Annotated in this window: 104 protein-coding genes, 1 tRNA gene and 1 riboswitch (2 of these 106 running past the window's edge); of the genes, 38 read left to right on the top strand and 67 right to left on the bottom strand. The window is 65.4% G+C overall.

Annotated elements, in window-relative coordinates; all coding sequences use genetic code 11:
* Together ACQP0C_RS02845 and ACQP0C_RS02840 are read left to right on the top strand one after the other, a co-directional pair.
* Positions 1 to 207, top strand: partial view of an SDR family oxidoreductase gene (locus tag ACQP0C_RS02845; RefSeq protein ID WP_433730272.1) — the 3' end only. Its footprint begins 642 nt before the window's first position; the window shows 207 of its 849 coding nt (coding positions 643-849); its start codon lies beyond the left edge, outside the window; it ends in the stop codon at positions 205 to 207.
* A gap of 403 nt (positions 208 to 610) precedes the next feature.
* Entirely contained in the window at positions 611 to 1,501 is an 891-nt protein-coding gene (locus ACQP0C_RS02840) for a LysR family transcriptional regulator (RefSeq protein WP_433730270.1), read from the top strand.
* Here the strand turns inward: ACQP0C_RS02840 and ACQP0C_RS02835 are convergent.
* Positions 1,498 to 2,868, bottom strand: coding sequence for an amidase (locus tag ACQP0C_RS02835; RefSeq protein WP_433734406.1), 1,371 nt, complete (start codon positions 2,866 to 2,868; stop codon positions 1,498 to 1,500). The two genes, ACQP0C_RS02840 and ACQP0C_RS02835, sit on opposite strands and share 4 nt — an antisense overlap.
* A 315-nt stretch (positions 2,869 to 3,183) precedes the next feature.
* Between ACQP0C_RS02835 and ACQP0C_RS02830 the strand changes: the two genes are divergently transcribed.
* The 4 genes from ACQP0C_RS02830 to ACQP0C_RS02815 all read left to right on the top strand — a co-directional run bounded on the left by ACQP0C_RS02830 (position 3,184) and on the right by ACQP0C_RS02815 (position 11,272).
* Positions 3,184 to 5,922, top strand: a complete 2,739-nt coding sequence (locus ACQP0C_RS02830) for a protein kinase domain-containing protein (RefSeq protein ID WP_433730268.1) — start codon at positions 3,184 to 3,186, stop codon at positions 5,920 to 5,922.
* The gene (locus tag ACQP0C_RS02825) at positions 5,919 to 8,168 is read left to right on the top strand and encodes a serine/threonine-protein kinase (protein WP_433730266.1); all 2,250 of its coding nucleotides are present in this window, start codon (positions 5,919 to 5,921) and stop codon (positions 8,166 to 8,168) included. The genes ACQP0C_RS02830 and ACQP0C_RS02825 overlap by 4 nt, the downstream gene beginning before the upstream one ends.
* A complete protein-coding gene (locus ACQP0C_RS02820; RefSeq protein ID WP_433730264.1) occupies positions 8,165 to 8,878 on the top strand; it encodes a cyclase family protein in 714 nt (237 codons plus the stop codon). Before ACQP0C_RS02825 ends, ACQP0C_RS02820 begins: the two co-directional genes overlap by 4 nt.
* Before the next feature lie 135 nt (positions 8,879 to 9,013).
* Positions 9,014 to 11,272 (top strand): serine/threonine-protein kinase, encoded by a 2,259-nt coding sequence (locus tag ACQP0C_RS02815; protein WP_433730262.1) that lies wholly within the window; start codon positions 9,014 to 9,016, stop codon positions 11,270 to 11,272.
* Positions 11,273 to 11,353: 81 nt separating this feature from the next.
* Here ACQP0C_RS02815 and hpt read toward each other — a convergent pair whose 3' ends face one another.
* The 4 genes from hpt to dacB all read right to left on the bottom strand — a co-directional run bounded on the left by hpt (position 11,354) and on the right by dacB (position 15,990).
* On the bottom strand, positions 11,354 to 11,911 hold the full coding sequence (gene hpt / locus ACQP0C_RS02810) for a hypoxanthine phosphoribosyltransferase (protein WP_433685496.1): 558 nt from the start codon (positions 11,909 to 11,911) through the stop codon (positions 11,354 to 11,356).
* 51 nt (positions 11,912 to 11,962) lie between these two features.
* Entirely contained in the window at positions 11,963 to 13,042 is a 1,080-nt protein-coding gene (gene tilS / locus ACQP0C_RS02805) for a tRNA lysidine(34) synthetase TilS (RefSeq protein ID WP_433730260.1), read from the bottom strand.
* A 352-nt stretch (positions 13,043 to 13,394) separates the two neighbouring features.
* Positions 13,395 to 14,483 (bottom strand): zinc-dependent metalloprotease, encoded by a 1,089-nt coding sequence (locus ACQP0C_RS02800; protein WP_433730258.1) that lies wholly within the window; start codon positions 14,481 to 14,483, stop codon positions 13,395 to 13,397.
* Positions 14,484 to 14,526: 43 nt separating this feature from the next.
* A complete protein-coding gene (gene dacB / locus ACQP0C_RS02795; protein ID WP_433734405.1) occupies positions 14,527 to 15,990 on the bottom strand; it encodes a D-alanyl-D-alanine carboxypeptidase/D-alanyl-D-alanine endopeptidase in 1,464 nt (487 codons plus the stop codon).
* A 192-nt stretch (positions 15,991 to 16,182) separates the two neighbouring features.
* Here dacB and ACQP0C_RS02790 point away from each other — a divergent pair, with 192 nt between their 5' ends.
* Positions 16,183 to 16,674, top strand: a complete 492-nt coding sequence (locus tag ACQP0C_RS02790; protein ID WP_433730256.1) for an inorganic diphosphatase — start codon at positions 16,183 to 16,185, stop codon at positions 16,672 to 16,674.
* 356 nt (positions 16,675 to 17,030) lie between these two features.
* Here ACQP0C_RS02790 and ACQP0C_RS02785 read toward each other — a convergent pair whose 3' ends face one another.
* The 6 genes from ACQP0C_RS02785 to ACQP0C_RS02760 all read right to left on the bottom strand — a co-directional run bounded on the left by ACQP0C_RS02785 (position 17,031) and on the right by ACQP0C_RS02760 (position 21,325).
* A complete protein-coding gene (locus ACQP0C_RS02785; RefSeq protein ID WP_433730254.1) occupies positions 17,031 to 18,227 on the bottom strand; it encodes a helix-turn-helix domain-containing protein in 1,197 nt (398 codons plus the stop codon).
* A 287-nt stretch (positions 18,228 to 18,514) separates the two neighbouring features.
* Positions 18,515 to 18,694 carry a hypothetical protein gene (locus ACQP0C_RS02780; RefSeq protein ID WP_433730252.1) on the bottom strand — a complete coding sequence of 60 codons (180 nt, stop codon included), beginning with the start codon at positions 18,692 to 18,694 and terminating at the stop codon, positions 18,515 to 18,517.
* Positions 18,695 to 19,317: 623 nt separating this feature from the next.
* On the bottom strand, positions 19,318 to 19,536 hold the full coding sequence (locus ACQP0C_RS02775; RefSeq protein WP_433730250.1) for a hypothetical protein: 219 nt from the start codon (positions 19,534 to 19,536) through the stop codon (positions 19,318 to 19,320).
* A 507-nt stretch (positions 19,537 to 20,043) separates the two neighbouring features.
* Positions 20,044 to 20,238: a hypothetical protein gene (locus ACQP0C_RS02770; protein WP_433730248.1), complete on the bottom strand. Its 195-nt coding sequence runs from the start codon at positions 20,236 to 20,238 to the stop codon at positions 20,044 to 20,046.
* Between the two features lie 53 nt (positions 20,239 to 20,291).
* The gene (locus ACQP0C_RS02765; protein ID WP_433730246.1) at positions 20,292 to 20,711 is read right to left on the bottom strand and encodes a hypothetical protein; all 420 of its coding nucleotides are present in this window, start codon (positions 20,709 to 20,711) and stop codon (positions 20,292 to 20,294) included.
* 128 nt (positions 20,712 to 20,839) lie between these two features.
* Complete coding sequence (locus ACQP0C_RS02760) at positions 20,840 to 21,325, bottom strand: hypothetical protein (protein ID WP_433730244.1); 486 nt, start codon at positions 21,323 to 21,325, stop codon at positions 20,840 to 20,842.
* A gap of 140 nt (positions 21,326 to 21,465) precedes the next feature.
* Between ACQP0C_RS02760 and ACQP0C_RS02755 the strand changes: the two genes are divergently transcribed.
* Positions 21,466 to 21,756 carry a hypothetical protein gene (locus tag ACQP0C_RS02755; protein WP_433730242.1) on the top strand — a complete coding sequence of 97 codons (291 nt, stop codon included), beginning with the start codon at positions 21,466 to 21,468 and terminating at the stop codon, positions 21,754 to 21,756.
* 50 nt (positions 21,757 to 21,806) lie between these two features.
* Here the strand turns inward: ACQP0C_RS02755 and ACQP0C_RS02750 are convergent, their stop codons facing one another.
* A complete protein-coding gene (locus ACQP0C_RS02750) occupies positions 21,807 to 22,784 on the bottom strand; it encodes a GlxA family transcriptional regulator (RefSeq protein WP_433730240.1) in 978 nt (325 codons plus the stop codon).
* Between the two features lie 114 nt (positions 22,785 to 22,898).
* On the opposite strand from ACQP0C_RS02750, the gene ACQP0C_RS02745 reads away from it, so the two are divergent.
* Positions 22,899 to 23,195, top strand: coding sequence for a putative quinol monooxygenase (locus ACQP0C_RS02745; RefSeq protein ID WP_433730238.1), 297 nt, complete (start codon positions 22,899 to 22,901; stop codon positions 23,193 to 23,195).
* 42 nt (positions 23,196 to 23,237) lie between these two features.
* Positions 23,238 to 23,777: a PaaI family thioesterase gene (locus ACQP0C_RS02740; RefSeq protein ID WP_433730236.1), complete on the top strand. Its 540-nt coding sequence runs from the start codon at positions 23,238 to 23,240 to the stop codon at positions 23,775 to 23,777.
* A 102-nt stretch (positions 23,778 to 23,879) separates the two neighbouring features.
* On the opposite strand, the gene ACQP0C_RS02735 is transcribed toward ACQP0C_RS02740, so the two are convergent.
* From ACQP0C_RS02735 to ACQP0C_RS02725, 3 genes are all read right to left on the bottom strand, one after another.
* Positions 23,880 to 25,664 (bottom strand): MDR family MFS transporter, encoded by a 1,785-nt coding sequence (locus ACQP0C_RS02735; RefSeq protein ID WP_433730234.1) that lies wholly within the window; start codon positions 25,662 to 25,664, stop codon positions 23,880 to 23,882.
* Complete coding sequence (locus tag ACQP0C_RS02730) at positions 25,661 to 26,167, bottom strand: MarR family winged helix-turn-helix transcriptional regulator (protein WP_433730232.1); 507 nt, start codon at positions 26,165 to 26,167, stop codon at positions 25,661 to 25,663. The genes ACQP0C_RS02735 and ACQP0C_RS02730 overlap by 4 nt, the downstream gene beginning before the upstream one ends.
* Before the next feature lie 89 nt (positions 26,168 to 26,256).
* Positions 26,257 to 27,078: a crotonase/enoyl-CoA hydratase family protein gene (locus ACQP0C_RS02725; protein ID WP_433730230.1), complete on the bottom strand. Its 822-nt coding sequence runs from the start codon at positions 27,076 to 27,078 to the stop codon at positions 26,257 to 26,259.
* Between the two features lie 257 nt (positions 27,079 to 27,335).
* Between ACQP0C_RS02725 and ACQP0C_RS02720 the strand changes: the two genes are divergently transcribed.
* The 3 genes from ACQP0C_RS02720 (at position 27,336) to ACQP0C_RS02710 (ending at position 28,828) form a co-directional block, all read left to right on the top strand.
* Positions 27,336 to 27,650 (top strand): 2-oxo-4-hydroxy-4-carboxy-5-ureidoimidazoline decarboxylase, encoded by a 315-nt coding sequence (locus ACQP0C_RS02720; RefSeq protein WP_433734404.1) that lies wholly within the window; start codon positions 27,336 to 27,338, stop codon positions 27,648 to 27,650.
* 52 nt (positions 27,651 to 27,702) lie between these two features.
* Positions 27,703 to 28,176 carry a YbaK/EbsC family protein gene (locus ACQP0C_RS02715; RefSeq protein ID WP_433730228.1) on the top strand — a complete coding sequence of 158 codons (474 nt, stop codon included), beginning with the start codon at positions 27,703 to 27,705 and terminating at the stop codon, positions 28,174 to 28,176.
* Between the two features lie 184 nt (positions 28,177 to 28,360).
* Positions 28,361 to 28,828 (top strand): flavin reductase family protein, encoded by a 468-nt coding sequence (locus ACQP0C_RS02710; RefSeq protein ID WP_433685492.1) that lies wholly within the window; start codon positions 28,361 to 28,363, stop codon positions 28,826 to 28,828.
* A gap of 232 nt (positions 28,829 to 29,060) precedes the next feature.
* Here the strand turns inward: ACQP0C_RS02710 and ACQP0C_RS02705 are convergent, their stop codons facing one another.
* Positions 29,061 to 30,383, bottom strand: coding sequence for an aminotransferase class V-fold PLP-dependent enzyme (locus ACQP0C_RS02705; protein WP_433730226.1), 1,323 nt, complete (start codon positions 30,381 to 30,383; stop codon positions 29,061 to 29,063).
* A gap of 46 nt (positions 30,384 to 30,429) precedes the next feature.
* A riboswitch (SAM riboswitch) is annotated at positions 30,430 to 30,543 on the bottom strand.
* A gap of 123 nt (positions 30,544 to 30,666) precedes the next feature.
* Between ACQP0C_RS02705 and ACQP0C_RS02700 the strand changes: the two genes are divergently transcribed.
* Positions 30,667 to 31,302 carry a LysE family translocator gene (locus ACQP0C_RS02700; RefSeq protein ID WP_433730224.1) on the top strand — a complete coding sequence of 212 codons (636 nt, stop codon included), beginning with the start codon at positions 30,667 to 30,669 and terminating at the stop codon, positions 31,300 to 31,302.
* 60 nt (positions 31,303 to 31,362) lie between these two features.
* Here the strand turns inward: ACQP0C_RS02700 and ACQP0C_RS02695 are convergent, their stop codons facing one another.
* Positions 31,363 to 32,793 (bottom strand): DHA2 family efflux MFS transporter permease subunit, encoded by a 1,431-nt coding sequence (locus tag ACQP0C_RS02695; RefSeq protein WP_433730222.1) that lies wholly within the window; start codon positions 32,791 to 32,793, stop codon positions 31,363 to 31,365.
* Positions 32,794 to 32,874: 81 nt separating this feature from the next.
* On the opposite strand from ACQP0C_RS02695, the gene ACQP0C_RS02690 reads away from it, so the two are divergent.
* The 3 genes from ACQP0C_RS02690 (at position 32,875) to ACQP0C_RS02680 (ending at position 38,848) form a co-directional block, all read left to right on the top strand.
* Positions 32,875 to 33,297, top strand: coding sequence for a MarR family winged helix-turn-helix transcriptional regulator (locus ACQP0C_RS02690; RefSeq protein WP_433730220.1), 423 nt, complete (start codon positions 32,875 to 32,877; stop codon positions 33,295 to 33,297).
* Between the two features lie 164 nt (positions 33,298 to 33,461).
* Positions 33,462 to 37,493 (top strand): Pls/PosA family non-ribosomal peptide synthetase, encoded by a 4,032-nt coding sequence (locus ACQP0C_RS02685; protein WP_433730218.1) that lies wholly within the window; start codon positions 33,462 to 33,464, stop codon positions 37,491 to 37,493.
* Positions 37,493 to 38,848, top strand: a complete 1,356-nt coding sequence (locus ACQP0C_RS02680) for a M1 family metallopeptidase (protein ID WP_433730216.1) — start codon at positions 37,493 to 37,495, stop codon at positions 38,846 to 38,848. The genes ACQP0C_RS02685 and ACQP0C_RS02680 overlap by 1 nt, the downstream gene beginning before the upstream one ends.
* A gap of 7 nt (positions 38,849 to 38,855) precedes the next feature.
* Here ACQP0C_RS02680 and ACQP0C_RS02675 read toward each other — a convergent pair whose 3' ends face one another.
* Together ACQP0C_RS02675 and ACQP0C_RS02670 are read right to left on the bottom strand one after the other, a co-directional pair.
* Positions 38,856 to 39,041 carry a hypothetical protein gene (locus ACQP0C_RS02675; protein WP_433730214.1) on the bottom strand — a complete coding sequence of 62 codons (186 nt, stop codon included), beginning with the start codon at positions 39,039 to 39,041 and terminating at the stop codon, positions 38,856 to 38,858.
* Positions 39,042 to 39,045: 4 nt separating this feature from the next.
* On the bottom strand, positions 39,046 to 39,537 hold the full coding sequence (locus ACQP0C_RS02670) for a DUF2752 domain-containing protein (RefSeq protein ID WP_433730212.1): 492 nt from the start codon (positions 39,535 to 39,537) through the stop codon (positions 39,046 to 39,048).
* A gap of 167 nt (positions 39,538 to 39,704) precedes the next feature.
* Between ACQP0C_RS02670 and ACQP0C_RS02665 the strand changes: the two genes are divergently transcribed.
* The 3 genes from ACQP0C_RS02665 (at position 39,705) to trpS (ending at position 42,629) form a co-directional block, all read left to right on the top strand.
* Positions 39,705 to 39,974 carry a hypothetical protein gene (locus tag ACQP0C_RS02665; RefSeq protein ID WP_433730210.1) on the top strand — a complete coding sequence of 90 codons (270 nt, stop codon included), beginning with the start codon at positions 39,705 to 39,707 and terminating at the stop codon, positions 39,972 to 39,974.
* Between the two features lie 334 nt (positions 39,975 to 40,308).
* Positions 40,309 to 41,364 (top strand): alpha/beta fold hydrolase, encoded by a 1,056-nt coding sequence (locus tag ACQP0C_RS02660; RefSeq protein WP_433730208.1) that lies wholly within the window; start codon positions 40,309 to 40,311, stop codon positions 41,362 to 41,364.
* A gap of 224 nt (positions 41,365 to 41,588) precedes the next feature.
* Positions 41,589 to 42,629, top strand: coding sequence for a tryptophan--tRNA ligase (gene trpS, locus ACQP0C_RS02655; RefSeq protein WP_433730206.1), 1,041 nt, complete (start codon positions 41,589 to 41,591; stop codon positions 42,627 to 42,629).
* Positions 42,630 to 42,749: 120 nt separating this feature from the next.
* Here trpS and ACQP0C_RS02650 read toward each other — a convergent pair whose 3' ends face one another.
* From ACQP0C_RS02650 to ACQP0C_RS02635, 4 genes are all read right to left on the bottom strand, one after another.
* Positions 42,750 to 42,959 (bottom strand): EF-hand domain-containing protein, encoded by a 210-nt coding sequence (locus ACQP0C_RS02650; protein ID WP_433730204.1) that lies wholly within the window; start codon positions 42,957 to 42,959, stop codon positions 42,750 to 42,752.
* Between the two features lie 190 nt (positions 42,960 to 43,149).
* Positions 43,150 to 43,368: a DUF3263 domain-containing protein gene (locus ACQP0C_RS02645; protein ID WP_433730202.1), complete on the bottom strand. Its 219-nt coding sequence runs from the start codon at positions 43,366 to 43,368 to the stop codon at positions 43,150 to 43,152.
* A gap of 131 nt (positions 43,369 to 43,499) precedes the next feature.
* Complete coding sequence (locus ACQP0C_RS02640; protein ID WP_433730200.1) at positions 43,500 to 43,979, bottom strand: PaaI family thioesterase; 480 nt, start codon at positions 43,977 to 43,979, stop codon at positions 43,500 to 43,502.
* 91 nt (positions 43,980 to 44,070) lie between these two features.
* A complete protein-coding gene (locus ACQP0C_RS02635; RefSeq protein ID WP_433730198.1) occupies positions 44,071 to 44,205 on the bottom strand; it encodes a hypothetical protein in 135 nt (44 codons plus the stop codon).
* Between the two features lie 60 nt (positions 44,206 to 44,265).
* On the opposite strand from ACQP0C_RS02635, the gene ACQP0C_RS02630 reads away from it, so the two are divergent.
* Positions 44,266 to 45,699, top strand: a complete 1,434-nt coding sequence (locus ACQP0C_RS02630; RefSeq protein WP_433730196.1) for a gamma-aminobutyraldehyde dehydrogenase — start codon at positions 44,266 to 44,268, stop codon at positions 45,697 to 45,699.
* Between the two features lie 2 nt (positions 45,700 to 45,701).
* On the opposite strand, the gene ACQP0C_RS02625 is transcribed toward ACQP0C_RS02630, so the two are convergent.
* The 3 genes from ACQP0C_RS02625 to ACQP0C_RS02615 all read right to left on the bottom strand — a co-directional run bounded on the left by ACQP0C_RS02625 (position 45,702) and on the right by ACQP0C_RS02615 (position 50,752).
* Entirely contained in the window at positions 45,702 to 47,363 is a 1,662-nt protein-coding gene (locus tag ACQP0C_RS02625) for a long-chain fatty acid--CoA ligase (RefSeq protein WP_433734403.1), read from the bottom strand.
* Positions 47,364 to 47,480: 117 nt separating this feature from the next.
* Complete coding sequence (locus tag ACQP0C_RS02620; RefSeq protein ID WP_433730194.1) at positions 47,481 to 49,178, bottom strand: aldehyde dehydrogenase family protein; 1,698 nt, start codon at positions 49,176 to 49,178, stop codon at positions 47,481 to 47,483.
* Positions 49,175 to 50,752 (bottom strand): GMC family oxidoreductase, encoded by a 1,578-nt coding sequence (locus ACQP0C_RS02615; protein WP_433730192.1) that lies wholly within the window; start codon positions 50,750 to 50,752, stop codon positions 49,175 to 49,177. Before ACQP0C_RS02615 ends, ACQP0C_RS02620 begins: the two co-directional genes overlap by 4 nt.
* 167 nt (positions 50,753 to 50,919) lie before the next feature.
* On the opposite strand from ACQP0C_RS02615, the gene ACQP0C_RS02610 reads away from it, so the two are divergent.
* Complete coding sequence (locus ACQP0C_RS02610; protein WP_433730190.1) at positions 50,920 to 52,113, top strand: PucR family transcriptional regulator; 1,194 nt, start codon at positions 50,920 to 50,922, stop codon at positions 52,111 to 52,113.
* Between the two features lie 113 nt (positions 52,114 to 52,226).
* Here ACQP0C_RS02610 and ACQP0C_RS02605 read toward each other — a convergent pair whose 3' ends face one another.
* Positions 52,227 to 52,871, bottom strand: a complete 645-nt coding sequence (locus ACQP0C_RS02605) for a TetR/AcrR family transcriptional regulator (protein ID WP_433730188.1) — start codon at positions 52,869 to 52,871, stop codon at positions 52,227 to 52,229.
* Between the two features lie 144 nt (positions 52,872 to 53,015).
* Between ACQP0C_RS02605 and ACQP0C_RS02600 the strand changes: the two genes are divergently transcribed.
* Complete coding sequence (locus ACQP0C_RS02600) at positions 53,016 to 53,696, top strand: SRPBCC family protein (protein ID WP_433730186.1); 681 nt, start codon at positions 53,016 to 53,018, stop codon at positions 53,694 to 53,696.
* Positions 53,697 to 53,856: 160 nt separating this feature from the next.
* Here the strand turns inward: ACQP0C_RS02600 and ACQP0C_RS02595 are convergent, their stop codons facing one another.
* Both ACQP0C_RS02595 and ACQP0C_RS02590 read right to left on the bottom strand, forming a co-directional pair.
* Positions 53,857 to 54,234 (bottom strand): nuclear transport factor 2 family protein, encoded by a 378-nt coding sequence (locus ACQP0C_RS02595; protein ID WP_433730184.1) that lies wholly within the window; start codon positions 54,232 to 54,234, stop codon positions 53,857 to 53,859.
* 125 nt (positions 54,235 to 54,359) lie between these two features.
* The gene (locus ACQP0C_RS02590; protein ID WP_433730182.1) at positions 54,360 to 56,090 is read right to left on the bottom strand and encodes an aldehyde dehydrogenase family protein; all 1,731 of its coding nucleotides are present in this window, start codon (positions 56,088 to 56,090) and stop codon (positions 54,360 to 54,362) included.
* A gap of 129 nt (positions 56,091 to 56,219) precedes the next feature.
* Here ACQP0C_RS02590 and ACQP0C_RS02585 point away from each other — a divergent pair, with 129 nt between their 5' ends.
* Positions 56,220 to 57,344 carry a helix-turn-helix domain-containing protein gene (locus ACQP0C_RS02585; RefSeq protein WP_433730180.1) on the top strand — a complete coding sequence of 375 codons (1,125 nt, stop codon included), beginning with the start codon at positions 56,220 to 56,222 and terminating at the stop codon, positions 57,342 to 57,344.
* Between the two features lie 15 nt (positions 57,345 to 57,359).
* Here the strand turns inward: ACQP0C_RS02585 and ACQP0C_RS02580 are convergent, their stop codons facing one another.
* From ACQP0C_RS02580 to ACQP0C_RS02565, 4 genes are all read right to left on the bottom strand, one after another.
* The gene (locus ACQP0C_RS02580; RefSeq protein WP_433730178.1) at positions 57,360 to 58,379 is read right to left on the bottom strand and encodes a MerR family transcriptional regulator; all 1,020 of its coding nucleotides are present in this window, start codon (positions 58,377 to 58,379) and stop codon (positions 57,360 to 57,362) included.
* Positions 58,373 to 59,059, bottom strand: a complete 687-nt coding sequence (locus ACQP0C_RS02575) for a HEAT repeat domain-containing protein (RefSeq protein WP_433734402.1) — start codon at positions 59,057 to 59,059, stop codon at positions 58,373 to 58,375. The genes ACQP0C_RS02580 and ACQP0C_RS02575 overlap by 7 nt, the downstream gene beginning before the upstream one ends.
* A gap of 149 nt (positions 59,060 to 59,208) precedes the next feature.
* On the bottom strand, positions 59,209 to 60,864 hold the full coding sequence (locus tag ACQP0C_RS02570) for a sulfatase-like hydrolase/transferase (RefSeq protein ID WP_433730176.1): 1,656 nt from the start codon (positions 60,862 to 60,864) through the stop codon (positions 59,209 to 59,211).
* 6 nt (positions 60,865 to 60,870) lie between these two features.
* A complete protein-coding gene (locus ACQP0C_RS02565) occupies positions 60,871 to 61,809 on the bottom strand; it encodes a haloalkane dehalogenase (protein ID WP_433730174.1) in 939 nt (312 codons plus the stop codon).
* 68 nt (positions 61,810 to 61,877) lie between these two features.
* Between ACQP0C_RS02565 and ACQP0C_RS02560 the strand changes: the two genes are divergently transcribed.
* Positions 61,878 to 62,459 (top strand): TetR/AcrR family transcriptional regulator, encoded by a 582-nt coding sequence (locus ACQP0C_RS02560; protein ID WP_433730172.1) that lies wholly within the window; start codon positions 61,878 to 61,880, stop codon positions 62,457 to 62,459.
* A 235-nt stretch (positions 62,460 to 62,694) separates the two neighbouring features.
* On the opposite strand, the gene ACQP0C_RS02555 is transcribed toward ACQP0C_RS02560, so the two are convergent.
* On the bottom strand, positions 62,695 to 63,159 hold the full coding sequence (locus ACQP0C_RS02555) for a hypothetical protein (protein WP_433730170.1): 465 nt from the start codon (positions 63,157 to 63,159) through the stop codon (positions 62,695 to 62,697).
* Between ACQP0C_RS02555 and ACQP0C_RS02550 the strand changes: the two genes are divergently transcribed.
* The gene (locus ACQP0C_RS02550; RefSeq protein ID WP_433730168.1) at positions 63,140 to 63,619 is read left to right on the top strand and encodes a hypothetical protein; all 480 of its coding nucleotides are present in this window, start codon (positions 63,140 to 63,142) and stop codon (positions 63,617 to 63,619) included. The genes ACQP0C_RS02555 and ACQP0C_RS02550 overlap by 20 nt on opposite strands.
* Positions 63,620 to 63,917: 298 nt before the next feature.
* Positions 63,918 to 65,132, top strand: a complete 1,215-nt coding sequence (locus tag ACQP0C_RS02545; protein WP_433730166.1) for an IS110 family transposase — start codon at positions 63,918 to 63,920, stop codon at positions 65,130 to 65,132.
* A gap of 209 nt (positions 65,133 to 65,341) precedes the next feature.
* Here the strand turns inward: ACQP0C_RS02545 and ACQP0C_RS02540 are convergent, their stop codons facing one another.
* A complete protein-coding gene (locus ACQP0C_RS02540; RefSeq protein WP_433730164.1) occupies positions 65,342 to 66,100 on the bottom strand; it encodes a MerR family transcriptional regulator in 759 nt (252 codons plus the stop codon).
* 262 nt (positions 66,101 to 66,362) lie between these two features.
* Between ACQP0C_RS02540 and ACQP0C_RS02535 the strand changes: the two genes are divergently transcribed.
* The gene (locus tag ACQP0C_RS02535; protein ID WP_433730162.1) at positions 66,363 to 66,842 is read left to right on the top strand and encodes a nitroreductase/quinone reductase family protein; all 480 of its coding nucleotides are present in this window, start codon (positions 66,363 to 66,365) and stop codon (positions 66,840 to 66,842) included.
* 421 nt (positions 66,843 to 67,263) lie between these two features.
* On the opposite strand, the gene ACQP0C_RS02530 is transcribed toward ACQP0C_RS02535, so the two are convergent.
* Positions 67,264 to 68,418 carry a helix-turn-helix domain-containing protein gene (locus tag ACQP0C_RS02530; protein ID WP_433730160.1) on the bottom strand — a complete coding sequence of 385 codons (1,155 nt, stop codon included), beginning with the start codon at positions 68,416 to 68,418 and terminating at the stop codon, positions 67,264 to 67,266.
* Between the two features lie 150 nt (positions 68,419 to 68,568).
* Between ACQP0C_RS02530 and ACQP0C_RS02525 the strand changes: the two genes are divergently transcribed.
* Entirely contained in the window at positions 68,569 to 68,862 is a 294-nt protein-coding gene (locus ACQP0C_RS02525) for a hypothetical protein (protein ID WP_433730158.1), read from the top strand.
* Between the two features lie 472 nt (positions 68,863 to 69,334).
* Here the strand turns inward: ACQP0C_RS02525 and ACQP0C_RS02520 are convergent, their stop codons facing one another.
* From ACQP0C_RS02520 to ACQP0C_RS02510, 3 genes are all read right to left on the bottom strand, one after another.
* Complete coding sequence (locus ACQP0C_RS02520; protein WP_433730156.1) at positions 69,335 to 70,906, bottom strand: hypothetical protein; 1,572 nt, start codon at positions 70,904 to 70,906, stop codon at positions 69,335 to 69,337.
* The gene (locus ACQP0C_RS02515; RefSeq protein ID WP_433730154.1) at positions 70,903 to 71,247 is read right to left on the bottom strand and encodes a hypothetical protein; all 345 of its coding nucleotides are present in this window, start codon (positions 71,245 to 71,247) and stop codon (positions 70,903 to 70,905) included. The genes ACQP0C_RS02520 and ACQP0C_RS02515 overlap by 4 nt, the downstream gene beginning before the upstream one ends.
* Before the next feature lie 75 nt (positions 71,248 to 71,322).
* Positions 71,323 to 71,529 (bottom strand): helix-turn-helix domain-containing protein, encoded by a 207-nt coding sequence (locus tag ACQP0C_RS02510; RefSeq protein WP_433730152.1) that lies wholly within the window; start codon positions 71,527 to 71,529, stop codon positions 71,323 to 71,325.
* A gap of 57 nt (positions 71,530 to 71,586) precedes the next feature.
* On the opposite strand from ACQP0C_RS02510, the gene ACQP0C_RS02505 reads away from it, so the two are divergent.
* A complete protein-coding gene (locus tag ACQP0C_RS02505) occupies positions 71,587 to 72,126 on the top strand; it encodes a hypothetical protein (RefSeq protein WP_433730150.1) in 540 nt (179 codons plus the stop codon).
* On the top strand, positions 72,123 to 73,505 hold the full coding sequence (locus ACQP0C_RS02500) for a site-specific integrase (protein WP_433730148.1): 1,383 nt from the start codon (positions 72,123 to 72,125) through the stop codon (positions 73,503 to 73,505). Before ACQP0C_RS02505 ends, ACQP0C_RS02500 begins: the two co-directional genes overlap by 4 nt.
* An 89-nt stretch (positions 73,506 to 73,594) precedes the next feature.
* On the opposite strand, the gene ACQP0C_RS02495 is transcribed toward ACQP0C_RS02500, so the two are convergent.
* Positions 73,595 to 73,670 (bottom strand) — tRNA-Thr (locus ACQP0C_RS02495).
* Positions 73,671 to 74,018: 348 nt separating this feature from the next.
* Here ACQP0C_RS02495 and ACQP0C_RS02490 point away from each other — a divergent pair.
* Positions 74,019 to 74,966, top strand: coding sequence for a hypothetical protein (locus tag ACQP0C_RS02490; protein WP_433730146.1), 948 nt, complete (start codon positions 74,019 to 74,021; stop codon positions 74,964 to 74,966).
* Positions 74,967 to 75,658: 692 nt separating this feature from the next.
* Here the strand turns inward: ACQP0C_RS02490 and ACQP0C_RS02485 are convergent.
* From ACQP0C_RS02485 to ACQP0C_RS02440, 10 genes are all read right to left on the bottom strand, one after another.
* Positions 75,659 to 76,015: a hypothetical protein gene (locus tag ACQP0C_RS02485; protein ID WP_433730144.1), complete on the bottom strand. Its 357-nt coding sequence runs from the start codon at positions 76,013 to 76,015 to the stop codon at positions 75,659 to 75,661.
* 198 nt (positions 76,016 to 76,213) lie between these two features.
* On the bottom strand, positions 76,214 to 76,927 hold the full coding sequence (locus tag ACQP0C_RS02480) for a hypothetical protein (protein ID WP_433730143.1): 714 nt from the start codon (positions 76,925 to 76,927) through the stop codon (positions 76,214 to 76,216).
* Between the two features lie 9 nt (positions 76,928 to 76,936).
* On the bottom strand, positions 76,937 to 77,302 hold the full coding sequence (locus ACQP0C_RS02475; protein ID WP_433730141.1) for a hypothetical protein: 366 nt from the start codon (positions 77,300 to 77,302) through the stop codon (positions 76,937 to 76,939).
* Positions 77,303 to 77,336: 34 nt separating this feature from the next.
* On the bottom strand, positions 77,337 to 78,221 hold the full coding sequence (locus ACQP0C_RS02470; protein ID WP_433730139.1) for a class I SAM-dependent methyltransferase: 885 nt from the start codon (positions 78,219 to 78,221) through the stop codon (positions 77,337 to 77,339).
* Between the two features lie 2 nt (positions 78,222 to 78,223).
* Positions 78,224 to 79,399 carry a nucleotidyltransferase family protein gene (locus ACQP0C_RS02465; protein ID WP_433730137.1) on the bottom strand — a complete coding sequence of 392 codons (1,176 nt, stop codon included), beginning with the start codon at positions 79,397 to 79,399 and terminating at the stop codon, positions 78,224 to 78,226.
* Positions 79,396 to 80,613, bottom strand: coding sequence for a hypothetical protein (locus ACQP0C_RS02460; RefSeq protein WP_433730135.1), 1,218 nt, complete (start codon positions 80,611 to 80,613; stop codon positions 79,396 to 79,398). The genes ACQP0C_RS02465 and ACQP0C_RS02460 overlap by 4 nt, the downstream gene beginning before the upstream one ends.
* Positions 80,591 to 81,835, bottom strand: a complete 1,245-nt coding sequence (locus ACQP0C_RS02455; protein WP_433730133.1) for an MFS transporter — start codon at positions 81,833 to 81,835, stop codon at positions 80,591 to 80,593. The genes ACQP0C_RS02460 and ACQP0C_RS02455 overlap by 23 nt, the downstream gene beginning before the upstream one ends.
* The gene (locus ACQP0C_RS02450) at positions 81,832 to 82,512 is read right to left on the bottom strand and encodes a dTMP kinase (protein WP_433730131.1); all 681 of its coding nucleotides are present in this window, start codon (positions 82,510 to 82,512) and stop codon (positions 81,832 to 81,834) included. The genes ACQP0C_RS02455 and ACQP0C_RS02450 overlap by 4 nt, the downstream gene beginning before the upstream one ends.
* Before the next feature lie 212 nt (positions 82,513 to 82,724).
* A complete protein-coding gene (locus ACQP0C_RS02445; protein ID WP_433730129.1) occupies positions 82,725 to 83,840 on the bottom strand; it encodes a hypothetical protein in 1,116 nt (371 codons plus the stop codon).
* Between the two features lie 1,007 nt (positions 83,841 to 84,847).
* Positions 84,848 to 85,039, bottom strand: a complete 192-nt coding sequence (locus ACQP0C_RS02440) for a hypothetical protein (protein WP_433730127.1) — start codon at positions 85,037 to 85,039, stop codon at positions 84,848 to 84,850.
* Between the two features lie 20 nt (positions 85,040 to 85,059).
* Here ACQP0C_RS02440 and ACQP0C_RS02435 point away from each other — a divergent pair, with 20 nt between their 5' ends.
* Positions 85,060 to 85,341 (top strand): hypothetical protein, encoded by a 282-nt coding sequence (locus ACQP0C_RS02435; protein WP_433730125.1) that lies wholly within the window; start codon positions 85,060 to 85,062, stop codon positions 85,339 to 85,341.
* Here the strand turns inward: ACQP0C_RS02435 and ACQP0C_RS02430 are convergent.
* Positions 85,303 to 87,135 carry an NACHT domain-containing protein gene (locus ACQP0C_RS02430; protein ID WP_433730123.1) on the bottom strand — a complete coding sequence of 611 codons (1,833 nt, stop codon included), beginning with the start codon at positions 87,133 to 87,135 and terminating at the stop codon, positions 85,303 to 85,305. The genes ACQP0C_RS02435 and ACQP0C_RS02430 overlap by 39 nt on opposite strands.
* 268 nt (positions 87,136 to 87,403) lie before the next feature.
* Here ACQP0C_RS02430 and ACQP0C_RS02425 point away from each other — a divergent pair, with 268 nt between their 5' ends.
* Together ACQP0C_RS02425 and ACQP0C_RS02420 are read left to right on the top strand one after the other, a co-directional pair.
* A complete protein-coding gene (locus ACQP0C_RS02425) occupies positions 87,404 to 88,054 on the top strand; it encodes an MspA family porin (RefSeq protein ID WP_433730121.1) in 651 nt (216 codons plus the stop codon).
* Between the two features lie 162 nt (positions 88,055 to 88,216).
* Positions 88,217 to 88,744 (top strand): MspA family porin, encoded by a 528-nt coding sequence (locus ACQP0C_RS02420; RefSeq protein WP_433730119.1) that lies wholly within the window; start codon positions 88,217 to 88,219, stop codon positions 88,742 to 88,744.
* A gap of 767 nt (positions 88,745 to 89,511) precedes the next feature.
* On the opposite strand, the gene ACQP0C_RS02415 is transcribed toward ACQP0C_RS02420, so the two are convergent.
* The 4 genes from ACQP0C_RS02415 to ACQP0C_RS02400 form a co-directional block, all read right to left on the bottom strand.
* Complete coding sequence (locus tag ACQP0C_RS02415) at positions 89,512 to 90,717, bottom strand: DNA polymerase III subunit delta' (RefSeq protein ID WP_433730117.1); 1,206 nt, start codon at positions 90,715 to 90,717, stop codon at positions 89,512 to 89,514.
* A 424-nt stretch (positions 90,718 to 91,141) separates the two neighbouring features.
* Positions 91,142 to 91,645 carry a DUF664 domain-containing protein gene (locus ACQP0C_RS02410; protein WP_433730115.1) on the bottom strand — a complete coding sequence of 168 codons (504 nt, stop codon included), beginning with the start codon at positions 91,643 to 91,645 and terminating at the stop codon, positions 91,142 to 91,144.
* 129 nt (positions 91,646 to 91,774) lie between these two features.
* Complete coding sequence (gene topA, locus ACQP0C_RS02405; protein WP_433734401.1) at positions 91,775 to 94,588, bottom strand: type I DNA topoisomerase; 2,814 nt, start codon at positions 94,586 to 94,588, stop codon at positions 91,775 to 91,777.
* A 357-nt stretch (positions 94,589 to 94,945) separates the two neighbouring features.
* Positions 94,946 to 95,152: a cold-shock protein gene (locus ACQP0C_RS02400; protein WP_011206895.1), complete on the bottom strand. Its 207-nt coding sequence runs from the start codon at positions 95,150 to 95,152 to the stop codon at positions 94,946 to 94,948.
* Between the two features lie 499 nt (positions 95,153 to 95,651).
* Between ACQP0C_RS02400 and ACQP0C_RS02395 the strand changes: the two genes are divergently transcribed.
* A complete protein-coding gene (locus tag ACQP0C_RS02395; protein ID WP_433730113.1) occupies positions 95,652 to 98,003 on the top strand; it encodes a DEAD/DEAH box helicase in 2,352 nt (783 codons plus the stop codon).
* A gap of 297 nt (positions 98,004 to 98,300) precedes the next feature.
* On the opposite strand, the gene ACQP0C_RS02390 is transcribed toward ACQP0C_RS02395, so the two are convergent.
* From ACQP0C_RS02390 to ssd, 7 genes are all read right to left on the bottom strand, one after another.
* Positions 98,301 to 98,861: an Rv3654c family TadE-like protein gene (locus ACQP0C_RS02390; RefSeq protein ID WP_433730111.1), complete on the bottom strand. Its 561-nt coding sequence runs from the start codon at positions 98,859 to 98,861 to the stop codon at positions 98,301 to 98,303.
* Positions 98,858 to 99,172 carry a TadE family type IV pilus minor pilin gene (locus tag ACQP0C_RS02385; protein WP_433730109.1) on the bottom strand — a complete coding sequence of 105 codons (315 nt, stop codon included), beginning with the start codon at positions 99,170 to 99,172 and terminating at the stop codon, positions 98,858 to 98,860. Before ACQP0C_RS02385 ends, ACQP0C_RS02390 begins: the two co-directional genes overlap by 4 nt.
* 62 nt (positions 99,173 to 99,234) lie before the next feature.
* Entirely contained in the window at positions 99,235 to 99,438 is a 204-nt protein-coding gene (locus ACQP0C_RS02380; protein ID WP_433685488.1) for a DUF4244 domain-containing protein, read from the bottom strand.
* Between the two features lie 105 nt (positions 99,439 to 99,543).
* The gene (locus ACQP0C_RS02375) at positions 99,544 to 100,161 is read right to left on the bottom strand and encodes a type II secretion system F family protein (protein ID WP_433730107.1); all 618 of its coding nucleotides are present in this window, start codon (positions 100,159 to 100,161) and stop codon (positions 99,544 to 99,546) included.
* 52 nt (positions 100,162 to 100,213) lie between these two features.
* Positions 100,214 to 101,005, bottom strand: coding sequence for a type II secretion system F family protein (locus ACQP0C_RS02370; RefSeq protein WP_433730105.1), 792 nt, complete (start codon positions 101,003 to 101,005; stop codon positions 100,214 to 100,216).
* A 325-nt stretch (positions 101,006 to 101,330) separates the two neighbouring features.
* The gene (locus tag ACQP0C_RS02365) at positions 101,331 to 102,518 is read right to left on the bottom strand and encodes a TadA family conjugal transfer-associated ATPase (protein ID WP_433730103.1); all 1,188 of its coding nucleotides are present in this window, start codon (positions 102,516 to 102,518) and stop codon (positions 101,331 to 101,333) included.
* 769 nt (positions 102,519 to 103,287) lie between these two features.
* A complete protein-coding gene (gene ssd / locus ACQP0C_RS02360; protein WP_433730101.1) occupies positions 103,288 to 104,397 on the bottom strand; it encodes a septum site-determining protein Ssd in 1,110 nt (369 codons plus the stop codon).
* Between the two features lie 418 nt (positions 104,398 to 104,815).
* Here ssd and ACQP0C_RS02355 point away from each other — a divergent pair, with 418 nt between their 5' ends.
* A complete protein-coding gene (locus ACQP0C_RS02355) occupies positions 104,816 to 105,634 on the top strand; it encodes an HAD family hydrolase (protein WP_433734400.1) in 819 nt (272 codons plus the stop codon).
* Positions 105,635 to 106,150: 516 nt separating this feature from the next.
* Here the strand turns inward: ACQP0C_RS02355 and ACQP0C_RS02350 are convergent.
* The 5 genes from ACQP0C_RS02350 to ACQP0C_RS02330 all read right to left on the bottom strand — a co-directional run bounded on the left by ACQP0C_RS02350 (position 106,151) and on the right by ACQP0C_RS02330 (position 112,447).
* Complete coding sequence (locus tag ACQP0C_RS02350) at positions 106,151 to 106,897, bottom strand: oxidoreductase (protein WP_433730099.1); 747 nt, start codon at positions 106,895 to 106,897, stop codon at positions 106,151 to 106,153.
* 335 nt (positions 106,898 to 107,232) lie between these two features.
* Positions 107,233 to 108,924: a dipeptide ABC transporter ATP-binding protein gene (locus ACQP0C_RS02345; RefSeq protein ID WP_433730097.1), complete on the bottom strand. Its 1,692-nt coding sequence runs from the start codon at positions 108,922 to 108,924 to the stop codon at positions 107,233 to 107,235.
* Between the two features lie 8 nt (positions 108,925 to 108,932).
* Entirely contained in the window at positions 108,933 to 109,886 is a 954-nt protein-coding gene (locus ACQP0C_RS02340; protein WP_433682052.1) for an ABC transporter permease, read from the bottom strand.
* Positions 109,879 to 110,805 carry an ABC transporter permease gene (locus tag ACQP0C_RS02335; RefSeq protein ID WP_433730095.1) on the bottom strand — a complete coding sequence of 309 codons (927 nt, stop codon included), beginning with the start codon at positions 110,803 to 110,805 and terminating at the stop codon, positions 109,879 to 109,881. The genes ACQP0C_RS02340 and ACQP0C_RS02335 overlap by 8 nt, the downstream gene beginning before the upstream one ends.
* Positions 110,806 to 110,872: 67 nt before the next feature.
* On the bottom strand, positions 110,873 to 112,447 hold the full coding sequence (locus ACQP0C_RS02330; protein ID WP_433730093.1) for a peptide ABC transporter substrate-binding protein: 1,575 nt from the start codon (positions 112,445 to 112,447) through the stop codon (positions 110,873 to 110,875).
* A gap of 457 nt (positions 112,448 to 112,904) precedes the next feature.
* On the opposite strand from ACQP0C_RS02330, the gene acs reads away from it, so the two are divergent.
* A protein-coding gene (gene acs / locus ACQP0C_RS02325; RefSeq protein ID WP_433730091.1) for an acetate--CoA ligase crosses the window boundary here: on the top strand, positions 112,905 to 113,987 show its 5' portion. The gene runs 873 nt beyond the window's last position; the window shows 1,083 of its 1,956 coding nt (coding positions 1-1,083); its start codon is at positions 112,905 to 112,907; its stop codon lies beyond the right edge, outside the window.

Raw genomic sequence — 113,987 nt, 5'->3', positions numbered from 1 at the left:
GCCGACGCCATCGTCGCGTTGATCGCCGCACCCAGATCCAAGGTCCGGGTGACCGCGGTGGCCGGTCTGCTCTCGCAACTGGTGAATCTGCTGCCCGAACCGGTGGCCGACGGGCTGGCCAGGGCGCTGGGTTCGAGCAATGCCTTCCTCGACGATGTCGACGCGGCCGAGCGCAAGGCGTACGAGGATCGCGCGCGCAGCCTCTGATCGCGCATCGAGGGCGCCGTGGTCGTGTTGTCGCGACCACGGCGCCCTCTCGTGCTTCGGCGGCTGCAAACATGTTTGTGACGAATATCACTACTCATGGTTGTAACGGCTCCTACGCCGTTGCGGGCCGGTTTCTGCGGGGGTGACCGGTCACACTTCGACACGCCGAAACGGGCGCCCGGCACCCACCTCGTGCCGCATCGTTGCTGGTCATCTGCCCAATTAGCTTCGGCGAGGTCGCACGCGCCGCGAGTGCCGGAGATTCGCCAAGTCGATGGTGCAAATGACCATGACAGGCCATATGCTGTCTCTAACAAACCTGTCGACTGTTTCGGCTGCCATATCCAGACTTTCTGGCTTCAATAGGCTGGAAATTCAGGACCGATTCTGATAGCAAGGGGCTATGGACCCGCATTTGCGCGACCTGCGGTATTTCGTCGCCGTCGCTGAGGAACTGCACTTCACCAACGCCGCCCAGCGGCTGCACATCGCTCAACCCACCCTGTCGCGTCAGATTCGTCAGCTGGAACGTCAGCTCGACGTGGTCCTGTTCGACCGCAACCAGCGCAGCGTGGCGCTGACCGTCGCGGGTAAGGAACTGCTCGAAGGCGCCCGCAAGATCCTCGAGCTGTGGGAAGTCACCAACGTCTCACTACAGGAGGCGGGTGAGGTGCTGCGCGTCGGCATCCAGTCCGCGCTCGGCCGCGGTCTGCTCAACGATCTGGAGAGCGCGAGCGGGCACCGGCTGGCCCTGCACGCCGCCTCCTGGACCGACCCGTCCAGCGGTCTGGCCGGTCGGCAGGCCGACCTGGCGCTGGTCTGGCTTCCGCTGCCCGATCCGAACCGGTACCGCTGGCAGGTGCTGCGCACCGAACCGCGCTGGGTGCTGCTGCCGGAGAACCATCCGCTGGCCGATAACGAGACCATCGACTTCGCCGACCTACTCGACGAACCGTTCATCGCGCTGCCCACCGAGGCCGGTGCGGTGCGCGACTTCTGGCTCGGCAGCGACGCGCGCAACGGCCGTCAGCCCAAGATCGGCGCCGAGGCGGCGACCGCCGAGGACAAGCTGGAGGCGGTGAGCCTCGGCCTCGGCGTCTGCCTGCTCGCCGAGAACAATGTGCCGATGTACCGCTGGCCGGGACTGACCGCCCGCCCGCTCAACGGGCTCGCCCCGTGCGAGCTGGCCGTCGCCTGGCGCGCCGATGACAACCGGCCGACCATTCTCGAATTCGCCGCACGCGCGGTGGAGGGCGGTTTCTCGGTCCAGCACCAGGCCGCAGTCGCCAGTTAGTCGATCACCGTTCGCTTCCAGGGGTGGATCGACTCGAGTTGTGCCGACAGGCGCAGCAGGGTCGATTCACCGCCGGGCGGTGCCGCGAGCTGGGCGGCGACCGGCGTCTTCGAGCCGGGGTGCATGCCCATCGGGATGGACGCGGCGGGCCAGCCGACCATATTCCACAGCGGTGTGAACGGTGAATACCGTGCGCTGGTAACGACATTCGCCAACCAGCCCAGGGTGTGCCAGGCCCGAGCCCGTGGCGGCGGCGCGGCGAGCGTCGGGGTGATCACGACGTCGTAGCGCTCGAAGAATTCCAGCAGTCGCGCCTCGACCCGGTCCACCTGAGCCGGGCGGATCAGCCGCAGGCGCTGGATCAACCGGCCGAGTGCGAGGTGTCGGCGGGTGCGCGGCTGCAGAGCTTCGGGTCGGACGAGTGTCACGGCCTCGCGGGCGGCGAATGCCAGCCAGCGCAGGCCAACGGAGATGATCGATTCACCATAAGGAAGGGTCGTGGATTCCACCAGGTGTCCGGCGGCTACGGCGGCCGATGCGGCGGTGCGAGCCGCCGCGGTCCAGTGCCGATCGACCCGGAACAAACGGGAGGGCGGCGCGATGGCCAGCCCGATGCGTAGTCGGCCCGGTGGATCTAGCTCGGCTAGGTCCGGGCGCGCGGCCAGCACCGATAGCGCGAGCGCCGCATCGCCGACCGTCGTTGCGAGCACACCCTTTTCGACCATTCCCGACCAGGAATCGACGCCGACCTCGGCCGGCACAGTATGGCGCCCGGGCTTGATCCCGAACACCCCACAGCAGGCCGCGGGAATGCGCACCGAACCGAGCAAGTCATTGCCGTGTGCCACCGGTACCAGACCGGCCGCGACCGCCGCGGCCGCTCCGCCCGAGGCGCCACCGGTGCTGCGCGCGGAATTCCACGGGTTGCGGCTGATCCGGCCCTCGCTCTCGGTGGTGCTCCACAGCCCCAGCTCCGATACCGCGGTCAGCCCGACCACCACGGCGCCAGCGGCCCGCAGTCGGCGCACCACCGGATGGTCGGCGGCGACCACAGCGGTATCGGTGGCGGCGGAACCGGCCAGCGTCGACTCCCCCTCGACCGCGATGTTGTGTTCGATCGCGATGGGGACACCCGCCAAAGGCAGCACGTCCAGGTCGGAGCGCTGTTCCAGCGCGAGCGCATCGGCGCGCGCCTTGGCGGAGCGAACGACGACGAAAGCGTTCGTCTTGCGATTTCCGGCCGCGATCCGGTCCAGGGCGGTGCCGACCGTCTCGGTCGGTGCCAGCGAGCCGTCGCGCACGCTCGCGGCCATCGCCGCGGCCGGACCTCGTGCCATGCCGGTTTCGCGTGGCATGCTGGATTCCATCGAAGTATGCACGGCGTCGGCCGCCGCAATGGATACCCCATTGGCGGTCTGCACCTCCGGGGGCTCGGCCGCCGGAGTCATTGCTTCGCGGTCACGTTCGGCTACCGCCTTCGTGCCCGTAGCTGCTTTTTGCATGTGCTGGTTCTTCCCCGTCGCGTGGTTGTCGAAATCGGGTGATCCGCTGTTGAGCCGCAAGTTATCATTTGGATTACTGCTCGGGGGACGATGGCGTCGGGTGTGGCGGAAAATTCATCGGCACATCCACCGACCGAACACCGCGGATTCTCTGGATCCGCTCAGCAGCTAGGTCCGAAAATGAGTGCAGATTCCGAAAAAAGATACCGTCCCGGTCTCGACTCCGATCCGACCCGCGATTGGGGTGGACCGCTACTGCACACTGATAACAACGTTGTCGAGGCGTTCTCCGCCGCATGGGAATCGGCGAACTGGGAATCGGCCGGCCGACCGCCGGAGATCGCCGACTTTCTACCCGATGCGGAGTCACTGCGCCAAGCGGCGCTGATCGAACTGATCCGCGTCGACCTGCGACATCGGTGGATCCAGCGCAGCGCTGCGGCGCGCGCGACGGGCACCGAGACGGTATCGCAGCGGGCAGCGACGCAGGACCGACGCGAATCCAGTAGCGACCCCACGACGCGCAAGCGCCTTTTCGACTACTGCGCCGAGTTCCCCGAACTCGAACCGGGTGGTATTCCAGCGGGTTTGGTCTATGAAGAGTTCGTCATCCGCAGGCATAGCGGCGAGCGCGTCGACCCCAAGGATTGTCTGCGGGAATATCCCGAACAAGCGGCCGAATTGCGGGTGCTGCTCAATGCCGACGACATCGATCAGAGCACTCGACGGGCAGGGCTGGAGGATTCGGTACTGACCGAGTTGGCCAGAACTCGTGCGGCCGCTGAGCAGACCCGGACCGCCCAATACATCGAACAAAACGAATCGACCCAGCTGAACCAAACCACGGCGTCCGTTCGTGCTAATGACGTGACCCGAGCAACCATCGATCCGGACGAGACGGCAGCCTTCGACCCGGACAAGACGGCAGCCTTCGACCCGCGCGAAGCGGCAGCCGCCGATCCAATGGGGTCGACGACGGCTACTCGGACCACGGTCGGGAACGGTCCGGGGAGCTTCGACGCGCTCGACCAGATCCGGATCGGCCAGCGCATCGACGATTTCGATCTGCTCACCGGGCTCGGCAGCGGTGCCTTCGCCCGCGTCTTCCTGGCCAGGCAGCGGTCATTGCAGCGATTGGTCGCGGTGAAGATCTCCGCCGACCACGGCACCGAACCACAGACCCTGGCCCAGCTCGATCACGACTACATCGTGCGCGTCTTCGATCAGCGGCTGCTCGGCTCGGACGACGCCCGCGATCCGACCATGCGCCGACTCCGGTTGTTGTATATGCAATTTCTGCCCGGCGGCACATTGCTCGGCGTGCTGCGCTGGGTGCGCGCGACTCCGCCCGCTGAACGCACCGGCCAACTGCTGCTCGACGCGGTCGACGCGGCCATGGAGGAGAAGGGCGAGATCCGGCCGACCGATTCCAGCGTGCGCGCCGAGATCGCCGGACTGAGCTGGCCGGAGACCGTGGCCTGGCTGGGCCGCAGATTGGCCGAGGCACTGGAGTACGCCTCCACGCACGGCGTGCTGCACCGGGATGTGAAACCGGCCAATATCCTGCTCACCGCCGAGGCGGTGCCGAAACTGGCCGATTTCAATATCAGCTTCAGCCGCAATGTGGCCGGCACCAGTCCGGTCGCCTATTTCGGCGGATCGCTGGCGTATATGTCGCCCGAGCAGCTGGAGGCCTGCCATCCCGGCCGCGAGCGCACCGCCGAGGATCTGGACACCCGCTCCGATATCTACTCCCTCGGTGTGGTGCTCTGGGAATTGCTGACCGGTGCGAAACCGTTCGATGATTCCACCGCGACCGCGACCGAACACGGCGACGATACCGCGCTGGAGGGCATGCTGGAACGCCGCACGGCGGGATTGGATGACGTTGCGCTGCGACGCGTTCCGCCGAACTGCCCGGCCGCGCTGCGGCGGGTGCTGCTGACCTGTCTGGAAGCGGATCGGACGCGGCGCTGGTCCAACGGCGCGGTGCTGGCCAAGCAGTTCGATCTGTGCCTGGACCCCAGGGCCCGGGATCTGGTCGACCCGCCGCCCGGCAGTTGGCGGCTGCGGCTGCGGATGTGGCGACTGGTGATCGTCACCCTGGCCATCGGTATCCCGAATATCCTCGCCTCGGCATACAACATCCAGCACAACCAGCATCTGATCGTGGACCGGCTCCCCGCCGATGCCGGGCGCACCTTCATGATCATCACCACCGTGGTGAACGGCATCTTCTTCCCGCTCGGCGCGACGCTGATCCTCTATCTGGGCCGAAGAGTGATGACGGTGCCGTACGGGCTGCGCCGAGGGCGGCGGTACGATTCGGAGACGCTGCGGCTTGCCAGAGCGGATTCCCTGCTGTTCGGCGATAGGGCTGTCGTGGTCGTCTTCTCACTGTGGGTCATCGCCGGATTCACCTTCCCGATCGCGCTGGCTGTGGCGGCCGGGGATGTGCCGGCACACGCGCTGGTGCACTTCCTCACCTCGATCGTGGTGTGTGGTGCGATCGCGGTGGCGTACCCGTTCTTCCTGGTTTGCTTCTACATGGTCCGCTGCATCTATCCGATCTTCCTACGGCACGGGGAGATCAGCACCGAGGACGCGGTGTGGCTGCGTGGTCTGGACCGCCGCGCCAATCTGTATCTGGCGGTCGCGGCATCGGTACCGCTGCTCGCCGTGGCCGGGGTGACCTTCCTACCACCGGAGGATATTCCGATGGTGATCGCCGCGGTGCGCGTGCTCTGTGTGGGCGGCATCATCGCGTTCATCGGCTCCTACCTGCTCTTCCGCGCGCTAGAGGCCGATCTGCGCGCACTGGAGCGGGTGGTTGCGCCCGAGGAGACCACCCGGGACCGGGAACTGGTGTCGGCGGGGCGGGAGCGCGGCATGCACGCCGCGCTGGAGCGGCCATCGTGACATCTGCCGATTTCGCGAATCGCGGCGAGACCGACCCCATCAGAACATTCACCGAAGACTGGCAGCGCTGCCTGCACGACGATCGGATCGAACCTCCCCCGATCGCCGAATACGTCCCCGACGGCACCCAGGTGCGGCTGGCGATACTCACCGATCTGGTCCGCATAGACCTGCGTCATCGCTGGGACCGGGCCGGCCTCGGAAAGCGCATTACCGAGTACCGCAAGGAGTTTCCCGAGGTCGAGGACAGTGCGGATTTGGTCGACCTGATCTGCGAGGAGTTCCTGGCCCGACGCCGGTACGGCCCGCTCGAACTGGATGACTTCCTCACCGAATATCCGGAGGTAGCACACGAGGTCCGCGCGCGGCTGACGGATTTCGCAGACGAAGGCGACACCGCGACGGATATCGAGCGCGCGGCCGCTGTGGTCGCCGATCTGAATCCGGGCCGCAGCGTCGACGACTTCGATCTGATCACCGATCTGGGCACCGGCACACTGGGCCGGGTCTTCCTCGCCCGGCAGCGATCCATGCAGCGCCTTGTCGCCGTGCGGCTTTCGACCGGGCGGGCGGCGGGCGGACACAGTATGGCGCAACTGGACCACCCGCATCTGGTGCGGGTTTTCGATCAGCGCCTGGTCACCGCCACATCGGCGGCGGCGCCGGAGATGACCGCATCGACGCGTCTGGTCTACATGCAGTACCTGCCCGGTGGCACGGCGGCCGGGGTGCTCGCGCAACGTCGGCGCGGCGCGGAGACCGACGGTGGCGTCCTGCTGCTGCGCGCCATCGATACGGCCATGGAGGCCAAGGGCGAAATCCGCCCGGCCGATTCGAGTGTGCGCGCCGAAATCGCCGCGCTCAGTTGGCCGGAGACGGTCGCCTGGATCGGTAGGCGACTGGCGGACGCGCTCAATTACGCCGAACAGCAGGGCGTGATGCACCGCGATATCAAACCGGCCAATGTGCTGTTCACCGCCGAGGGCATACCCAAGCTCGCCGATTTCGCGGTGCGCACGGCCGCGCCGCGATCGGTGACGAATTCGGCAGCGGTAGAACCGGATTCGCTGCCGTACCACTCCCCGGAACAACTGGCCGAACTGGCCGACCCGAGCGCCCCGGCACCGGGTCCGGGCAGCGATATCTTTTCTCTCGGCGCATTGCTGTGGGAACTGCTCACCGGCGCGGCTCCCTTCGACGATCCACCGATGCCCGCCGATCCCGATGCCCGCGCCGAAACCTTCGCGACCATGGTGCGCCTGCGCGAGCAGGGCATCACCGACGCAGCGCTGGCGCGACTGCCCGCGGACACCCCGAGCGCCCTGCGCCGGGTGCTGCTCGAATGTCTGCAGGCGGATCCGCAACGGCGCTGGCGCAATGGCGCCGAACTCGCCGCACAGCTCGATCTGTGCCTCGACGCCCGCGCCAGGGAGTTGGTCGATCCGGCACCGACCAGCCTGGCCTATCGGGCCCGCCGTTGGCTGCTGCCGATCCTCGGGCTGTGCATCGGTGTGCCGAATGTGCTCGCCAGCCTCTACAACATCAACCTGAATCAGTCGCTGGTCATCGAACGGATGTCGGTGGCCGATCAGGAACGGTTCGCGACGGTGGGTTTGATCAATAATCTGATCGCCTTCCCGATCGCCGCACTGCTGCTGCTCTTCCTCACCCGCCGCCCGCTGACCATCGGATTGCGGCTGTCGCGCGGTCGCGAATACTCACCGCGCCTGCTGGCCGCGGCGCGGCGCGACACCTTGCACATGGGTGACTGGGCGGTCTGGGTGCCGTTCAGCTTCTGGCTGGTCGCCGGGGTGGGATGGCCATTGGCACTGGGCCTGGCCGGCGTCGATCTGCCGCGGCAGACCTTCCTGCATTTCTTTGCCGCACAGGTGGTTTGCGCCGCGATCGCACTTGCCTATCCGTTCTTCCCGATCATGATCTTCGCGGTGCGGTCGGTGTATCCGCAGCTGCTGGTGCGCGGCGGCATCGGTGCCAAGGACGAACGCCAATTGCGCAAGGTCGCCGCGCGCGGCAGTTTCTATCTGGGTGTGGCCGCCTCGGTCCCGCTGCTCGGTGTGGCCAGTGCGACCTTCGTCGACGCCGCCGATCTGCATCTGGTCATCTTTCCGGTGCGAGTGCTCAGCGTGGGTGGCATTCTTGCGTTCGTGCTCTCCTATCGGTTGTTCCGCATGCTCGAGGCCGATCTGCTGGCCCTGGCACGGGCGATTCCGCAACGGCAGCGATGACCACCGCGCCGCCGTTCGGGCGGCTGGTCAGTTTGTCCCATGTGCATGATCCGGCGACGACACCGCTATTTCCCGGTGATCCGGAATTCCGCACCGATATCGTCGCGACGGTGGCGAGCGACGGCTATTACCTGCGCCATATCGAGCAGGGCGAGCACACCGGAACCCATTGGGGCGCACCGATTCACTTCCACGCCGACGGGCTGGCCGCCGATGAACTCGACCTCGAGGATCTACTGCTGCCCGCGGTGAAAATCGACGTGCGGAATCAGTGTGCGCACGATCGGGATCATGCGATCAGCGTCGATGACCTGAAGCAGTGGGAAAGTCGGCACGGGCGCATTCCCGATGGGTCGGCGGTGGTGGCGTGGACCGGGTGGGACGGGAAATGGGGGACGCCGGAGTTCATCGGCACCGACGAAAGTGCCTACCATCAGCCGGGATTCGCGGTCGAGACGGTCGAATGGCTATTGCGGAGCGGGCGGCTCGGGCGGCGTGGAGCACTCGGCATCGACACCTTCGGCCCGGATCTGGGGACCGACGACACCTATGCGGTATCGAAGCTGCTGTATCGCGAGCACCGGATCAGCCTGGAGTGTTTGGCGAATCTCGCTGAACTGCCCGCGACAGGGGCCTGGGTGCTCGTTGGCGGCGCCCTCTATCGCGGCGGGTCGGGTTCGCCCGCAACGATATTCGCGCTCACTCCATAAGTGGTGGTCGAACCGTGGCGGTTGCGGTGTACACCGCTGATCAGCCGCCGTAGACCTTCTGGTCGAGGATGCCGATATAGGGCACTCGCGGTAGCGCTCCGCGTAATCAAGGCCGTAGCCGACGACGAATTCGAGATGCGGGACCTGCTCAATGCCGACGAGGTGGACCAGAGCACCCGCCCGGCAGTCCTCGAGGACTCCACCCGCATCGCCACCGCGGAGCCCACGGTCGCCGCGACCGACGAATCCACCCGCACGCTGCCCGTACCAACCGGACCCGCCGCGGACTCGGATCTGAACCGAACCACCACCTCGACCCGTAGTACCACTGTGAATCGAACGGAGGAGGTGACTGCGGAGATCACCGCAAACGCGACCGCCGATCTGACGGGCCCTGCGACCGCGATCGGCAGCACAGCCGACCACGAGCCGGGACTTTTCAATGTCCTCGATCGCATCGAAGTCGGCCAGCGAATCGATGATTTCGATTTGCTGACCGGCCTGGGCAGCGGCGCCTTCGCCCGCGTCTTCCTGGCCCGGCAGCGCTCGCTGCAGCGTCTGGTGGCCGTGAAGATCTCCGCCGACCACGGCACCGAGCCGCAGACTCTGGCCCAGCTGGACCACGACTACATCGTGCGGGTCTTCGACCAGCGGCTGCTCGATACCGGGGACGAACTCGCGGACGGCTCGCGGCGGCTGCGACTGCTGTACATGCAGTTCCTGCCGGGCGGCACGTTGCTCGGCGTGCTGCGCTGGTTGCGGACCACGCCACCGGCCGAACGCAGCGGCAGGCTGCTGCTGGACGCCGTCGACGCGGCCATGGAGGAGAAGGGCGAGATCCGCCCGACCGATTCCAGCGTGCGTGCCGAGATCGCGGCTCTCACCTGGCCGGAGACCGTCGCCTGGCTCGGCCGCCGATTGGCCGAGGCCCTGGATTACGCGTCGGCGCACGGCGTGCTGCACCGCGACGTGAAGCCCGCGAATGTGCTGCTCACCGCCGAGGCGGTGCCGAAGCTGGCCGACTTCAACATCAGCTTCAGCCGCAATGTCGAAGGCACCAGCCAGGTCGCCTACTTCGGCGGTTCGCTGTCCTATATGTCCCCCGAACAGCTGGAGGCCTGCCACCCCGGCCGCGACCGGACCGCGGCCGATCTGGATACCCGCTCCGATATCTACTCGCTCGGGGTGGTGCTGTGGGAGCTGCTCACCGGCGCCAAACCCTTCGACGACTCCACTGCGGGTGCCGGTTCGCACGGTGACGACACCACCCTCGAGGCCATGCTGGAGCGGCGCACCATGGGAGTGGAAGACGCCGCGCTGGAACGGGTTCCCGCCGACTGCCCGGCCGCGCTGCGCCGGATGCTACTGACGTGCCTGGAGCCCGAGCGGGCCCGGCGCTGGTCCAGCGGCCAGATTCTGGCCAAACAGCTCGATATCTGCCTGGACCCGCGAGCCAGGGAACTGGTCGATCCCAAGCCGGGCAGCTGGCGGCGGCGACTGCGGGGGTGGGTCCTCCCGATGCTGACGCTCGCCATCGCCGCGCCGAATGTCCTCGCTTCGCTGTACAACATCCAGCACAACGAGCACCTGATAGTCGATCGGATGACCGAGGAGGCGCAGCGCACCTTCCTGATCATCACCGGAGTGCTGAATGCGGTGACCTTCCCACTGGGTGTGGTCCTGGTCATCTACATGACGAGATATGTCGTGATGGTGCCGCGTGGGCTGCGCAAGGGACGGCGCTACTCCCCGGAGACGCTGAACCACGCCAGAGCCGATGCGCTGCTACTCGGCGAACGCGCGGTGGCAATCCCGTTCGCGCTGTGGATACTCGCAGGGCTGGCCTTTCCGATTGCGCTACAGATGGCGACAGGCGAGATCACGGCACGCTTGGTCGTGCACTTCCTCGTATCGCTGGTGGTTTGTGGTGCCATCGCAGCGTCGTATCCGTTCTTCCTTGCGACGTTCTACATGGTGCGCTGCATCTACCCGATTTTCCTGCGGCACGGAGAGGTCAGTGCTGAGGACGCCGTGTGGTTACGTTCGCTCGATCGCCGCTGTACCGGGTATTTGGCTGTTGCCGCTTCGGTCCCCTTACTCGCGGTCGCCGGTGTGACCTTCCTGCCGCCGGGCGATATTCCGATGGTGATCGTCGCGGTGCGGGTGCTTTGCGTGGGCGCCATCATCGCATTCGTCGGATCCTACCTACTATTCCGAGCGCTGGAGGCGGACCTGCGAGCGCTGGAGCGGGTGGTAGCGCCGGACAGTGACGAGCGGGCGGCGCGAGAGGCGAAACACAATCGATCGCAGCGGAATCGGGTGTCGCGGTTCAGCCGGGTGGTGCTCGGTACCCTGCGTGGGTGGCCGAGCGCAGTGGCCGAGCCGCCCCGGTGACGATGTACTGGACCGACGGGGGCCACGTCGATATCGACACCGGCCAGCGGGAAGACCCGGTTCGGCCCGGGCCGGTGCTGATCAGGCCCCGCCGTAGACCTTCGGGTCCAGGGTGCCGATGTAGGGCAGGTCGCGGTAGCGCTCGGCGTAGTCCAGGCCATAGCCGACCACGAATTCATTGGGGATGTCGAAGCCGACATGCGCGACTTCCACGTGGGTGCGCAGCGCATCGGGCTTGCGCAGCAGGGTGACCACCTCGAGCGAGGCCGGGTTGCGGGTGGATAGGTTCCGCTTGAGCCAGGACAGCGTGAGGCCGGAATCGATGATGTCCTCGACGATCAGCACGTTGCGTCCGGCGATGTCCTTGTCCAGGTCCTTCATGATGCGCACCACGCCCGAGGACGAGGTGGACGAACCATAAGAGGAGACGGCCATGAACTCCATCTGGGTCGGGATGGGCAGCGCCTTGGCCAGGTCGGTCATGAAGAAGATCGCACCCTTGAGCACACCGACCAGCAGCAGATCCCCCTCGGGGGCGTCGGCCGGATAGCGCTTGGCAATGAGTTCGGCCAGTTCCTGGGTCTTGGCCGCAATCTCTTCCTCGGTGATCAGCACCGACGCGATATCGCCCTCGTACACGTCAGTTGGTTTCCCTTCCCTGGTGTAGATCCCCGGCCGATCCATTATGTGTCATCGGCTCCCACGCAAACGCAAAGTCAGCCTGCCATGTTCGCGCGCCGCGACCAACCTGCTGCCCGGCGCACCGCCGCCGACAGCGACGCCACCCTGACCGCGCCATGCGGTAATGAATTCGTCAACCGCCTGTAAATGCTTGTTGGTCAGCGCTTTAGCACCACCGGCCCGCAACCATGCACGAATCGCGCGTCGACGCAATGCCGCGGGGGCAGTGGCGAGCGTCTCGATCGACAGGGTCGGGCAATCACTGTCGGCGCGGTCATTATGGGGATCGTCACTCCCGCTCGGCCCGCCCACCCGCATCGGACCGGCACTCGCGGCATGCAACAGTTCCTCCGTCAGCGCGTCGAGCACCGCACCGTCATCGCGCAGTTGCTCGGCCGTGCGCGCCAACGCCCCCGCGACCCCACCGCCCAGTACCTCCTCCAATAGCGGCAGCACCTCATGGCGCAACCGCACCCTGGTGAACTCCGGCGCGGAATTATGTGGATCCTCATGCGGGGTCAACCCGAGATCGGCACACAACTGCCTGGTCACCGACCGCCGCACGCCGAGCAACGGCCGCCCCCAAGGCTCGGCGAATGCCGCCATCCCCTGAATCGACCGCCCACCCGAACCCCGCGCGAGTCCGAGCAATACGGTTTCGGCCTGGTCATCGAGGGTGTGGCCGAGCAGGACAGGTAGCCCGCCGCGTGCCGCATCGAGCGCCGCATACCGAGCCTGGCGCGCCGCCGCCTCCAATCCCCCGGCACTGCCGACCTCGACCGGCAGCACATGTGCGGATCGACATCCGAGCGCCAATGCCGTCGCCGCGGCCTCGGCCGCGACCCTGCCCGATCCGGACTGCAGCTGATGATCGACAACGAGCGCGTCGACGTCAGCGGCCTCCACCACCGCAGCGGCGGTCAGCGCCAGCGAATCCGCACCGCCGGACAATGCGACCGCCACGCCCTGCCCCGCGCCCGGCGCATAATCGGCCAGCCACCCCCGCACCGCGCGACGCACCTCGAGCACCGCACCGGTCTCGGGCAGCCGCCGCGAACCCCCCGGCGTCCCGCCAGCCGCACGCCTCATACCCGGAGACTACCGCCGTCTCGGTCAGCCCCCACCTACAGCAACCGCCGCAAAACCCACCACCCGACCGGCCCTCCGCACCCGCTCCGCCAATGGCGGCCAGCTCCCCCACTGATGCACAACCAGTGATGGTCGCGCAGACCTCACACCGTGTGCGCAACATCCATTACTTGTGTGACAGCAGTTTTAGTGCCGCGTCCAGATAGTTTCCGAGGTAACTGAGATCCGTCATATGGCGGTGCGGCGGGGCGTGTCGTGCCGCGTTTCGACTGCGCTCGGCGAGTGAGCCGGACCTGATAGCGCGGCAACCGATCTGGACGGGGCACTAGCTAGGTCGGCGCGAGGGCGCGGATCAGCCGAGTACGCGGGTGATCCAGCGCTGGGGGTCGTCGATTTCGTCGGGGCGAGGGAGGGTTTCGGGGTTGGTCCAGATGGTGTTGAACTGGGCCATGCCGACGCGGTCCACCACGGCGTCCACGAATTTCTTACCGCGGACGTACTGGGCGACCTTCGCGTCCACCCCGAGCAGCGCGCGGAGTAGGCGCTGCAGCGGGTTGGACGGACGTTTGCGGCGTTTGTCGAAGGCGGCGCGGATGTGTTCGACCGTGGGAATGACGGCCGGGCCGACCGCGTCCATGACGTGGTCCGCGTGGCCTTCCAAGAGCGTGCCGAGCATCAGCAGCCGGTCCAGCGCCGCGCGCTGCGCCGGAGCTTGGCTGGCGCGCAGCAGCCCGACCATGCCGCGCGCATTCGGATCGTCGGAGGCGGTGCCGCGACGGCGGTCGCGCACCTCCTCGACGAGTCGGCCGAGCATATCGGCCAGCGGCTCCTCGCCGACCTCGCCGAGGGTGTCGACATTGGCGCGCATGTAGTCGGTCAACCACGGCGCGGAGGAGAACTGCACCCGGTGGGTCACCTCGTGCAGGCAGACCCAGAAGCGGAAGTCGGTGGGCGAAACCCCGAGTGCGCGCTCCACGGCCATGATGTTCGGCGCCACCAGCAGCAGCGTCCCATCGGGTCCGGTGAACGGGTCGTATTGGCCGAGGATCGCGGTGGAGAGGAAGGCCAGCATCGCACCGGCCTGCACACCGGCGGGTTTGCCGGAGAGCAGGCCCTTGTCCGAGGGCTGCGCGCCAGTGCCGGTCAGCTGGGACATGGAGTCGGCCGCGGCGGTGATCCAGCCGGGCCGGTCCACGACGCGGGCCGAGGGCACCGGTTGGTCGTCGAGCAGTCCGCTCACCTCACGGACCGGCCCCTCCGCCCGCATCGAGGCGTCGGCGAGTTCGCTGACCACCTGTTCGGCCGAATAGCGTGAGGTCCGTGGGCCGGACGGCACCAGGGCCGCGCCGGTACGCGCGGCGAGTCGCCAATCGACCGCGCCCGAGAATCCGGAGCGCTTGCGCTCGACCGGGGCATCCGCACCCGAATCCACAGCGGGCATATCGCCAGGTTTGTCAGTGCCTTCGAACATGGTCAACCACCCGTCACGAGCATCCACAGTTACGCAGCGTGCCAGCGATGGCGTCCAATGCCGGACGACTCAGCTCCGGTGGCCGATCGTTCGACATCAGTGCGAAGGTCAATACCCGCCCGTCGCTGTCCAGCACATAACCGACCAACGTGCTCGCCACCGACAGAGTTCCGGTCTTGGCCCGCACCCACCCCGCGCCGCCCCGGTTCTGTGTGACATAACGGCTGATCAGCGACCCGGTCGCACCCGCGATCGGCAGATCGTCGAGCATCGGCGCCAAGGTGATCGCGATCCGATCGGTTTCCGGCCTGGCCATGGTGTTGCTCGGCTGAACGGCATTGGCCCCGCTGGGCTTCGCCGCGGTGGCCATGATCTTGTCGAGCAGCCGAGCCGGCACCCGGTCCTCGGTCGACAGGCCGCTGTTATCGCGCATCGAGAGGCCGGTGATATCGAATCCGGCCTTGCCGAGGGCGGTCTCGAGTGCGGCGACGGCTCCGGTGAACGAGGGCTCATTTCCGCTCGCCATCGCGATCTCGCGGCCGATGGCCTCGGCGAGCACATTGTCGGAGTGGACCATCGTGTCGCGCAGTCGGTCGCGCAGCGGAGCGGACTGCACACTCGCGATTTCCGTGGCATCGGCGGCGGCATTGCCGATGCGCACCTTGGCCGGATCGAGGCCGAGTTCGATGGCCAGGCGCTGGCCGGTGGCCAGGGCCGGAGTCGGGGTGCGCGGCGAGTACTCCACCAGTGGATCGAGGCGGCCGCCGTCGAGCATCACCGGATCCATCGGCGCAATGGAGCCCTCGCCGATATCGACCGGATCCCAACCCGGAGCCATGGGCGCACCGGCATATGCGGAGGTGTCGACCACGATGGTGTCGACGGCGTGGCCGGAGGACTTGATCTGTGCCACCAGATCCGACAGCCGCGGCCCGTTCGGGTAGTACCCCTTGCCGTCGGGCTGCGCGGTCAGCGTCGGATCACCACCGCCGACCAGTACCAACTCATTCGGCGCCGATCCGGTGACGACGCGGGTGCTCACCCGGTGATCCGACGGCAGGGTGAGCAGGGCGGCCGCGGTGGTTGGGACTTTGGCGGTGGAGGACGGGATCATCGGCTTATCGGATGTCGCACTCCACAGCACCGTCGCCGAGGCGGCGTCGGTGACCTCACCGGCGAATGCCCCGAGGTCGGGATTGGCGACCACCGCCGCGAGCGTGGCGGCGATACCGGCCGCGCTGGGTGCGGACGCATTCGACGGCGCGGGCGCTACCTGCGGATTCGGTTCGACGGGGGCGGGTGGCGCGGCGATCTTCAGCCCGCCGTGTTGGAATTCCTCGGTCCACGGCTTCAGCGCAATCACTCCGCCTGCCACGGCACCGAGCAGCAAGGCCAGCGTGAGTGCGACGCCGATCCAGATATTTCGGCGCCGCTTGGCGGCCAAGCCACCGATATTTCTGCTGCTGCCACCCACCACGTGCCCGCCGTCTCTGTCGTAGTCGTTTCCCGTGACCTCGAACAGTCGCCGGGGCCACCCACCTACCGCACCCAAGTGCCCGCGGACCACACTATCCTCGTTCCGGCACCGTTCCCCCCGAACACCTGTCGAGTCGGCGTTCCGACGACCGCTTGCGACAGTCCACACAGAAGCACCGAGTAAGGAGATGGCGTGGAGTTCGACGTCACCATCGAGATCCCCAAGGGTTCTCGGAACAAGTACGAGGTCGATCACGAGACCGGCCGGGTCCGGCTCGACCGCTTCCTCTACACGTCCATGGTCTACCCGGCCGACTACGGCTACATCGAGAACACCCTCGGTGAGGACGGCGACCCGCTGGACGCGCTGGTCCTGCTGCCGGAGCCGGTATTTCCCGGCTGCCTGATCGAGGTGCGCCCGGTCGCGATGTACAAGATGGTCGATGAGAAGGGCGGCGACGACAAGGTCCTGTGCGTGCCCGCGGGCGACCCGCGCTGGGATCACATCCAGGACCTGGCCGATGTGCCGGAATTCGAACTGGCCGCGATCAAGCACTTCTTCGAGCGCTACAAGGACCTGGAACCGGGCAAGTTCGTCAAGGGCTCGGAGTGGGTCGGTCGCGCCGAGGCCGAAGCCGAGGTCGAGGCCTCGATCAAGCGCCTGCAGGAAAACGGCGGCCACTGAGTTTTATTGGGCGGGTGAACGATTCGCCTGCCCGCAATGAAAGCGGGAAGTCCGACACCTTCGGACTTCCTGCTTTCTTTTCATGGACCAGTATGTGATCAACCTCACCCTTGTTCGGACACTACTCGGTCGCAGAGGCAGCACCGCAAAGCGCTATGCACCCTTCATGAGTCCGCGGGCAATGAGGTAGAGGGACTCCCGGTACCAGGCGCGGGGTCGGACGTGACCCGCTCCCGACGGCGGCAGTCACGACTCCCACACCGTGCGGCGCTGACACCGTAGCCGCCGTCACGGCCGGTTTACGGCGCGGGCTCGAAAGTCTCTGGCCAGCCCAGCAATTCGCTCGATCTCGAAAATCATGCTCTCGTCTGTTTCGAGCGGGTTTGACGCAATTCCTCGCCAAGGGCGGCGACGGCGTCGTTGGTCGGCCATTTCGCCGACATCTCGTGATGGAGGACTCGAATGAATTTGGTCAGCCTGGAACCTGGCGTCGCCACCCCGACTCGCAGTGCATCCGAGGCTCGTTGGGAAGCGGCCTCGGGTTCGCCGACACCGGCCAGTGCGCAGGCCAACTCTGCGGTGTACCAGGTCGCCCACTCCGATGTGAGTAGGTCGGAATCGAAGCCTGCCAGGCCTCGACTGAGCGACACCACTGCCTTGTCCCACTGGCGAGCCAAGCGATAGGCCAAGCCACGCTGCATTTCGATGAATGCGTCGGAGTAGAAGTACTGGGCATCGGGCTTATCGGAGTCACCCTGCGCTACTAACTCGGCGGCCTGCTCGAGTTTGGCCTCCAACTCGTTGAGATCACCTTCGATCGCAAGTCCACGCCCCTCCTGCTGAACGGCCAGTGCGAGAACCGTGGGGCTCAGTGCGTCGCCATCACGCTGCGCGGCCCGCGATAAACCGATCATCGGACCGACTTCGCCCGCCATCCAGGCGACATGGCCGCGCATGGACAGCGCGGTGGAAATCATGTCGCGATTGCCACTCTCGGTGGCCAGTTCGAGCGCGATGCGATAGTGCTGGACCGCGGCGGCATGCTGGCCGAGGCTGGCATGAAGCCATCCGGTGAACTGCTGCCATCCAGCGGCGACGTCGACCATATCGACACGCGCCGACCGCCGCGCCTCCACAGCCAGCGCCGAGGCCATCTGAGTTTGCCGAACTCCCAGCGGCAGAACGAGTTTGGAACCAACCTGGTCCTCCAGCCGCCGAGTTTCCGACAGCAATTCCCCAAGGTCCTTGGCCAATGTGCGGTCGATATAGCGCCGTTCCGCCGAGGCAGCCGACTCATGTGCCAGCAGTGGAGACGGCGCGGCGTCGGTCGCGACGATGATCAGATTGTCGTAGATGCTCGTGAGGACCCCGTCGGAATCGAGAACACGATCGAGCTTCTGAACAATATCGGGAGGGGGTTTGCGGCGGCCGTTTTCGAAGCGGGAGAGCGCGCTAGCGTCGTATCGGAGCACACGCGCCAACTCCCTGACCGACAGCCTCGCCTGCAACCGGAGCCGCCGCAGTTCGGCTCCGAACGCTTTCCAATCCTCCATCCAGCCCCCTCTCGCGATCACCCTGAGCAGCGTTGCAACGTTGCCAGATGATTCGGCAACGCCTTGGCCACAGTGCAACGCTAGCGCGAATCCGCTGGTCGCAGGACGCTTCCGGTAGCCCCGCCGCCGAGTCGATGCGGTACCCCTCGGCGGCGGGTGCCACCAAACCGGACGACGTTAGGGGGCAGGTTATGAAAGAGCCCGCGCGATTTGATGATGAGGACGCCCGGAAACTCGCGATAGCAGCGGATGATGACAGCCCGCGATATCTCGAACGCGCCGACGGGTCATGGTCCTTCGTCGACGACGAGGGTTGGGAGGTCGACCCGGAAATCGTCGACGACCGAAAGGCTTTCAGTAGCGCGGCCGGGCGACAGATATTCGTTGTGCCGCAGCCGTTGTGCGATTTCGCGGACGTGGAGTTGGCGCATGAGCTGTCGCAGCGGCATCGGGCGTGCCTTATTCATCAGTGCGTGTGGAAAGCGGCGGCGCAGCACACGCTTGTCCTGGCCGGTCGACTGGTTCCGCAGTCGATGAGCCCGCGTGAACGTGCCGCCGCGCGAGGTATCGACTATCCGCCGACACCGGGGAACGATGCACCGATGCACGGCGGCCCCACGCTGGGGACGTTGCGTGAAGTGTTGGAACGGCTCGAGTCGATGGCGCACGACTCAGACGATGTGCGAACCCGATAGCGCACATCCGCGAATGGACACACACCGCACCGAGGCAGACGGCTGGCTGGCCGAATGGCGGATCGACTGCCACTGCATTCGGATGATGTTGGTATGCAACGGGTCCGAGGAGCCTTTGGTTTCGTTCGCCGCGGCATCGGCCCCGGACCTTGTGCAGATGCGCGAGCAATTTCCCGAACTATCGCGATTGTGGGATGCGATTCGGCACGCGTATTGGACGGAAGTTGCTCCGCCCCCGAGACGTTCGCGAGGACGGTCCGTTCAGTGAATGGCAGGGCTACCGCTTATCGCCTCGAGTCTGTGCCGGATATGCGAAAGGGACATCCGGATCGACCGGATGTCCCTTCGAACTCGAATTACGGTGCGGTTATACCGAATTCGAGTAGCGGATCGACTCAATAGTAGATGTACAGATCCCAACCACTGTAGGTGTCGACGCACTCCCAGTAGTAGCCGCCGGTGGCGGGCGAGGCGCCGTCGGACGCACATGCCGCATAGGTGGCGTAGGTGCCGTAGTAGTAGCCCGTTGCGGCCGAGGCGGTGGCTGCCGTCGACACCCCGGCGACGGCGGCGGTGGCGAGAAGACCGGCCGCGATGAAGGACTTGATTCGCATTTCACTGCTCCTGAAAGCGAGGTTGATTGATTACCTCGCATACGGTATGGACAGCAAACGCCTCGCACAGCCAACCCTAGGGTTCGAACATCCGCCCCCTGGGGCAATTACACCTTCTTCACCCTGTGTCCGTGTGCCCGAAGGGTTTTCGGCACACCGTTGCGAGAAACAGGCTGTCGCCGATCCACTGGCGCAAGAAAAGCCCTGCGCAGCAGGTCTATTGGGCTTTCGCGGTGCAGGTAGTCGTGGCCGCCAACGGTAACCGACACGGCGGAGGGCTCAGAATTTGCTGCAGCCAGGTCGCGAGCACGGACAGGTCTCTGGAGATCTCCAGGCGTGGGCTGTCGGCTGGGATCCGGCGCAGCGACAACAGGAACAGGGTCGCGCCCCGGCCCGGCGACTGCTGGGACCGGGCGCGATGGGCTCCGGACAGGATCAGGCGGGACCGGCTGATCCTGTCCGGCACCGTTGGTCGAAATCACCGGATGCGATGCGGGCAGACAACATCTACGCCGATGGGCTGGCGATCAAGCACCACAGGGTGAGAACGGGGTCGGCGTTGCACAACCCGCCGGCAGCGGGCTCGACCTGCGCCGGAGCGGGCGATTCGAGCGGAAGCGGGTCGGCCATGGCGGCGCCGCCGCCGGCCAGGGTCGCCGCGCCGATCAGGACACCGACAAAGATTCCACACCGTGCGAACATTTGACGCTCCTTGAACATAGGGTGGTTGCGATAAAACAAAGGGTGGTAGCGAATTAGGTAGCGACGCAGGCGGATCCGAGGTTGATGCCGGTGCCGACATCAACGGGCTGCCTGATCTGAGCCGAGGCGTTCGGCTGGACGGCGTAGAGGTAGGTGATCTTCGTCGAGGACGGAGTCCATGTCGCCTTCGCGACGCCGCCGGAAGGCTTCGCCTCGGCGAATCCGCTGGGCCCCTGCCCCTCCTCGAAGAAGTAGACCGTTTGGCTGTCGTCGTCCACCGTCACGGTCACGGTGTACGAACAGGTCGTTCCGTACCGGTGTGTGCCAAGGGTGGACGCGGGCGCGATCGCGATGCTGGTGACGGTCGCCGAGGCCGGCGGCGCGGTCAATGCGGTCACGCTCGCGACGACGCCGAGTGCGGCCGCACCCGCGACGATGCGTTTCACCTTGGGCGACTCGAGAATTCGCGTCATGGTGTATCGATCTCCTAATGAGTGTCAGCGAGTCGGCTATCCGGCAGACTCGTGATCGGTAGCGGCTGGTAGGTGAGCACTTTGATCTCCTAATGGGTGCGGAATCGGTTCGGCCGGGCAGGCTGCCGTCAGCCGAGGGTGAAAGCGGCAGTGCCCGCGAGGTACTCCATCTCCCGGCCGTCCTCATAGGTGGTGACGATCGACGCCTCCACCCGCCCGGCCCCCGGCGCCGTACCCATGCCGACGATCACGCCGTCCGTGGCATTGATGACGCCGTTCTCGTCGACGCGATGCGACTGCCCGTCGCTGTACCCCGAATCGAGATTGCGCCAGCGCACTGCCACCCGATAGGCCCCGCAGAACTGGCCGGACTGCGTGATCTTCACCCGGACGCCGAACTGACCGGACTGTGCCTGCGGCACGGTCTCGGCATTGATGATCGCGGCGCAATTGCCACCCGGGACCCGGGTCAGAGTCGGAGTGAACTGAACCACCGGATCGGTCGGAATGGCGGCAGCGGGCCCACCGATCCCGGCCAGCGTGGCAACCGCAGCCGCGGCCATGACACCGCCTCGCGCCGAGAACTGTTGCACCTTACGGTTTTTCGGACTCATGACCCATTCGTCGGATGATCCTCAGATACCGTTAACAACACTGGCAGCCCCCAAAACCAGGGGCAGGCGGCGGGTGTCGTCCGATGTGGTTCTGACGGTCTATCTATTACGGCGCGTAGTAGATCTGGCACCATGGAGCGATGATGTCCGCGATTCATGTTCAGTGGTCCGAACTCGAGGCTGCGTATGTCGCTCGCTCCGATGAGCATCCAGGGGTGGTGAATGTCGATCGATGGTCGTCGTTGGCCGCGGTGAACGGGTTGCTCGACAAGATTCAGGAGGCGTGGGGGAGACGGGCCAGCACTTGCTCCGGAGAAGTCCTCGTCGGCGGCCAGGGTGTCCCGGGTGATGGCGATCATGTTGGTTCGGATATTGCGGACGACCGGCTTGCCTTAGAGGGCGACGGCTTGGTCACGCGCTGTTTGCCATAAGGCCGCAACCGCCGCAGTTCGGCCCCTGCCGCCAACCGGTTCTGGGCGGGTCAGACGCCCCGAAGGGCCAACGTGGTCTTGCCGGTGCGTTCGCGAAGAAGCACGCGCAGTGTGTTCGGGTGCTCGTAGCCGACTCTCCGGGCGATGGCTTCCAGCGGCAGCTCGGTGGTGCGCAGCAAGTGGGAAGCCTGCTGGATCCTGAGGTCTTGGACGAAGCGGATCGGCGAGGTTCCCATGGTGCGCCGGATGCAGCGTTGCAGCGTGCGGTTGCTGACGCCGATGGCTTTCGCGGCATCGGGGATACTGATGGGCTCGGCTAGGCGTTCGCGGACCCAGCGTTCGAAGTCCGCGACCGTCGGATCGCTCTGTGCCAGGGCGCTGGGAATGGTGTAGGTGGACTGGGACGGGCGTTCGTCGACCACCAGGTAGCGGGCCACCAGGTCGGCCAATGCGGGGCTGCTCCCCCGAACGATCGCCAGTGCGAGATCTACGTGTCCGAAAGCTGCACCTGCAGTGGTGACGCCGCCCGAGGCGATGACCATCCGGCTCTGATCGAGCTGGACCGCCGGGTACCTCCCGCGAAAAATCGGCGCCAGCCACCAAGTCGTCGTCGCGCGCAGGCCGTCCAGAACTCCCGCCTCGGCCAACAGGAAGGTGCCGGTGCAGGCCGATGCGATGGCGGCGCCGCGTTCACGGGTTCGTGCGATCAGGTTCCGAACGGGAAGCGACTGATCACCGCCGACATGGTCGAGCAGCGCTGCGGGGCGACGTTCCGCTAGGGCGGGGACGAGCAGCAGATCTGCCGCATCGGCGTGCGCAAGGGGCTCGGCCGTGACGAGGTGTCCGGCTCCGGTGCGCACCTGGGGCTGAGGGCCGACCGTGGTCACGTGCCAAGACGGCGGTTCGACGATGTCCTCGCCCATCACGGCGGCCTCCTCGCCCATCGCATTGGCGCTGTCCAGTACGTCGAGGATCGCCGCGAGGCCGGAATCGAACACCCCCTCGTAGACGAGAACCGCCACCTTCATGGCGTAAATGCTATCAAAAGTGTCGTTTCTGCCACTGATGTGGTCGCTGATCAGGGACGTAGGTTTGCTATATGCCGCAGATGCGGCGGCTTTCCCACACAAGGAGTGACCACGATGAAGATCGGTCTGCTGGCCCGTATCGAGGCCAAACCCGAGTACGCCGACAAGGTTGCGGAGATGCTGCGAGATGCGGTGACGCTCGCCGAGCGGGAGCAGCACACGGTGGCCTGGTTCTCGTTCCGCCTGGACGCCACCACCTTCGGCGTATTCGACACGTTCGACGACGAGCAGGGGCGTCAAAGGCATCTGGAAGGCGAGATCGCCGCCGCACTCATGGGCGCTGCGGAAACCATGCTCAGCTCGGCTCCGGTCATCACACCCGTGGACCTGCTCGGCGTCAAGATCTCCTGACGGGGATCGGCGTACCACATCCGAGCGAGGAGACGGACAACCATGACAGTGACCACGAACCCTCACGTGCTGCGTTCACGCACCCACACCTGGCAGCAGCCCCTTCCCTGGGCTGAGGCCGGTGGTCTGACCGGCCTGGAACTGCTCCAGAAGATCCTCGAAGAGGAGATCCCGGAGCCGCCCATCGCCGGGACGCTCGGATTCCGCTTGGTGGAGGTCGCCGAAGGCACAGCAGCGTTCGAGAGCGATCCCGGAGAGCACCTGCTCAACCCGATGGGGACCGTGCACGGGGGCTTCGTGGCCACGCTGCTCGATTCCGCCCTGGGCAGCGCGATCGCCACCGTACTGCCCAGAGGCCGCGCCTACACCACCATGCAGCTCAATGTGCACATGCTGCGCCCGGTCTTCGCCCACACCCCTCGACTGAGGTGCGAGGCGTTCACCGTCCACGTCGGCCGGACCATGGCGACGGCTGAGGCACGGGTCACCGGCACCACCGACGGCAAGCTATACGCCCATGCCACTACCACTTGCTCGATCCTCACACCCTCGAACGCGGACCCGGACAAAAGCGCCTCCTGAGCCGTTGACCCGGAAAGACCCACCGAAGAAGGCAGACCGTGAAACTGGTTGCGCCCGGCCCCGACGACTGCCGGGACCGGGCGCGATTCACTCCGGACAGGTTCAGGCGGAACCGCCGGACCTCGGCCCGGCACCGTTGGTCGAACTAACCGCATCCTCGGACAGCAGTGCCTCGCCACCCACGGTCAACAGATCCGTGCGCTCGACCACATCCGGCACGGCACCATTCGCCGCCGCATCACCCTTGGCCGCCTCGATACCGCCGACCATCCGCAGCGGCACTTCCTTCCAGAACAGCACCAGGATCAGCGCGAGCAGCGCGACACCGGTCACCGAAAGGAATACCGTCGACATCGATTCGGAGAATCCGACCTTGAACGGGCGCGCCAGCTCCGGATTCAGCTGCTGCACGATCGAGCTGTCCTTCAGCACCCCACCGGCCGCCGAAGTGTCGTGCGCGAGTAGACCCTTCGCGAGCGCGGCATCGGCGGGATTGCCGCTCTGCGCGCCCTCGACCACCGCGCGCTGGTATGCCGGATCGGTGGCCGCGGACTGCATCTCGGTGGAGATATTCGGCGTCAGCTGCGCGAACAGAATCGACAGGAATACCGCGACACCCAGGGTGCCGCCGATCTGCCGGAAGAAGGTCGCCGCGGCGGTGGAGACGCCCATATCCTTGGGCGGCAACGCGTTCTGCAGCGCCACGGTGAGCGGCTGCATCAGATTGCCGAGCCCGAATCCGGTGCAGAGCATGAAGATCATGGCGACCCACAGCGGGCTGTCGGCATTCAGGAAATGCAACAGGAAAAGGCCCAGCGTCAGCATGGTCGCACCGATGACCGGGAAGATCCGGTAGCGCCCGGTCCGCGAGATCAACTGGCCGGAAACAATCGAGCCGGCCATCAGGCCGAGCACCATCGGCAGCATCTGCAGGCCCGCCATCGTCGGGCTGGCCCCGCGCACCACCTGCAGGTACTGCGGCAGTAGCGAGATACCGCCGAACATGGCGGCGCCGACCACGAACGAAATCAGCACGCCGAGTGCGAAAGTCCCATTGGCGAACATCCGCAGCGGAATCAGCGCCTTATCCCGCATCGTCTTCTCGACCAGCACGAACCCGATGACGCCGAGCACGCCGATCACATAACAGAGAATGGATCGTCCACTGCCCCAACCCCATTCGCGTCCCTGCTCGGCGACAATGAGCAGCGGCACCATGCCGATGGCGAGTACCAGCACACCCCACCAGTCGACCCGGTCGGTGGAGTGCGGCCGCTTCGGCAGCTTGAGCACCCTGGAGACGACCCCGAGCGCGATCAGGCCGACCGGCACATTCACCAGGAAGACCCAGCGCCAGCCGCTGACCCCGAGGATGGTGTCCTGTCCGGCGAGCACACCGCCGAGCACCGGGCCGATCACGCTCGAGGTGCCGAATACCGCGAGGAAATAGCCCTGGTACTTGGCGCGTTCACGCGGGCTGAGGATATCGCCGAGGATGGTCAGCGCGAGCGACATCAAACCACCCGCGCCGAGTCCCTGGAACGCGCGGAACGCCGCCAGCTGGTACATCGACTGCGCCATCGTGCACAGCAGCGAACCGATCACGAAGATCGAGATGGCCGCCATGAAGAACGGCTTGCGGCCGAACATATCGGACAACTTGCCGTACAGCGGCGTCGCCAGCGTCGCGGTGATCAGATAGGCGGTGGTCGCCCACGCCTGCATCGAATAGCCGCTGAGATCGTCGGCAATGGTGCGGATCGAGGTGGAGACGATCGTCTGGTCCAATGCCGCGAGCAGCATGCCGAGCATCAGACCGCTGAGGATGGTCAGGATCTGCCGGTGGGTGAAACCCGTGGACTCCTCCACGGTGGCCGGTGCTGTCACGAGTCTTTCTCCATCTCGAATCTGTACAGGTTCTGGTCGTTGCGGATGGCCGCGAGCATGGCGGGCTTGGCCAGCTCGTAGTCGTCGACGAACTGTCGAAGCAGCCCGGCGAAGGCGACCCGGTCCTGCGGCGTCCACGCCGCCATTACCCGCGTCAGGTTTTCGTGCCTGCGCCTGCGGATACGCTCGGCGACCTCGCGACCGAGCTCGGTGACGACCAGCACGGTGGCGCGGCCGTCATTGGGATCGGCCTGCCGCTCGACCAGTTGTCGCTCGACCAGGTGGGCGACGTGCCGACTGATCGTCGACGCATCCGAATGCACCGCGTCGGCGAGTGCGCCCGAGCGCATCGGCCCGTCACAGAGCAGCCGGAACAAGATCGCGAAAGCCGCGGGATCCACGCCGTCCCTGGTTCGCAGCTGCGCGGCCGTCCGATCGCGGATCCGCTGCAGCCGGGTGAGCTGAATCGCGATCGTGTCGACCGATCGCTCGTCCTCATCCACTGGACTCACCTTTACTTGCGTCAATCAATTAGTTGCGTGATACAAGTATGTAGACGAGCTAGCGACTAGGGCAAGCAATTAAACGGCCTTTACCGGCCCTTGAACTCCGGGGCGCGCTTCTCGAAGACCGACTGGATGGCCTCGGTCAGGTCCTCCGACGGCAGGAATGCGGAGTTCCACGCGGACACATAACGCAGCCCGGCCGCCACCTGATCCTTGGTGCGCTGCTCGAGCACATCCTTCGCGCCCTGCACCACCAGCGGCGGGTTCGCGGCGATCTCGCGCGCGGTGGCGTGCGCCGCGTCCAGTGCCGCATCCTGATCGGCGAACACGTCATTGACCAGGCCGATCTTCTCGGCACGCGCCGCGTCGATGTCCTTGCCGGTGTAGGCGAGTTCGCGCAAATGCCCCTCGCCGATGATGCCGGGCAGCCGGTGCAGCGACCCGATATCGGCGACGATCGCGACCTTCGCCTCGCGCAGGCTGAACTTCGCGTCCGCGCTCGCATAGCGGATATCGGCGGCGGCGATCAGATCCAGCCCACCACCGATGCACCAGCCGGCGACCGCGGCGATGACCGGCTTGCGGCAATCGGCCACCGCGGTCACCGAGGCCTGCATCCGGCGCACCTCGTAGAGGAAGTCGGTGCGCGGCGCGGCCAGGGCCCTATCCGCCATCAGCGGACCGAACGTCCCGGCCATCGCGGGCAGGTCGAGGCCGTAGGAGAAATGTTTCCCGGAACCGGTGAGCACAATGGCACGGACCTCGGGATCGGCGTCCAGGCCACGGAAGATCTCCGGCAGCTCCCGCCAGAAGTCCGGACCCATCGCATTGCCCTTGCCGGGACCGGTCAGTGTGACCTGCGCGACATGGTCTTTGGTTTCAACGGCGAAAGCCTGCCAATCAGTCATTTGTACAGCGTATCGAGACGGTGGTCTGCGGACGCTTGCAACCTCAGGGAGCGAGACTTACGAGCGACCGTTCGCGGCGCGTCCGGCGTGACACCAGAGGGCAGCGAACACGCAGCGCCGCAGGCGCTGCAAATCCGACAGGGCATGTAAATGCTGTGCAAAAGTTGGTGTGGCGCACTAGTTCACCCGTCGGCGCCGGCCGCATGATGGTCGGGTCAGCAAACCCCGCATCATCCGGCTGGGAGGCCATCGTGCTGATGCATCAAGGAATAGGACTCGACCGTTTCAACGCGATGACTCGCGCCCGTGCCGTCCACGCGCTGTTCGAAGTCTGCTGCAATGTCACCTGGGCGGCCACGCTCGCCGACGCCCGCCCCTACCCGGATCGCGATGCGCTGCTGGCCACGGCGGATGTCGAACTGCTCGCACTCTCGCAATCCGATCTCGATCGCGCCTTCGATGCGGTTGTGCACGAACAGGTCTCGCGGCGCAACGTCACGGAGCTGGCCCGGGTGGTGCACGACCGGATCGACCGGATGCTCGGACCCACCGACGGATATCCCGAATACTGACCGAGCGAAACTCGACCGGGCGTATTGCCCGCAATCGCTCTACTCTGGATCCATGCGCAGGTCGCTTCCACCAGTCGCATGCCGGGTCGCGGATACCCTGATCGCGCGCGGCCACCATGGTGTCATCGTCACTCAGCCCGCTGACACGCCCACCGCCGCCGATGCCGCACGGGCACTCGGCGTCGATGTGGGCGCCATCACGAAATCCCTGGTGTTCCTGCTCGATGAGGATCCGGTGCTGCTGCTGGTCTCGGGGGCGCATCAGGTGGATTTGGCGAACACCGGCGCACGGCTGGAGGGCACGCTCATCCCCGCTCCCATCGATATGGTGCAGCAGGTGACCGGTCAGCCCATCGGCGGCATCGCCCCGGTCGGCCACCCCACCAACCTGCCGACCTGGGTGGACAACGCGCTATCGGCGCACCGCGAGGTGTGGGCCGCGGGCGGCGTTCCGAATACCGTGTTCCGCACCTCGTTTCGGGAACTGGTGCGCATTACCGCCGGACTTCCGATCGACGTGGATTGAATTCCGTGCCCGCTCGGGAACAGTGCGGACCGCGCACGGGAGATCAGTCCAATAACCGTGCGACGGTCCACTACCGACAAACCCGGCGTAGTTTCGTCATGTGACCGATGCTCAACCGCCTGCCACGGACATCCAGATTCCCGATGATCTGAGCGGCATCACCGCCGAGCAGTACCGCGCCTCCATGCGGCACTATCCCGCGGGCGTCACCGTGGTCACCCTCGGCTCGGAAAACGGTCCGGTCGGTTTTACCGCCACCTCATTCGCATCGCTGTCCCTGGAGCCCCCGCTGGTCTCCTTCAATATCGCCCACACCTCGTCGAGCCTGACCGCGCTGCGGGCGGCCGAGTCCGTGGTCATCCATTTCCTCGGCGAACATCAGCACGATCTGGCCCAGCGCTTCGCCCGCACCGCCGATCAACGCTTCACCGATCGCTCGCTGTGGACCACCCTGGACACCGGCGAACCGGTGCTGCACGGCACCCCGATCTGGATCCGGGCCACCATTCAGCAGCTGATCCCGATCGGTGACCACACCTTCGTCGTCGGCCTGGTCACCCGGGTGCGCGACAGCACCGAGGAACAGCCCGCCGCCGCGCCACTGCTCTACTACCGCGGCCGCTACTACCGCCCGACCTCGCTCGAGGACTGAGCTCTGTCGAATTCTGCTGGGCGGCAATAGAGTTCGATTGCTACAGATCGAGCGATGAGCCCGTGCGCACCTCGATGCGGAAGGTGTCGCCCGCACCCAGGCCCTAAGACGGGTCGAGTCCGGGGTCGGATCGGCTTGATCCGGCTTCTTCGGCGGCGGGGTGAACGGATCCGCGCAGGACCTATCGGATCGCGAATTGCGGGGTGAATTTCTCGGAACGAAGTCGGCGGCGCTAGCCGATCACGCACGGTGCGGCGCCCTCCGCGGCATTGGCGCTGGTGAAGGGGCGGGTCTCAGGGGTCGGATTCCACAGCCCGTCGGTGCAGGCGTAGTTCCAGCTCGCCCCCTTGGCGACGAGGGTTGCGATGGCATCGATCAGGCGGTCCACATCGGCGGAGCTGGTGCCGAGGCCGATGCTGGCGCGCAGAGCGCCATCGAGGCCGAGGCGCGCGAGCAAGGGATGGGCGCAGAAGCGGCCGTCGCGAATGCCGATGCCGTGTTCGGCGGAGAGGTAGGCCGCGACCTGGCCGGGGACGAAACCGTCCAGGGTGAAGGCGACAATGCCGACGATGTCCGGACTGTCGTCCCAGATGCTCAGCAGGTTGACGCCGGGAATGGCGGACAGGCCGGTGCGCAGCCGATCGGCGAGCAGATGTTCGTGCGTGGCAAGGGATTCGGAATCGACCGCACAGAGCGCGTCACACGCGGCGGCGAGCGCGGCCGCACCGAGGACATTCGGGGAACCGGCCTCATGACGCTGCGGTGCGGACGCCCACTCCGTACGGGTGACACCGACCTCGCGGACCGCGCCGCCGCCCGCCAGATACGGTTCGGCGGCATCGAGCCAGTCCCGACGTCCGACAAGCACTCCCGCGCCGAACGGCGCGTAGAGCTTGTGACCGGAAAAGGCGAGGTAGTCGATGCCGGTGTCGCGCAGGCTGATTCGACGATGCGGCGCCAGTTGCGCGGCATCGACCAGGATGCGGGCGCCGCACTGGTGGGCGATGGTGGCCAAGCGCTCCAGCGGCAGCACCTCACCGGTCACGTTCGAGGCGCCGGTGACCGCGAGCAATGCGGCTGGCCTACTGCACAATTCGGCGATGAGCTGACGGATGGTCTCCTCGACGGTCGCCGCGGCCCGGACGACGCGGCGGCCGTGCCGGGTCCACGGCAGGAAGTTCGCGTGATGCTCGATATCCAGCACCACGGTGTCGCCGGGGACACAGGCGGCGAGCAGGTTGAGCGAATCGGTGGTGTTGCGGGTGAATACCACCACCTGGTCGTCGGCGGCATCGAGGAAACGCGTGACCGAACCGCGGGCCGCCTCGTAGCACTCGGTGGAGATCCGCGAGGCGTAACCAGCGCCGCGGTGCACACTCGCGTAGTACGGCAGCAGTTGCTGCACCCGATCGGTGACCTGCGCCAATGCCGGTGCGCTCGCGGCGTAGTCGAAGTTGGCGTAGGTGGTCGTCCCGCCCTGGACCAGCGGTACCCGGAGGTCGTCGCCGGAGACCCGGGCGAAGGCGGAACAGGGCTGGTCAACAACAGCAGTCATCACAAAATCCCATCGGCTGTGGGACCCGTAATCAGGTGATTATCCGAGTCCGCGCTTGCCGCACCCGGTCGGGCTGCGGCCCTGTCGTCACCCGGAGCACCCCACCGCGGAGGAGGGTTGCCGACCAGCTAGCCGGGGCTTGACGCTGGCACTCATGACCTGAACCGAGATTGGCAGATGCCGCACCGCTGTGTCAACCGCCTTCAGCCGCCACTCCAATGCATATCCATGCACTCAAATAAATAACCTTGCAAATCCGAGCGATCTGCGATCTCATCGAGCGGTGACGCTTTCCCTGCTGCTCAGCTTTGTCGGCCTGTGCGTTCTGCTGTCGATCACGCCCGGTCCGGACTCGTTTCTGGTGCTGCGATTCTCGATCGTGGACGCACGACCCGGCATCGCCGCGGCAATCGGTTCGGCGCTGGGCGGCATCGTCTGGGCGGTGGTGGTCGCGGCCGGAGTCGCCGCATTGCTGGAACAGTCCGCGACCGCTTACCGAACGCTCAAGGTCATCGGCGGAATCTACCTGGTGTACTTGGGAATTCGGGCGTTGGTCGAGCACCGCAAGCAGCGTGGGACCGACACCGCGCAGGTGTCCGGTCAGCCGAGCACGGGTGCGGCGACCTCGATTCGCTCGGCATTCGTCGCGGGGGTGGTGTCGTGCCTGTTCAACCCGAAGGTCGGGCTGTTCTACCTGGCGGTGCTGCCGCAATTCCTCACCGATGTCACCTTCGCGAATACCCTCGCACTCGGCGCCATCGAATGCACCATCGCGGCCGTGGAGATGATCCTGCTCGCCCTGCTGGCCTCCCGGGCGGTGGCCATGCTGCGCCGCCCCCGGGTTCGCGCTCGGCTCGAGCAGATCAGCGCGGTCATCCTCGCCGCACTCGGCATCGGCACCGCCGCCTCGGCCGCGTAATCCTTTGTGCGCCTTGTCGATAGCGACCTCTGGTAGCCGTCGACAAGGCGCGCGGCATCGCTATCTCGGCTGAATCTCCTTGCGCCACAGCAGCACCGACGCGATCAGTGAAACCACTGCGGCGGCGGTGAGCCACCAGAACGCCTGTCGGAACCCGGCATCCACCGGCAATCCGGCGGCCGCCGCGCGATACAGCACCACCGCCAGCAACGCCGCCCCGATCGAGCCGCCGACCCGCTGCAGAATATTGACCAACGATGCCGCATCGGGCATCTGCTGGGGCCGCACCGCGGCATAGGCCGCGGCGACGATGGGCATCCCGGTCAACCCGGTCGCCATGCCGCGAATCAGCAAAAGCGCCTGTATCACAACAGGATTCATCGAGGCATCGCCGAGCGCGAACGGCACCGTGACGGCGACCGTGACCGCACTGCCGACCACCGCGACAACACCCCCGCCGTACCGATCGGTCAACCGGCCGCCGATCGGCATCGCGATAATGCCGCCGAGCCCGAACGACATCAGCAGCAATCCGGTCGCTATCAGACCCTCATGGTGCAGGACCTGAAAGTACAACGGCAGCACCAGCATCGACCCGAACATCGAGGCACCGGCGAAGAAGTTCGCCACATTCGCCGTCGCGAACACCGGATGCCGGAACAGTCCGACATCGAGCAGGTTCGCACCGCGCTCACGCACCGACCGCATCACGAACAGTCCGAGCGCCAGCGCACCGACCAGCACCGAAACCCACACCGTGGGCGCGGAAACGCTACCGCGACTACCGAATTCGCCGAGCCCGTAGACCAATGCCGACAGCCCGACGCCGATCAACGCGAATCCGGTGGTGTCGAATCGGCCCTGGGTATCCGCCGTCGCCGCCCGCGGCAATACCCGGCGCGCGAGTACGAACGCCACCAGCCCGAACGGGATATTGATCAGGAACAACCACTCCCAGTCCAGGTTCGCCAGCATGACGCCGCCGATCGTCGGCCCGATCGCGGGTGCGGCGACCACCGCGATCCCGACCGCGCTCATCACCCGGCCCAGCCGCTGCGGACCGGCGACCTGACCGATCAGCGTCTGCCCCGCGGGCACCAGCAAACCCGCGGCCAACCCCTGCGCGATCCGCAACCCGATGAGCCAACCGATATTCGGCGCGAGTGCGCACAACCCCGAGGTGACAGTGAACCCGGCCAGCGCACTCAGCCAGACCCGATCCATCCCGAACCGGCGTCCGAGCCAACCGCACAGCGGCAGCGTCACGGCCAGTGCCAGCAGATATCCGCTTGCGATCCACTGCGCACCGTCCAGTGCCGCACCGAGATCGGTGGCAATGGTGTTCAGGCCGATATTGACCAGTGACGTATCCAACATGCTCATCACGGCGCCGAAGACCACCACACCGGCGACCCGCCATACCCGCGCCGGAATCGGTTCGAGTGCGGGTGCGGTGGCGGTGGCGGCGACGGCCGTTCGAGTATCCGACATGGATCCTCCGCTATTTGTAGACAACCTAGATTGTGGAGGCTATCAACAATCTGGTGCGTCAACAATAGATACAATTACCGAATGCCCGCCGACCACATCCACCCCCGCGGCCTGCTCCGCTTCCCGACCTATGCGCTCGGCAAGCTGCACAAGGCCGTACATGCCGAAATGGGCACGTCCCTGCGCGAACATTGGGTGCTGGTCTGCCTGGAGGAGTTCGACGACCTGTCCCAGCAGCAGGTCTCCACCGCACTCGGCATCGATCGCAGCGAGGTGGTGCGGCTGATCGATGGTCTGGAACACGCCGGATTCGTGGTCCGCACCCGCGATGCGACGGACCGGCGCAAGTACCGGCTGTCCATCACCCAGGCCGGACGGGCCGAGCGCCGCAAGACCGATGAACTCATCGAGCAGGCCGCCGAGCGGGTGCTGTACCGGCTCGACGACGAGGAGCGGCGCACTCTGCACCGCCTGGCCCTGAAGGCGCTCGGCGAAGACATCTGAGCCCGCATCCATCAACCGACCACCCGGTTCGGTTTACGACAACATGCCGATACCGCAGGTACCGTAGACAGTTGGTCACCGTGGCGTTTGCCCACTGGTAACCATCTCGTGAAACAACAACGGGGAAAGCGCTAGGCAGGTCTATGAGAGGTGGGCACGACGTAATGCTGCAGCCGCAGGTCGACGCCGCGGCGGGCAAGGACCAGGCGACCGGACTCCCGACGCCGCACCCCTTGCTACGCGCCGCACTCGCGCCGCAGGCCAGGACCCTTGTCGACGTTCTGAACAGCACCGCACAGGCCCACCCCGAGGCACCCGCGATCGATGACGGGCGCGTGGTGCTCAGCTACACCGAGCTGCTGTCCGAGATCGACGCCGGTGTCGTCGGATTGATCGCCGCGGGCGTGCGCCCGGGCGACCGCGTCGGCGTCCGCATGCCGTCCGGTTCGCATGAGCTATACGTCACAATCCTGGCCATCCTCTACGCCGGCGCCGCCTACGTCCCGGTGGACGCCGACGACCCGGAGGAGCGCGCCCGACTGGTCTTCGGCGAAGCCCGAGTTACCGCCATCGCGACGGCCGAGGGCATCGAACCGACGGTCGCGGCCGCCGAACGGACCGATCGGCACTCGGAAACGACCGCAGTCGAATCGACCGTTCGACCCACCACCGACGACGACGCGTGGATCATCTTCACCTCCGGATCCACCGGAACCCCGAAGGGCGTCGCGGTCTCCCACCGCAATGCCGCGGCATTCGTCGACGCGGAAGCACGTCTGTTCCTCCAGGATGACCCGATCGGCCCCGGCGACCGGGTCCTGGCCGGACTCTCGGTCGCCTTCGACGCCTCCTGTGAGGAGATGTGGCTGGCCTGGCGCAATGGCGCCTGCCTGGTGCCCGCGCCGCGCGCCCTGGTCCGCACCGGCGCGGATCTCGGCCCCTGGCTGGTCCGCCGCGCGATCAGCATCGTCTCGACGGTGCCCACATTGGCCGCGACCTGGCCCGTCGAGGCGCTCGACCCGGTCCGGCTGCTGATCTTCGGTGGCGAGGCGGTGCCGCCCGAACTCGCCGAACGCCTCGCCGGACGGTCCGCGGCGCGAGCGACGGACCCGGATGAGGAAGCAGATCACGCCGGGCCGGGCGCAGGCCGTACCGAGGCCGAGCGTGAGGTGTGGAACACCTACGGCCCCACCGAAGCAACGGTGGTCGCGTGCGCGGCCCTGCTCGACGGCGGCTTCCCGGTCCGGATCGGACTCCCGCTCGACGGCTGGGATCTGACCGTCGTCGATGCCGACGGCAATCCGGTGGGCGAGGGCGAATCCGGTGAACTCGTGATCGGCGGCGTCGGCCTCGCCCGCTATCTCGACCCGGCCAAGGACGCCGAGAAATACGCGCCGCTACCGTCACTCGGCTGGGACCGGGCCTACCGCAGCGGCGATCTGGTCCGCAACGACAACGAAGGTCTGGTCTTCCTCGGCCGCGCCGACGATCAGATCAAACTCGGCGGCCGCCGCATCGAACTCGGCGAGATCGATAACGCGCTGCAGCATCTGCCCGGTGTCACCGGAGCCGCCGCCGCCATCCGCTCCACCAAGGCGGGCAACAAGATCCTGGTCGGCTATCTCACCGGTACCGCACCGGATTTCGACCTGTCCGCGGCCAGAGCCCAACTCGCCCAACAACTCCCGGCCCCACTGGTCCCCAGGCTCGCCATCGTCGCCGACCTGCCGACCCGCACGTCGGGCAAGGTCGACCGCAACGCCCTGCCGTGGCCGCTGCCCAATGACATCGACGCCCCGCGCGCCGATCTCACCGAAACCGAGCAATGGATCGCCGGACTGTGGGATTCGATTCTCGGCGCCGAGGTCACCGGCCCCGACAGCGACTTCTTCGACCTCGGCGGCGGCTCGCTCGCGGCCGCCCAACTGGTCACCGCCGTGCGCGAACGCTATCCGAGCATCGCCGTCGCCGACCTGTACGACCATCCCCGCCTCGGCGCACTCGCCGAACTACTGGACGAGACCGCACCATCGGAGGCGGTCGAAACCCGCATCGTGCGTCCCACCCCGCGCAGCGCCCAGTGGACACAGGTACTCGCCACCGTCCCGCTGAGCACCCTCACCGGCATGCAGTGGCTCACCTGGCTGGCCATTGTCGGGAATATCGCGGGCTGGTCCGGCTCACTGCCGTGGCTGCCGCATCTGTCGTGGTGGTGGACGCTGGCCGCCTTCCTGCTGTTCATCTCCCCGCCGGGTCGCATGGCGATATGCGCGACGGGTGCGCGGGTGCTGTTGCGCGGCGTCGCGCCGGGCAGCTACCCACGCGGCGGCTCGGTACATCTGCGGCTGTGGGCCGCGGTCCGGCTGTCCGAGGCCAGCGGCGCCGAAAGCCTTTCCGGCGCACCGTGGATGGTGCCGTTCGCGCGGGCACTCGGCGCGAAGATCGGCACCGGTATCGATCTGCACACCCTGCCGCCGGTCACCGGCATGCTCGAACTCGGCGACGGCTGCAGTGTGGAACCGGAGGTCGACCTCTCGGGTTACTGGATCGATGGCGATGTCGTGCACATCGGGCCGATCACCATCGGCCCCGGCGCGGTGATCGGCGCGCGATCGATCCTGCTGCCCGGCAGCAAAATCGGCAAGAACGCCGAGATCGCACCGGGCTCCTCGGTGGCGGGCAAGGTCAAGGCCGAACAGGAGTGGGCCGGCTCGCCAGCGACCAAGGTCGGCAAGGCGCCGCACCGTTGGCCGGACAACACCCCCGCCAGGGCCGCACACTGGGTCGCGATCTTCGGCGTGACCTCGATGGCCCTGGCGGCCATGCCCATTCTCGGCCTGGCCACCGGCGGCGCGTTCATCGCCTGGTTCATCCGCGATGCGACCACGCTCGCGGGCGCGCTCGGGCGCGGCTTCGCGATCCTGCCCGTGGCCACCCTGCTCAGTCTGACCGTCTACGCGGTGACGACGGTGCTCGCGGTCCGACTGCTCAGCATCGGACTCACCGAGGGCCATCACCCCGTCCGCAGCCGGGTCGGCTGGCAGGCCTGGGCCACCGAGCGCCTGCTGGATTCGGCGCGCACCTTCCTGTTTCCGCTCTACGCCAGCCTGCTGACCCCGCTGTGGCTGCGGCTGCTCGGCGCGAAGGTCGGCAAGAGCGTGGAGGCCTCCACGGTGCTGCTGCTGCCGAAGTTCACCACCGTCGCCGACGGCGCGTTCCTCGCCGACGACACCATGATCGCCAGCTATGAACTCGGCGGCGGCTGGCTGCGCATCGGCGATGCCAAGGTCGGCAAGCGCGCGTTCCTCGGCAATTCCGGAATGACCGCGCCCGGTCGGCGGGTGCCGAAGAACGGTCTGGTCGCGGTGCTCTCGGCCGCGCCGTCCAAGGCCAAGGCGGGTTCGTCGTGGCTCGGCAGCCCGCCGGTCAGGTTGCGCCGCGCCTCCGAGACCGGCGATACCGAGCGCACCTTCGATCCGCCCCCGCGCCTCAAGGTTTTCCGCGGCATCGTCGAAACCTGCCGGCTGATACCGGTGTTGGTGACCTTCGCGATCGGCCTCGGCGTGCTCTTCACGCTCGCCTGGATCGCGGAATCAGTGGGCTATCTGGCCGCCGCGCTGCTCAGCGGTGTGGTGCTGCTGGCCGCTGGCGCGATCGCGGGCGCCAGCTCGGTCGTCGCGAAGTGGTTGCTGGTCGGACGGATCGGCGCCGAGGAACATCCGCTGTGGAGTTCGTTCGTGTGGCGCAATGAGGTCGCCGACACCTTCGTAGAAACCGTTGCCGCGCCCTGGTTCGCGCGGGCCGCGACCGGCACCCCGGTGCTGAATCTGTGGCTTCGCGGACTCGGCGCGAAGATCGGCCGCGGGGTATGGTGCGAGTCCTACTGGCTACCGGAGGCGGACCTGGTGACACTCGGTGACGGCGCGACCGTGGAACGGGGCTGTGTGGTGCAGACCCACCTCTTCCACGATCGAATCATGGCCATGGACACCGTCACCCTCGGCGCCGGTGCCACCCTCGGACCGCACTGTGTCGCGCTGCCCGCCGCGAGCATCGGCGACGGCGCGACCATCGGCCCCGCGTCGCTGGTCATGCGGGGTGACACCGTGCCCGCGTCCACTCGCTGGTGGGGAAATCCGATCGCGCCGTGGTCCAGTGCGGCGCCGAGGCCGAGCGAGGTCGGAGCGGCCAACTGATGCGGGGCAAGTTCTACGAAGAGCCCATCGACGAATACCTACCGCAGAACGGAAATCGGGGCTACCGGGTATCGCGATACGAACTGGAGCTCACCTACCGGGTCACCAGCAACCGCCTGGCAGGCCGGGCCTCGATCACCGCGGTGACCACCGCGGTGCGTGATCGTTTCGCACTCGATCTGTCCCAAGCGCTCACCGTCGCCAAGGTCTTCGTCAACGGGGCCAAGCCCGCGAAGTACATCCATCAGCACGGCAAGCTGGTGATCACCCCGCAGCATCGGATTCCGGCGGGCGGACTGCTCGGGCTGGTCGTGCACTATGCGGGCGTGCCGAGGCCGGTGCGCGGGCCGTGGGGTGAGGTCGGCTGGGAGGAACTGACCGAGGGCGCCCTGGTCGCCAGCCAGCCCAATGGCGCCGCATCCTGGTTCCCCTGCGACGATCACCCGAGCTCCAAAGCCAGCTACCAAATTTCGATCACCACCGACACCCCGTACTACGCGCTGGCCAACGGCACCCTGGTCCGCAAGCAGACCAAGGCGAGCCAGACCACCTGGGTCTACGAACAGCCCGAGCCGATGTCGAGCTATCTGGCCACCATCCAGATCGGGCCGTACCGGAAGCACCGGTTCGATGCCCCGCACGGTTCGGTGCCGATGCAGGCCGTCGCCCCGGCCCGGCTGCGCGCCAATTTCGAACACGACTTCGCCCGCCAGTCGAAGATGATGGAGCTGTTCATCGAGAAGTTCGGCCCGTATCCCTTCGACGGCTACACCGTCGTCATCACCGACGATGAACTCGAAATCCCGATCGAGGCCCAGGGCATCTCGGTCTTCGGCGCCAATCACTGCGACGGCCGCCGCGGCGCGGAACGCCTTGTCGCACACGAACTCGCGCACCAGTGGTTCGGCAATAGCCTCACCATCGGGCAGTGGCGCGATATCTGGCTACACGAAGGCTTCGCCTGTTACGCCGAATGGATCTGGTCGGAGGCCGCGGGCGGGCCGACCGCCGACCAGCTGGCGCGCGCCGCCCGACACAATCTGTCCAGGGAACCGCAGAACATCATCATCGGCGATCCGGGTCCACAGCGCATGTTCGATGATCGGGTGTACAAGCGCGGCGCGCTCACCCTGCACGCACTGCGCCTGGAGCTCGGCGAGCCCGCCTTCTGGGATCTGGTGCGCGAGTGGACGATTCGCTATCGTCACGCCTCGGTCAGCACCGAGGAATTCACCGATCTGGCCGGCCATTACAGCCTGGTGCCGCTGCGGCCGCTGTGGGATGCCTGGCTGCTGTCCGAACCGCTGCCGCAACTGCCGCCCATCGGCGGACAGGCCAATTCGACATCGCGTTGACGCGCCCTCAGAACACCAGGTAGCGCGTGGCCAATTCCTCGACGAGGGGATCGCCGTCCGGGACGCTGTTCAGGGCGTCGAGATCGGCTACGACGGAGATCAGGCGGGGATCGTCCTGTTCCTGGTCGAGCGCACCGTCCTCGGCGAGCTGACGCAAGAGCTTCGCTCGCACCCTGTCCTTCAGCGATTCCATAACGTCACACCGGCGTCAGCCAGGTCCCCCACGGCGTATTCCGCAGCACCGTGTAGCCGATGAGCAGCGCGATGAACACCCACATCGAGGTGCGGCTGATCCGCGGCAATCGCATCGGCTCCCCACGCCAGGCCCGCAGCGACCAGTCACCGATCCACAGCACGAAGGCCAGGACCAACGGCAGCACGAGCAGATTGCTGTGCACCGCATCGAGGATCCGGCCGTCGGTCAGATTGTGCACACCCCGCATGCCACCGCAGCCGGGGCAGTAGAACCCGGTCAGCGCGTAGACCGGGCAGATTCCGTACGAGCCTTCGCTGTGCGGATCACGGAAATGCAGCAGGGCCGCCGCGCCGATGCCGATGCCCGCCGCGACCAGTGGCCATCCCATGGCGCGCAGCCCGGTGCGCTTCGCCCGCTCCGCCGATTCCGGATGCGCTGCCAGGTCCGCATGCGCCACCGGCTCCGCGACCGGTTCCGAAACTGCCTGCCTCATCTCCACAAGGATCAACGGTAGTCGCGGCCGACCCGCCGCCGCCACAACCGACTCTGGGCCAGGGGCGTTCACGATTCGGGTCGGGCGAATCGCAAGGTATTGCCGCCGCCCACCGACATTTTTCATTACTTTCCGGCGTTTCCGCAGCTAGAGTACAATTTCTCCACGTGGACGCCGCTGGTGTTACCCGGTTCGAAGGATTCGGGGTCAGCGCGGCTCGCAGGCTCGAATTCGGGCATGTGGGCCACTGGTACGCAGCCCCGGACAGCGATTTCTCCGGCTCGGTCGCAGTCGAAATAGACCCCGGAGACGGATCCTCCGTTGTCGTTTTCGTCCGCGCCCCCAACCGCCGCGACATCCCCACCGATTTCCATCCGGACGACCAGGTCTGCCTGGTAATGCCCGACGATATCGCCGAGTTCCTCTCCCCCAGCTGAGCTCTCTCCCACACCCCTCGCCGGGATCCGCGCCCGTAGTCGGCCGATCCTGCCGAGGGGTGTGGCCGTTTCGTGACCTTTGGGGCCGGGATCGCCGCTGACACAGGGGAATTGGGCGCAGCGCCGAGCCGCCGAGAGCAGTAACGAGCGGGGCGGTACCGGGCGATATCCAGGAAGAAGTTACGCGAGCCCGATGTTTCTTCTAACACGCACTATTGGCCGACCTAATTTCGGGTATCCACCCGATAGAGCCAGGATTTCCGCCATGGAGCGCTAGCACTAGCAAGCACTCAGCTTGCACTGTACTGTGGCGGCTGACACAAAGGAGTGCCGAATGCTGGTCAAGTCGATGAGGACGCTGGCGGACATGCGCGGAGACGAACCGTTGACCGCCGCCTACCGTGCTGGACTTCGGTCTCGTACCTACCGGACCGCGTCGCTGAACAAGCCCGCCACCGCCCCCGAGGTCATCCCGGTCACCACCGGGGACGGGGCCAAGCTCAGGGTCCACGCCTACGGCCCCGCCGACGGCGACATCATCGTCTTGATCCACGGCTGGAGCTGCTGCATCGAGTACTGGAACCCGCAGATCAACGCCTTCGCCGACCGCTACCGCGTCCTCGCCTACGATCAGCGCGGCCACGGTGAGAGCACCCTGGGCAGCAACGGGCCGGGCGCGCAAACCCTGGCCGACGACCTCGAGGCCGTCCTCGCGGCCACGCTGCCATTGGGCAAGCGCGCCGTGCTCGTCGGTCACAGCATGGGCGGAATCACGCTGCAGGCGTGGGCGTCTCGCTATCCGGAACAGGTCACCCGACGCGCCAGCGCCGTCCTCCTGGCCAACACCGCGGCCCGCGATATTCGCTACGAAACCGATCTGCTGCCGCTGTTCAATAAGCCGCTCATGATGGCCAGTCGGCCGGTGACGGTACTCGGCGCCACTGTGCGCGTCCCGCTCGTCATCGCGGAAACCGCACTCGCCGCACCGGTTCCGCTGCCCGGCGGCTGGCCGGTCAGCGCGGTCTTCAAGGCCCGCGTGATGTCCAAGCCCGCCACCCGCGACGAGGTGGATTTCGCACTCGGCATCATCCGTTCGTGTCGCCCGCTCACCCGCGGCCTGCACGCCGCGGCCCTCGCCGACCTCGACCTCGGGGATGCCGCCGCGCACCTGACGGTTCCCACCACCGTCATCGCGGGCGCCGAGGACCACTTGCTGCCCGAGCGGATGTCCCGCCCGATCGTCGAGGCGCTGACCCGCGCCGGTCACCTTGCCGATTACCAGGTCTGGCCCACCGGCCACCTCGGCAATATCGAGGCCGCCCACCGCTTCAACACCCTGATCGCCGATATCGCCGAGCGCGCGAATCCGAGCGAGGCTGTTGCCGGCTGATCCTCTTCTGGGGCTGGTCAACGGCGCCCGGCCCCAGAAGAATTTCCTGGCACACCGTCGGTCGTCGTTGCTATCGTCGACCGGTGATCAACCTCCGACAGACATGGCGCCGGCTGCCTTCGCAGCCCGATTAACCATGTCCACGGGCTGTACGCAGCCCGTGAATGTTCCTGCGCGGAACGAGGTTTCGTACGGCCCCAGACCATCCGTCCAGGAGCCGAGCAATGAATTCCTACGCCACCACCCGCGAACGAAGTGACGAACTCGCTGCCGCCGTCACCACCGATCCCAGCCGATACCGGGTCCTGACCGGCGAACGACCGACCGGTCCGCTGCATCTCGGTCACTACTTCGGCACGATCGCCGAACGCGTCCGGCTGCACGACCTGGGCGTCGAGACGTTCATCATCCTCGCCGACTACCAGGTCATCACCGACCGCGACGGCATCGGTCCGGTCCGCGACAACGTCTACGGCGCCGTACTCGACTATCTCGCCGCTGGCATCGACCCGACCCGGGCCACGATCTTCACCCATTCGGCAATCCCCGCGCTGAACCAGCTCATATTGCCCTTCCTGAGCCTGGTCACCGAGGCCGAATTACACCGCAACCCCACGGTCAAGGCCGAACACGCCGCGGCCGGGCGCGCATTGAGCGGACTCCTGCTGACCTATCCGGTCCATCAGGCCGCCGACATCCTGTTCTGCAAGGGCAATCTGGTCCCCGTCGGCAAGGACAATCTGCCGCATATCGAATTGACCAGGGTGATCGCCCGCCGCTTCAACGAGCGCTACGGCCGGACCTTTCCGGAGCCGCAAGCCCTGCTCACCTCGACACCCGAAGTACCCGGTCTGGACGGCCGAAAGATGTCGAAGAGCTACGGCAATGCGATCACACTCGCCATGACCGCCGACCAAACCGCCACCCTCATCCGCCGCACCCCGACCGACTCCGAGCGCACCATCACCTTCGACCCCGAACACCGCCCCGGCGTATCCGCCTTGCTGACCACCGCCGCATTGTGTTCCGGCACCGATGAGCACACCCTGGCGAACCAGATCGGCGACGCCGGTTCCGGCGGCCTCAAGAAGCTCACCACCGACGCGGTCAACGACTTCCTCGCACCACACCGCCAGCGCAGACTGGACCTCGCCCGCGACCCCGGCTTCATCCGCACCGTTATCCGTACCGGAAATGCCCGCGCGAATGAAATCGCCGACCGCACCCTCGACGAGGTCCGTTCGGCAATGGGAACCACGTACTGACCGCACTACGGCGTATCGGCGGCGCGCGGGTTGGCGGGCAGCGCGCAATGGCGTCTGGACAAAAGAAATCGGTCCCGGGAGTCATCTCCCGGGACCGATCCGCGCATCAGCCGGATTCGCTCAGATACGGCCGCCGGCCGCGGCGGCCAGGAACTCGTGCTCGATGATCTTGCCGTCGCCGTCCATATCGATCCTGTCGAACAGGGCCTCGATATCCTCGGGATGCTTGCCCTGGTTCTCGTAGTGCTCGAAGAACTCTTCGCGGCTGACGAAGCCATCGCGGTCGCGATCCATGGCCTTGAATGCGTCGAGAATGTCTCTGTTATCCATTCGGTTCATCTCCCAACTTCGAGGCGGGTGGCGGTGTGCCACTCCGCACGGACAGTTGTTGTCGAGCCGTACTGGAAAAACCTGACGCATCAAGGCTAGGGGCTGAGCCGATATCGGTGTGCCGAAATTCCAATTCTCGGAAAATTGGCCGCTGACGTGCTGGAACCGCCTCTGGAGTTGGCGTGGAGGGTCAGGAAGGTCTGGACAAGCGATCGATGCACTGGTCGCGGAGTTCGGCGATGGTTGAATTGCACAGGGCACGGGCGGCCGGGGAGTTGAGCAGGCGGATCAGGCGGGTGTGGAATTCTCTGGTGGTGAGGCCGAACCGGACGTAAGCCTCTTCGTCGTTGCCGCCGTACGGGGCCCATTCGGTGGCGAATTCCAGGATGTCGATCTCGTACGGACTCATGTCAATACCTGCGGAATCGGCGATTTCGCGGGCTTCGGGGTCTCACACATGGCCGAATGCATCTCTCCGGAAAAGGCTCGCATCGCCGAGGCGCTGTCCGCCGTCGATGACGAACGGATCGAGTGCAGCCATCACGAACCGTCGCGACTCGCGGCGGACAGATTGTCAGCGGCGGGGAGCTCGATGTTGCGCATGGTGACCAATGCGGTGGCACACCACGTTTCCTCGCCCTGGTCGACGCCGTAGATGTCGGCGGCCGCGACAGTGATCGCCTTGCCGGGCTTTACGACCCGCCCACGCGCCACCAGTTTCTCGCCGCGCGCCGGTGCGAGCAGTTTGACGGTGTAGTCGACCGTCATGTTCACCCACCCGAGCGGTAGCAAAGTGCCCGCGGCCGAGCCACCGGCGAAGTCGGCGAGTGAGCCGATCACGCCACCCTGGAAGTTGCCGTTGTGCTCGGTCAGCTCGATGCGATACGGCTGCACGATCTCCACCTCCCCCGGCGCCACTCGGCCGAACGAAAAGCCCAGATGCCGTGCTGCGGGCATGCCGAGCACCACTGCCGCAACAGCCTGCACGACCTGCGGATTCGCCGCCTGCCATTCACTCATCACCCTCGAACTCCTCCCTGGTACGTAGCCAATCCTCGACCCGACAACCCACTCGCCCCGAGTAGACGCACAACCCCACAGGCGGGTTGTCTCACTCGATATTCGACATGAACTTGAATTCAACGTCAAGTTCTAGTCGCGGACGCTCGAAGAACTCGAGCCGAATAGCGCCCGCATCGAGATCGAACGAGCGGATCTTGGCGGCACGCTGCGTCAACATAGACAAGGGGGGATGAAACGTTCCAGCCAAAGAAAGGCCGCTGAACAGAGCAAGCGAGGAGGCATCATGACAGTGGTCCAGAACTTCGTCGACGGCAAGCTCGTCGACTCGGTAAGCGGTGCGACGATGGCACTCGTCGACCCCGCCACCGGCGAGCAGTACGGCACCGCCCCGGCGTCCAATGAGCAGGATGTAGACAACGCGTACGCGGCCGCGGCCAGGGCGTTCTGCGACTGGAAACGCACGACGCCGTCGCACCGCCAGAAGGCGCTGTTGGACTTCGCCGACGAGGTGGCGAATGCCGCCGACGCGCTGGTCCAGGCCGAGGGCCGCAATACCGGCAAGCCGAACCATGTCACCGCGGCCGCGGAGATCCCGCAGATGCTGGACCAGACCCGATTCTTCGCGGGGGCGGCACGAGTACTCGAGGGCAAGTCGGCCTGCGAGTACCTGGCGGGCCATACCTCATGGATCCGCCGGGAGCCGGTCGGCGTCATCGGGCAGGTGACGCCGTGGAATTACCCGATGATGATGGCCATCTGGAAGTTCGTGCCCGCGATCGCGGCGGGCAATACCGTGGTGCTCAAGCCGAGCGACACCACCCCGGTGACCACGGTGATGCTGGCCGAACTGGCCGCGAAGCACCTGCCGCCGGGCGTGCTCAACGTGGTGACCGGTGACCGGGTGACCGGTGCGGCGGTGGTCGCGCATCCGACCCCGCAGATGGTGTCGATCACCGGTTCGGTGGCCGCGGGCCGTGCGGTCGCGGAGTCGGCCGGAGCCCACCTGAAGCGCACGCATCTGGAGTTGGGTGGCAAAGCGCCGGTCATCGTGTTCCCCGACGCCGATATCACGGCAACCGCCGTGGGTATCGCGGCCTCGGGCTATTTCAACGCCGGACAGGATTGCACGGCGGCCACCCGGGTGCTCGGTCACGCGTCGGTCGCCGATGACCTGACCGCGGCGCTGGCCGAACAGGCCGGAAATGCGACAACGACGTTCGGCAGGACCACCGATGACGAGGACGCCTGGGTGCCACCGCTCAATAACGCCAACCAACTACAGCGGGTGCTCGGCTTCCTCGACGAGGTACCCGATCACGCTTCGGTCATGACCGGTGGGCACCGCCAGGGCGACCACGGGTACTACGTCGAGCCGACCGTCATCGGCGGTCTGCGGCAGTCCGACCGGCTGAGCCAGCGCGAAATCTTCGGCCCGGTGATCACTGTGCAGTCGTTCACCGAAGAAGACGAGGCGATCCGGTGGGCCAACGGCGTCGAATACGGGCTGGCGTCCTCGGTGTGGACCAAGGATGTGTCACGGGCGCTGCGCGTATCGGCCGCGCTCGACTTCGGCAGCGTGTGGATCAATACGCACACCGCGCTGATCGCCGAGATGCCGCACGGCGGGTTCAAGTCGTCCGGGCACGGCAAGGATCTGTCGATGTACGGGCTGGAGGACTACACCCGCGTGAAGCATGTGATGGCCAAGATCGACTGAACTCACGAACTCCTTTGCGTGGTAACGGAATCCGAGACCACGATCTCGAGTTCAGCTGCCGCGTAGCGGGCACGCAGGACCTTTTTGTCGAATTTGCCCACGCTCGTTTTGGGCACCTCGGACACGAATGTCCAGCGTTCGGGCAATTGCCATCGCGCCACCTTGTCGGCCAAGAACGCCCGCAGCGCACCGGCGTCGACGTCGGCTCCGGTGCGCAACGCGGCGGCGACGACGGGACGCTCGTCCCACTTCTCGTCGGGCACCCCGAACACCGCGGCCTCGGCGACATCCGGGTGCGCCATGATCGCGTTCTCGAGTTCGACCGATGAGATCCATTCGCCGCCGGACTTGATGATGTCCTTGGCTCGATCGACCAGAGTCAGGTAGCCGTCCGAAGTGATGGTGCCGACGTCACCGGTGCGCAGCCAGCCCGCGCGGAACGCGTCGGAGCCGACCGCGTCCGCGCCCGGCGAGTAGTAGGAGGCGGTGATCCAGGGACCGCGAACCTCCAGTTCACCCACCGATTTTCCGTCACGCGGCAACTCCGTGCCGTCGTCGCCGATGAGGCGCGCTTGCACGGAAGCGGGAAAGCGGCCCTGGGTGACCCGGTAGGCGTAGGCCGACTCGCCTTCGGTTTCCGGCGGGGGCCAGGCGACGCAGCCCAGCGGCGAGGTTTCGGTCATTCCCCAGGCCTGGATGATGCGTACACCGTGGCGATCCTCGAAGGCCCGCATCAGTTGCGCCGGTACCGCCGAGCCCCCGACCACCACCGCCCGCAGATGGCCGAGGTCACGTGGGCTCGCATCGACCGCGGCGAGTACGCCGTTCCACACCGTCGGAACAGCGGCGGCGAAACTGGGCCGTTCGGCTGCCATGAGCTCGAGCAGCGGCGACGGCTGCAGGAATCGATCGGGCATCACCAGCGACGCGCCGACCATGAGCGCCGCATAGGGCAGGCCCCACGCGTTGGCGTGGAACATGGGCACGATCGCCAGTACCCGATCGCCCGCCCGGATGCCCATGCCGTCGGCGGTACACGCGTGCATGGAGTGCAACCAGTTCGAACGGTGCGAATAGACAACGCCTTTCGGGTCGCCGGTGGTGCCGGAGGTGTAGCACATCGCGGCGGCGGACCGCTCGTCGAGCACCGGGAAGTCGAATACGGGCGGGTACTGGGCGAGCAGCGTGTCCAGTTCGTGTACCGCGACACCCTCGGGTGCATGCAACGCGCTGGCGTCGCCATTGGCGACGATGACATGGCGGACGGTCCGCAGCGTCGGCAGCACCTGTGTGAAGACGGGCACCAGCGAACCGTCGACGATCACCACCTGGTCCGCCGCGTGGTTGGCCACATAGGTGATCTGTTCTGGAAAGAGCCGGATATTGAGGGTATGCAGTACCGCGCCCATGGCAGGCACCGCACAGTAAGCGACGAGGTGTTCGTTGTTGTTCCACATGAACGTGCCGACCCGGTCGCCGCGGCCGATTCCCAGCGCGGTCAGCGCATGGGCGAGCCGAGCCGCCTGCGCACCGAGTTCGCGGTAGGTCAGCACCCGCGAGCCGCTACCGGTCCAGGTGCGGACGGTGGCGTCGCCATGCACGGTGGTGGCGTATCGCAGCAGGGTCGCCAAGGAGAGCGGTTCGTCCTGCATCGTGCTCGGCATCGGCAGGTCGTGGTCGTTGTAAGTCATTGTGTGCTGGTCTTTCTCAGGAAGTCGCGGTGTTTCCGGGTACGCGGACGGCCGGGCCGGAGCATGTCCCGGCCCGGCCGACCGCTGTCCTCAGCCGCGTAGCGCCGAGGCGAAAATCCCTGGCAGGGCGGCGATGCGGGGTTTGGTCGCGAAGTCGGTCAGGCGCCGCAGGGTCGTGGCGCCGGTGCGGTTGGTGACGAACCACGGCGGCTTCGGCGAGAGACTGAATTCCCCGTGCAGCAGCGACCGCGGCGCGGGCCGGAACGGGCCGCGGACCACGGTTCGTTCCGGTTCGGCGATCAGCAATGCGTTGTGCACAACGCCGATTCCGCTCTGGATATCGGCCAATGTGTGCCCGGGGAACGCGCCCCACGAGGCGCGGGCGGTGAGATACCCCAGGCCGGTCCAGGCGTTGATGGCGATGGTGCCGTAGCGCAGCTCGGCCACCGCGGATTCGAACCGTTCACCGAGCCGTTTGATCGTGGCGGGATGGGCGAGGATGTTCGCGCCGAGCGTGCCCTCGATCTCCTCATTGCACACCCGAACCGCCCGCGCCAGGAATTCGGCCGGGGCGCCGGGCAATTCGAGCACGCCGAGCACCGGGGCGAAGTATTCGGTGTGCAGCGCGGGTTCGTGGCGGTCCGGTGCCATGCCCTCGATGAGTGTGCGTGCGCCGATCGCCTGCGCCTGCGGATAGGTCCGGCGTGCGGCCGCGACACGGTCCGCCGATCCGGGGTAATAGTCGGGCCGCTGCGGCGCACGGCCGAGTGCCGCGCGGAGTTCGGCGAGGAACTGTTCCTTCTGGGGCCAGTCCGCGGAGACCACCGCTACCTGAGCGGCGATGCAGTTGTACCCGTTGTTGTGCAGCCGCTGCGTGGCCAGGTGTTCGGCCTGGAAGCGCAGGTCCGCGCGCGACCAGCGACCCGGCACCACGATTGTGGGCGAGACACCACCGAGCTCGCTGGTGATGGGCTTGGTCAATTTGGGCGTGTTCGCCGCCCGGTTCTGCTCGGCCTCGGCTCCGGTACCGAAGACGATGGCGTCATGGGTGAGCGCGCTGCCGGTGATGTGCACGGCGTCCACCCCGGGGTGGTTCACCAGTGCCGATCCCACCTCCGGACCACCCGTGATCAGCCGGAGGAAACCGCGCTCGATCATGGGAGCGAAGATCTTCTCGAGCACCGGCAGCAGCGGATCGGTGATCGGGTTGAGCTTCAGCGCCACTACCCGGTTGTCGGCGTACAGCTGGTACAGCACGTCCAGCGGGGCGATCGAGAAGATATTGCCCGCACCCAGCACCACACCGACACCGCCGGTATCGGTAGGCGTGCGCTGGCCCAGTCCCGCACGGGCGCGGACCGATTCGGCGTCGACGCCCGGCCGCGACCAGACCTCGGCACGGAATCCATTGAGCAGCAAGGCGTCGAATATGCCGTGTGGGAACACATCGACGGCGGTACGGCCGCCGGGTGCCGGACGCATCGGGTATCCGTCGACCGGGCTGTGCCCCTGCTCCAGCGCCAGCAGGGATTCCGCGAGTGCGGCGGCACCGGTGAGCAGGGAGTACGGTCCGCTGACCCATTCCTCACCCAGCAGAGGCGAATCCGCCGTCAGCTTCTTGATCCGCGCCGCGGCCTCGATCCACTCTTGCGCATGCCGCGCCGTATTGGCATGGATCTGCTCCAGCAGTCGACGCCGGGCGGCCAAATCGGTTCGAGACCATTGGATTTCACCGCCTTTCAGTGCGGATACGGCGGCGTCGATGGTTGCCGTGACGGTTGCGGTCATGCTCGGTTTCCTTCCGATTCGGCGTCCTCGCGGACCATGACCGAAGCCTTCTCGCCGATCATGATCGTGGGCGCATTGGTATTGCCCCGGACTACCGACGGCATGACCGACGCGTCGGCCACGCGCAGACCGCGCACGCCGAACACGCGCAATCGCGGATCAACGACGGCGCCGATCGCGCAGGTCGATGTGGGGTGGTAGAGCGTCTGCGCGGTGCGGGCCGCGAAGTCGAGCAGCTCGTCATCGGAATCGCCTGCGGGAGTGAGGAATTCGCCAGTGGTGAGCTCCTGGATCGCGGGCTGGGCGGCGATCTCCAGCGCGCTGCGCAGACCGGCGATCAGGCTGGCGCGGTCTGCTTCGGTGCCGAGATAGTTGTGGCGGATGCGCGGCGCAGTGCCGGGGGCCGCGGAGCGCAGGGTGAGTTCACCGCGGCTGGTCGGGTTGATCAGACATGGACCGAACGCGTAGCCGTGTTCGGTGGCGGCACCCATGCCCTCGCCGTGGAACAGCACCGGGGCCATATGGAACTGGATATCCGGCCCGGCCAGTCCGCTGCGAGTCTCGAGGAATCCGCCTGCCTCACCGATATTGGAGGTCAGCGGTCCTCGGCCGGCTTCCTGAAGCAGGCCGAGGTTTTCCGGAGTGAGCGCGGTCATCAGCGACTCGTGATCGGTGCGGTAGTTGAGAAACACCGACAGGTGGTCCTGCAGGTTCTGCCCGACCGGCAGGTCGCAAACCACCTCGATCCCGAACGCCGAGAGCTGTGCGGCCGGACCGACGCCCGAAAGCAGCAGCAGCTGCGCCGATCCGTATGCGCCCGCGGTCACAATGATTTCGCGTCCGGCGCGGATCACCTCCGTGCTCGGGCCCCGGCCGATGACCACACCGGTGGCGCGGCCGTTCTCGAACACGACCCGGTGCGCTAGCGCGTCGGTGAGCACGGTCAGATTGGGACGGTCCGCGACCGAGTGCAGATAGGCGACGGCGGCGCTGCATCGCATGCCATTGCGCTGTGTCACCTGATAGCGGCCCACGCCCAGCTGGCTCGCACCGTTGAAGTCGTCGTTGCGGAGGTGACCGGCCTGTTCGGCGGCATGCAGAAACGCATCGCCCAGCGGATGTTGCGATCGGCTCTCACTCACCGTCAGTGGTCCGCCGACGCCGTGGTAGGCGTCCTTGCCGCGTTCGTTGTCCTCGGCCTTCAAAAAGTACGGAAGTACCTCGTCATAGCTCCATCCGTCGGCGCCGCCCGCGGCCCAGCCGTCGTAGTCGGCACGCGCCCCGCGGATATAGATCATCGCGTTCATCGAACTGGATCCGCCGACCACGCGCCCCCGCGGCAGATAGGCGCGACGGGAGTACAACCCGGCTTCCGGTTCGGTGTCGAAATCCCAGTCCAGCGGACTCTTGAACAGCGATGGAAAGGCGATCGGCAGATGGACCTCGTCCACGGTGTCCCGCGGCCCGGCTTCGACCAGGGCCACCCGGACTCGCGGGTCCTCGGACAATCGGCTGGCCAGCACGGATCCAGCGGATCCAGCGCCTACGACGACATAGTCGTACACAGTCGGCACCTCTCTCGAATCACCTTGAAATCGGGGAGCTATGACCCCGGTCACTGTCACCGTCGATACTGCGTGCTCGATGCGACCGTCCACCATGTGCGCGGGTTTGCCGATCCCGGCCGCCCACTGTGCTCCAGCACACAGCCGATCCAGAGCGAATGCCTACGATCGAGACCATGACCGTGCTGACCGAGCCGCCCACGAATGATTCCGTCGCAGTGGCCCGCACGCTGCTGGCGCAGGTCGACGACCTCACCGCCGAACTCGTCGGCCGAATTCGCACCGGCGACCACGCCTACGCGGAATCAACAGCTCTCACCGAAATGGCGCTGGGTGTAGTCGTCCGCGACAACCTCGTCGCCGTGCTGGGTCAGCTCTCCGGAAGCATCGGGCGCCGACTGCAACCCGCTACCGTGGCCGGCCGCTTCAAGGCCGAACTCGGTGTGCCCCTCGCCGCGGTACTGCACGCGTATCGCTTGGCCGGACGGCTGCTGTGGGAACGCGCGCTCGTCACGGCGACGGGCAAGAGTCTCGATGTGCTGCCGCAGCTCGGGTCGGAAATGTGGCGGATCATCGACGACTATTCGGGCGCGGCCGCCGATGCGTATGGCGACTATCTGGCCGAACGCGTCCGCCGTGACGATTCCGAACGCCGTGCGATGTTGCGCAAGCTACTCGACGGCGATGCCGACGATCCGACCCAACGCGATATCGCTCGCGCACTTCACCTCCCGCCGCTGGGCAACTTCATCGTGGTGCACGCCGAAGCCGATCCCAACCTGATGGAGCCACTGTTCGGCATCGAGGACCGACTGCGCGCCGAGTCCGTCGAATCGATCTGGATCAGCGAAGCCGGTGCCCGGATCGGCCTGCTCAGCCTGGCCGCAACGCACGCTCTCGATCGGGTACTCGCGCGGATGCGCGACCATGCCACGGGCCGCATCGGCCTGAGCCGCCCCTTCCCGACCGCCGGGTTCGCCAGTACCGCGCTGCGCGAGGCGGAACTCGCCGGACGTTGCGCACCGCCGGGTGCCGCCACCGTCACCGCCTACGGCAGCACCCCTATCCCGCTCGTGCTCGCGCACGCCCCGTCCGCGTCACGAGAGCTGGCCGACGATATCCTCGGCCCCGTTCTGGAACTGCCGCCCGAGGAACGCGACACGCTCCTGGACACCCTCGCCCTCTGGTTCGAATGCGGTGGCTCCAATACCGAAGTCGCGCAACGCCTGCACTACCACCGCAACACCATCCACTTCCGCCTGCGCCGTATCGAGACCCTCACCGACCGCCGCTGCTCGGATCCGAAAGCCGCCGCCGAGCTGTACGTCGCCCTGACCGCGGCACGACTCGCGGGACTGGATCCGGCCTGATCGACTGCCGGCCCAGACGCGATGGGCGCGCGGGTCGGCGCCACCAACCGCCGACTCACGCGTCTACCGGATTCGAGGCGATCGTGCAGCTGCAGCCGCTGCCGGACCGCCGGTCACGGGGTCAGCAGGGTGTTCAGTTCGTCAGCGAACAGTAGGGCGGGATCGAACTCCATTCCGGTGAAGTGGCCGGCGAGTTCGAGTGAGAGGACGCCGTGCAGGCGGGTCCAAAACGACACGGCACGGTGCAGAGTCGTGGCCGACACCGAGTGGCCGTCGGCCCATCGGCGGTGGTGCTCCAGGTGGGCGTCGAACGGCGTCGCCGGCTTTTCCGGGGTCAGCGCGGAGAAAGCGTCGATCAGCACCGTCATGATGCTGGATGAGATCTCGGTGGTGTCCTCGGGTGCGTGGTAGCCGGGGACAGGTGTGCCGTAGATGAGGAAGTACCGCTGCGGATCCTGCAAGGCCCATTCCCGCACGGTGAAGGCCAGCCCGGTCACGTCGGCACCGGAGTCGAACGCCGCCCGCAGAGCGTCGGCAAGGCTTCGGTAGGCGTCGCGGATGAGTTCGGTGATCAACTCGTCGCGACTGGCGAAGTACCGGTACAGGGCGGGGCCGCTCATGCCCACGCGTTTGGCGATCGCGTTGAGCGACAGCGCGGATACGCCCGCCGTGGCGATCTGCGCCCAGGCGTGCTGCTTGATTTCGTCGCACACTTGGGCCCGATAGCGCTCTCGCGAACTGGTCCCACCAGCTCCCATCAACCGCCTCCTCTCAGGCTTCGCGGCAACGAGTTAGACCATATCACTTTCTTTATTGACACTCACATCTTCTGGTTATAGGTTCTAACTAAATCGAGTAGCACTAACAGCAGTCGGCTCGAGCCCTGAACGAGGAGAGCAGCCATGGCCAACACCCCGCAAACCCCCCGCCGCCGGTCCGGTACGCGCACTGCCCTGTTCCTGATCCCACTGGCCGCCGCGGTACTGACCTCTGTTGCGGCGTGCAGCAGCGACAACAACGACACACGCACTGGCGGCTCCGGCCAGGCCGCAGCAACCACCGGGGTGCACCCGGCTCCGCTGACCTGCCAAGGGGCAGGCATCGATGACACCGCCCGGATCCGGTACCGGACCGAGACCTTTATCAAGGCCCCGCTGAGCACCATCTGGGGACTGCATACCGACGTGGAACGCTGGCCCTCGTGGCAGCAGCCCGTCACCAGCATGAAGCGTCTGGATCAGGGACCACTGCGGGAGGGCTCGCAGTTCCAGTGGACGACTCCGGCGCCCGCTACCCCCACAACCCCTGCCACCACCCTGACCATCACGTCCTCCGTCCAGCAACTCCAGCAGGGCAATTGCATCCGGTGGAGCGGACCGGCGATCGGCGACGGACTGCGCATCGACAACGGCGTCCACGTCTGGAACTTCACCGAGGTCGACGGCGGTGTGCTGGTACGCACCGAAGAGAACTGGACCGGCGCACAGGTCGAGGCCGACATATCCACCTCCACCGCTTTCCTCGGAGCAGGTCTCGAAGCCTGGTTGAAGGACCTGAAGGCCACCGCCGAAGCCCACCCCTGAGACGATGACGTCGACGTCGGTGTCGAAGCGGCCGATCGCGACGGCCGACTCGGGTGCATGCAGGTGCCCCGCCCTCGCGGGCGGGGCACCTTTACTTATGCCGATCCTGTTGAGGCACAAGCTTGTCTGTCCGAGGGGTGGACCGACATCGAGCGGGTGTTCATCCCAAGGCGGCCTGCATGGCGACCCCGTCGACATAGGAGTGCTTCTCCTTGACCGCGCCGTTTTCGACGAGAACATAGTCCGCGAGGTCGACGGACACGGGATTGCCGGTTGCCGAGGTTCCGGTCAGCTGGAACTGCACCGCCCAGAAATCCTCCCCGACGCGTAGCGAGACCAAGTGAAAGGTCAGGTCGGGAACCAGGGCGAAACTCGCGGCAGCGGCCTCGCGGATGGCCGCCCGCCCGCGGGCTGGTTCCTGCCCCGAGTGCAAGTGGAACACCGAGTCGTCGGTATGGAGTTCGACGATTCGGTCTGCGTCGCGGTCTTCCCAGCAGGCGTGGTAGCGCTCGAACAGTTCGCGAGTGGCAGTGGTCATGATGAGCAACTCCGATCGTAATTTTGTCTATGTGACCTGGAAGGTGTTCTGCGGGGGATCTCTCTGAACGAGGTGCGGCTACGTCGTTGGCCATCTCCATTCGTTGGTGCAATGGGCGGGAGCCATCACGCCCGGAAGGCGGAGGCGATGATGCCGGGCAGTCGCAGCCAACTCGGCCGTCCGGCATAGCCGGTCAGCTTTCGGGAGGTACTCGCAGCGCTTTTGGCGGTGACGAACCAGGACGGTTTCGGCGAGAGTGCGAACTCGCCGTTGGCGACCGAGCGCGGGAAGGGCCGGAATGGGCCGCTGAGGACGGCCCGCTCGGGACCGTCGATCAGGTGCGCGTTGTGGACCACGCCGATACCGCTGCCGACGGCATCGAGAGTGTGGCCGGGGTAGGCACCCCACGGCAGGCCGGGAACAAGGAATCCCATGGCGCTCCAGACGTTGATGCCGATCGTGCCGTAGCGCAGTTCCGCGATGGCCTCGTCGAATTCTCGTCCCATGGCCGCGCGGTCGGCGGGCGCGACGATGAGACTCGCGCCCAAGGTGCCGTAGAGCCGTTCGTTCGCGAAGGCCACCGCAGCGCGCAGAAAGGCTTCTCCGGTGCCGGGTATGGCGGTGTGTCCCAGCACCGGAGCGAAGTATTCGGTGGTGAACAAGTCCTGCGAAGTCGACGCGTCGACCTCGACCAGGAGCCGCCCCGAATGACGTTCGGCGGCTGGGTAGGCGTGCTCGGCGAGCGCCAACTTGCGCTCGCTACCGGGATACCAGGGCGCGCGGTCAGGGAGCTCGTCGAGCACGTCGCGCAGCGCGTCGAGGAATTGCGTCCGCTGATCCCAGTCACTACAGAGGATCAAAGCCTGCCCCGAAATGCAGTTATGGCCCGCGTTGTGCAGCCGCTGGGTCGCGACGTGCTCGGCTTGGTAGCGCAGATCGGCCTTCGACCACCGGCCGGGAACCACGATGATCGGCGAAACCCCGCCCAGTTCACTGGTGATTTCCTTGGTCAGGCGGGGTGTGCCGGCGGCCCGCCGAGCCGGTGCGTCCGAACCGACACCCCAGACGATTGCGTCGTGGGTGGCAGCGCTGCCCGTGATATGCACGTGCGCGATCGTGGGATGCTGCGCCAGATAGCCGCCAACCGCTGCGCCGCCCTCGACAATGCGCAGCGCGCCGAACTCGATGAGCGGCGCGAACGCGTCCTGCAGCACCGGCAGCAGGGCGGCGAAGGTCGGGTTGAGCTTGAGAATGCTGACCCGGTTGTGGGCCACCAATTCGTACAACATGTCCAGCGGTCCGATCGAGCTGATATTGCCGGCGCCGAGGACCAGTCCTATCTCCGCGCCGCCACCGGCCCGTTTCGCACCGAGACCCGCCGTCGCGCGCACCTGCTCCTGGGTAACTCCTGGCGGCATCCAGATCTCGGCCGAGAAGCCGTGCAGCAGTATCGACTCCCGCATATCGGCGGGCAGGACCTGCAGTGTGGTTCGCCCGCCGGGCGCGGTTCCGGTCCGCAGCCCAGCCACGGACGACCTACCGGCGGCGAGCAATTCGAGTTCTCGGGCCACCGCGCCGAAGTTCGCCAGCGCGACGTAGGGGCCCGACATCCATTCCTCGCCGTCCCACGACCCAGCCGGTGTGCGCTTGGCGACTGCGGCTGTCCGCGCCCAGCGCGTGGCGTTCGCCTGTATCGAAACGCGGGTGCGTCCGATCAGAACCGCGCGATCGGGGAGACCGAGTCGCGCCCAACGCTCGGCACCGCGCTGCAACTGCTCGACTGCGCGGTCCAACGCAGCGATCTCGGTGTCGCCAAGAACCTCGTCAGGGGGGCTGTGCTGTGGGGCTGTGGTCACGGTGTACTCCATCCGTGCGGATCAGGGGAATTCAGTGTCGCCAAAGGTCCTCGACCGTGGCGACGGGCACACGCAACCACTTCGAACCGCCGTTGTGCGCACGCACAACGGAGGCTAAGTTGGGCGGCAGTGACCCAGGACACCCACACCGAGCACCAGCGCCTCCTACACGAGTTGCGCGCCGATCTGGCCGCGATCTCTGAGATGGCAACCGCCAGAATCGAACAAGATGAAGCCGACTACGGCGACGCTGCGCTCGGTCACCCCGAACTGACCGATCTCGTCACCGACAGCCTCGCCGCATTGCTCGATGCCATGGCCGGACACGAGTACTCGCTCGAACCTGCGCACCGAGCCGGACGCCTCAAGGCCGAGCGAGGCATCCCACTGGACAGTCTGCTGCACGCCTTCCGCGTCGCCGGCTTGGCATTCTGGGATGTCATCGTCGAACGCGCTCGGCCCGAAGAACGTCCCGCCCTGCCCAAGTTGTCCACCCGGGTATGGGCCACCGTCGACGAGTACTCCATCGCGGCGGCCGACACCTATCGACGAACCGTGGTTGCCGGTGGTGACCAGCCCGATCAACGGTTGCTGCTGGCACTGCTCGATCCCGACCTCCCCACGGCGCAGCGGGCGAACTTGGGCAAAAGAATGCGCCTGCCCGCCCACGCCACATTCGTCGTCCTGATCGGCGACATCCGCTTCGCCGCAACCGCAGTGACCACCGTGCGCACCCTGCTCGCCGACGACTGGATCACCCTCGTCACCGCGGACACCCCAGCGAAACTCGACCACGCTCTGCGCGCCGCAAGGACGCGAGCCGGCGCCAGCAAACCCTTCACCGACCTCGTCTCCGCTCCCGCAGCGCTGGACCAGGCGCGCCTCGCCTTCCGATGCCTGAGCCCGACCGACACCGGAATCCACACCTATGCCTCATCGCCGGCACGTGCCTTGATAGCAGCGAACCCCGCACTGGCCGCGGGCATCTTCTCGGACACGCTCGCCGCGTTCGACCAACTCCACCCCACCGACGCCAACGCGCTCGTGCAGACTGCCCTGGCCTGGTACGAGCTCGGCGGCTCTACATCGGCCGTCGGCGCGCACCTGCACCTGCACCGCAATACCGTGCTGCACCGTCTCAAGCGAATAGAACAGCTCACCGGCTCAGTGTTCGCAGTGCCCGCCGACGCGGCACTGCTGTATCTGGCGCTGCAAACACGCCTACTGCAGCAGCCCCCCGGCGAGGGGTCGTGACCTACCTGCGGTGTCTCAGGTTTCGCTGTCCGGACGCTCCTCGATCCGCTCCACGAGGGTCGAGGCGATAAGGGCCACGGCCCGGTCATCGTCGTGCGTCAGTTGTCGCAGAGTGTCCAGCGCGATGGTGCCCGGCATCTCGGCGAGTGCCTGGGTCAGCCGGATCCGCGCCGCCGAGTCCGCTGTTCGTTCGGTGAGTTCGTCTACCAGCGCACTCATGATCCGGTCGGCCCAACTGGCGTCGCGTGCCAACGTTCCCAGGAGCTCGGCCGCCTCGACATCGTTCGGGCCCTCGATCACCGTGCCGAGAAGTGCTGGCACCGCCTGGGTCACGCCGCGCGCACCCAGTGCGAGAGCCGCAGTTCTGCGGACCGTGGCGTCCGCGTCACCGAGCGCGTCGGTGAGCACCGCGGTCGCCTCGCTGCCCGGCAGCTCGGCGATGGCCAGGATCGCGCGTCGCCGGACGTCGACGTCTGCCGAGCCCATGCCGGATGCCACGCTCGCCACACCGTCACCGCCGGCCCGCGCGAGGGCCCACCGCAGGGCCCCGGCCACGTTCGGATCGGATTCGGTGAGGACCGCCTCGGCCAGCAGCTCGGCGGGCATCGATACATCCTCGGCCGGGGCCAGAACGGCCTGCTGCCGCCGGGCGGCACTCTCCGAACCGAGTCCGTGTAGGAGCTCGATGATGCGCAGGACGCCGTGCCAGCCGGAGGGCTCGGCCGCATCGACGGTCCGGAGCCGCTCGAGGAGTTCCCGCTCCCGGTTCAGCCGTTCTTCGGTCTTTCGGATGAGATCGCCGACCAGTGCGGACGCGCTGAATCCGGAATCGTCGAGAGCGCGTCCGATCTGGCTCAGTGACAGTCCCAGCGACCGCAGCCCCTCCACATGGAGAATCCTGCGGATGTCTTCGGGAGAGTATTCCCGGTAGCCACCCACGGTGCGGCCGGTCGGTCGCACCAGCCCGAGGGAGTCGTAGTGCCTGAGCATTCGGGCGCTCACCCCCGAGCGGCGCGCCACCTCGCCGATCAGCATGCCGTTGTCTCCTCCCGGTCCGGACCGAGCGCGAGGACCCGCCTGGCCTCATCGACGGCAAGGTCGAATCCGGCATCCGGGTCGCGCAAGAGCCGCTCCGTGGCGCCGGCTTGCGCACGTACCACCGGGTCGTGACTTGCCAATGCCGTCCGAAGGACCGGCTCGACCACCTCGCCGAGCGCGACCAGAGCACGGCTCAGGCTCAGCCGTACCTCCCGGTGGCCGCGACCGAATTGCCCGGCGAGTTCCGCGGCCAGCCGTTCCCGCTCCCCATCGGGCACCAGAACGACGGCAGCGCGCCATGCACTCCGCGCGACCTCGTCATCGGCATCGTGCAACAACGCCCGCGTGATCGCCGACCACGCGCTCGGGTCGCCGATCTTGGACAGCGTGTGCAACGCTTGGCTGCGGGCCTGCGCGCGCTCGGAACGCAGTTCCGCGCGCAGTTTCGCAACCGTGATCTCCGACGGGAGACGGGTCAGCGCCCAGGTGAGCATGTCGCGCACGAAGAAGTCCGGCTCGATCGCGCACCGCGCTACCAGCGCATCGACGAAACCGGGCTCGGGATGCGTGCCGAGGGCCAGAGCCGCCGCGAGCCGCGTCGAGGAGTTCCTTGCGGCAAGTGCGTCGAGCAGCCGCGTGTCCTGTGGATTCCTGTGTGTCGGGTTGATGGGGACCACCTCCGAGAGCCAGTGAAGGCCTTCACACAGTGACAAGGTCAAGCGCACGGGCGAGATTGCCATGGACATCACCGACTCCACGATCACATGGATGGCCTGGCCGGTCGAATGCACGATCGCCAACGGCGACCGCACCACGGTGCCGCGGGCTACTTCGCGCCGATGCCGTCGCGGAAGAAGTCGCTGAGCTGCTCGCCGAATGGCTTGGCGGTCTGCGTGTTGTAGTCGTTCCAGCCTTCTTGCTGTGCCTGTTGCAGGTAGTCGGGCAGCGGTCGGTGTAGTTCTTCGCTGACGGCTCGGTCGTGCAGTCGGCTCATCGCATCGCGCAGGCTCCCGCCCGCCGCGGCGGTGTTGTCCAGTTCGAGTTCACCGTCGCGGGTCGAGTAGTCGTAGAGCTCGTACTCCTCCGCGCGCGACGGGTCGATATCTGCGGAACCCTGCACCCAGTGCGAGTAGCGGACGAATTTCGCGTCGGCGGTCCGCACGGCCACCACATGGCCGGGTGCGTTCTGATCGAACAGCACCGCGGCTTCCTCGATGGAGTGTTCGTCGGTGGTGTGCACGATCCAGGGCCGCCCCGGCGCGCGCGGGTCGCGGCAGACCGCGGCGATGTCGTGTCTGCTGGCCAGATGGGCATAGCGGTCATCGCCGCGCCAGCCGTTGCCGCCCGCGCCGATGGTCAGCAGCAGTGGGGCGAGGTCGATGCTGGAGGTCAGCTGGGTGCGGGTGCCGGCCGCCGGAGTGAGGTCACCGCGCGGGTCGTGGACGAACAGCGGCACCCGGATGGCCTCGTCGTAGGCGCCGCCGCCCTTGCCGTGCAGGCCGTGGGAGCCGGCGTAGTCACCGTGATCGGAGGTGAACACCACCACGGTATTGGCCGCCACCTCCGGACGGGTCGCCAGTTCCGTCAGTACCCGGCCGATCTGGATGTCCACCTGCTGCTGGAACCACAGGTAGAGATTGAGCAGGTCGATCCACTCCCGGTCGGCGTCGGGCGTGCCGTACGGGGCGACGCCGAAGGTCGCCGCCGACACCTGCACCAGGGCCATCTGCAGCCGAGGCTTGCGCGAGAGTTGTTCGAGGGTCTCGTGATTGGCGGGCAGGGTGTCGATCCAGCGCGGGATATTGTTGAACGCCAAGGTGCGCCGGGTCCAGCGCGGCCACCACTGGACATCGTGCGGGTTGACCAGCGACACCGTCGTGCACCAGGGGCCTTGGCCCGCATCGGTATTGAACCAGTCGACGAACTGGTCGACGATCCGGCCGTCCATCTGCAGGCCCTGCTCGGGCGTGCCGTTGGGCGAAGGGTAGGTGCCGCCGTCGAAGCCGTGGCGTTCCAACCCGCCCGGCGTCGTATCGGCTTCGTGGCCCAAATGCCATTTACCCCACCATGAGGTGCGGTAGCCCTGTTCACGCAGCATCGAGCCCCAGGTCGGGAAGCTCGGCGACAGCTGCGAGGTCGAAGTCGACAGACAGCCGGTCTGGTGTGAGTACAGGCCGGTCACCAACGCGCCGCGGGAGGGAGTGCAGTCGTTGGCGGCGGTGTAGTGCTGTTCGAACGAGACCGACTTGGACCGCAATCCGGCGATGTTCGGCAGGATGGTGTCGAGCACGGGCTGGTCCGGGAACCACATGGGGGTTCGCATCTCGTCGACGATGACGACGAGAATATTCGGCTTGTCGGGGTGAATGTCCATGCGCGGCTGGGCGGATGCGCTCGGGCTCCCGGTGGTCATTGCGGCGGTCGCCATCGCGGCGGTCGCCGCCGCTCCGCTTCCGAAGAACCCACGCCTGCTGATCGACATTGTGTCCTACTGCCTTTCGGTCGGGTGCTGAGAGGTAGCGTCCATGAAGTCGTTCACCACCGACGCGAGCCGAGGACCGCTGTCCTCCTGCAGAAAATGTCCCGCGCCCTCGATCACCGTGTGCGGTTGACCGGAAGCTCCGGGAATCTTGCGCTGGAAGATCTTCTCGCCGCCGGCGGTGATCGGGTCGCCATCGGAGAAGGCGGTGAGAAACGGTTTCTCGAAGCGGGCCAGCTGTTCCCAGGCCCGGCGGTTCGCCGCGGCGGCCGGATCATCGGGCCGGGTCGGGACCAAGAGGGGGAAGGCGCGGGCACCGGCCTTGTAGCTCTCATCGGGAAACGGGGCGTCATAGGCGGCCATTACCTCGGGGGAAAGCTTTGCCCGGCAGCCATTTTCGATAATGGCCCCAACCGGGAACTGCGGCGTCACCTGTGAGAACCGCTGCCAGGCCAGAAAGGCCTCGCTCAGCGTTGCCGTTCCGTCGGGAAGTCCGGTGTTCGCCGTGACCACCCGGGCGAAGCGATCGGGATGTTCGGCGACGAGCCGCATCCCGATCAGACCGCCCCAGTCCTGGCAGACCAGCGTGATGGACGCGAGATCCAGGTGGTCGAAGAGCGCTTCCCGCAGCCATTCGACGTGGCGGGCATACGTGTAGTCGGCTCGGTCGGCGGGCTTGTCGCTGCGGCCGAAACCGATCAGATCCGGCGCGACACACCGCCGGCCCGCCGCGACGAGCACCGGAATCATGCTGCGGTACAGGAAACTCCAGGACGGCTCGCCGTGCAGCAGTACGACGACTTCGCCATCTCGCGGGCCTTCGTCGAGGTAGTGCACCCGCAGGCGGGTGTCGCCGCCGTCACCGGCCGCGACCTCGACATAGTGCGGTGGGAACGGAAAGTCCGGCAGATCCGAGAACCGTTGCTCCGGGGTGCGCAGTGCGTGCATGATCCCGACACTAAATGTTCTTGCATCATGAGTGCAACTTTTTCTGCGGCTTGTTAGGGTTATTCGCGATGGATGGACGTACCGCTCGGGCGGCAAGGAACCGTCAGGCGGTGCTCGATGCCGTGCTGACGCTCACGGAAGAAGGCAATCTGCAGCCGACCGCACGGGCTGTTGCCGAGCGAGCCGGGGTCGCGACCAGGTCGGTGTTCCATCACTTCACCGATCTCGAGTCGCTGTATGCCGACGCCGCCAAGACGCAGATAGAGCGACACTGGTTCCCCCTGCTCCGTCCGGTGACCGGCGATCCGGGTCAACGCATCGAGACCCTGGTCGAACTGCGAGCCGAACTGTACGAGCGCATTTCGGGCACCCGCCGCGCCGCCGTGCTGCGCGAGCACGAATCCGCCGTCCTCGCCGAGCGTTTACACGAAAGCCGCGCCGCCCTGCGCGCCCATCTGCGCGCCAACCTCCCCGAACTCGAGCGCCTCGACCGCGCCGCCCGCGAGGCCGCCTACGCCGCCGCTTCATGGGAGACCTGGGACGTACTGCGCCGCCATCAAGGCCTCTCCGCGAATGCCGCCCGAGCCGCCGTCACCGCTACCCTCACCGCCCTGCTCGCCCCCGCCGTCATCGACAGAACCCGAAAGTAGGAGCCGCCTGGGGAATCGCCCGACCTCCTTACGAGTGACCCCGGCGGCGAGTTCTGCCGTCCAGCGCGACGGCGACCTGGTCTTCCGCCTCGTTCACCGGCGGTGGATGGAAACGTTGCGCTCCTCGGGCGAGGACATGGACGAGGAGTGCGGTCATGATGGCGACGCCTGCCCACATGACGTGTTGCCAGCCGGTGACGAACGATTCCTGGGCGGCGCGGATCAGGGCCTGGGTCTAAGGTGCCAGCCTCGCTCGCGACGTCGAGGGCGTTGGCGATGCCTTCGCGCGCGGCGTCGGCGGTATCGCGGGGCACGTCCGTGAGCTGAGGGTCGATCGCGGTGCGGTAACCCGAGGACACCAGCGCGCCGAGCAGGGCGACGCCGAGTGCAACTCGCGGGTGACGTCGTTGAGCGCGGACGCGACACCTTGACACTCGTGCGGCAGCGAACTCGTGATGGCTTCGGTAGACGGTGTCATCGACAAGCCCATGCCCATGCCCATGCCCATGCCCATGCCCATGGTTAGCATGCCCGGGAGTACGGACAGGTAGCGACCGTCGACGGAGACGATGACTGCCATGAGCGCCAAACCCGCACCGGCAAGCAGGATTCCAGCGGCCATGGTGGCTCGCGCACCGATGCGCTCGGCCAGTTTCGGGGCGAGGCCGGAGGCCGCCATCATGAGCACGGCCATGGGCATCAATGCCAGGGTGGACCGCAGCCCCGACCAGCCCGGGCACGGCCTGGAAGAACGGGAACAGGACCACGAAAATGCCTGCCTGCACACCGAATACGGCCAGCAGTGTCAGCGAGCCACCGGCCAAGGACGGCTCGCCGAACAGCCGCACGCCCAGCAACGCGGCAGCACGGCGACGCAGTTCCCATGCCACGAAACCGGTGGTGGCGAGGATGCCGACGCCCGAGCCGATCAGTGTCGCGGGATCGGTCCAGCCGCGCTCGGGACCTTCCTGCAGCACGAAGACGAGCCCGACCACCGCGACGAGCTTTTCGCTGTCTTCGAGCTGGCCGGCTACCCCCGTTTCCTGCCCGAGAACGCCCCCGAGGACCGCCCCGGCCTCGAGGAACGCTGCCATGCCATCAGCGACCAGCACCACGCCGAGCACGTGCCACACCGGGGCGCCGACTGGGGACGAAACTGACCGCAGCCGGATTCACCCTCGAAGACCACCGCACCCTAATGGGAGTTGATCGGCGAGCCTACCGCCGGTAGCGGTCGGTGGTGGGCAAGCTGATCGCCCGAGCCGCTGGTCGGTGAGTACTTCCTCCACCAGGAACGAGTGTGGGATTCCTAGGGTTAGATCGTGCCCCGGCCGGTCGGTGAGGCTTCCTGAAGCGCTGATGGGATGTCGTGCAGAGTTGAGCACTGATCCATTAGGTCGCCGCCGGGTTGCCTTGGGCTCCAAAAGGTTCGAACGATCAGCGTTGAGGAGGTGATCGATGATCTTCGTAGGCGATGACTGGGCCGAAGATCATCACGACATCCATGTGATGGACCAAGACGGCAAAAAGCTGGCAGCACGCCGGCTACCCGAGGGATTGGCCGGTATCGGTGGGTTACATGACCTGCTCGCCACCCATGCCGCCGAACCCGGGCAGGTGGTGATGGGGATCGAAACAGATCGTGGCCTCTGGGTCGACGCACTGGTCGCGGCCGGTTACCAGGTGTATGCGATCAACCCTCTCGCGGTCACCCGCTACCGCGCCCGTCACCACGCCTCAGGCGCCAAGTCCGATGCCGGTGATGCGAAACTGCTCGCTGATCTGGTCCGCACCGACCGGCACAACCACCGCCCGGTCGCCGGGGACAGCCCCGTAGCCGAGGCCATCAAAGTCCTGGCCCGCGGGCACCAGAACCTGATCTGGGCCCGTAACCGGCACACCAACACACTGCGCTCGGCCTTACGCGAGTACTACCCCGCCGCCCTGGCAGCGTTCGACGACCTCGCCGACCGTGACGCCCTGGCAGTCCTCGCCCGCGCGGCCACTCCCGCCCAAGGCGCCAGATTGAGCCTGTCAGCGATCCGAGCCACACTCAAACGCGCAGGCCGCCAACGCAATATCGATACCCGCGCCGAGCAGATCCAGACCGCACTACGCACCGAACACCTGCACGCAACCGACGCGGTCACTACCGCGTTCGCCGCGACCACCCACGCCACAGTCGGCATCATCACCACGATCAACACCCAGATCCACGAGCTCGAAACCGTGCTCGCAACCCATTTTGAAACACACCCGGACGCCGGCATCTACCTCTCCCTGCCAGGACTCGGTGTCATCCTCGGCGCCCGGGTGCTCGGTGAGTTCGGGGACGACCCGAACCGCTACACCACCACCAAGTCTCGCAAAAACTACGCCGGAACCTCACCCTTGACCATCGCCTCCGGCCGAAAACGCGCCGTGCTGGCCCGACATGTCCGCAACCGACGCCTCTACGACGCCATCGACGCCTGGGCCTTCTGCGCCCTCACCCGAAGCCCCGGCGCCCGCGCCTACTACGACCAGCGACGCACCGCCGGAGACCTGCACCACCAAGCCCTGCGCGCCCTCGGAAACCGCCTCGTCGGCATCCTCCACGGATGCCTTCGCCACCACACCCCCTACAACGAACACACCGCCTGGGCACACCGGCAAAACACACAAGCCGCTTGACAACCTACGCACCTGGGATGTCTAACCACCGTCGACATCGAAGGTTCTCGCAACCCGACCGTCGGCGCCTACGCCCTGGCCAGTCTGCGACTTCTCCGTAGCAGCGTCGCCGACGCACTCACCGCCGAGGATCTCACTGCACTGAACCAGCTGCTGGCCGCGGCAGAGACGCTGCATCTTCCGGAAGACCGGGGCTTCCGGCCGAGGGACTACTCTCCGAGCTGCTCGTCCGCGTAGACGACCATCGCGTCCCGCTGATACTCGGCCAAGCCCTCGGCGATCTTGTCGTAGTTCGCCTTGAACCGCTCGTCGTCCACATACATCTTGCCCATGCACTTGTACGCGCTCTGGTTCGGAGTCCAGAAGCGGCACATGCCCTGGTACTGAGCGTGGATCTCGGCCTGGACCGCTGGGGCCTCGACCGGCGTACCGGCGGCCATGAACTCGGCCATACGGATCATCGCCGCGGTCAGCTCACGCTGCATGCGATCGACGTCCTCGGCAGTCATCGTCGCGGTGGCGCGTCGGGACTGCTCGAACTCTTCCGGCCAGCGCTCGCGCGCCTCGTCGTCGTACTGCGCGTGGTCGAAGCCCTCGAACAGGTTCTCCGGGCGGTTGATCTCGACTGTCATCTCCGACTTCCCTTCCAGTTCAGCGATGGTGCGCGCCACAGTGTCGGCCATCCGCGCCAAGCGGTCGCGCTCTCCGAGCAGCCGGATGTGCTGGCGTTTGAGGGCGGCGAGTGTGTCCGGCTCGGAGTCGACCGCCTCGGCGATCTCGGCGAGGCTCAGACCCAATTCGCGCAGGACCAGGATCTGCTGCAGGCGCAGCAGTTGCTCCTGCTCGTAGTAGCGGTAACCGTTGGTGCCCACGTCGGCGGGCTCGAGCAGTCCGATGTCGTGGTAATGCCGCAAGGTGCGGGCGGTGACACCCGACATCCTCGCCACATCCGCGATCGACCAGCTCATGACGCTTCCCATCGTTGCGTGCGACCGGTCCGTCCGGCCTCGTCTTCGACGGTAAAAGTTGCCGTTACGTGAAGGTCAAGCGAGACTGGCCGCGCCCCGGCTGTACCGCCCTGGAAGCAGTTGATCGGCATCGCAGTCGAACAGCCAGCGCTCGACAACATCCAGGCGCGGCACATAGACGACTTCCTGCCAGACACACCAGCTCGCTGGGGAGTTCTTTCGACCCTTGCCTTCACCCACTGGCAGGTGAACTCTCGAGTTCATGGCCAAGCCGTATCGAGCGTGGTGGGGTGTCCGGGCGTCCAACGCGTGGATGCGGGCCGTGATACGCGCCGGATTGCCGATGTGGACCTTCCGTGTCCTCACCGTGCCCGGACGGCGCACCGGCCGCGCGATCCACACGCCGCTGGCACTGTTCGAACAACACGGCCGACGATATCTGATCGCGTCCTATGGAACAGTGAACTGGGTGCGCAACCTGCGCGCGGCACAAGGGAAGGCGACGCTGCGTCACGGCAGACACATCGAGACCGTGACGGCCGTGGAGTTGCCCACCGACCAAGCGGCCGAGCTGTTCCGCGCATCGCTGGCGTCGGGGCCGCCACACGTTCCGAAACCCATTGTGGCGCTGTATCGACGGTTCTTCGTGCTGCCCTACCTGGATGTGGATACGGACTCATCGCCACAGCAATTCCTCGACAACGCCCACACTCATCCGGTTTTCGAAATCGTGTCGGCATGATGTGTTGCAGCAGCTGACCCGAGCACGACTGGATCACCAGCTGTGCCCCCGAATTGAGGTGAGCTTTTCACCCGTTGGCACACTGGGTATCCCGTACAACGTACGAGGATCCCCGAAATAGCCTCTGACCTGGAAAATTGGAGCCGCCTGGGGGAATCGAACCCCCGACCTTTTCATTACGAGTGAGCCCGGTTTCATGCTCTCCCGTCTGATAGGTCCAGCGGTTCCAGGTCAGAGGCATTTTCGTGTCCGATGCGTATCGGCACGTCCAGTGTGTTCGTGCCTGTCTTGGCAAGTTCTAGGCAGGCTGGAAACCAGGCGGGAGCTGCGCGAACACGGCGGCTTCGGCAACAGACAGGCGGAGACAGAGCACGGCCTCGGAACCGATGCGATGGTTTCGGGGCCGTTCGGCGACCAGGGCTCAGGTCAGTAGGCGTTCCACGTCCCGGACGCGCCTGTCCACCCGATCCGAGCCGGTATCACCAGGCACCTTCGTCAGGGCCGCGCGGGCGGCGTCGAATTCCCCTGTGCGCGCATACGCCTCGGCCAGCCACGACCGATACAGCGCCGCCTCCCGTCGCCTCTCGGCCGGGTACCGCTCCACTACCGGGAACAGCAGCGCCTCGGCGGCGGCGGCGTCTCCCAGCTCCACCGCGCAGCGCGCCCGCATGACGTCGATCTCGTCGCGATCCAGCCAGTACGTCCAGTCCGGTTCGGCGTCCCTGGGGCAGCGGCGGTCGTATTCGTCGTCCACGTTGTCCAGCGCGCGGCGCGCGGCGTCGGCGTCCCCTGACTTCGCCGCTGCCCACGCGATCCGTTCACCCAGCAGTGCACGCACGACAGGCGGCGCATCGGCGGAGGCACCGCGCAGTGCTGTGCGTGCCAGCAGGGCGGCGTCTCGCGGATCTCCGGTGTTGGCGACCATGTAGCTCAGGGTCGAAAGCAGTTGCCCCGCAAGCGGTCTGTCGCCCGCCTCGCTCGCAGCGGTCACGCCGTCCAGGTAGACGTCCTGCGCCCGCCGGTACTGCCCGGCGTCGGCGTAGACCCATCCGCCTAGCTGCGACAGCTCACCGACAACCCGCAGCAACCGCCGCCGGACCTCCGGCGCGTGCAAGCCGTCGCGCACTACCGCCCGCGCGGCGTCCAAGTCGCACCGGACGACCGGGTGGAGCGTGGTCCCTCCCACGACGTCGTCCAGGCGGCGCAGCTCCACCACGCGCCGTTCCATCTCGTCGGCAAGGCCAGAGCCGACGCGCCGCCCCGCCGCCATGTGTTCGACCGGGGGCGGGTCGTTCAACAGCCATTCGTGTGCGATGCGCAGCGGGTCACCGGGCGGCGGTGTCAGCGCGTCGGGCTCGGCGCCCACCGCCTGCGCGTACGCCTTGCGTATCTCGTCGCCGACCGGGCGTAGACCGCGCTCCACCTGACTCAGATAGGCGGCGCTCCAGTGTGTGCGCCGGGCGAACTCCCGCAGCCCGAGCCCCGCCGCCTCTCGCGCGGCGCGAAGCGCCGGACCCTGCACGGGCGCATCGTTCATCGCGCACCCCTTCTCCGAGCGTGACGGCCGCTTACACATTGCGAACACCTTGCTGACACCCTGCAACCACCGTAAGCGGGGGCGGCCCTATTTCGCACGCCTAGCGTGCAATTCAGCCCCGCCGCCGGGTGTATTGCCTTGCCTCGGCGGTGGGTGCCTACCAACCGGACAGCGGAAGGCGCAGGGGCAATGGAAGCGCTCGCATGGTTAGACCCGACATCACCGACGTCGGAATGGGACGCGGGCCAGATTCGCCGTTTGGCGCGGCGATTGGGCTACGTGCTGCACTGGGCCGATGCGGGCTCGGTGCTCGGTCTGGTCGAACAGGCCGCCGGGCTAGGCGTCGACGTGGTGCTGTTGCCGTCCTCGGCGCACCTGGACGCGCAAACCCTGAATCGACTGATGGGTTTTGCCGATGTCGAATGTGCTTGCCCGCGTGAGTCTTTCGCCCGCTGGTCCGTGCTGGGCGGGGTGCACCGATGATCGCGCTCGGGTGGGTGATCGTGTTCGGCCTGCCCCTGACCGTGGTGTTCGCGGCGATCTTCTGGCCCGAGCGCACACCGGAGGACCGCACGGTGTGGGCGATCAGACGTCGGGTCGAGCAGGAGCGCGACGACGACGCGCGTGGTCTACTCCAGGACCCAGGTAACCGCGCTCAGCAACTACCTGGAATCGGGCTACACGTAACCCGGCGACGTCACCGTTGCCCCTGCCCCGGGTCGCCGGGACAGGTCAATCCGCACCACCCCTGTCCGCACCGCTAACGCCGCCCCAGGTGCCCACACCGGATGAGCCCGGGGCACTGACGCTCCCACCGCGCGCACGCTGACAGCGGCGAACGCCTCTCCCCAGCAAACACCGTTTGGGCCAGGCCATTTCATGTTCGGCGCGGATGTGGAACCGGTGTGGGTGTTGGCTTCCTGTGGGTTGGCATTGAACCCGGCCGGGGGTGTGCTCAGTGACCGGCACCCGCAGCCGTGCGGGCGGTGTCGTGGGCTGCGTCGCGACGTGGGCACAGCGTTTCCCCAGGGGCTGGGAACAACAGGTGCTGACCGCATCCGGGTACCCGGCACACGTCGACAACAGTATTGGCCGGGGGTAGTTGAGTACCGGGAGTACTTACCTCATCGGCACTGGCAGACACCGGTTTCGAAATGTGAGCACCGGGGTGCTCGGGTATCCGTGCATTGGCGGCGGCGCTGGGTGCGGCCGGTGCTCGAGTACCAGGGGTACTCACCGTATCTGCGCTGGTAGACGCGGCTTTCTTGGTGTGAGTACCGGGGTGCTCGAGTACCTTGGGCGCAGGCCTGTATATCGGTGCGTTCTCGGTGCCTACGTTGATGATCAACCCATCGGCCAACAGTTGGGCAGCGGCTTCGTAGAAGTAGCCGCGATAGCTGTCTTTGAGTCGACGGCGCAGCGCTCCCGGTCGGGTTTCCCCGAGTCGGTCCAGCCACCGAAGGATGCCCTCACGGGTGAGCTGCATCTTGCGGGCATCGCCGAACTCCTCACGTTCGGCGGTGGCCAGCGCCCGCGCCCGATTGGAGCGCCGCGCCTGCTCGATGGTGGCGCGCTGCACGCGGCCACGGCAGGCGTCGGAGACCGCCAGCACCGCTGCGGCCAGCTCCCAATCCTCGATGCTGACGACAGTGCGGCCCTCTAGCACCATCAGCGCGGCAGCGACTTTCAACCGCGTCAACAGTGCGTGACCGTCTAACTCGGCCGCGCCGCCGGTTTCGCCGCGCAGCCGAGCTACCCGCGCTTGGTCGATGGTGTGCGCGGCAGCGTCGGGGATAGTCAGCGGTCCCGGCGCCCATTGCGGCAGATGCACCCGTAAGCATTCCGGTTCGTCCGGGGCGGTGTCGGGGGCGTCGGGGTCGGTCACCGGGAACCACAGGAACCGTTGTGGTGTACCGCCGTCCGCGCCCGACAGCAACGCACCAGCTCGTAGCGGCTGCACGCCCGCTACCAGGCACGCCCGGTAGCTGTGTTCGGCCACCACCGACCGCGTGAGCTGGTGAGCGTTGTTGAACCCGATCGCCTCTCCGCTGTAGAGCTTGCGCACCTCGCCCTCGAGGGTGGCCCCGGCCCGGCCCATCAACGCCGACAAGGTGTCGATCTCCGGGACGCAGAACAGCGCCCGGTCGAGCTTGTTCGGTTTGTCCTCCTCCCATCCGGCCGGGCGGAACGTGCGTGCGATTCCTTCCCCCGAGCCGATTGGGAACGACGGAACCTCCACCGGGATATGCCCGGTGCGGTCGTAGAAGAACGCCACCGCATCCCGTGCCGCCGCCTCGCATGCACCCTTGCCCGCGCCGGATTCTCCGACCAGCGCCGCGAACAGATTCAGTGACACCCGCCCGCCGACCGAGGGCGGTAACCACACCGTAGGCGGCACCGTCGCCACACCGCGCAGCAGCACCACACCGAGCGTGCCCCACGGCCCAGCACGGCGCGCCCGCGCGAACTGCTCGATACGGCACAACGACTCCCGCGCCTGCCAGAACCTGACCGCCTGTGTCGTCACGCCGCGAACCCACCGGCCCGCCACAGCCATTCGGCCACAGCGCGGGATTCCCCGCCCTGTCGCCACAGCGACCGCGCGATCTCGGGAGGAATGATCGGTGTAACTCTGTCAGCGGCAACATGTTTGACCGCCGCCTGCCACGCCTGCAATTCCCGGAATTCCGGGGCGGGCAATTGATCGCGAACCGGCCATGGATCACCGCCCACCAAACGCCGCGCCGCCTCGCCCCGCCGACGCCAGCATGCGCCGATCCCGTGCTCCGCGCTATCCTGCCCATGGTCCGACCGACCGATCTCCGCCCCGGTGTTTGCCTCGCCGGGGCGGGTTATTCCTTGTGTCATTGCCGCGCTGTTCCTTTCCTGCGTGAGTCCGTCCGCTCATCCCGTGCGCTGCGCCAATCACGTTGGCGCACAGACCTACTCATTGAGTTGCAGCATTCGCAGAAGCGCGGCGGTCGGTACCCGCTTGCGGCGCACGCCGAGAGAGATGGTCGGTAGGTGGCCGTTTCGGGCCATCTCGTAGGCGTAGGCGCGGCTGACTCCGAGCGCTTTGCCCGCGACCTCGATCGAGACCGTGGGACTCCGCTTGATCGCCTGAATGTCAATCGAATCTGTGTTCGGCATAGTCCATAGTGTTTGGACTAGACGTACTAATGTCCAGTGCGTGATACGGTACGATTTATGTCGCGCAAAGAACGGGAATTCATACCCCCTGATGCAAAAGCCGGTGATATACGCGGATTCTCAATGTCCGAGGGTCGCCTCTGGCTCGCGGTTCACCTGTACGGGCACGACTTCGACTACCAGATACGCACAGCCGAAATCGACGGTGTGTCGCACGTTGTGGAGTTGTTGATTCGACCGTCCGACGAAGACATACCGATCACTCCGCAGGACCTACGCCGAATCCCGCTCAAGCGGCTGGCGGCGGCAACAGCGCTGTTCGGTCACGGCGGCGAGTTCGAATGGGAGCGGATGAACAGACCCGAGAAACCGGTCCCCAGCAAGCCCGGCCCGCGTGGCTATGGCGACGAGCACTACGGCGAGGTTGCCCAGCTCGCACGTGATGCAGTGCGCATGAGTATGAGTGCACGCCAATACATTTCGCGGAGCAAACACGTCACCGTACACACCGCCGACAAATGGCTGAAGGAATGCCGCAAGCGCGGACACCTGACAGCGGGCGAACTTCGCCGCAACCGTAAGGACACCCAGCAATGACCGATACGACCGAACAAGAGACCGCGAAGAAACGCACGCGCCGCGCCGAACCGATCAACACGCACACCGCCAAGAACGGCAAGACGTCCTACTACTTCCAGGTGGACGTGGGGACCAAGCCGGATGGCACCCGCGACCGGCAGCAGTTCACCTACCGGACCCAGGCCGAAGCGCGGCGGGAGTACCGCCGGATCACTTCGGAGATGGCGGCCGGAACCTATATCCGCCCCCTGGACCTGACCGTGGCCGAAGCGTGCGATGAGTGGATCGCGGGCCGTCGCCTGCGCCGCCAGGTCACGCGCAACAACTACGTTCAACACCTGCTCCCGGCGCGGCGCTATATGGGCGGCAAGAAGTTGGCGCAGCTCACCAAGGCGGACGGGGACGCCCTGGTCACGTGGATGTTGAACCGGGGCCGGGTGGACCAGCGCAAGGCGATCAACCCTGATTCCCTGTCCTCTCGGGTAGCGGCCTTCGTCGCGCTGCACACCGATGGGGTGAACGCCCGCGAGATTCAGGCGGAGTTCCCCGGCAAGGACATCCACACGCCCCTGTCGGCGCTGGTGCGTACCGGCCGGGTGAAGCGGGTAGGGCGCGGCGTCTACGCGGCTACCGAAGTGGCGGAGGTGGAGCGCGGCGTGAAGCCCGTGACCGTGCGGTCCACCCTCACGGCCTTGTCCATGATGGTTCAGTCCTACGTGGACCAGGGGCGGTTGCCGCGCAACGTGGTCGCGCTCGTGGAACGCCCCGCCGACGACATCCCGGAGGACGACGACGAAGCGGAGGCGGCGAAGTCCTGGACCGTGGTGGAGGTCCAGCGGTTCCGCACAGCCGCGCAGGCTCACCGGCTCTATGCATGCTGGCTCATGTCCACGTACGGAATGCGGCGGTCGGAGGTACTGGGTATGCGGTGGTCGCGGTTCGATGACGCCGCGCTAAAGGTCCGCCGGGGCCGGGTAGCGGTCGGCACGGAGACGGAGGAGAACTTGCCGAAGTCCCGGCGCAGCCGTCGCGATCTCCCGCCGCCCGCCGAACTGGCCGAAGCGCTGCGCAGCCTGAAGAAGGCGCAGCGGGCGGAATGCCTTGCGCTGGGTATCCCGTGGTCCGACGACCGCCTGATCGCGGTCCACGAGGATGGGACGCCGCTGCGGCCCGAGCGCTACACCGATGAGTTCCAGCGGATCGCGAAGGCAGCCGGTCTGCGGCGTATCCAGCTGAAGGGACTGCGGAACACGTCGGTCTCGCTCATGCTCACGCTCGGAATTCCGGTGCACATCGTCGCGGCCTGGCACGGGCACGACCCGTCCATGTCCCTGTCGGTCTACTCCGACACCCACACCGAAGACCTGAAGGCGGCGGGGGCCGCGCTCTTCGGCTGAAAAAGGAATCGCTCCCCGCACGTTGGCAAGTTCTTGGCAAGTTGACTTACCCGGAACCGCCTCGCGGAGAGCGAAAATGGCCTCTGACCTGGAGCCGCCTGGGGGAATCGAACCCCCGACCTTTTCATTACGAGTGAAGCGCTCTACCGACTGAGCTAAGGCGGCGTGCCTTGCGGCGTCGCGAGTCTATCGCCTCGGGGCCGGATCACGAAAACGAGCAGGTCATCGCGGTACGACGGGCAGACCAGACGGCTGTGTGCAGCAGTGGCTACGCGCCACCCGCACCGCCAGACACACCACGCCCGATCAGAAGTCGCGCTGGAGTACTAGACGAGGGTCGCCTTCGCGTATCTCCCGTCGCATCGGACCGTCCCGGACAAGTCGCCTCTGTCCGGACCGGACATGCATCCGACCCTGGTGAGCTGCGATTTGTGTCGATACCAGTTGACTTCACAGGGTTCCGGAAGGCTAAGGTTCGGCAAGTCGGTTCGAGAGATCTGGGGATGGAAATGCATGAGTTCCGTCGAACGGTTGAAAGCCACAAGCGCTCGAGGCAGAAATCCACTTGGTCACCTGTGGTTTAAATTTGCCGTGCTCGATACCGTCGCACCCCCTTCAGTTCGAAACCTGGAGTTCTTATTGTTTCCGAATATCGACAGATACAGCACCGATCGAGCGGTCACGTTTATTGCGCGACATCTGCAGCAGCAGGCATATTACAACGCCATCGATTGCGCGACGGCGCCTGTCGATATCGGTAAAATTAGCCCACTATCTGACATTTCTGTGTACAGCCAGAATAATGAGGACGGAATAATACTCGCGATACTGAAATACATCGGACACGGCAACCGTCGACTGCTGGATATAGGCTGCGGAAACCCAGAAATGAGCAACTCGGCCAACCTACTTCTGAATTGGGGCTTTTCCGGTCGCCTCGTGGACATATCCGCCCGCCGCGTCAGGAGATCTGCCCGATTCTACGCATCACGACCGGAGACTCAGTGGGCAGATATCCGACTCCTGCGCAGCAAGGTCACAGCCCAAAACGCCGAAGAACTGTTCGGCGACCAGCCGATCGACGTCCTGATGCTCGATATCGATAGCTTCGACTACTGGGTCCTGAAGAGTTTCGATTTCAACATGCCACGGCTTATTGTAGTCGAATTTCAAGAGATCTTTCAATACAACACTTCGGTTGCAGTGGATCCAAACTCCGATAAAGTCGGCCGATCATGGTATTTCGGAGCGTCATTGCGGGCGTATTCAAACTTATTGGAGCCGCGCGGCTACAGCCTTGTCGCAATCGACGATGGAGGGTTCAATGCATTCTTCGTTCTCGACTGCCCGAATGTCATAAGTACAATCGATCCCACGGAACGGCTGCTCCAGAAGGCTTCCGGTTCTTTCAGAACTGCACGTATCGAGCTTGCCAAGAAACAGCGCTGGATCGCCGTATAGTGCGTAGGGTTTTGGTGTGATGCACTCGTGTACGACCGGTCCGCAATGTAGCTGGCACACGGGCCACCCCTCAGCCTGAGCTGGTACCAGTGACAGCGGCGACCACGCGCAATGTCGCCGATATGACCGATACCGGCGGATTCCTACTCGGGTGCGATCTACATACGCCAGACGCACCTCTCTCATTCTCAGAACATGTTCGGGAGCCGGTACTCAGACAACCGCGGCGCTACGTGCGAGGCGGCGAGACATCGGGCTCTCCGACGGGTCGAACAACTGTCGATACAACTCCTCACACGGCACTCCGCACCTGCCGTGCTCACGCAGGACACCCAGCACCGTTGCGGCGCTCTGTATTTCGCATGCCTCCCGATCACTCATGGTGTCCGATTCACCTGGCCTCCTTCGCCCGTGCGGGCGGCTTCCCTCCCCGACCGGGCGTGACTCCGGCGACTACTACGAGGCCTCCGTTGCCATAGGACTCGCGTCCCGTAGGCGATCCCACGTTCGTGCATGTCGTACGTGCCAGCGTGACGTAGGCGTCGGCCCCAACTCCTTGAATGCCCTCGCTGGGCATCGCCCCGCACTCTGGAGGTTGCATCGGCAAACAATCGATACCGACGCAGGGCACGGCACCGGTTTCAGCAGCCATTTCCGATGGATGGGAACTTGCATCGACTGGAGATTGAGATTCAGGCCATCGTGATCGTGGCGAACGCCGCTCGCAGCGCGGTCAGCAGCCGGACAGCCACGTCGCGGTCCCGGATCGGCGCCATGGTGACCACGACGGCCAGTAGCAGGCCGTTGGTGTCGACGGCGATGTGGCCGTTTGCGGGCCGTTGATCTTCTTGCCAGCGTCGTAGCTGCGGCTTCCCGCGGGGACGGTGTCGGCGCCCTGCACCATTGGGAGTCGATGATCGCCTCAGTGGGCTGCGGCGCCCGGCCCGCGCACGGCGGCACCACTTTTCGAGTCTGCCGCACTTGCCCGTAGTGTTGCCCGACGGCGGCAGCAGGCCCTCCAGCTGCCCCACTGCGCGTCGGTCATCCACGACGACAGATACACCGCGACCCGGTCACCACCGGACTCGCCGGTCGCCGGGCATGGCGAAAAAGACTCGATCGGGAAATTACGCACGAACTCCTGCAGCGCAGCGACTTCAGCAATCACTGCACTACCAGTTCACTCAAATCTCGAGCGCCACACCCCGCGAATCGGCGTTCTCAAACACGTTCGCAGAGGTGTCGGCTCATACCGGCCGGCTGCTCGAGCCCTGGCTCGCAAGCCCTGTTGGATCGATGCGAACCCATATGTGTCCCATCAGCTCGCGCAGATTTCCGCGGTAGACACTCGATTTTGCGGCAGCAACGTCAACCCCAGCATCAGTTAAACACGCTATCAAGTCCCGGAGGAAGTGCGAAGGAAAGTCATGATCGGCACAGCGAAACGTAATGGCCACGATCCCCGCCGTTGGTGCTGATTGCCGTGCAACGCGCTCACGGACGCTGAACGCCACATCAATAACAAGATCCGCCGTCACATCAGCGCAGAAATCCAAGTTCATGATCCATGGGGAATTGAAGTCGCAGCACCCTGCGGTAAGAACACTGCCTCTCCGCAAGTCTTCACAGATATCTTTTGTCGAATAGCGAATATCATGCCACCCGAACACGCTGTGGAGATTCGCCACCATCACTGGGACAAAATTGAGATGTATTTCATACACGAACACCGACCGCAAATTATTGGCAAAGAGCTCGACATCGCGAATCCACGGAGAGGATAAACCGACATAGTCGAGCTTGCCGAACCGATTGCGAATTCTTCGCAACTCGACGGCCAGTCGCAGATTCCGGCGGATCTTGCCTACGGATAGAAACGGCTCCGACGACGTTTCGCCTTCGATTCCGGCGGCCAGCGCAGATCGTATGTACCTAACTGCAGCGAGGGAGGATGCGAACATTGGCGGCTTTCAAATCAGGTTGGCAAACCAATAGTTATGCGACAGGCCACGGACGGGCGTATACAACAAGCTGGAAACCAACTCTTCCGACAGCATCTCATGAGTAAGATAGTCACGACTGATTTCCGTAAGGCATCTACAGCCATCCGCTGTCGGCGTATCGATGACCAGTTTTCCGGCAGGGCCGTCGCTCAGCCCCTCAGCCAAACGTCGCAGCACCCATTGAAACCCACGACGGCACGCGGAAACCGACACGGCAAAGTGGGCCCCTGCCACGCCGGGCAGCAATTCGACACACTGACACAACCGTCCAGGCTGCCCCCGCGGGGCTTTGGTATCAGTCGACCCCAATGCCCGCACGAGGCGGTAAGTCATACCACCGTCTTGGAGACTATCCACCCGTAACTGTTCAAATACGAAATGAGAGTGAAGTGCCACGTCGACTCCAATGGTTCTCGAGCGGATCCTCAGCACCGCACGGTGACTGGTCGCCGGACATCGCCGATCGCCCATCACTTTCGCCACGGTATCGGGTAAGGTTGAACACCTTGCGTACACAGATCTCGTCGCTCGCGCTATGCCCTGAACGAACGACGAAGGCCGATGCCCTCTCTCGGTACATCTCGATCGTATCGGTCGACCAATCGAACGATTCGGAGAACTTCCTCGCGCACACATCAGCTATAACATCGTCGATTCGAGCCGTATACATCCAGCTGCCCACACATGTGGTCGTTTCAAGACTGAATCGCTGAAGTATCCCCGACGGTATCCTATCGAATCCGATTCGCTCCTCGGAGCGCTCCACCGACCGGTTCAATGACTGCGGTAACGCAAACCGAACATATTCGAACAGATGACTATCCATACCTTCGTAAAGTGTGCAGCCATAATACAGCCTTCCACCGATCACAAGCACACGGGCGATCTCCTCTAAGCAAGCCTCGAAGGCGCTGCTGGACAGAAGCTGAAACACGGAAACGACAAGAACACCGCCGAACGATTCGGTAGCGAACGGCAGCTGTGCAACATCACCGCGCACCGTAGGTACCGGGCGCCCGTTTCTGTTTTTGCCGCGATACTCCCGTATCATCGCCATAGACAGATCCAGTCCAATTGCTCTGCCTGATCGTTCGAAACGAGATAAAAGACGACCGTTACCGCACCCCAGATCAAGGATTGCCCCGGTGCATTCATCCAGTATTGCAGACGCTACACCTGCGCTCACGTCATCTGGGATGTGCCGAGTTGCAGTATAGTCAGTCGATTTCGGGTCATATTCGAAGCTATTCATTTCTAGCCGCCCAAAAACTCTGATACTGACTGTTGTGGCGGGAATATAGTGCCCATGGGTGATGTCAAGCCGATATCGCCATTGCTACGTCTCACCCATTCGACAGCATCGGATACGGCATCGGCGTCCAATTCTCCCTCGAGCCAGGTCGTTACACCCGCCTTCGCCGACAGGCCTATACCAAATACGGACTGAAGGCCGTGTATCGGCAGGAGAGCACGACGGGAACGCCGGTATAACTCCGGGAGAAGACCTACAAGTGCCTCACGTCGCCCGAGCAGATGTAGATCCATCGCAACATCAACCATCGAACTATGACCAGCGGCAACAGCCAAAAGGGACATGATGAGTTCGGATGAGCGTGCCTGTGACAGAACTGACGACTGGAGCTCGCCGGTGCCCCCGGTCAAGAAATGGAAGTCCGCGTAATCGCGAAGCTGGTACCAGCCGTAGCGACTCCTCCATTCACACGATTGAAGCAGCAGGTCATACGCCGGTGATCCCGGCTCGACCGATTCATCGAGTTTGGCCGAGCAACCACCGGCATAGCCCAGATGTACAGACGCGATATGCAATTCGACAATTACAGACTCATTGGCAGAGACGGGCACAGCACACTTGAATACAAAGCCCTTCATATTCGGTTCGTCAAGCGAACAGGGCGCGCGATAAATGCTGGCTTTCAGGTTTCCCAACGCTGCTACCGCCGCCCGGAGATCGTCCGCACGCTGAATGTGGATATCAATGTCACGATAGGATCGCAAAGCCGAATCCGGGTAGTATCGAGCGAGCCTTCCCCCCTTAACGATGCGATATTGCACATCATCCGCGTCGAGTGCGCCTACGATGCGATCCTCGACATCGCGTACGTAACTTTGTCTCAGCGCCAATCGCTCCGCGGACGCTTGCGCCGCAGCAGATATCAATCCGTCATATCTATTTCCGATCGTTGCGGCAACGGCCGGAAGCACACTGTTGTGATACGCCACGAGCAGTAAGTGGTCGAGCCCGACGCATTCGTTACTTCCCTCTAGAGCGCGATCTGCCGAGGCGTAATCACCGCAAGCTGACCAGAACAGGAACCTCTGATATTCACGCGGGAGCCTGCGAAACAGCAGACTTCCCGCCGATCGAACCGGGAAGATACTCCACGCGCCGGCCGCCGACAGTGATCTCATCTGATACCGTTCTTCGGCCGGGTCGACACAGCATCTACGGCTACGCCTCTTGCCATGAGCCGACTACTCAGTACAGCACCGAATGCTCCGCAAAAGACCGTCTTGGGGCGATCCTCGAAACGCTGAAGTAACGAATCCAGCTCCGTATGCACGTAGTCCGTCAATCGGTCGATAAGCACATCCGTCTCCGACGCGCTCAGCATGTTGAGTTCTTTGCGAGTTCTCCCGGTGAACGCACATGCGAGATCATTGGTCCCAACGCAGATAGTAGATGGACGCGGGGATTCATCACCGAAGGAAATGGATGAGAAGGGTGTCTCGACGACAATTCCCACGCCTGGTCGACCACAGTTCAGACTGCCGATCTCATTTGCAATTTCCACGGCCGATATCACCTGGGACTCGTTCTGATACATAGGGACGACGAGAGTCAATTCGATACCGGAGTACCTGCGCACCGCCGAGATCAGACCTCGGATGTGAATTTCATAGAACTTGCTCAGAATGTCCGGACTCGGCACTGCGCCCTCCCGGCCGTCGAGGACAGCGAGCTCCTCTTCCCATCGGTAGAGTGGAAGCCTGATGTACAGCGGCAGGTGCTCCGACTCTGCGAGCTCGAGAGCCGGAATGAGCGCATTCTGAACGGCTGTGGTGATCGATCGCACGGACTCGCGTGGTAGACCTCGGCCGAGCTGCCGCAGCGCGTAGGATCTGTCAGTCGATGTCAGCAGTCTTTCCATTCGAACAGGACCCAGTCCGATATAGTCGGAATGAAGGAGAGTTTGTCTGTCGAATCCATGAAATCGGTCCATGGCAAGCATTGTCGGCACCGTCGTTCCCTGGGTTGCGCTGTGTATCGCGTGCGCGCTGGGTTGGAATCCAATGAGGGCTGGCTCAGCTCCGCTGAACGGTTCCGCCAAACCGTTCGGATGAATGACGTAGCAACTCCCGGGCCGGACTGTCATACCGTCTGTGGCGGAGCGTACGGCCCGCGCCCCGGACAGTATGCATTCGGTTGTGAAATGGTCCGAAGGAAACTCGTTTGAAACTTCTAGGAAATCGACGAGGTGGGTGTGTTCAACGCCTACATTCACGTGCCCCGCAACGAGAATTGTCTGCACACCTAATTTCCTCGCCTTGACGAGATCCAACTCGGTAGCGCAACTAACGGCCACCGAGTCGGCATCCGTGTCATATTGTTGCAAATTCCTCATTGTTTTTCTCACTTCGTATTACGGCAGTCAGAAACACGGCGGTAACGAGCACGTTCACCACGGACAACGTGGTGAACAAAATGGTCGAATGATTCGAACCTATTGCCATGCTGGCCAAAGAGACGATCGCTGAAGAAGTTATCCAAGTAAGACTTCCCAACGATGCCATGCGGCCTACCTCATTCTTTGGGAAGTCTTTGAACATCTGCTGCGAGAACAGAATACGGCTGACCGCGCTCTGAAAACCGCTGACCGTTGCCATTGGTATCAGTAAGACGGACGTCGGAGCTAAAGCCAGGATCGCCATCATAGGAATCTCCAGAAAACCTGACCCGACAGAGAGAGACAGCCTGTTGCTGAACTTGAACCGTTTCGTGATGACCGCTCCGACGATTGCGCCGAACGCGAAAGCAGCTCCCTGCACACCCCAACGTACGGCAGCATCCGAAACACCCAATCGCTGACTGAGGATCACTGGGGTGAAGATGAGGTACGGGTGAACCACCACTATGTTCGCGAGAAGCTGATATAGAAGACTGAGCTGATAGCTCGGCCGCCCATCCAGGGGCCCTAGAACCCCTCCTATCGCCGGTCTTCGGCTAGCGATATCCTCCTGCCGATCGGCCTCCCGATAGCTATGACGATTCAAGAATACTGCCATTAACATCGCCAGAAAACTGACTCCATTTATGGCTACCAGAATCCCTGCACCGACGGCGGCCAGGAGAACTCCGCTAAGCCCTTGCCCCAGGAGTTGGGAAACACTTCGATACAGCGTGGTTTTCCTCGCCGCTTCCTCCAGCCACTGGTCGTCGACGGCTATTATGGTGAGACTGCGGGTAACGGCAGGCGTTGATATCGCAGCCAGCGCGGTAAGAACAGCCTGCAGTCCGATGATCAACATGATCCGCGACTGATACAAGTGCGAGAATGCCGCATAGGTAAAGCATGAGAGGGCGAGAACGGATTGCGTTGCGAGCAGCTTAGAATAGAGGCCGGCGCGGTCTACGACGCTCGCAAGAGACAGTGTGACAAGGAATGGGAGAACCTGACCGATAAGAAAGATCGTGGCGAACCACCGTTGATTGCTGCCGCTGGATTCCAACATCGTGTATGCAATGATGTTGGGCATTAGATACGTGCCGAAACTCGAAATGAACATTGCCGCGAGGAAGAACCGCAGGCGGCCCGTCGCGCGAGCACGGCGGGTGTGCTCATTCATATATTCGCCTCGGACGTTACGACGTGCGGAAGGACCGCCGCCATCGCGTCTTCCAGTACTTGCTCCCGCGACTGTGCGGCATCGATGACAACTCCACCCATTTCGGCTCCGAGCTGGATATATCTCTGCCGCTTTATCTTCAGTATGTCTTCCCGCTCGAGCTTCGTCCGGACCTGCGCACGATTCATGATTCTCGCCAATGTGATCTCGACATCGCAGTCGAGAAAAATACTGACCGTCGGCATCGGCAGAACCTTCATCAGCGTACGTTGTGTATCTGTCAGCGCATTGAATGCGATGTCATTGGTAAGAAGATAGTCCCAAAGATATCGGTCCAGTATCAGCAAATCCAGGTCCGGCTCACGCGCCGCGACCGCTTTCATATAGAACCGCATGTATTCGAATGCGATACAATCTGCGATAATTTCCTCAGCGATGCGCTCGTCTGCACTGGCATGTAGCGAGTATATGTAGTCGGGCAGAGAGTAGCCCGACACAATGTCCTCCAGATCGAAGCGCATACTCGCGGCATTGATCCCGGCTTCCCGAAACTTTCTTACCAATGCCTCGATAAGCCCTGACTTTCCCGATCCGTCAATGCCCGAGATCGACACAATGGGTGCATTGTTGACCAGCCGCATGGTCTTGCGCATGATCGCTGAAGTGATAGCCGTCAACGGTGGCACTCCTCAAATCAGTCTTTGTGTGTGCGGCGGTCGGCGCCGCCGCACACACAAAGCTCACTAATTATCCGCGGATCAGCTTAGCAATAAGCTTCCGCACTCGCTGGATCCGTCCGTGCGAAACGATGACTGGTCCGACGCTCGTCGAAAGTGGCCCTGCCATGACACCCCCTCTCTTCTTCTTGCGGTGAATTTTCCTCGGCCGATCAGGCCGAAGTATGCGATACGATTTCGGATTGCTGCCGGTAGTACTCGGTCCGACACTCTCGTGCGACTCGAATATCCTCGTACTGTATTCCTAGATCGGACCGGGCCGACATAGCCTCGTAGGATCCGCCTTTGTATTGATGGACGCTAACTGTCCCGTAGTCGAGCGCTGCACGAATTTCGGATGGATCGGCTCCGAGATTCTTACGGTTGCGCTGCAGGTAAGATATATCGTCGATTATGCAGTAATCGCATCCCAGGCACTGTGGGAGATTACGAGCCCAGACATACCAGCTGGATGTGTGCTCAATGTCGAGATCACGCGGACTGCCGCTGATAACGTTGAAATTATTGATCAGGTCGGTGATAATCGGACGTGATGCGGTGATCGAACGTATGAAATTTATATCTCCGGTCGTGCCGCGCGCTATCTGTATTCGCGTGCATCCTTCGCTGTCCTGGACCAGGTCGAAATCGATGCCTATTTCAGTAAGCCTGTGCAGGTTTATCGGTGCCCGTCTGTCGACGTGCATCCAACAGGGGCTGCCGGTTAAGTACGCGCTGGAGCAACTGCTCTTGTAGAAGTACTTGACGCCTATGGATTCGGAGTATCGCCGCATGAAGGAATCGACCCGCTGCGCAAGCTGCTTGTGCTTATTCTTGTCGTGGATTCCGCCGATAATCGCAATTCCGCTGGTTTCAGCGGCAACGTCGAGTATGCGTGCGAGCGTGGCCTCGTCATCGTTTTGCCCGGGAATAATAGGGCGAACACTGATTATGATTCGGTTCGGAAAGATCGCGTGGAGCCGCTGTATGGTGTCGATCCTGGAATCCCAGTCGTACTTTCCTTCGTCCAGCCCGGTCAACGAATATCTGAAGGTAAGGTTGGGTGTTCGACGAATCTGAGACAGCAGACTTTCCCCCTGCTTGGACAGAAGTCCTTTTGTGCAGAACCCGTAGGGGGCCAGATGATCCTCCGCCTGAAGTCTATGCAGTTTTTCTGCGGTGTCCTGCTCTTGCTGACGAATCAGCGGATCCCCGTAGGCACAATTTATCGAGACCGGTAGGCGCTTCCACCATCGGTCATCCGTGGAATTTACATTTACCTCGACCATATTTGTATTGGCCCCCGATCTCGAGCAGAGTGAATATATCCGACACAGAGTCGGATTCAGATGTTTGTACGTGCTTATCTGATTTGATCAACGCCATTCACCCTACCCATTCAAGTCATCCGCCGGCGCTTCATGCGCGACGCTGTTTCCATCATCCGACGTCATCACCCTGAATTCGCTGTCCGGTCCGGACAGTTGCGCTGTCTCGAGATCCATCCCGGTCGGCGGGTCTCGGTGATGTCTTCGCCGATGTCCTCATCCGTCAGGAGTCCATGGCTGGTCCGCCGCGCAAGCCGGCGGCGCGGGCGCACTGCCGCCGGGGCCCTACCCCCGCTCGCAATTCACTGGGGCCCGGAGGATCTCGTCACCGCTTGGCGCTGAACGCTGCAAACGAGTTGCCCGATCCGGATCCGCGCGCGCCGGAACCTGTGAGCCACCAATGCACCACGCGACCGGGGTGACACTGCAACCGCTCGATATGCAGCGTTGCCGGAGATTCGGTGGTGGCGGTGTGTCAGTGGGATAACCTCTACTGCGAGCTGATTCAGGGATGCTCGGCCGGGGGAACATGGACGACGAATTGATCGCGGATGCGTGAACCTGCTCCGCTGTGGTCGCCCTGTGTCCCTCGATATGTGTCCGTGGCCATGAGAAAGTGGTTCGAGCGCACTTTCGATGATTTCGTAGGTGGGTCCGCCAGAAGCACGCGGGCCCGGAGGAGATCGAAGTCCGCTCGGCCGTACAAGGTTCGCTTGATCATATTGATGCGTTTGACGTTGCCTTCGACCGCGCTGCTATTCCAGTCGAAGGGTGAGTCCGTTGCGGACGGCGTCGTAGTCATTGAGCAGCCCGCTCGCCGAGCTGCGCCGATGGGTGATGCCGCTGTCGGTGGCGGCGGGGATCCATGCGTGGAGGTGGCGTCTGCGGGCGTTCGCGGACCATGCCGGCGAAGTCGCTGACGATCCGGTTCTCCATAGCGACGGGCGCCGCTGCGGTTCAGAATTCTGCTACAGGTGTTGCTTCTCGTCGGCGGTGAGGTCATCGGCGGAGGGTTTCATCATCCAGCCGGTGACCTGGCGGGTGTCGGCACCGGTGGCGACGAGGGCGCTGGACGAGCCTGCGCACCGCGCGCTGCCTTTGTAGCCGCGGTCGCGAAGCTCTTTGTCCAGGTGGTGGCGGTTGTGCAACCTTGGTCCCATCGTCGCGGCAGGTAGGGAAGGTGCTCAAGGATGCTACCGCGTTTGCCGGGGTCGGCCAGCAGGTGCTCGGCAGCGGCTGCTCGAGCCTAGCGGCGGACGGTCTCGCGGGTGAGGTGCAGCGTGCGCCCGATCGCGGCGATGCCCATGCCCTGGGTGAACAGTGCATGGATCTCGTCGTAGCGCTGCCGGGTGGTCTCGCCGTGCAGTCCTGGTACCCGGGTCCGTTCCTGTGGTGCCGAATGTCGGGCTTCGAAGGGCTGTCCTCACTGCCGCGCAGTTCTCGGATACTCGAGTTCGGGTAGGAGCTGAGATGGCGATGCAGCGAGTTCGGCTCTGGCAGAAGCACGGAGGAATGTGGTGGCCAGGGTGCTTGTGGTGGGGTCGGCATGTCGGATTGCCGTCGTCAGCCGGATACTCCTGTAGAGCAGGCCGGGATCGCGGTGGGCAGCCTCCCACTCCGCGGCGTCGTCTTCGATGCGCTGCCGCCAGATCAGTTGCGACCGATGCTCGGCTATCCAGCCACATAGTCGATCCCACTTCAGTACGGCGTCGTGCACGAGGCAGGCATACTCGGATTCCAGGGTGATCAGCCGTGCCTGCACCAACCGGTGAACGAGGTCGGGCCCGGTGCTGGTCCGTGCGGCGACGCGAGCGAGTTCGGCGGTCGATGTCCGGAAGCGGGTGACGGTACCGTCGCGATGGACGGTCACCAGTGCCAGCAGGATGTGACGCGCATCGAGCTGTTCTGCCGATGTCAACGCCTCCCAGGTCTCTTCGGCGATTCGACCGACCACCCCGGCCACACCCCCGACTCGGTGATACGCGGCAAGTTCCAGTCGACGTCCGCTGAGACCTGCCCACATCGATCGCATGGTCGCCGACAGCAGGGGTAGCACGCCGGCACCGGCGGCAGGGTCGTCGCTGCTCGGTCGGTTTCCTGCCAACTCTGTGATCAGCAGTTCCGCTGCGGCAGGGTCGACAGTGACTCCGCGGGTGTGTGGTGGACCGACGATGGCCGCCATCAACTCCTGACGATCCGGCGGGTGCAGTGTGAGGCTATTGTCCTGAACGGCATGCACCAGCCACGGATCCTGGGAGCAACTGGCGAGCTGGTCTGATCGCACTGCAACGAGGACCGACCCGATCGTCGACACCTGCTTCAGCCAGGTAAGAAAGGCCTCGCGGACCGTCGCATCAACATCCGGTCGGTACAACTGTTCGAATTGGTCGATGATCAGGAGCAGCCGTCGGTCACCGGCCCATCGCCGGACGGCGTCGAGATCAGGCTCCGATGTAATGAAACAATCTGTGGCACAGAATATTCGCGCCAGCGAGCTAAACGGATTGCGACCTGGCGTAGTGACGACAACCCCCCACTGCATGGATTCTGCGCTCAGGGCCGGAATGACGCCGGCCTGTAGCAGCGTGGTCTTGCCGATACCGGATGCACCGGTGAGCACTATGACATCGGCAGCGCGCTTTGAACTTGCCGATGCCCGAACCATCTCCAGAATGGAACCAATGGCACGCTGCCGCCCGAAGAAGGCAGGTTCCTTCCCTTCTGAGAACCCATCGTCGTTTGGATACGGCGGCTCGGTCGTGGTGTCCGATGCGGCGGCCGGGGCACGCCGCGCCGCCACCCACAGCGACCTCCAGGCTTGCAGACTCACTGTCTCGCGGGGTGTTCCGGCCCGGCGTCGCGCCCGTGCGACCAAGACATGCAGGACAGGAACCAGTGATTCAAACCGTGCCGGAACATTGCGTCCGTTCATCCAGTCGCTGATCCGCTGCGCCGTCGCCAGTACCAAACGACCCCCGCCGTCAGCATTACGCGCCCGCTGCTGAGCCAGCTTCGCGACATGCCGCAACGAGGGGGCGCCCGCATCCTGATGCAGGGCAGACAGCTGTCTTGCGAACTCCCCTCGCTCGTCCCTCCCGCGGTTGCCGTACTGGACTGTGTCAGTTGATGCCAGCGCCATGCGTTCCCCCGAACAGTTTGAAGACCGCGTCGTCGTTAACGACTGGTCGGTTGTGTCTGTCTCTACGACAGGTATAGACGGCGACGAGGCTGATTCAGTTCCATTGATTTCCAACATTTTTTGGTCACCTCCCCGGCACTAGCCCAGCGAGCACAGGTGCGCGATCTGCCCGGGCCCATTCCGGCACACACGTTCCGTTCAGCCCCTGCCGTTCTGTGTCCGGACCGGACTACATCTGCACTGGGTGTGACCTGCACAGGCGCTATGTACGGACCAATCGCGGGATTGCGATGCCCGCCAATTGCGCCTTAGCGTTCCGGGCGCAATGCCGAGCGGCCCGAGGAGTCGGTCGACGCGGTTCATTCGATCGAACAAGGGGGAGCTGATGCGTACCAAGAACTTGATCCCGGCTATGGCGGCCGTAGGCGCCGCCCTGCTGGCCGGTGCTACTGATGCCCGGGCGGAGGGGCTGGCCCTGGCACCCCACGAAAGCACCGTCACCATGGAGGACGGCTGGCAGCTGACGGTCGGCCACCGCAACGAGGAAGCCAACCGTGTCCCCCCGCTCAACGGCATCGGCACCACCCGCGAGGTCTTCGTAACCAACCAGGCCTACGGCTCGATCGCAGGGCACGGCTCGAAACTGCAGGGTGTGGTGCTACGGACGGGCTACCACGTCGGATGCGCGGTAGATCTGACATCGATCACCCTGGGCGCTTCGGTGAGTGTCGGCGTCACCCCGGGCATCCTCATCTACCCCGGCATCCCGACACCCACCGTCGGGGCGAATATCGGTCCGACCGCCTCGATTTCACCGACCTTCCAGGTCACGCTGGCACCGGGCAAGGTTGCCGATCTCCCGACCGGCGAAAAGCCGATAGAGGACACCAAGGCATTCATCACCACCCGCAACGCCCATGTGAAGATCGACGGCTGTGTAGGGCCGGCAAGTATCCGCTCGTACACGATCATCGCCGCGAAATCCAGCCAAGCCGACGACTCGGTCGCGGTCTACGGTGACCCGATCCCGCTGTAACACGGACACGCTGCAGTGAAGGTAGAACACAGAATTCGTGGCACCTGGTGGTGCGCATCACTCACTGCGGTCGTCCTGATCGCCGGTGGACCCAACGCCTCAGCCGACGCCCCGCGGAATAACCGACACGAACTGTCGATCCGGACCGCGGACGGTCGAACATTGATCGTCGGACACCGTGACGAAGAAGTAGTCAATGCGACCGGTCCCGGACTCATCCCGACTCGGGAAGCGGTGGTGAGCAATTCGGCCTACGCCGAGATCAACGGTTCTGCATTCAAGAACCTGAAGGACGCCGAGTTGACGGTCGGCTATCACGTCGGATGCGCAGCATCCGTGCAGTCCATCACCGCGTCCCTCGGCGTCGATGCTGGCCTCGTACCGCCAAGCGTGCTTGTGATAACACCGCAGGTATTCGAGTCGCCGGACGACCAGCGGTCGAAGGTGTCACCCAAAGTAGCGGTGAAACCGAAAATAACCGCCACCCTTGCAGCAGGAACGATCTCGGACGTAGTCGTCGAAAAGATCTCCCTCAAAGATCACCAGCCGCGCATCGATATCGTTCGAACCAGCATCAAAGCCGATGGTTGCCTAACCGGACTCGCACTGCGTTCCTACGTGATGGTATCGGCGAAATCCAAGATCGATGACGAAACGGTCGTTGTGTATGGCGACCCGGTCGTCGTATAGGCCACAACGAAAAGTAGGCTCTGGAGCACTTTCGGTTGCGGCGTGCTACGCCACGACGGTCCGATTCGGACCGCGCCGGGCTGTCAGCGCGGTGCCGCGAGTCCTGCCGAGCCGAAAACAGCTTGACCGAATAGCCCGATTGCCGGACGCCAACGACCCGCCAGGTACCTCTGGGAAGGTGTCATGTCGGCGACGCTCCCATACTTACCCTGTGATGCCGGACTTAGATTCGACGGATCAATGCAACGGTGCTGGCAAGGGTCTGGGGTTGGCGAAGGTTGGGCGGCCGGGGATGTCGGATGCGACGAAGGCCGAGTTGTGGCGACAGTGGCGGGCTGGAAATCGATCAGCGTTCTCTCGCGCATTGAACAAGCCGCCGAGTCGGTGTTCACCGTGCCCAAGCATCACGGCGGAATCGCACCAGCGCTCGGCAAAATCTAGGCAAAAAAATACCCTGCCGAACCAAGCCGAATCAGACCGAAACACACCGAATCCGACTGAGGCACAGCAGCGATCGTGACCAGACTGCGCACGCCCGGCCCACGGAAGATCAACATGTCTTCGCTGATCGAACGCATCAACGCTAGTCGCGCCAGCAATCCAACGTTGAAGTAAAGAGATTGGATTCGGAGCCGCAAAGCAAGGAACGAATCGGCACTACCGTACTTACGAGTGAAGCGCTCTACCGACTGAGCTAAGGCGGCGTGCCTTTCGGCGTCGCGAGTCTATCGTCTCGACGGTCGGATCGCGAAAACGGGTGGTAGCGGTCATGCGGATTGGGCGGCGATGAGGGTGGCGACCATGGCGGCGAGGGCGAAGCGGGGTTTGACGTTGAGGTCGAGGGCTTCGCGGCAGGCGAGGACGGCTTCGATGGAGCGGAGCAGGCCTTCGGGGCGGACACGGTCGGCGAGGTCGTGGATCTGGTCGGACAGGTCGGGGTGGGTGAGGGTGACGCCGGTACCGTTGCGGGCCGCGCCGAAGCGGACGGCGAGGGCATCGCGATAGACGCCCGCGACGTCGATGAGGGCGCGGTCGAGGGCATCGCGACCGGTGCGGGTGGCGCGGGACTTCTGCCTGCGCTCCAAATCCTTCAGCACACCGGCCGAGCCCCGGGTCGCACCCGCGGCCCCCTTGCCGGTGCCGCCAGCGCCGAGTGCGGTCGCCAACTCCTCCCGCTCGCGTTCGTCGCGGGCCGCGCTCATCTGCTTCGCCTCGTCGTCGGCCGATTTCACCAATTCGTCCGCGGCCGCGTAGGCGGCACCGGGCCGCGACACCGCGCCGACCAGCGCCAGCGCACGCTGACGGCGCGATCGGGCCTCCTCGTCGGTGGCCAGCCGCCGGGCCCGCCCGACATGGCCGCCGCTCACCGAGGCCGCCCAGTTGGCCGTCTTCTCATCGAGCTTGTCGCGCACCCGCAGCACCTGTGCGATGGCGGGCACCGACGGCGTCACCAGATGCACATGCCGACAGCGTGAGCGCAGCGTCACGGAGATGTCCTCCGGATCCACCGACGGCGCGCACAGCAGGAACACCGTCCGCTCCGGCGGCTCCTCGACCACCTTCAACAGCACATTGCCCGCCGCCTCGGTCAACCGATCGGCGTCCTCGATCAGCACCACCTGCCATCGGCCGGTACTCGGCCGGCGCGCGGCGATCTGCACGATCTCACGCATCTCCTTGGTGCTGATGCTCAGCCCCTCCGGAATCACCCGCCGCACATCACCGTGTGTTCCGGCCATCGTGGTCGTGCAGGCATGGCATCGCCCGCACCCCGGCGTGCCCTCGTCGGTGCACTGCAGCGCGGCCGCAAAACACAGAGCCGCAACGGATCTGCCCGATCCCGGCGGCCCGGTGAACAGCCACGAATGCGTCATCGCCCCATTGCCCGCACCCCCACGCGCGGCAATCGAGGCAGCCGTCAACTCGGACTCGACCGTATCCTGGCCGACCAGCCGATCGAAGACACCCGCCACGCCGTACACCCTAACCGCCCCCACCGACAGGGTCCCGGCCGAGCACCATGACCGTGCTGAACCGCCGCTCTGCGGCCGCATGCCACCATCCGGGCGGCGACGGCCCGACTACCCGGGAGGTCGGCTGATCCGGATGCAGTCCGAGCCTGCGCAACGCGTCCCCAACGACCCGAACGTCGAACCGGCTACGCCAGCGGCCATCCGGACCGGGTCCGCAGCTTCGAGTCCAGCAGACTTCGTCAACGGTGAACGGCATCCAGTCGATACCGCGCTCGCGCAGTCAAGCGCGCACAGCCGCCATCGGATGCGGACTGTCCGCAAGGTGCTCATAGCCCGCGATGTGAACCCACTGACGACCGGTCACGCTCATGGTTCCATGATGCCGGTTCGTATCGAATCTCGCAGGCCCGCAGAGATTTTCGACTCACACGCGCTGATGAGTCGTGTTGGCGCCGTCGAGTGCTTCGCGAATGATGTCGGCGTGACCGCTGTGGTGGGCGATTTCGCGCAGGATGTGCAGCACGGTGAAACGCACTGTCCACCATTCGCGTTCGGGGGTCCACGGTGTGGTCGGTGTGGGAATGGACATGTCCAGGTCGGGTTCGGTCCGGATCAGCTTCTCGGTCGCCGCGGCGACCTCGTCCCAGGTCGCCAGCAGTCCGGCCACCGTCTCATCGGGTCCGAGCACATACTCGCCATCGAATTTCGAAACGTCGAGCTCCGCCGTTTCGTCACGCTCGATAATGACTGTCGTCCAATGGCTTTCGCAGCTGACCAGGTGATGCAGCAGCCCGCCGAGTGTCAGTTCGCTGACCGTGGTGCGCTGGCGCGCCTGGGCGTCATCGATGCCGCGCAGGGTGATCCGGAACAGCTGGCGCTGACTGGCGAGCATGGCGATGAGATTCTCGCGTTCCTGGTCGATGGCCATGGACAGTCCCCTTCACGATCGTTCGTCGTTACGGGGCGAGGCTACGGCATCTTCGGCCTGCACGGCCTCGATGGTCCGACCGCAGGGTGCACCGTGCCGATCGATCGAATCGACCGATCGGCACGGCCATCAGGACTTCTTCGCGGCCGCCTTCTTGGCAGCGGTCTTCTTGGCCGCCGTGGCCTTGGTCGCGGTCTTCTTCGCGGCCGTGGCCTTCTTGGCCGGTGTCTTCTTCGCCGCCGCCTTCTTGGCCGTCTTCTTCACCGGACCACGCGCGCGCCGATCGGCGAGCAGTTCCGAGGCCCGCTCATCGGTGATCGAGTCGACCTCATCGCCCTTGCGCAGGCTGGCATTGGTCTCACCGTCGGTGACGTACGGACCGAAACGGCCATCCTTGATCACCATCGGCTTGCCGGTGGCCGCGTCGTTGCCGAGCTCGCGCAGCGCCGCGGTGCTGGCCGCCTGCCGTCCGCGTCGCTTGGGCTCGGCGTAGATCTTCAATGCCTCGTCGAGCGTGACGGTGAAGATCTGATCCTCATTGAGCAGCGAACGAGAATCCGTGCCCTTCTTCAGATATGGGCCGTAGCGCCCGTTCTGCGCGGTGATCTCCTCACCGCTGGCCGGATCGGCGCCGACAACGCGCGGCAGCGACAACAGCTTCAGCGCATCGTCGAGTGTAATCGTGGCCAGATCCATATCTTTGAACAGCGATCCGGTCCTCGGCTTCGGCGCCGCAGCCTTTTTCGCCGTCTTCTTGGCTGGCGTCGGCCCTTCCTCGGCCGCGGGCTCGGGCAGTATCTCGGTGACGTACGGCCCGAAACGTCCTTCCTTGGCGACGATTTCGTGTCCGGTCACCGGATCCCGACCCAGCGCACGACCCTCCTGCGGCGTCGAGAAAAGCTTCTCGGCAACCTCGGCGGTCAGCTCGTCGGGTGGCAGATCATCGGGCAGATTCGCCCGCTGTGAGATCGAATCCCCTTCCGGGTCATCGGGATTGGCGACCATCCGCTCCAGATACGGTCCGAAGCGGCCGACCCGGACCACGACATCGCGACCCGCGTCATCGACGAACAGTTTGATCGAATTGACCTCACGGGCGTCGATATCGTCGAGCCGCTCACCGACCATCTTCTTCAGACCGCCGGAACGCGCGACCGAGCCCTCGACACCGTGATCGCCGCCGAAATAGAAGCTGGACAACCAATTTCCGCGCTGCTCACGCCCACCGGCGATGGCATCGAGGTCATCCTCCATCGCGGCGGTGAAGTCGAAATCGACCAGTCGACCGAAATAGGCCTCCAGCAGACCGACCACCGCGAACGCGACCCATGACGGCACCAGCGCACTGCCGCGCTTGTACACATATCCGCGGTCCAGAATCGTCTTGATGATCGACGAATACGTCGAGGGGCGACCGATGCCGAGATCTTCGAGCGTCTTGATCAGCGAGGCTTCGGTGTAGCGCGCGGGCGGATTCGTGGTGTGCCCATCGGGATTGAGCTCGACCGCGGTAACGCGCTCACCCTCGTCGAGTGCGGGCAGCCGGGATTCGGCGTCATCGGACTGACCGCCCGCCTCCTCGTCCACACTCTCGACATAGGCCTTCAGGAAGCCGGGGAAGGTGATGGTCCGACCGGAAGCGGAGAAGACGCATTCCTCACCGGTGCCCGCGATACCGGTGATCCGCAGCGTCAGGGTGGTGCCCCTGGCATCGGCCATCTGCGAGGCGACGGTGCGCTGCCAGATCAGCTCGTAGAGCCGGAACTCGTCATTGTCCAGCCGCGCGTGCAGTTGGCCCGGGGTGGCGAAGGTATCGCCCGCCGGGCGGATCGCCTCGTGCGCCTCCTGCGCGTTCTTCACCTTGCGGGTGTACTGACGCGGCGTCGGATGCACGTACTCCGCGCCGTAAAGCTGGGTCGCCTGCGATCTGGCCGCGGCGATCGCCGACTCCGACAGCGTGGTCGAGTCGGTACGCATGTAGGTGATGTAGCCGTTCTCGTACAACCGCTGCGCGACCCGCATCGTGCGCTCGGCGTTGAACCGCAGTTTGCGGCCCGCCTCCTGCTGCAGCGTCGAGGTCATGAACGGCGCGTACGGCTTGCGCGAATACGGTTTGGCCTCGGCGGAGGAGACCACCAGATCGGCGCCCTCCAGTGCCTCGGCCAGCCGCCGGGCGTATGGCTCGTCGAGTACGACAACCCCATTGCCCTTGAGCTGACCATCCGGACCGAAGTCCCGCCCGGTGGCGACCCTGGTCCCATCGACGGTGACCAGACGCGCCCCGAAGGTCCGCGGATTGGTGGCGTCGCCGTTCTCCCCGCCCGCGTCCAGCTTCGCCGCGATATCCCAGTACTCGGCCGAGCGGAACGCCATCCGCTCCCGCTCACGCTGCACGATCACCCTGGTCGCGACCGACTGCACCCGGCCAGCCGACAACCGAGGCATGACCTTCTTCCACAGCACGGGGCTGACCTCGTAGCCGTACAACCGGTCCAGGATGCGCCGGGTTTCCTGCGCGTCGACCAGATCGTTGTCCAGATCGCGGGTATCGGCCGCGGCGGCCAGGATTGCGGGCTCGGTGATCTCGTGGAACACCATGCGTCGCACCGGCACCTTGGGCTTCAACGTCTCCAACAGGTGCCAGGCGATGGCCTCGCCCTCGCGGTCGGGGTCGGTGGCGAGATAGAGCTCGTCGGCGTCCTGCAGCAGACTCTTGAGCTCGGAGACCTTGGCCTTCTTATCCGGGCTCACCACATAGATCGGCTCGAAGTCGTTGTCGACGTCGACGCCGAGGCGCGCCCAGGACTGCCCCTTGTACTTGGCGGGAACATCCGCCGCACCACGCGGCAGGTCCCGGATATGACCGACCGAGGCCTCGACCGTGTAATTGCGGCCGAGATAAGGCGCAATTTTGCGGGCCTTGGTCGGGGACTCGACGATCACGAGACGACGCAGGGGACGGCCCTGGTCGGCTGCACCGCGGTCTCGTGTTGCCACCGGCGAATACACCTTTCCTAATCGACCCGCGCGGCGCTCTTTCGCGCTGTGCGCGGCTGGGGCAAGCGGCGGCGACGGGGAGGACGTTGCCACCAGACACGTTTATACCTTGACGCGACGTGTGGCCGAGCGCTTGCGACTCGAACCACAGAGCGTACCTGTGTCGCTGTTGATCAGTATGCAGTGCCCATCACAATGCGGCGGCACCCGCAGGTACCCCGTCATTTTGTGTCTTACCCCAGATATAGCTCGTCCCTCACCTCCGGTTACCGGTGGTGAGGGACGAGCGAATCGTTGCGACGCTCAGCTGAGCGCGCGAACTCCGGTGGCCTGCGGGCCCTTGGTGCCCTGGCCAACCTCGAACTCGACCTTCTGGTTCTCCTCGAGGGTGCGGAAGCCCGACCCTTGGATCTCGGAGTAGTGGACGAAGACGTCAGCGGAGCCGTCCTCCGGCGCGATGAAGCCGAACCCCTTCTCCGCGTTGAACCACTTCACAGTTCCCTGTGCCATTCTGTTCCTTCTCTTTTCTTACCGGAACGGCGGACAAGTAGGTTCATCCACCGGGTCCGTTCCGACCGCTGTACTGTTGGTTCCCCCTGCAGGAAAGCACCAAGCACACCGTTCGCAACATCGATCCTGCTGACGGTTTGGACTTTGGATCCGTCCCTCGAACACAGAAGCTTGCGACCAGGAACTAGTGAACCATGTCTTCGAGCAATTCAACAGTCGAGTTACCGACAATTTGCAAAAAAGTTGATCTTGCGAATGCGCAGGTGAGGGACACAATGCCGGAATCCAGACTTGAGGTTCGTTTGCCTCCAGATAACCGAGTCGGCGTATGGCAATCAGCCTGTGACCCAGGTCGCTATTTGGTATCGAAATGGCAGGTGGGACTTCCCAAGCGCACACGTTTCACACTTTCCCAGCGTGTCGTGGAGTCCGCATCGTGAATCCGACCGAGCCGGTAACTCGGATACGACCCAGCAACGGCTCGAGTTATGGGGGATCGTTGCTGAATCGTGTCCTGAATGGCGGCCCCGACAATGACCCCCGACTCACCCATGTAGTCGAGCTATCCGCACGCCCCGCGGCCGCCACTACCTGGCCCGATTGGGCGGCGCCCGATGTGGTCGCCGCGCTGCGCGCCACCGGAGTGGAAGCGCCGTGGACGCATCAGATCACCACGGCCGACCTCGCCGCCGGCGGTCGCCACGTCGTCGTCAGCACCGGCACAGCATCCGGGAAATCGCTCGGCTACCAGCTGCCGGTGCTCACCGCACTGCGGGAAGATCCGCTCGCCACCGCCCTTTATCTCGCGCCGACCAAGGCATTGGGCGCCGATCAGCTGCGGGCACTAGCGGAATTGACCCATGAGGGCCCGCTGCGCGACATCCATCCGGCCACCTACGACGGCGATACCCCGGCCGAGGTCCGGCAATGGGTGCGCGCGAATGCCAGAATGATCCTCACCAATCCGGACATGCTGCACGTCGGCATGCTGCGCTCACATCAGCGCTGGGCCCGGGTGCTGCGCAGGCTGCGCTATGTAGTCGTGGACGAATGCCACGCCTACCGCGGTGTATTCGGCTCACATGTGGCGCTGGTGCTGCGCAGGCTGCGGCGCATCGCGGCCCATTACGGCGCGGATCCCATATTCATACTGTGCTCGGCGACCACGGCCGAGCCAGCGGCCGCGGCATCCCGGCTGATCGGCGCCCCCTGTGTCGCGGTCACCGAGGACGGATCGCCGCGGGGCGCGCGCACCATCGCACTGTGGGAGCCGCCGCTATTGACCACGCTGACCGGCGAAAACGGTGCGCCGGTGCGAAGGTCGGCGACCTCGGAGGCGGCCAGGATCATGGCCGATCTGATGGTCGAGGGCGCACGCACGCTCGCCTTCGTCAGGTCGCGGCGGGCCGCGGAATTGACCGCCATCGAGGCCCGCAGGTTGCTCGCCGAGGTGGATCCGGCGCTGAGCGAGCGGGTCGCCGCCTATCGGGCGGGTTATCTCGCCGAGGATCGGCGTGAGCTGGAGGCCGCGCTCTCCGATGGATCGCTGCTCGGGGCGGCGACCACCAACGCGCTGGAGCTCGGGGTCGATATCGCGGGGCTGGATGCCGTCGTGATCTCGGGTTTTCCCGGCACGGTCGCCTCGTTCTGGCAGCAGGCCGGCCGGGCGGGGCGGCGCACGCAGGGATCGCTGGTACTGCTGGTGGCCAGGGACGATCCGCTGGACACCTTCCTGGTCCACCATCCGGAGGCGCTGCTGGACAAGCCGGTCGAGGCCACCATCACCGATCCGCACAATCCCTATGTATTGGGTCCGCAGTTGCTGTGCGCCGCACTGGAACTACCGCTCACCGACGATGAGGTCGACGCGCTCGGCGCACGCGAGGTGCTAACCGATCTCGCAGGTCAGGGGCTGATTCGACGTCGAGCGGGAGTTGCGAGGGACGGCAGCGCACGCTGGTTCGCAACGGCCGAGACGCATCCGCACGACGCGGTTGACGTGCGCGGGGGCATCGGCACACCCATCGCCATCGTGGATGGCGAGACCGGCAGACTGCTCGGCACCGCCGACGCCGGACGAGCGCGGGCGACCCTGCACGAAGGTGCGGTTCACCTGCATCAAGGAGATATCTACGTGGTCGACGAGCTGGATGTCGAGGGCGGGGTCGCCTTTGTGACCGGCACCGATCCCGGCTGGACCACCAGCGCCAGGCAGGTCACTTCCATCACCGTCGACAAGATCACCGAACAGCGCGACCACGGCCGGGTGAGCACCGCATTGGCGCAGGTGCGCGTCACCAGCCAGGTGATCGGTTATCTGCGCACGTTGCGCACGGGCGAGGTGTTGGACCTGGTGGAGCTGGATCTGCCCGCGCAGACGCTGCCCACCCGCGCTGTGCTGTACACCGTGACGCCGGAATTATTGGCGGCCGCGGGCCTGGATGCACCGCGGGTACCCGGTGCGCTACACGCCGCCGAACATGCGGCTATCGGCCTATTGCCGCTGGTCGCGACGTGCGATCGGTGGGATATCGGCGGTGTCTCCACCGCCGAGCATCCGGATACGGGCCTGCCGACGGTGTTCGTGTACGACGGGCAGCCAGGTGGTGCGGGCTTCGCCGAACGTGGATTCGCGCAGCTGCGGCGCTGGTTGTCGGCAACGCTCGCGGTGATCGAGAGCTGCACCTGCGCGGTGGGCTGCCCGTCCTGCGTGCAGTCACCCAAATGCGGCAATGGCAACCATCCGCTGGACAAGGCGGGCGCGGCCCGCCTGCTGGCCGCGATTCTGGGCGAGTTGGTGCCGGAACAGGTGGCTGATCGGCGTGCTGAAGGCCCCGCATTCGATTCGTGACAGTGCCGACCCTCGAGTGTGATCACTCGTCCAGTTGGCCGGGTGATCACCAGGGGCGATCGGCACGGATCGGCCTGCCGCGCCCGGCAGACCCGGGCGTGCCGGGCCGCCGATTAAAGAGGAATTTATTCATGTTAACTGGGGTATTGCCACGCGCATTAGCATCCGACATGCGGTTACAGAGATTGCGTTCTGCCGCTGCTTAGTAAATTGATGCGATACCGCAATTATTCGATCATCCCAATTACCGAATTCCAGCGATGTGATGTACCACTGTCGGACATCTGTATGCACCGGTCATACTCCAACTTCGACCGGCCCCGCGCGAGCAACCGCGCGAACAGTCCACTTTCCGAACAGACCCATTGGTACATTCCCTTCAACGGTGACAGTCGCATCCCACTGCGCTACCGCGCACTGCAGAATCCGCACTCCCATCCGCGCTGCGATCTCACCCGCCGCAGCACATCCGGCATCTGCCCCACGCTCCAGTTCCCCCGCCGCCGACAAAGCCGACAAATCCGCGGCAGCCTGTGCCCGATGCCGCCCCACGATCACCACCCCGACCAGACCGATCAATAACGTCACGCCGATCAGCGCCGCGAGCACCAGGCACGCGAACACCGTCGCGACCCCCTCATCCGCGACGGCGAAACGCCGACGCTCCGACCGAGCAGCGAATATATGGTGGCGATGGTCGGCCCGCCGACATCGCGCGTGGTCCGACGACGCCGCATCTACCGCTCGATCACTGCACCCCCGCACCACCGCGCCGGTGTGGCGCGGCACCTCCATGTCCTTCATCTGTGCCGGGCCCGCGGGGAGGCCGACTTCGGCTGCCGGGCCGCGGGCGGTCACGGCTCGGCTCCCGGCTCGCGGGAGGCCACGGCCTCGGCGCGCAGCACCAGCAGTGGCAGCAGGGGTGAGCGGGCGGAGACCGTCGCGACCACCCGATCGCCCGCACTGCGCAGCGAGATGTCGGCGGCGGGCGGAGCAACCCGCCGCGCCGCCGACACCGCATTCGCGTGATCACCGCGGGCGGCCAGCCGGGCCGCTTCGCGAGCGGCGTCGACACAGCGCACCTGCGTCGACGCCGCGAGCAAGGCTCCGACGCACAGCACGACCGCGACCACGATGGCAGCGAGCGCGATCGCCGCCTCAACCGTCACCGCACCCCGATCGTCACCGAGATGCGTTGTACCGCAAGAGTTTAATCGACGATCACGGTCGGCTATACAGCGGTGTTCAGCGCCTTGTCGATGATCTTCGTCAGGGCGTTCACAATGCTGTCCCCGGTCACCACCCCGTACAGCACGGCCCCGAACGCCGCCGCCGCAATGGTCCCGATCGCATACTCCGCGGTACTCATCCCATCCTCGGCGACCATCGCCCGCAACAGCCGCGCCCGCACCTCGACGCCGACGGCTCCGAGCATCTGAACCACCCGGTCCCGCACCTTCCCGATTCGCACCGATTTCCCCTCTCTTTTCAGTCGACGCGGCCGCTCCGCGCCGACATGCTCTTCCCGGTCGTGTGGTTTTCACAGCAGTCCACCTCCGAGCACTCGGCCAGCGAGGCCGATTACCACGGGGACGATGCCGAGGCAGACGAAGGCCGGGAGAAAGCAGAGGCCGAGGGGGCCGCCGATCAGGACTCCGGCGCGTTCGGCGCGGGCGGCGGCCGCGTCCTCGACCCCGCTGCGCCGCTGTTCGGCCAGTTCGCCGACTGCGGCGGCGAGTGAGGCGCCCGATCGTGCCGAACGCCGCGCCATACGCGCCAGTGCGTCGACCTCATCGGCACCCGGCTGGTTCGCGCCGTCTCGGGCTACTTGGTCCCATGCCATCGCCGCGTCCGCACCCAGCGCCAGTAGATCGGCGGCCCGGCGTAATGCGGCGCCGAGCGATGCGGGCGCACCGGGTGCCACTGCGCGCGCCGCGGCCGCCATCGGCAGCCCCGCGCGCAGGCATGCGGCCAGCAGGTCGAATACCGACGCAACGGCGAGTGGATCGTCGCTGGCTCCGCGGCCTGATGTAGCGATGACCGGCGGCGAGCCGCCTCCCCACAGCGCCCGCAGCCGCCGACTCACCGCGACCCGCCCCGGCAGTACCACCAACGCCGCAGCGAGAACAACTACTGGCCCACTGGCAATTCCAACCATCCCCAACCCCATTCGAATGTGGTCACAACCGGTATCGCCGTCCGGATTCGTTTCATAGGAGGACCTTTCGCGTGATCGCGTCGGTCCAGAGCAAGCCGATGCACGCGAGTGCCGCGCCCAGCGGCAGCAGTACCGTTCCGGCGCCGGGGCTCAGCAGCACGTGCAATGGAGCGGCGCCCATCATCTGGCCGAGGCCGATACCCAGCAGTGGCAGACCCGCCAGGACCGCGGCGGTGGCCCGAGCACCCGCCAGCGCGGCCGTCGTGCGGGTGCGAAACCGGATGCGGCCGAGTAGGTCCGTGCGGGCGGCGGAAAGTAGCTCAGCGAGGGCGAGACCGTGGTTTTCGGCGACCTGCCATGCCTCGGCGATCCTGGCGAGTTCGACGTCGACGATGGAATCGGTATGCCGCAGACCATCCGCACCGGAGCCGCCGAGCCTGCTGCGGGCCGCGCAGACCGCGAAGGCACGCGCGGCCTCGCCCCGCGACTCCTGTGCGGCAACCTCCGCCGCAGCACTGGGATGGGCACCGACCCGCAGCTCACCGATGACCGCCTCGAGCGCGTCGAGCAGGCGGGTGCACTCCACACCGCGCCGCCGATCCCGACTCGCCCGCCGAACCCGAATGCCAACCGTTCCCCCAACCAACACCGCCGCCACCAGCGGACCCACGCCAACCACAAGCGCCGCCACCGCCGCGACACCGAACGCAGCTCGAAAAGCACTGCTGCGCTGTATCTTTGGACGCACTCGCGCCGAGATGAACATTCCGGCGAACCGACGCCGCGACCTCGACACCGGTGCCGTCAGCACCGCCCCAGCCAGACATATCAGCGCCGCGATCATCGGACGCGCCGATCACCGAGCACATATGGGCGCGTTGCTACCCAAGCCGCAGATGCTGAGACGACCGATGCGGCAATTGGACCGAGATCCAGCGCCGTCGGAAGCGACGCCACCGAGCGCACCGGCACCGCAGTCATCACCTGCGCCGTGTGCAGGCACGGCACCCTCCGGTCCGCGAACGCCGAACCCACCAATGCCGCGGGCATCCCAGGTTGCGGTGACTTGGGAACCGCTTCCGGGGAACGCATGAGTTTCGTGTTCATCGAAAGAGCCGCCAGCCTGTCGCATGCCTGTGCCACGAGAGCCGCGTACTCCAATTTCCCGATCATCGGTCGAGCCGTTCGTCGAGTAGGCGGGTCAGTTCCGGGGCGGCGGGGGTGGGGGCTCGGTCTGCGCGCCAGGCGGCGGTTATGCGGACGTGGCCTTCGGGGGTGCGGTCGAGGATGCCGATTTCGCGGAGGCCGCGGGATCCGTCGGCTCGGCGGTGGACGTGCAGCACCACTTGGACGGCTGCGGCGAGTTGGCTGTGCAGGGCGGCTCGGTCCATACCGCCCAGTGCCGCAAGGGCTTCCAGGCGGGCGGGTACCTCGCGGGGTGAGTTCGCGTGCACGGTGCCCGCGCCGCCGTCGTGGCCGGTGTTCAGTGCGGTCAGTAGGTCGACTACCTCCGCGCCGCGGACTTCACCGACGACGATTCGGTCGGGACGCATCCGCAATGCCTGGCGGACCAGGTCGCGCACCGTCACCACGCCGACGCCCTCGACGTTCGCGGTGCGCGCGACCAAGCGCACGACATGGGGGTGCGGCGGTGCCAGTTCGGCCGCGTCCTCGACGCAGATGATGCGTTCGTCCGCGGCGACTTCGGCCAGTAGTCCGGAGAGCAGCGTGGTTTTTCCCGCGCCGGTCCCGCCTACCACCAGGAAGGCCAGTCGGGCCCGAATGATCCGCTCCAGCAGCAGTTTCGCGTCGGCGGGTACCGCACCGGCCGCCGCGAGCGCGTCCAGTCCCTGCGTTGCCGGGCGCAGCACTCGCAGCGACAGGCAGGTGCCGCCGTGGGCTACCGGAGCCAATACCGCATGCAGCCGCACGCCGAACGAATCACCCAGCGCCGCTTCCCTTCCCGACAGTCTGCCGTCCACCCACGGCTGCGCATCGTCGAGCCGCCGCCCGGCCGAAAGCGCCAACCGCTGCGCCAATCGGCGCACCGCCGCCTCATCCGGGAAGACGACAGAGGTCCGCTCCAGCCCCCGGCCACGATCGATCCACACCGCATCCGGCGCGGTCACCAGCACATCGGCGACCCGAGGATCCTGCAGCAGCGGCTCCAAGAGCCCTGCCCCGGTCATCTCGGTCTGCAACAACCGCAACGCCCGCAGCAGATCCGTATCACCGAGCACACCACCCGCCTCGGCCCGAATGGCCGCCGCCACCTGTGCCGGATCCGGATCCCCCGAAGCCCCCGCCAGCCGCTCCCGCACCCGATCCAGCAGCTCCGACGTCACCAACGCACTCATCCCCACCTCCTCCCCTCCGAAGCCCCGGCACCCGAATCAAGGGCCTGCCCCGGCACTCTGCCGCCCGGCCGCACCTTCAGCGCCGCAGATCGCCGCACGTCAGGCATCCCACCCAACACCACCGATCGCAGACCGCGCACCGGCCAGACAGCACACGCGCCATTCCGATACCGCTGCGGCACTTCAGACGTCACCGAGGCACTCATCCCGAACACCTCTGCCGCCGAAGCGCCAGCACCCACCGCAGGGGCCTGCCCCGGCACCCGCCAGGTTGCGCGGCCCCTCAGCGCCGCAGATCGCTGCACAGGCCCGACGCGCACCACCTGGTACCGCTGCGGCAGTTCGGACGCCACCAATGCACTCATCCCGAACACCTCTGCCGCCGAAGCGCCAACACCCACCGCAGGGGCCTGGTTCGGCACCCGGCAGGTTGCGGGCGCCCTCAGCGCCGCAGATCGCTGCACCAGCCCGGCGCGCACCACCTGGTACCGCTGCGGCAGTTCGGACGCCACCAATGCACTCATCCCTGCCGAAGCGCCAACATCCAAATCAGGGGCCTGCGCCAACTCCCGGAACCTCACCCGCCCCCTCAGCGCCGCAGATTGCTTCGGACCGAGCATCGGCCGGGCAGCTCGCACAACATGCCGATACCACTGCGACAGTTGGTGTTTCATTGACTCAGTCGCCTCGGCATAGCCGCCCGGCATCCTGAGCACCGCCACAGCGGCGGTGCGGACTCGGGGCGGGGCCTCGGGTTTCGCGAAGGCGCTCATCGCAATCCCTGGTCGGTGGGGGTGCTGAGGACGGTCAGGATGGCGTCTGCGGCGTCGCGGAGGGGGCCGCGGCGCAGGGTCAGGCCGCCGCGTTCGAGGCGGGAGGCTAGGCCGGGTTGGGCTCGGACGGCGGCCAGTAGGGGCAGGTCGAGGACCTCGGCGACCTCGGCGCCGCGCAGGCCGCCGGGCGCAGGGCCACGAACGATCAAGCCCTGGTTCGGATTTCGCTGGGCGATGTGCGCGGCGACCGATTCGGCGGCGGCCACGGCGCGCAGGCGGGCGGGCACGACCAACACCACCAGGTCGGCCGCATCGAATATCTGGTCGGCATGGGGGCCGCGCTCGCCGGATATATCGCATATCACCAAATCGCCTGCGGCACGTCCTGCTTCGATGACAGCGCGGATCGCGGCGGGACCTATGTCGATGGGCAAGCGTCCGGCACCGGCTCGGCCGCACGCCAGTACCGCCAGTCCCGGCGCCGCCGCGGGCAATGCGCTGTGCAGCGCCGCGGCGGAGACCCGGCCGTCCTCGATCACCAGATCCGGCCAGCGCAGTCCGGCCTCGGTTTCGACGCCGAGCAGCAGGTCGAGGCCGCCGCCGAGGGGTGCGCCGTCGATGAGGACGGTGTCGCGCCGGAACCGCTCGGCGGCGGATCGCAGCCCGGTCGCCGCGGCCAATATCGAGGCGCCCGCACCACCGCTCGCGCCCGCGATCGCGACGACAACACCGTCGCCCATGCGGTATTCACCATGCTCAGCAAACTTCTCGATAAGCCCGACCGCCGCACCCGGCAGCGCGATGACGCGCTCGGCTCCGACCGCGGCGGCGGCCTGCCAATCGGTCAATCCGGGTTCCCCATCGGTCACCAGGACGACGCCGATACGCCGGAGATATCCGGCCGCTGCGCAGCTCTGGGCTGCGTTTGTGTCGAGGATCACCAGCGGTGCGGCGGACCAGGCATGTCGGCCGACGGGCAGCCCGCGCTCATCGAGAGCACGCTCCGCCGCCGCCGCGACCCGGCGCACCTCGTCATGCAGCCGGATGTCCTGGATGAGCACGAGTGCGGGCGGCGATGTGAGTGCCGGGGCGACTTCGAGATTCATGCAGGTCAGCGTGCTCGAAGACAGAACGGAGCAGAAGATCCAATATGCCGAATGTGGATAACTCGGGGGGTGTGGATAAATCCGGAGAGCCGAAATCGGGGAAACCTGGCCCGAAATAGAGGACGGCCCCAGCCGGGGGGGGAGGAGGCTGGGGCCGTCGGGTTCAGCCCCGGGGGGTCGGGCTGAACGCGCCTGGACTATGTCCAGGTGCCAGCAATACTACACCCAAGCCCGGGCCACAACGCAAGTCTGTCGCCGGAGAACTTTATGGCCACCACCGGCCCGGCGTCTCCGGGGCAAACTCCTCCGACGAACTCCGCGCACGGTCCGGTCGGCACCGTCAGCGGCACATGCATATTCTGAACGGGTGACGGCCGATGGCGACCAGACAGAGCTCGCGGACCAGACCGCACGGGACGTGACGGCAACGACGCGCCCCACTGCCGGGGGCCAGCGCATCGCCGCCTTCTTCGATCTCGACAAGACGGTGATCGCGAAGTCGAGCACTTATGTGTTCAGTAAGCCCTTCTACGCACAGGGCCTGCTGAACCGGCGCGCGGTGCTGGAGAGCAGTTATGCGCACTTCCTGTTCATGCTCTCGGGCGCCGACCACGATCAGATGGAGCGGATGCGCGCCAATCTGACCAATATGGTCGCGGGCTGGGATGTCGAACAGGTGAAATCCATTGTGGCCGAAACACTTCACGAACTCGTCGACCCGCTGATCTATGCCGAGGCGGCCGATCTCATTGCCGACCACAAGATCCGCGGCCACGATGTGGTGATCGTTTCGGCCTCGGGCGAGGAGATCGTCGCCCCGATCGCCGAGGCACTCGGGGCCGCGCACACCGCCGCCACCCGGATGGTGGTCGCGGACGGTCGCTACACCGGCGAGGTCGAATTCTATTGCTACGGTGCGGGTAAGGTGACCGCGATCGAAAAGCTCGCCGCCAGTGAGGGTTACGACCTGACGCGGTGCTATGCGTACTCCGATTCGGTGACCGACGTGCCGATGCTGAGCGCGGTGGGACATCCGACCGCGGTGAATCCGGATCGCAATCTGCGTCGTGAGGCGGTGGCCAAGGGATGGCCGATCCTCACCTTCTCCAACCCGGTGTCGCTGTGGGCGCGGTTCCAGACCCCTTCGTCGACCACCCTTGCCGCGACGGCGGCGGTCGGGTTGAGCGCGGTGCTGGCCGGTGCCGTCAGTTACCGGCTGCTGCGTCGTCGCCGCTGAGCCATTACCGCCCCGATGCGGGCCTACGGAAGAGCCGTTCGGGGGTGATGCGGACGGCTTGTGGAAGCGTTTGCTGACATAACGCAAAGGGCGCTGCGACCAGGCATTTAACCACGAATCGCCGGCAAACACGCCGATTATTGAATGTTTTCGCAGCCCTTGATGTGGGGGCCGTCACAGGTGTAGAAATGTAATTACGGAAGGACGGAAGGCCTGAGCGGAGCCGGAAGAGAAGGTTCAGCTTCCCAACCCACCCTTCCCAGCACGGGCACCAGGCACCCACGCGGAGCGCGCCGCGACAAGGGCAGAAGCGTTGTGGGCCTGCGAGATACGGATTATCGTCGGCGAGGGCCTCGCACAGGTTGCGGGGATGAACCGGCGGAGTACGGATTATCGCCGAGGCCGCAGAACACAACCCACCTAGCACGCTTGGTAACCCGGAGTCCGTGCTAGCGGGCGGTGAGGTCGTCAACGACAACGCCGCCCGCTTTGATGTGTGCAGCCCCCTTGTCGGCGCTAGCCCGACGCCGCTTCGGCGATCGATGTGGCCTCCCGCGCACCATCCTCGAAGGCGCCGCAGCACAGAATCACCCAGCTGCCCACCGCGTCCGCGGCACCCGAGCCGAATCCGGCCGCCGCATCCAGGTACTGCTGACGCCGTCGCAACCAGAAGACTTCCGGCACGCCGAGGCTGTGCGGGTCCAGCCCACTGGACGCCGCGACCAGTCGGGAGGCCGCTCGCGCGACGATGCCGTCGGCGGTACCGAACGGCCGCAACGCCAGCAACTCGCCGTGCACGACCGCCGCGATGACCGGCGCGGGAGCCTTGGTGCCGAGCACTGTCTGGGCCAGCAGGTCCAGGCGTTCGGCCACGCCGCCGTCGCCGCGCGGCCGTCCGAGCAACGACTCATCGGTCACCAGATCGGCCGCGGCCAGCAGGTGCAGCCGGGCCAGCGCCTGTAGCGGCGCACGCTGCCAGGTGCCGATCAGGTTGCGCAGCGCGTCACCGTCGAGGGCCTGCCCGACCCGCAGTGATCCGGCCAAGATCGGATCCTCGACCCGGCCGTCGGCGGGCAGTTCGGTGCTCGCGCCCTCGATCGCGGCCGATGACCTGGCCGCACGCACCGCAGCCTCGGCCGCCGTGGTCGGCCAGCCCCGCCGGTTCGCCTTGTGCCGGTGTACGGCGGCGAGCGCGTCGCGCGCTTTATCAGCGGCTTCGCGCACACCGGGCAGATCGACAAGAGGCTGTAGCGGATCGGTCACCGTGCCATTTTGCAGCGGCCACGACTTGGCATATTCGCGGGCTCTGTTTTCGGCCGCGCGGACACGACATTGTCGCGCACCCTGGTGTCTCGCGGCCGCCCCTTTCGAGCGACCTACAAGCGCCGCTAGCGGTGCCGTCGAGACTCGCGACCTCGTCACACGACTCGGCTGAATCCAAATAGCCGCGCCTGCGCGCGGACACGAGACGGGCCGCGAACTCCTCATAGGACCGGCTTCGTGATGGTCGGACAGCGCACGAAAGCCGACGCCTCGCGTGCGCTGTCCAGCCGCACTTCGTGCGGCCATCCCACAGGGGAATCCGCACAAACTGCAGGTCAGCCCGCCAACAGATCCCTTCCCGGAATGGCATCGAGCAGGCGGCGGGTGTACTCCTGTCGAGGGTTGTCGAAAACCTCATTGGTAGTGGCCGCTTCGACGATCTTGCCGGTTTGCATGACGAGGACATCGTCGGCGATCTGACGGACGACGGCCAGGTCGTGGGTGATGAACAGGTAGGACAAACCCAATTCGGCTTGTAAATCGTTGAGCAGCTTGAGGATCTGGGCCTGGACGAGTACGTCGAGAGCGGAGACCGCCTCATCGCACACCACCACCTCGGGCGAGAGCGCGAGCGCACGGGCCACCGCGACGCGCTGGCGCTGGCCGCCGGAGAGTTCATTGGGGTAGCGGCGCATCACCGAGGACGGCAATGACACCTTGTCCAGCAGGTCGCGCACCGTTGTCTCGCGTTGTGCGGCGGTGCCGATCTTGTGCGTGCGCAGCGGCTCCTCGATGGTGCGGTAGATCGAGTACATCGGATCCAGCGAACCGTAGGGGTCCTGGAAGATCGGCTGCACCCGGCGGCGAAAGGCGAACGCGCCCTTACGATCCAGCTTCGCCACTTCGCGCCCGTCGAAGGTCACCGAACCCGATGTCGGTTCGAGCAGCCCCAGCACCATCTGGGCCACTGTGGATTTGCCCGAACCGGACTCGCCGACGATGGCCGTGGTCGTGCCGCGCTGCAAGCGGAACGACACATCGTCGACCGCGATGAAATCGGTCGACTTCCACGGCGTGCTGCCCCGAATCTTGAACGCCTTGGTCAGATTCTGCGCGACCACCACGTCATCGGAGACCACCGCGAGTTCGGTATCGGCCGCCGAGACCTCCTCGGCCACCTGGACGGCCTGCTTGCGCACCTCGATGCGCTCGCGCACCGAGGACAGCCGCTGCGAGGCCAGCGAGGGGGCCGAATTCACCAGCTTCTTGGTGTACAGATGCTGCGGTTCACGCAGAATCTGCAGTGCCGGACCGGATTCCACCACCTTGCCGCGATACATCACCACCAGATGTTCGGCGCGCTCGGCGGCCAGGCCGAGATCGTGGGTGATGAGCAGCACGGCCGTGCCGAGTTCGCTGGTGAGCCCGTCGAGATGGTCGAGAATCTGGCGCTGCACTGTGACGTCGAGGGCCGAGGTCGGCTCGTCGGCGATCAGCAGTTTGGGACGGCAGGCCAGTCCGATGGCAATGAGCGCGCGTTGGCGCATACCGCCGGAGAATTCGTGCGGATACTGGTTGACCCGGCGTGCCGCATCCGACATACCGGCTTCCTCGAGCAGTTCGATGGCGCGCTGCTTGGCCGCCTTGCCCTTGGCAATGCCATTGGCCTCCAGGGTCTCCCGGATCTGGAATCCGATCTTCCACACCGGATTCAGATTCGACATCGGATCCTGCGGAACCAACCCGATACCGCTACCGCGGACCGCGACGACATCCTTCTTCGACGCCTTAACCAGATCCTTGCCGTCGAACATGATGGATCCGGAGGTGACCTTCCCGGTGCCGGGCAGCAGGTCGATGATGCTGTGCGCGGTGGTGGACTTGCCGGATCCGGATTCGCCGACGATCGCGACCGTCTGGCCGGGATACACCGACAGACTGACATCGCGCACCGCCGGAATCTTCTTGCCCTCGGCGGAGAAACAAACGTTGAGATCCTCGATCTCGAGCAGTGGTCGCTCGGACATCGACGCGGTCACCTCTTCCTCGCCTTCGGATCGAGTGCGTCCCGCAGCGCGTCGCCGAGCAGAATGAAGCTCAGCACGGTGAGCGCCAAAGCCGTTGCGGGATAGAACAAAATCGGCGATCCGCCGCGCAGCTCGTGCTGGTTGGTATTGATATCGGAACCCCAGGACACGATGGTGCGCGGCAAGCCGACGCCGAGGTAGGACAGCGTCGCCTCGGTGACGATGAACGCGCCGAGCCAGATCGTGGTGACCACGATCAGCGGTCCGGCCGCATTCGGCAGCACATGGCGCAGCAGCGTCCGTATTCGGGAGACGCCCAATGCCTTCGCCGCCGTGACATATTCGCTGTTCTTGGCCTCGATCACCGCACTGCGCGCGATGCGCGCGGCCTGTGGCCAGGTGAAGGCGGCCAGAATCAGGATGACGGTCCAGATCGTGCGCGAGTCGAGCAGCTGCATGATGACGATCGCGGCCAGCATCAGCGGAATCGCGTAGAAGATCTCCGCGATGCGGGAGACCACCGAATCCAGCAACCCGCCGTAGAAGCCCGCGAGCGCCCCCAGCGTGCCACCGACGAGCAGGAACACCGTCGTCGCACCCAAACCGGCCATCACGGATGCCCGCGCGCCGTAAACGGTTCGGGTGTAGACATCACAGCCCTGCTTATCGAATCCGAAGGGATGGCCGGGCCCGCGCGGATCCATGCTGAAATCGCCGTTGCAATAGCGCGGATCCTGATCGGAGAACAGGCCGGGCCAGAGCACCACGACGGCGATGAAGACAATCAGCACCGCGGCCACGATGAAGATCGGATTGCGGCGCAGCTGGCGCCACGCGTCCTGCCAGATGCTGGTCGGTGATCCGGTATCGACGACCTGATCGGTGGCGAGCACCTCGACTTCGTCGGGCGGAGCCACGAAATGCGGTTGCCTGTCCGGAGCTTTCTTATCGAGATCAGGCATATCGGATCCTCGGGTCGAGCGCGGCGTAGAGCAGGTCGATGATCAGATTCGAGATCAGGAAGATCACGATCAGCACGGTCACGAACGAGACCACGGTCGGCGGTTCACCGCGGGTGATCGCCTGGTACAGCGTTCCGCCGACACCCGGAATATTGAAGATGCCCTCGGTGACGACCGCGCCGCCGATCAACGCACCGAGATCGGCGCCGAGGAAGGTGATCACCGGGATCATCGAGTTGCGCAGAATGTGCACGGTGACTACCCGGGGCCGACTCAGCCCCTTCGCGGTCGCGGTGCGCACGTAGTCGGCGGACATGTTCTCCGCCACCGAATTTCGGGTCAGCCGCAGCACATAGGCGAACGACAGCGACCCGAGTACGAACGCGGGTACGAGCAGTTCACCGACGCTTGCCTTGCCGGTGACGGTCACCGGTGCGATGCCCCATTTCACGCCGAGCACGAACTGGGCGAGAAAGCCGATCACGAAGATCGGCACCGCGATGATGATCAGGCTGACCACCAGCAGCGTCGAATCGAACAGTTTGCCTTTGCGCAGACCCGCGATCAGCCCGAAGATGACGCCGAAGACGCCCTCGATGAGCACCGCCATGAACGCCAGTTTGATGGTGATCGGGAACGCCCGTGCGAGTTCATCGCGCACCGGGCGGCCGGAGAAGGCGGTACCGAAATCGAGGGTGAAGATGCCCTTCAGATACAGCAGATACTGCACGAAGAACGGGCGGTCCAGGTGATAGCGCGCGCGGAGCTGGGCTTCCACGGCGGGCGTCATCGGCTTGTCGCCGGCCAGCGCGTGGATCGGATCGCCCGGCACTAGGAAGACCAGTGCATAGATGAGCAGCGTCGCCCCGAGGAAGACGGGGATCATTTGGAGCAGACGCCGCAAGACATACCAGGCCATTTCGTCTCCTGGGTGAGCGGCGCCGACCGCGCCGTCGAGTCACGGCAGCACGGTCGGCGCCGAGCGGCTACTTCTCGATGTTCTCGAAGTCGAACAGACCGTTCCAGGCCAGATCGGCCTTCTTCACCTTGTCCGAACGTCCCGCTGCGGCAAGGTAATCCAGTACCGGGATATCGGCCATATCCTTGATCAGCAACGCCTGCGCCTGCCCCACGAGCTTGTACGACTCCGGCAGCGTCGGCGCGGCGAGCGCGGCGTCGAGCAGGTGGTCGAATTCGGGGCTCTTGTAGTCGACGTTATTGGTCTCGGAGTAGCTGTAGTACTGCGAGGTGAGGAACTGCAGCATCGTCGGGTAGTCGCCCTGCCAGCCATAGCGGAAGGACTTGCCGATCGTCTTCTGGTTCACCAGATCTCGGATGTTCTTGAAGGTCGGATACGGCGTGCCGACGGCGTCGATACCGAGGGTGTTCTTGACGCTGTTGGCTACCGCCTCGATCCACGCCTGGTGGCCGCCGTCGGAGTTGTAGGCGATCTCGTAGCGACCCGACCACGGCGAAATGGCATCGGCCTGCGCCCAGAGCTTCTTGGCCTCGTCGGGGTTGTACTTCAACACCTCGGAGCCGGGCAGGTTCCCATCGAATCCGGGCAGCGTGCTCGAGGTGAAGTCACGGGCCGGGATCTTGGTGCCGTTGAAGATGGTGTCGCAGATCTGCTGCCGGTTGATCGCCATGGAGATGGCCCTGCGGCGCAGCAGACCCTCCTCACCACCGAAATGCGGGACATTGGCCTGGACGCCAATGTGCTGGTTCTGCGCGGACGGATCGAGGATCGCGCGATCGCCGAGGTCCTTCTTGTACGAGGTCAGCGCGCTGTCCGGAATCGTGTCCAGAGTATCGAGATTGCCCGCCTGCAGATCCGAGTAGGCGGTGTCGAACGACTGGTACATGACGAAGCGCAGACCCTTGTTCTTGGGCGGGCGTCCGCCCTTGTAGTCCGGGTTGGGCACCAGATCGATCTTGACGTTGTGCTCCCAGGTCCGGAACTTGTAGGGGCCGTTGCCGATCGGGTTCTCGCCGAAGGCCTTCATATCCTTGAACGCGGCCTCGGGCAGCGGATAGAACGGCGCGTAGCCGAGTTCGGTCTCGAAGTCGATGGACGGCGACTTCAGCTCGACGGTGAAGGTCCGGTCGTCGACCACCTTCAGCCCCGACATCGTCTGTGCCGTCGGCTTTTCCGCCGATACCTCGTCGAATCCGACAATCGGGGTGAACGCGTAGCTCTGCAACTGGCCATTGGTGCCGAGGGCGCCGTAGTTCCAGGCATCGACGAACGACTTCGCCGTCACCGCGGTGCCGTCGGTGAACTTCCAGTCCGGCTTGATGGTGATGGTGTAGGTCTTGCGGTCGGGAGTCTTGATCGACTCGGCCATCTCGTCGTGCGCGACACCCTTGCCGTCGTAGTACTTCAGACCCGCGAACAGCCGGTCCACGACCCGGCCGCCCATATTCTCATTGGTATTGGTTGGTACCAATGGATTCTGCGGCTCACCGGCGTTCGTCGTGACGATGTCGGCATCGGCACTATCGCTGGACGAACATGCGGACAGTCCCAGGCTTGTGGCCAGTACGACTGCCGCGGTCAACGCTGTAGCTCTGTTGAATCTCAACGCGTTCTCCCGATTTCGAGACAGGCAAAGGGGATCCGCGACCGCGCATGCGCAGTTGCCCAGCGCGCCTCGACTCGATCCGCCTTGGAATGCCTGGGACGTTAGCTATTCGAAGCAGACTTGTCACCGGATTGACCGAGGTTCGTTCCACTTGTTACCAATCCGGCAACATCGGTGAAACACGCTAAAGATTCATGAGAAAACGGACATTCGCCGGAAGTATGCCTCCGTTGGGGCTTCCGGTGTCCGGAGCTGAATGACTATGACGATAGCGACCGAAGGTCCGGTTTGTCAGCGGATCGCGCAGGATACCCGCTGTCTTGACGGGATGGAAACCGGTTGGACACACCGGACGCGGTGTGGGTCACAGTTGGTTACTGTCGAATTCGACCGCGACTGCCAGCGCCACGGGCTACGTGAAGGAAGAGACGAGATGACCGATACCACCGCCGACCACCGGGAGTCGTACCCGCCGAGCGCGGAGTTCGCCGCCGCCGCGAACGCCGACGCGTCGAACTACGCGCGGGCCGCGGCGGATCGCGACGCGTTCTGGGCCGAACAGGCCGCACGGCTGCACTGGGATCAGCCATGGAGCCAGGTCCTGGATTGGAGTGACGCGCCCGTCGCGAAGTGGTTCGTCGACGGCAAGCTCAATGTCGCCTACAACTGCGTGGACCGGCATGTGCTCGACGGACACGGCGATCAGGTCGCCATCCATTGGGAGGGCGAACCGGGCGATTCCCGCGATATCACCTACGCCGACCTGCTGGCCGAGGTGTCCCGGGCCGCCAACTACCTCACCGAACTCGGACTCGAGCCGGGCGATCGGGTCGCCATCTATATGCCGATGGTCCCCGAGGCGATCGTATCGATGCTGGCATGTGCGCGACTGGGTCTCACGCATTCGGTGGTGTTCGCCGGCTTCTCCCCCACCGCCCTGCGCCAGCGCGTCGATGACGCGAGCGCCCGGCTCATCATCACGACAGATGGTCAGTGGCGGCGCGGCAAGGCCGCACCGTTGAAGGAGGCCGTCGACGAGGCGCTCGACGCCACTGGCGAAAATGGACACAGCGTCGAGCACGTACTGGTGGTGCGGCGCACCGATATCGAGGTGCCGTGGACCGAGGGGCGCGACCTGTGGTGGCACGAGACCGTCGCACAGGCGAGCCCCGAGCACACACCGCAGGCCTTCGACGCCGAGCATCCGCTGTTCATCCTCTACACCTCCGGCACCACCGGAAAGCCGAAGGGCATTCTGCACACCACCGGCGGCTACCTGACCCAGGCGTCCTACACCCACCACAACGTCTTCGATCACAAAGCGGGACAGGACATCTACTGGTGCACCGCCGATATCGGCTGGGTCACCGGACACACCTACATCGTCTACGGACCACTGTCGAACCGCACCACCCAGGTCGTCTACGAGGGCACGCCGAACTTCCCGGACGAGCACCGGCACTGGAACATCGTCGAAAAGTACGGTGTCACCATCTATTACACGGCACCGACACTG

The sequence above is a fragment of the Nocardia sp. CA-129566 genome, assembly GCF_050956075.1.
Taxonomy (GTDB): Bacteria; Actinomycetota; Actinomycetes; order Mycobacteriales; family Mycobacteriaceae; genus Nocardia.
This window is presented reverse-complemented; position numbering and strand designations above follow the sequence as displayed.

Excerpts from the sequence above, each read along its gene's own strand:
- ACQP0C_RS02695 (WP_433730222.1), bottom strand. The coding sequence starts at position 32,793 with ATGTCGGATACTCGAACGGCCGTCGCCGCCACCGCCACCGCACCCGCA.
- ACQP0C_RS02725 (WP_433730230.1), bottom strand. The coding sequence starts at position 27,078 with ATGACTGATTGGCAGGCTTTCGCCGTTGAAACCAAAGACCATGTCGCG.
- ACQP0C_RS02620 (WP_433730194.1), bottom strand. The coding sequence starts at position 49,178 with ATGACCGCAACCGTCACGGCAACCATCGACGCCGCCGTATCCGCACTG.
- ACQP0C_RS02540 (WP_433730164.1), bottom strand. The coding sequence starts at position 66,100 with ATGAGCTGGTCGATCGCGGATGTGGCGAGGATGTCGGGTGTCACCGCC.
- ACQP0C_RS02535 (WP_433730162.1), top strand. The coding sequence starts at position 66,363 with ATGGCCAAGCCGTATCGAGCGTGGTGGGGTGTCCGGGCGTCCAACGCG.
- ACQP0C_RS02380 (WP_433685488.1), bottom strand. The coding sequence starts at position 99,438 with ATGCTCGGAGCCGTCGGCGTCGAGGTGCGGGCGCGGCTGTTGCGGGCG.
- ACQP0C_RS02765 (WP_433730246.1), bottom strand. The coding sequence starts at position 20,711 with ATGACGCGAATTCTCGAGTCGCCCAAGGTGAAACGCATCGTCGCGGGT.
- ACQP0C_RS02480 (WP_433730143.1), bottom strand. The coding sequence starts at position 76,927 with ATGTTCGCATCCTCCCTCGCTGCAGTTAGGTACATACGATCTGCGCTG.
- ACQP0C_RS02775 (WP_433730250.1), bottom strand. The coding sequence starts at position 19,536 with ATGCGAATCAAGTCCTTCATCGCGGCCGGTCTTCTCGCCACCGCCGCC.
- ACQP0C_RS02600 (WP_433730186.1), top strand. The coding sequence starts at position 53,016 with ATGGCCAACACCCCGCAAACCCCCCGCCGCCGGTCCGGTACGCGCACT.
- ACQP0C_RS02430 (WP_433730123.1), bottom strand. The coding sequence starts at position 87,135 with ATGTTGGAAATCAATGGAACTGAATCAGCCTCGTCGCCGTCTATACCT.
- ACQP0C_RS02760 (WP_433730244.1), bottom strand. The coding sequence starts at position 21,325 with ATGAGTCCGAAAAACCGTAAGGTGCAACAGTTCTCGGCGCGAGGCGGT.
- ACQP0C_RS02515 (WP_433730154.1), bottom strand. The coding sequence starts at position 71,247 with ATGACACAAGGAATAACCCGCCCCGGCGAGGCAAACACCGGGGCGGAG.
- ACQP0C_RS02410 (WP_433730115.1), bottom strand. The coding sequence starts at position 91,645 with ATGGCCATCGACCAGGAACGCGAGAATCTCATCGCCATGCTCGCCAGT.
- ACQP0C_RS02445 (WP_433730129.1), bottom strand. The coding sequence starts at position 83,840 with ATGGTCGAGGTAAATGTAAATTCCACGGATGACCGATGGTGGAAGCGC.
- ACQP0C_RS02830 (WP_433730268.1), top strand. The coding sequence starts at position 3,184 with ATGAGTGCAGATTCCGAAAAAAGATACCGTCCCGGTCTCGACTCCGAT.
- ACQP0C_RS02680 (WP_433730216.1), top strand. The coding sequence starts at position 37,493 with ATGCGGGGCAAGTTCTACGAAGAGCCCATCGACGAATACCTACCGCAG.
- ACQP0C_RS02545 (WP_433730166.1), top strand. The coding sequence starts at position 63,918 with ATGATCTTCGTAGGCGATGACTGGGCCGAAGATCATCACGACATCCAT.
- ACQP0C_RS02685 (WP_433730218.1), top strand. The coding sequence starts at position 33,462 with ATGCTGCAGCCGCAGGTCGACGCCGCGGCGGGCAAGGACCAGGCGACC.
- ACQP0C_RS02835 (WP_433734406.1), bottom strand. The coding sequence starts at position 2,868 with ATGGAATCCAGCATGCCACGCGAAACCGGCATGGCACGAGGTCCGGCC.
- ACQP0C_RS02820 (WP_433730264.1), top strand. The coding sequence starts at position 8,165 with ATGACCACCGCGCCGCCGTTCGGGCGGCTGGTCAGTTTGTCCCATGTG.
- ACQP0C_RS02455 (WP_433730133.1), bottom strand. The coding sequence starts at position 81,835 with ATGAATGAGCACACCCGCCGTGCTCGCGCGACGGGCCGCCTGCGGTTC.
- ACQP0C_RS02490 (WP_433730146.1), top strand. The coding sequence starts at position 74,019 with ATGAGTTCCGTCGAACGGTTGAAAGCCACAAGCGCTCGAGGCAGAAAT.
- ACQP0C_RS02800 (WP_433730258.1), bottom strand. The coding sequence starts at position 14,483 with ATGCCCGCTGTGGATTCGGGTGCGGATGCCCCGGTCGAGCGCAAGCGC.
- ACQP0C_RS02375 (WP_433730107.1), bottom strand. The coding sequence starts at position 100,161 with ATGGTTGGAATTGCCAGTGGGCCAGTAGTTGTTCTCGCTGCGGCGTTG.
- ACQP0C_RS02785 (WP_433730254.1), bottom strand. The coding sequence starts at position 18,227 with ATGGAGGATTGGAAAGCGTTCGGAGCCGAACTGCGGCGGCTCCGGTTG.
- ACQP0C_RS02770 (WP_433730248.1), bottom strand. The coding sequence starts at position 20,238 with ATGTTCGCACGGTGTGGAATCTTTGTCGGTGTCCTGATCGGCGCGGCG.
- ACQP0C_RS02400 (WP_011206895.1), bottom strand. The coding sequence starts at position 95,152 with ATGGCACAGGGAACTGTGAAGTGGTTCAACGCGGAGAAGGGGTTCGGC.
- ACQP0C_RS02595 (WP_433730184.1), bottom strand. The coding sequence starts at position 54,234 with ATGACCACTGCCACTCGCGAACTGTTCGAGCGCTACCACGCCTGCTGG.
- ACQP0C_RS02650 (WP_433730204.1), bottom strand. The coding sequence starts at position 42,959 with ATGGATAACAGAGACATTCTCGACGCATTCAAGGCCATGGATCGCGAC.
- ACQP0C_RS02645 (WP_433730202.1), bottom strand. The coding sequence starts at position 43,368 with ATGAGTCCGTACGAGATCGACATCCTGGAATTCGCCACCGAATGGGCC.
- ACQP0C_RS02440 (WP_433730127.1), bottom strand. The coding sequence starts at position 85,039 with ATGGGACCAAGGTTGCACAACCGCCACCACCTGGACAAAGAGCTTCGC.
- ACQP0C_RS02690 (WP_433730220.1), top strand. The coding sequence starts at position 32,875 with ATGCCCGCCGACCACATCCACCCCCGCGGCCTGCTCCGCTTCCCGACC.
- ACQP0C_RS02365 (WP_433730103.1), bottom strand. The coding sequence starts at position 102,518 with ATGAGTGCGTTGGTGACGTCGGAGCTGCTGGATCGGGTGCGGGAGCGG.
- ACQP0C_RS02465 (WP_433730137.1), bottom strand. The coding sequence starts at position 79,399 with ATGAGATCACTGTCGGCGGCCGGCGCGTGGAGTATCTTCCCGGTTCGA.
- ACQP0C_RS02505 (WP_433730150.1), top strand. The coding sequence starts at position 71,587 with ATGTCGCGCAAAGAACGGGAATTCATACCCCCTGATGCAAAAGCCGGT.
- ACQP0C_RS02560 (WP_433730172.1), top strand. The coding sequence starts at position 61,878 with ATGGATGGACGTACCGCTCGGGCGGCAAGGAACCGTCAGGCGGTGCTC.
- ACQP0C_RS02580 (WP_433730178.1), bottom strand. The coding sequence starts at position 58,379 with ATGCTGATCGGCGAGGTGGCGCGCCGCTCGGGGGTGAGCGCCCGAATG.
- ACQP0C_RS02740 (WP_433730236.1), top strand. The coding sequence starts at position 23,238 with ATGACAGTGACCACGAACCCTCACGTGCTGCGTTCACGCACCCACACC.
- ACQP0C_RS02815 (WP_433730262.1), top strand. The coding sequence starts at position 9,014 with ATGCGGGACCTGCTCAATGCCGACGAGGTGGACCAGAGCACCCGCCCG.
- ACQP0C_RS02555 (WP_433730170.1), bottom strand. The coding sequence starts at position 63,159 with ATGCCCATGGCCGTGCTCATGATGGCGGCCTCCGGCCTCGCCCCGAAA.
- trpS (WP_433730206.1), top strand. The coding sequence starts at position 41,589 with ATGAATTCCTACGCCACCACCCGCGAACGAAGTGACGAACTCGCTGCC.
- ACQP0C_RS02610 (WP_433730190.1), top strand. The coding sequence starts at position 50,920 with ATGACCGTGCTGACCGAGCCGCCCACGAATGATTCCGTCGCAGTGGCC.
- ACQP0C_RS02565 (WP_433730174.1), bottom strand. The coding sequence starts at position 61,809 with ATGCACGCACTGCGCACCCCGGAGCAACGGTTCTCGGATCTGCCGGAC.
- ACQP0C_RS02470 (WP_433730139.1), bottom strand. The coding sequence starts at position 78,221 with ATGAATAGCTTCGAATATGACCCGAAATCGACTGACTATACTGCAACT.
- ACQP0C_RS02780 (WP_433730252.1), bottom strand. The coding sequence starts at position 18,694 with ATGAATAAGGCACGCCCGATGCCGCTGCGACAGCTCATGCGCCAACTC.
- ACQP0C_RS02715 (WP_433730228.1), top strand. The coding sequence starts at position 27,703 with ATGCGCAGGTCGCTTCCACCAGTCGCATGCCGGGTCGCGGATACCCTG.
- tilS (WP_433730260.1), bottom strand. The coding sequence starts at position 13,042 with ATGAGGCGTGCGGCTGGCGGGACGCCGGGGGGTTCGCGGCGGCTGCCC.
- ssd (WP_433730101.1), bottom strand. The coding sequence starts at position 104,397 with ATGAATCTCGAAGTCGCCCCGGCACTCACATCGCCGCCCGCACTCGTG.
- ACQP0C_RS02500 (WP_433730148.1), top strand. The coding sequence starts at position 72,123 with ATGACCGATACGACCGAACAAGAGACCGCGAAGAAACGCACGCGCCGC.
- ACQP0C_RS02370 (WP_433730105.1), bottom strand. The coding sequence starts at position 101,005 with ATGATCGCGGCGCTGATATGTCTGGCTGGGGCGGTGCTGACGGCACCG.
- ACQP0C_RS02630 (WP_433730196.1), top strand. The coding sequence starts at position 44,266 with ATGACAGTGGTCCAGAACTTCGTCGACGGCAAGCTCGTCGACTCGGTA.
- ACQP0C_RS02550 (WP_433730168.1), top strand. The coding sequence starts at position 63,140 with ATGAGCACGGCCATGGGCATCAATGCCAGGGTGGACCGCAGCCCCGAC.
- ACQP0C_RS02345 (WP_433730097.1), bottom strand. The coding sequence starts at position 108,924 with ATGTCCGAGCGACCACTGCTCGAGATCGAGGATCTCAACGTTTGTTTC.
- ACQP0C_RS02720 (WP_433734404.1), top strand. The coding sequence starts at position 27,336 with ATGCATCAAGGAATAGGACTCGACCGTTTCAACGCGATGACTCGCGCC.
- ACQP0C_RS02605 (WP_433730188.1), bottom strand. The coding sequence starts at position 52,871 with ATGGGAGCTGGTGGGACCAGTTCGCGAGAGCGCTATCGGGCCCAAGTG.
- ACQP0C_RS02525 (WP_433730158.1), top strand. The coding sequence starts at position 68,569 with ATGGAAGCGCTCGCATGGTTAGACCCGACATCACCGACGTCGGAATGG.
- ACQP0C_RS02510 (WP_433730152.1), bottom strand. The coding sequence starts at position 71,529 with ATGCCGAACACAGATTCGATTGACATTCAGGCGATCAAGCGGAGTCCC.
- ACQP0C_RS02625 (WP_433734403.1), bottom strand. The coding sequence starts at position 47,363 with ATGCCGAGCACGATGCAGGACGAACCGCTCTCCTTGGCGACCCTGCTG.
- ACQP0C_RS02840 (WP_433730270.1), top strand. The coding sequence starts at position 611 with ATGGACCCGCATTTGCGCGACCTGCGGTATTTCGTCGCCGTCGCTGAG.
- ACQP0C_RS02750 (WP_433730240.1), bottom strand. The coding sequence starts at position 22,784 with ATGAAGGTGGCGGTTCTCGTCTACGAGGGGGTGTTCGATTCCGGCCTC.
- ACQP0C_RS02460 (WP_433730135.1), bottom strand. The coding sequence starts at position 80,613 with ATGAGGAATTTGCAACAATATGACACGGATGCCGACTCGGTGGCCGTT.
- ACQP0C_RS02705 (WP_433730226.1), bottom strand. The coding sequence starts at position 30,383 with ATGACTGCTGTTGTTGACCAGCCCTGTTCCGCCTTCGCCCGGGTCTCC.
- ACQP0C_RS02675 (WP_433730214.1), bottom strand. The coding sequence starts at position 39,041 with ATGGAATCGCTGAAGGACAGGGTGCGAGCGAAGCTCTTGCGTCAGCTC.
- ACQP0C_RS02570 (WP_433730176.1), bottom strand. The coding sequence starts at position 60,864 with ATGTCGATCAGCAGGCGTGGGTTCTTCGGAAGCGGAGCGGCGGCGACC.
- ACQP0C_RS02335 (WP_433730095.1), bottom strand. The coding sequence starts at position 110,805 with ATGGCCTGGTATGTCTTGCGGCGTCTGCTCCAAATGATCCCCGTCTTC.
- ACQP0C_RS02640 (WP_433730200.1), bottom strand. The coding sequence starts at position 43,979 with ATGAGTGAATGGCAGGCGGCGAATCCGCAGGTCGTGCAGGCTGTTGCG.
- ACQP0C_RS02425 (WP_433730121.1), top strand. The coding sequence starts at position 87,404 with ATGCGTACCAAGAACTTGATCCCGGCTATGGCGGCCGTAGGCGCCGCC.
- ACQP0C_RS02530 (WP_433730160.1), bottom strand. The coding sequence starts at position 68,418 with ATGTGTAAGCGGCCGTCACGCTCGGAGAAGGGGTGCGCGATGAACGAT.
- ACQP0C_RS02755 (WP_433730242.1), top strand. The coding sequence starts at position 21,466 with ATGATGTCCGCGATTCATGTTCAGTGGTCCGAACTCGAGGCTGCGTAT.
- ACQP0C_RS02340 (WP_433682052.1), bottom strand. The coding sequence starts at position 109,886 with ATGCCTGATCTCGATAAGAAAGCTCCGGACAGGCAACCGCATTTCGTG.
- ACQP0C_RS02475 (WP_433730141.1), bottom strand. The coding sequence starts at position 77,302 with ATGACTTACCGCCTCGTGCGGGCATTGGGGTCGACTGATACCAAAGCC.
- ACQP0C_RS02745 (WP_433730238.1), top strand. The coding sequence starts at position 22,899 with ATGAAGATCGGTCTGCTGGCCCGTATCGAGGCCAAACCCGAGTACGCC.
- ACQP0C_RS02660 (WP_433730208.1), top strand. The coding sequence starts at position 40,309 with ATGCTGGTCAAGTCGATGAGGACGCTGGCGGACATGCGCGGAGACGAA.
- ACQP0C_RS02670 (WP_433730212.1), bottom strand. The coding sequence starts at position 39,537 with ATGAGGCAGGCAGTTTCGGAACCGGTCGCGGAGCCGGTGGCGCATGCG.
- ACQP0C_RS02710 (WP_433685492.1), top strand. The coding sequence starts at position 28,361 with ATGCGGCACTATCCCGCGGGCGTCACCGTGGTCACCCTCGGCTCGGAA.